Origin of the sequence: Bradyrhizobium sp. CCBAU 45389, from assembly GCF_028128625.1 — a bacterium.
Taxonomy (GTDB): Bacteria; Pseudomonadota; Alphaproteobacteria; order Rhizobiales; family Xanthobacteraceae; genus Bradyrhizobium; species Bradyrhizobium liaoningense_B.
Genome location: NZ_LBIY01000095.1, coordinates 448,640 through 559,371 on the forward strand (window position 1 = coordinate 448,640; position 110,732 = coordinate 559,371).

The window sequence follows — 110,732 nt, forward strand, 5'->3', positions numbered from 1 at the left end:
ATCGAAGCGGCGTCATTCACCGGCGCGGGTTCGACCGTCACGTGAAGCGCCCGTCCGGCGTCCTCGATCGTGCGCAGCATCAGGGGCGCGAACGGCGCGGTGGCGGGATTGTAGACGACGAAGACGCGGGACACTTTTGGCGTGACCTGCGTCAGCATCTCCAGCCATTTGCCGGCCAGCGGGCCGTCGTAATCGGTGAAGCCGGTGATGTTGCCGCCGGGATGCGCGAGGTTCTGGACAAAGCCCTGGCTGACGGGATCGGTGACCACGGCGAACACGATCGGGATCGTCGTGGTGCGCCGGCGCAGCTCTTCGACCGAGGGCGTGCCGACCGCGAGCAGGATGTCCGGCTTCAGCGCGACCAGCTCGTCGGCGAGCCGTGCGATTCGTGTCCGGTCGCCCGCCCCGCTGCGCCAATAGATTCTGAGATTGTCACGCTCCTTCCAGCCGTGGGCCGCAAGCGCCTCGACCAGAACGGCGCTGCGCGTCTGCCCGATCGCATCGTCGGCGGCCGTGACCGAGAGCACGCCGAGCCGCCGCGCGGCATCCGGCTGCTGGGCCTGCACTGATGACGGCATTGCCGCGATCATCCCAAGAAGCGCCAGAAGCTCGCGGCGGTTCATGGGAGACACCATCAGATCCAGCCCTGAAGCTCGCGCAGCACCAGCGAGCGGATCACATCCATGCCCTGTTCGCTGTCGTTCAGGCACGGGATCGCGGAAAACTGCTCGCCGCCATTGTGCCTGAAGATCTCGGCGTTCTCCTGCGCGATCTCCTCCAGCGTCTCCAGGCAATCGGCGGAAAAGCCCGGCGTCACCACCGCAATGCGGCGCACGCCCTCTTTCGCCAGCCGCTCCATGGTCTTGTCGGTATAGGGCTGGAGCCACTCGTCATTGCCGAAGCGGGACTGGAAGGTCAGCAGGAGCTTTGTCTCGTCCATGCCGAGCCGGCGGCGCAGCGCCTCGGTCGTGGCGATGCAGTGGCTCTGATAGGGATCGCCCTTGTCGACATAGGATTTCGGCATGCCGTGGAACGAGGCGACGATCAGTTCGGGCTTGAACGGGAGCGTTGCCAGATGCGTTTCGATCGAGGTCGCGAGCGCCTCGATATAGGCTTCGTCCTCATAATAAGGCGGCGTCACCCGCAGCGTCGGCTGGTTGCGCAGCTGCGCGAGCACGCGGAACACTTCGTCGCAGACGGTGGCCGAGGTCGAGGCGGAATATTGCGGATAGAGCGGGACGGCGAGGATGCGCTCGCAACCCTCAGCGATCAGCGCGTCGATGCCCGCCTTGATCGAGGGATTGCCGTAGCGCATCGCCCAGTCGACGACGACGTGGTCGCGGTCCGACAGCGCGGCCGCGAGCTTGTCGGCCTGCGAGCGCGTGATGGTCTTCAGCGGCGACTCGTTCCTCTCGGTGTTCCAGATCTTGCGGTAGTCGAGCGCCTTGGTGCGGGGACGGCTGCGCAGGATGATGCCGTTCAGCACCAGCTTCCAGATCAGGCCCTGGTCCTCGATGACGCGGGCATCCGAGAGGAACTCCTTCAGGTAGACCCGGACGCCGGGCGCGTCGGCCGTATCCGGCGTGCCGAGATTGACCAGGAGCACGCCGACGCGCGGCAGGGCGGACCGGGTGGCCGCTTTCGCAGTCTCGAGGGGGACGACGCTGTTCATGGCTGGTTGGGTCGCGCGTTGGTCCGAACTTGTCAAGATGAGGGCGGTTTCGCTAGGGTCGCACCCAAGCGGGGGGAGGGACGATGACGCTCGCGGAATGGTGCGTATTCGGAGCGCTGCTGCTTTACCTGTCCACGATCGCCTCGATCAAATGGATCAGGTTTCGCAGCTTCGACAATTCCCGGCCGCGCGATCCCGCCTTCTACGAGGATGCCATCGCGCAGCGCGCCCTGGGCGCCCACCAGAACGGCATCGAGACCTTCCCGTTCTTCGCCTTCGCGGTGCTGCTCGCCGAATTCAGGGACTCGCCGCAGCGGCTGATCGACGAGCTCGCCGCGCTGTTCCTGATCGTGCGGATCGCCTATGTGCTGACCTATCTCGGCAACCGCCCGACGCTGCGCTCGATCCTCTGGAGCATCGGCTTTGCGATCAATCTAGGGATCTTCTTCATGCCGATGCTGAAGCGGTTTCTGCCGGTGTGAGACGGCTTCACGCCGGTAGAATGCGCTCCCGCGTGGCGATGAGGTCGCGGATCCATGCCGGGATCGGCACCGGCCGATGGGTCTCCTGGTTGGTGTAGACCCACACGATCTCGCCGGTCACCAGCGCATCAGCGCCGCCTTTCCGGAAAATGGCAAGCTCGAAGACGAGGCTCGAATTGCCGATCCGCGCCACGCGTGCACCGACGTCGAGCTCCCAGTCGAACCGGACCGGCGCCTTGTATTCGATCAGCGACTTCACGACATGGAAATCGATACCGGTCGCCTTGGCGTCCACATACTGGTCGTAGCCCAGTGCGCGGAAATATTCGGTGATGGTGGTGTCGAAATAGGACAGGTAATGCGCGTTGAAGACGACGCCCTGGCCGTCGATCTCGGAATAGCGCACCCGGAACGGGTGAAAGAACCAGAATTGTTCACGCGACATGGAATCCCCCGACCGGACATTCTTGTTGGTTTGACCGACTGAATAGCGGACCGGAGGGAGTTCGCAAAGCGCGGCTCTCGTGTCCCGGACGCGGTGCAGCGCCCTTGCGCTGCTCCGCAGAGCCGGGACCCAGAATGCCACACGTGACCATACGGAGAGATGGGCCCCGGCTCAGCAGCGCACCGCCAGGCGCTGCGCTGCGTCCGGGGCACGAGAGCTCAGCTTAGAAACACGTGGTCCGTTCGGCCGCGATGTAGCCGAACAGGAGGCCGACGCCGAACAGCAGCACGAGGGCGGCGGCGCCGAATTCGATGCCGCGCATGAACAGCGCGCCGCCGCCGTCGCGGCCGGCGCTGAGGCGTGCGGCGACGTCCTTGGCGGAGACGGCGATAACAGCGATGGCCGCGACCGTGATCGCGGTGCCGAGCCCCATCAGGAAGGTCGCGGCGATGCCGGCCCAGAACAGGCCCTGGGCCAGTGCAAACACCAGCACCAGGATCGCACCCGAGCAGGGACGGATGCCGACGGTGAGGATCGCGGCAAAGCCGCGCCGCCAGCCGCCGGGCCCGGCAAGCTCGCTCGGCGTGGGCCCGTGGGAATGGCCGCAATGCTCGTCATGGACGTGGTCGTGGGCGTGGTGGTCATGGTCATGCGCATGGGCATGAGCATGAGCATGAGCATGATCGTGGTGATGATGATCGTGCTCATGATGATCATGCGCATCGTGATGATGATGATGATGGCCGTGATCGTGCTGATGCGGCACGCCCGCCATCGCCGGCACCGGCTGGGCCGCCTGCAGCGCGCGGAGGAAGGTGCGGCCCTTGACCCAGACGAGGCGCAGGCCGAACAGCGCGATCAGGGCGTAGCTCGCGATCTCGATCACCCCTTCCGCCTTGCACATGGTCTTGGCGGTCGCGTTCAGGATCCAGGCCGAGATGCCGACGATGAGGATCGCCACCAGCGACTGCATCAGCGCCGAGGCAAAGGACAGCGCGATGCCGCGCCGCGCGGTCTCGCGGTTGGCGACCAGATAGGAGGCGATCACCGCCTTGCCGTGGCCGGGACCTGCGGCATGGAAGATGCCATAGGCGAACGAGATGAACAGCAGCGTCCACACCGCCGAGCCGTCGGACTTGGCGGCGCGGATGGTCGACGACATCTGCCGATAGAATTCCGACTGCTTTGCCAGGAGCCAGCCGATGAGGCCGCTGGCCTCGGGCTCGGCCGCCTGCGCGGGCCGCGGTGCGCCGAACGGATTCTGCGCGAGGAGATCGTGGAGCGCGGCATCGGCCGCGATCACGACCAGCAGAACGGCCATGCAGGCGAGGAGCCCGCGGGTGAGCGGGGAAAGATGCTGCTTCAAGGGCAATCCACCGTGATCTTGTTGGCGAACATCATGCCGAAATTGCTGTTCTCGCCGTTCAGGAAGGTCTGCTCGTTGAGCTTCTGGGCGGTGGCCGAGCCGTCGCTGGGACGGTCCAGCTTCATCTGGCAGCCCGCGGGCGCGCCGACCAGCTTGACGGGATTGTCCTTGGCCATCTGGAAGTCGATGAAGAAGGAACGGTCGAACACCTCGAGCACCAATTGCCTCGGCTTGACCGGGTTCTTCAGCGGCAGCGTGAAGTGCAGGGTCAGCACCGTGTCCTTGTAGTCGAGGAAATAGTCGACCGGCTCCTGGAAGCGCTCCTTCTTGCCGTCGGCCTTGGCGAAGGTGAAATAGGCATATTCCTTCAGCGACTCGACATTGGTCTGCGCCAGCGACCCGAGCTCCTCGCGCGTAAAGGCGCCCTTGGTCTTGCTCTCGAGCCCCTGCACCGCATAGGCCGAGAACATGTCGTCGAAGGTCCAGGCGTGGCGCACGCCGGTGATGCTGCCGTCGGCCGCATAGAGCAGCTCGCTAGTCGCGGTGATCCAGACATGCGGATGCGCGCTCGCCGCCCCCGCCGCGAGCGTCATCGCGGCGGCGAGCAGCAGGCCGAACAGGGCGCGCATGCGCATCAGGCCGCCTTGGCGTCGTCGAGCAGGCCGCGGCGGCGCAGCAGCGCGTCGGGCTCCGGCGGGCGGCCGCGGAAGGCTTCGTAGGCGGCTTCCGGATCGACCGATCCGCCGCTCGAGTAGATATCGTCGTGCAGGCGTTTTGCGACCGCCGGATCGAAGATATCGCCGGCCTCCTCGAACGCGCCGAAGGCGTCGGCGTCCATCACCTCGGACCACATGTAGCTGTAATAGCCGGCGGCATAGTGATCGCCGGTAAAGATGTGACCGAACTGCGTGGGCCGGTGACGCAGCGCGATCTCCTCGGGCATGCCGATCTTCTCCAGCTCTGTCTTCTCGAAGGCGCGGACATCCTGCGCGGCAGCCGCCGGCTGGGTGTGGAACTCGAGATCGACCAGCGCCGAGGAGACGAACTCGACCGTGGCGAAGCCCTGGTTGAACTTTCGCGCGGCCAGGAAGCGCTGCAGCAGGTCGTCGGGCAGCGGCTCGCCGGTCTGGTGGTGGCGGGCGAACTGCTGCAGCACCTCGGGCCGCTCCTGCCAGTGCTCGTAGAGCTGGGACGGCAGCTCGACGAAGTCGGTGAACACTGACGTGCCCGACAGCGAGGGATAGGTCACGTTGGAGAGCATGCCGTGCAGGCCATGGCCGAACTCGTGGAACAGGGTGCGGGCGTCGTCGGGCGACAGCAGCGCGGGCTCGCCGTCGGCCCCCTTGGCGAAATTGCAGATGTTGAGGACCAGCGGGGCGACGTCGCCGTCGAGCTTCTGCTGGTCGCGCAGCGAGGTCATCCAGGCACCCGAGCGCTTCGACGGCCGGGCGAAGTAGTCGCCATAGAACAGCGCCTTGTGCTTGCCGTCCGGCCCCTTCACCTCCCAGACCCGGACGTCGGGGTGCCAGACCGGGACGTCCTTGCGCTCCTCGAAGGTGACGCCGAACAGGCGCGTGGCGCAGTCGAAGGCGGCGGCGATCATGTGGTCGAGGCCGAGATACGGCTTGATCGCGGAATCGTCGAAATTGGCGCGCTGCAGGCGCAGCTTCTCGGCGTAGTAGCGCCAGTCCCAGGGGGCGAGCCTGAAATTACCGCCCTCTTCCGTGATCAGCGCCTGCATCTCGTCGCGGTCGGCGAGCGCGCGGGCGCGGGCCGGCTTCCAGACCCGCTCCAACAGGCTCCGCACCGCCTCCGGCGTCTTGGCCATGGAATCCTCGAGCCGGTAGGCGGCGTAGGTCGGGTAGCCCAGGAGGTTGGCGCTCTCCTCGCGCAGCTTCAGGATCTCGACGATGGTCGCGTTGTTGTCGTTGGCATTGCCGTTGTCGCCGCGGGCGATGAAGGCCTTGTAGACCTTCTCGCGCAGGTCGCGCCGTGCCGAGCTCTTCAGGAACGTCTCGACCGAGGAGCGCGACAGCGTGACGATGGCCTTGCCGGCCATGCTGCGCTCTTCCGCCGCAGCCTTGGCGGCGGCGACGAAGCTCTCCGGCAGGCCCTGCCGATCGGCCTCCCCGAGCTCCATGAACCAGTCCTGCTCGTCGCCGAGCAGATGATGGCTGAAGCCGGTGCCGAGCTGGGCCAGCCGTTCGTTGATCTCGGCCATCCGCACCTTGGCTTCTTCCGAGAGACCGGCGCCGGCGCGATGGAAACGGGTGTAGGTGCGCTCCAGCAGGCGGAGCTGCTCGGGCGACAGACCGAGCGAGGTGCGGTTCTCGTGCAGATGGGCGATGCGACCAAACAGCACGGCGTTCATCATGATCGGATTCCAGTGCCGCGCCATCCGCAAGGAGACCTCCTTGTCGATCTCCAGGATGGCCGGGTTGGAATGCGCCGAGACGAGGTCATAGAACACCGCCGCGACCTTGCTCAGCAGCTTGCCGGAGCGCTCCAGCGCCGTGATGGTGTTGGCGAAGTCGGGCGCCGCGGGATCGTTGGTGATCGCCGCGATCTCGGCGGAATGATCCGCGAAAGCCTGCTCGAAGGCCGGGAGGAAGTGCTCCGGCCTGATCTCGTCGAAGGGCGGGGTCGCAAACGGCGTCACCCAGGCCTTCAGCAGCGGATTGATCCCGGAGTCCGTAGTCTGGCGGGTTTCTGACATCGCAAGTCCCGATCTTTGTGGCTCAATTGTTGCGGCCAGCTATAGCACGCCATGGGGCTTTTTTGGGCCATTTGGCCTTGCTCCCGGCCGCCTTTTCGGGGAGATTGCGGCCCTCGAAGACAGGACCCCTGAGCCCCATGAACGCGCCTTCCTCGTCGTCCCGCCAGATCGTCTGGCCCAGCGTCATCACCGTCATCAGCGCCGCCATCCTGATCGGCGCGGAGGTGTTCGGCGCGGCCTTTGCCGGCGGCTGGGCGCTCGCGATCCTGTTCGGGCTCGGCGATCAAGGCGCCCACATCCTGCAGGCCGTGCTGTTCGCACTCGGCGTGCTCGTGATGACCGCCTTCATCCGCGCCGCTCAACGCGTCGAGCCTTTCACGAAGCGCGGCTGACGCTTCACGCGCGTGAGCAACACGCGCAGCGCAGCGAAAACTTAACGCTCGTTCATCTTCAGCGTCGCTCGCGCAACAGCGCGCAAGCAGACGTTAGGCAATTCTGTTCTCAGCCTAAAAAAATTCTTGCGAAGCAGAGTCAAAACGCTTATGTGCGGACTTGCCCAATTTCGCACGTGCCTGTGGTCGTGTGTCAGTCGGTAGGTATCCGGACAAGAGGCCGGACAGCCGCCAAGGGGTGAAGAAGCCGAGGGGCTCTTCGGAAGTGCGGAAGTCGAGACTGAAAGGTCGAGCGACCGAAGCAAACCCGGAGCGTCCAGCATCTCTCTCAAAGAGATGCCATGTCGAAGGTGACTTCGCTCTTTGCAACCGTGACTGGCAGCCGGAGGCGAACCGGCGCACTCCGCTCTCAACGGGGGACGCGACTTAAAGCAACGACGGATCGGGCTTTTTTGGTCTCTACCGGCAGTCCAACGCCGGCGCGGGCTACTGAAAAGGCTTGTCCTTCATTGCCAGGTGTGCGGGCGGGAATCTCTCCCAACCAATCCACGGCAGCACAGTCTGGTTTGAGTTTTTTGGCTTCAACGCGCCTCCATCGCGCGATGTGGCCGAAGCACTCTCATCAGGCGTCACGTTGATACGGCTCCCGTCGCTGGGACCGTTGGAGAGTGCCATGACCGAACGTATCCAGGAATTCCTGCGCAACCGCCGCAACGAAGGCCTCGACACCGAGCCGTGCCTCGTCGTCGACCTCGAGGTCGTGCGCGACAATTACCAGAGCTTCGCCAAGGCGCTGCCCGACAGCCGCGTGTTCTACGCCGTCAAGGCGAACCCGGCGCCGGAAGTGCTGGCGCTGCTGGCGTCCATGGGCTCCTGCTTCGACACCGCGACGGTCGCCGAGATCGAGATGGCGCTGGCTGCCGGTGCGACGCCGGACCGCATCTCGTTCGGCAACACGATCAAGAAGGAGCGCGACATCGCGCGCGCCTTCGCGCTCGGCATCCGCCTGTTCGCGGTCGACTGCGCCGCCGAGGTCGAGAAGGTCGCCCGCGCCGCCCCCGGCGCGAAGGTGTTCTGCCGCATCCTCTATGACTGCGCCGGCGCCGAGTGGCCGCTGTCGCGCAAGTTCGGCTGCGACCCGGAGATGGCGGTCGAGGTGCTCGACCTCGCCAAGCGCCTCCGGCTGGAGCCGTGCGGCATCTCCTTCCATGTCGGCTCGCAGCAGCGCAAGGTGAAGGCGTGGGACCGTGCGCTGGCGATGGCCTCGCAGGTGTTCCGCGACTGCGCCGAGCGCGGCATCAACCTCACCATGGTCAACATGGGCGGCGGCTTCCCGACCAAGTACCTGAAGGACGTGCCGCCGGTCGTGACCTACGGCCGTTCGATCTTCCGCGCGCTGCGCAAGCACTTCGGCAACCAGATTCCGGAGACCATCATCGAGCCGGGCCGCGGCATGGTGGGCAACGCCGGCGTCATCGAATCCGAGGTCGTGCTCATCTCGAAGAAGAGCGACGAGGACGAGGTGCGCTGGGTGTATCTCGACATCGGCAAGTTCGGCGGTCTCGCCGAGACCATGGACGAGTCGATCCGCTACGCCATCCGCACCCGTCACGACGGCGCGGACATGACGCCGTGCGTGCTCGCAGGCCCGACTTGCGACAGCGCCGACGTGCTGTACGAGAAGAACCCGTATCCGCTCCCGGTCACGCTCGAGATCGGCGACAAGGTGCTGATCGAAGGCACCGGGGCCTATACGTCGACCTACTCGTCGGTGGCGTTCAACGGCATCCCGCCGCTGAAGACGTATCACATCTGATCCGCCTCTCTGTCTGAGGCCTGACGAACCCGGGAGCCGGTCCGCCGGCTCCTCCCTGACATCTACGATTTCTGACGACGCCTTGGACAGGCGTGCTTTTCGCACGCCAGTTCAAGCGGGGACTGACGCGCCATGACTGCTTTTCGGAAGCCACAAGTCGCCCTCACCTCGAAAGCCGCTCCGTTCGCGATCCGTGCGGAACGTGCTGTCGACGTCGCCGCCCGTGAAGCGCTGCTGGATGCCTGTTTTGGCGAGAACCGCCATGACCGCACCTGCCAGCGCCTGCGCGACGGACGTGCACCTGCCGCCGGCCTTGCGCTGTCGGCCGTGCGCGAGGGGACACTCGTGGGAACCGTGCGGCTGTGGCACGTCAGCGCCGGAGGCAGGCCCGCTCTGGTCCTCGGACCGCTGGCGGTGGACCCTGCCTGCCGCGAGCTCGGGATCGGCGCCGCGCTGATGCAACAAGCGCTGGCCGCCGCCCGGGCGCGCGGGCATGAAGCCGTGATCCTGCTCGGCGATGCCCCCTATTACGTCCGCTTCGGCTTCTCGGCGGCGAAGACCGGCGAGCTGTCTCTGCCCGGCCCGTTCGAGCGCGACCGCCTGCTGGCGATCGAGTTCGCCGAAGGTGCACTCGATGGCGCCGAGGGGATGATCGTCCCGACCGGCGCGGCCCTGTCCAAACGGAGGTCGGTTCGTCCCCTCCAGGCGCACGCGGCCTAACGGATCGCTCTCATAGCGAAGACCGAAGCCGCATCGAGCGGCAACGCCCGGCCGCCTGTGCCATGCCCGTTCCTTTGGGGTTGCGCAGGCGCCGGAAACGCCCTTTAACCCCGCGAAACACCCCTTCAGTCGAGGCCCATGACCATGTCCCGTCGCCTGATCTCCACCGGCTCCCCGTTCGAGAAGACCGCCGGCTACAGCCGCGCCGTGGTCGATGGCGAGTTCGCCTTCGTCGCGGGAACCACCGGCTATGACTACACCACGATGACGATGCCGGCCGATGTCACGAGCCAGTCACGCAACTGCTTCAAGACCATCGAAGCCGCCCTGAAGGAGGGCGGATTCGAGATGGCCGATATCGTCCGTGCGACCTACTACGTCACCGACGCCAGCACCATCGATGCCCACTTCGCCGTCTGCGGCGAGGTTCTCGGCGACATCAGGCCGGCTGCGACGTTGCTTGTCGTATCCGCTCTCGCCAAGCCCGAGATGAAGGTCGAGATCGAAGTCACCGCCAAGCGCCGCAGCGTCTGACAAGCGCCGCAGCGCCTGATCCACCCACCCTTTGCCCGCCAGCACGTTCCGGAGAAACCATCCCATGAGCCCTCCCTCGCAGATCTACGCGAAGATCACCGGTCCCATCGTCATGGTCGGCTTCGGCTCCATCGGCAAAGGCACGCTGCCCTTGATCGAGCGGCATCTCGACTACGACAAATCGCGCATCACCGTGCTCGATCCCAAGGACGAGGGCCGCAAGGCGCTCTGCGAGAGGCACAATGTCCGTTTCATCCAGAAGGGCCTGACCAAGGACAATTACCGCGAATTGCTCACCCCGCTGCTCACCGAAGGCGGCGGCCAGGGCTTTTGCGTCAATCTGTCGGTCGATACCGGCTCGACCGACATCATGGAGCTCTGCAACGAGCTCGGCGCGCTCTACATCGACACCGTCAACGAGCCCTGGCTCGGCTTCTATTTCGATTCCTCGAAGGGCCCGGAGGCGCGCTCCAACTACGCGCTGCGCGAAGTGACGCTGGCCGCCAAGAAGGCGCGCCCGGCGGGCTCGACCACGGCCGTCTCCTGCTGCGGCGCCAATCCCGGCATGGTCTCCTTCTTCGTCAAGCAGGCGCTGCTCAATGTCGCCGCCGATCTGAAGCTCAATGCGCCCCGGCCGAAGACCAAGGCGGAATGGGCTGACCTGATGCGGCAGGCCGGCATCAAGGGCATCCACATCGCCGAGCGCGACACCCAGCGCTCGAAGAAGCCGAAGGAGCCCGACGTCTTCGTCAACACGTGGTCGGTGGAAGGTTTTCTGTCGGAAGGCGTGCAGCCGTCCGAGCTCGGCTGGGGTACCCATGAGAAATGGATGCCCGAGAATGCGCGCACCCACGAGGCCGGCTGCGGCGCTGCCATCTATCTGATGCAGCCCGGCGCCAACACGCGCGTGCGCACCTGGTGCCCGACCCGCGGCGCGCAATACGGCTTCCTTGTCACCCACAACGAGTCGATCTCGATCTCCGATTACTTCACGGTGCGTGACGCCTCCGGCAAGGCGGTCTACCGGCCGACCTGCCATTATGCTTACCACCCCGCCGACGATGCCGTGCTGTCGCTGCACGAGATGTTCGGCCGCGCCGCCAAGATGCAGGAGAAGCACCACATCCTCGACGAGAACGAGATCGTCGACGGCATCGACGAGCTCGGCGTGCTGCTGTTCGGCCACGACAACAATGCCTACTGGTACGGCTCGCAGCTCTCCATCGAGGAGACCCGCGAGCTCGCGCCCTACCAGAACGCCACCGGCCTGCAGGTGACCTCCGCCGTGCTCGGCGGCATGGTGTGGGCGCTGGAAAACCCGAACGAAGGCATCGTCGAAGCCGACGAGATGGATTTCGATCGCCTGCTGGAAATCCAGCTGCCCTATCTCGGCCCGGTCAAGGGTTTCTACACCGACTGGACGCCGCTGACGGATCGTCCGGGACTGTTCCCGGAGGACATCGACACCAGCGATCCCTGGCAGTTCCGGAATATCCTGGTGCGGTGAGGCCCAGCCTCTGTCCGCCCGTCATTCCGGGGCGGGACGATGCGTAGTGTCTCGCCCCAAACGCGACTGTCATGCCCCGGCTTGACCGGGGCATCCAGTACGCCGCGGCCTCTCCGTATCCCATCGCTGTCTCTGGAATACTGGATCCCCCGCCTTCGCGGGGGATGACACCGAGCGCGTGGCTGGGAGAGCGGCCGCCAGCTACTTCTTCTCAATCGGCGGCGCGATCTTTTCGGCCGGCGCCGGCGGCAGTGCCGGCTTGGTCGCCGTGCCCTGCGTCTGCGGCTCGGGCCGCGCGGGCTCGGGGGCCGGGGTGGTCGGCCGGTCGCCGCCGGGCTTGGCTTCCGCGGGCGTCTTGTCCTGCTCGTCGGACGGCGTACCCTGGAGCGGCTGCGTCGCCTGCGCCAGCTCCGCCCGGCTTTCGGCGCGGATTTGTGCCAGCGACATCACCGACACCACGACGCCTGCTGCGAACAGCGAGCCGGCAATTGTCAGGTCGAGCTTCAGTCTGCGCTTGTCATCTGGGCCGGGCATGTCGATCACCGCCTTTATCCGCGGAATCAACGACGCTGGGGCGCGCCGGTTCCGTTGGCTAGCGGGCTGCCGGGAACTGAAATTCGCGAGGAAGACCAGACTCGTCCTCGACCGAGAGAGTGGCAGTCGCTCCATTTTCCACGATGGTGATCTTCGGTACGGGTTCCTTGTACCAATAAATCCAGTTCGTCACGCTCCGCTTGGCCCCTGGCGCGCCAATCATATTTCGCTCAAGCAAGCGATCACCCGACTTAGAAAAGACAACGAGCTGGTACGGATTCAAAAGCATCACGTGGGAAAGCCCGACCACATATTTTAGATCGGGCGAAATCCAGATGTACGTCAGCGCCGGCACGGGGCGGCGAAACAATTCGGTCCCCGTCCTTGTGTTACGCAGGCGCAAATAGGAATAGTCATTGTCCGCCGTGAAAGGATCTTTCGTCGAAGAGAACATCTTCCATCGCGCATTCTGGCTTGCGCCGCCCCAATCGTGATGATGCTCCGCGCGAAGCGTCCCTGCCTCAGCCGAGAGGTCGACGATTCCGGTGTAGCCAACCCTATCGGCCCGAGCCGGAATGGTCATGAGAACCAATAGCCAAAGCGCTATCCGCATGATCATGGGTGACAGTTACCAAAACCAACGGTTGTTGCAACTGGGGTCCGCACGTTCCCACGAACAGCCCAAAGGCCTACCGGTCGCCCCTCACTCGGTCGTGCTGACTTCCCAGGTGGCGTGGCGCACGCCCGGCAGATGCTGGAGATCGGTCGCCACTGCGTTCAGCTCGTTCGGGTCGACCGCGGTCGCGACCAGCTTGGCGGCGATTTCCATGATGTCCTCGCCGATCTCGGCGACATCGATATCGGCGACCGGGTATTTCGCGGCCTCGAGCTTGTCGACGAGGCGGTCGCGCATATCAGGCAATGCGTCGGTCGCGACCGCCAGCTTGAAGTAGTAGGTCGCCTCCAGTGCCTTCTCGTTCAGCGGGATGCGGTTGATGGCGTTGACCAGCGGGCGCAGCATGGTGTTGCCGGCGATGACGAACACGGTCAGCACCGCGGCCTGGGCGACGAGGTCGGCGCCGGCGCAGGAGCCGACCGCGGCCGAGGCCCACAGCGTTGCCGCGGTGTTGAGCCCGCGCACGTCCATGCCCTGCTTCATGATGACGCCGGCGCCCAGGAAGCCGATGCCGGAGACGACGTAGGAGATCACCCGCACTGCGCCGTCGGCGCCGGTCAGATGCATGGCGAGATCGACAAAGGCGGCCGCGCCCACCGCGACCAGCACGTTGGTGCGCAGGCCCGCGGTACGCTGGCGATATTGCCGTTCGGCGCCGATCAGCGTGCCCAGCACAAAGGCCGTGGTCAGGCTGACCAGCGTGTCGACGAAATCGGCCAGCTGGAAGGTCGTCAGAAAGCGCATGGATGTGAGCTGCTGTAGGGTGGGCAAAGCGAAGCGTGCCCACGGCTCCCGTCAACGCAGAAAGATCGTGGGCACGGCGCAAGCGCGCCTTTGCCCACCCTACGGCCTGAAGGATGACAGTTTAAAGCTCCAGCAGGCCGCCATCCCCATTTTCGTCCGCGAACGCCAGCAGCGTGCCCTTGGCGTTCCAGGCAATCGCGGCCACCGGCGGGGTGCCGTTGCGGCGAACGAGGATCTCGGCGCCGTCCTCGAGCCGCACCATCAGCACGGTGCCGTCGCTGTAGCCGCAAGCGAGGATGTCGTTCTTCGGATGGCAGGCCACGACCGACACGCGCGCCTGCAGCGGCGCGAGCATCGCGGGCTCCTTGCCCATCGGGCCGTCCTTGCTGGCGAACGGCCAGATGATGACGGTGTCGGCGCCGGAGGTCGCCAGGCCCTTGCCGCCCGCGCTCCAGGACATCGAGCGGACGCGGCCGGGATAGCCGGTCATGCGCATGTGGCGGTTATCGGCGAGCCGCCAGCCATGCAGCGCCGGCTCGTGCATCGCGGTGACCAGAAACTTGTTGTCGGGGCTGAAGGTGACCGCGTGATGCGAGCCGGCCCAGGGCAGGAATTCGGCCGATCCTTCCATGTTCGGAAACCACAGCGTCGCGCCGTTGTAATGGGCGATCGCGAGCCGCAATCCCTTCGGCGCAAACGCAAGGCCGCCAACGGTCGAGGGCACGTCGAGCGACTTCTCTTCGCTCTTGCCGCTCTTGACTGTCGCCGTCTTGCCGGCCGACCAGGCGAACGCGCCGTCGGCGTGCAGCGCCACCGCGTCGATCCAGCGCCGCTTGGGATCGGTGGCGAGCAGCGTCACCTCGCCCTTGGCGTCGAGCGAGACGACCTTGCCGTCGTCGCCGCCCATCACGATGCGCTTGCCGTCGGAGGCGGTGGAGAGAATGCCGCCGCTGTGCACGGCAACGGTGGTGATCTCCCCCTTGGCGTCGACGAACGCGACGTTCTCCTCGCCGCCAACGAAAGCGGCGCGAGGCCCAAGAAAATGCACGGACGTCACGGCCATCCCGAGCGCGACCGGTTTGACGCGGTCGGTGACGGAGACGATCGAGGCGGAATCGGGGGGCGGCGAAAACTCTTTCATCACGAGACGATGCAGCTCTCAAAGCCCTCGCGAATGGCCTTTTCCGGCAATTCGCGGCCGATGAAGACGAGGCGGCTCTCGCGCGGCTCGCCGTCCTTCCATTTCCGCTGGTGGTTGCCCTCCAGCATCATGTGGACACCCTGGAAGACGTAGCGGTCGTCGTCGTCGTGGAAGGCGAGGATGCCCTTGGAGCGCAGGATCTTGCCGCCCTCGACCTGCACCAGGTTCTGCAGCCAGGGCATGAACATGTTGGGATCGAGCGGCTTGTCGGTCTTGAGCGACAGCGATTGCATATCCTCGTCGTGATAGTGCTTCAGGCCATGACCGTGATCGTGGTGATGGTCGTGGCCGTGATGGTGGTGATGATCATGGTCGTGGTCATGATCGTCGGCCTCCAGGAAATCCGGCTCGATATCGAGGATGCGGTCGAGATCGAAGGCGCCGCGATCGAGCACGTCGGCCAGCGCGACCGAGCAGCGCTCGGTGCGATGCAGCTTGGCATAGGGATTGATGCCGCGGATGCGGGCCTCGACCTCGGCAAGCTCGGGCTTGGTGACGAGGTCGGTCTTGTTCAGCACGATGACGTCGGCAAAGGCGATCTGGTTCTTGGCCTCGGGCGCGTCCTTGAGCCGGTCGGACAGCCATTTGGCGTCGGCGACGGTGACCACCGCATCGAGCCGGGCGTTCTTCTGGACGTCCTCGTCGACGAAGAAGGTCTGGGCGACCGGCGCGGGATCGGCAAGACCGGTGGTCTCGACGATGATGGCGTCGAACTTGCCCTTGCGCTTCATCAACCCGTCCATGATGCGGACGAGGTCGCCGCGCACGGTGCAGCAGATGCAGCCGTTGTTCATCTCGAACACTTCCTCATCGGCGCCGATGATGAGGTCGTTGTCGATGCCGATCTCGCCGAATTCGTTGACGATGACGGCGTATTTCTTGCCGTGGTTCTCCGACAGGATGCGGTTCAAAAGCGTGGTCTTGCCGGCACCGAGATAGCCGGTCAGCACGGTCACGGGAATTTTCTGGGCGGTCGCTTCAGACATAACAACTCCGGACTTTTAGGCTTTTTCGCGCGACGCGAGGCGGGGTGGCCCCTGCCCTAATGGTCAAGCGCGCTGGTCAGGGCCTTTATATTGTGCCTGACCATGTCAATGTAAGTGGGTGCAGGGCCCTTTTCGCCGGTCAAACCGTCCGAAATCAGGGTCCCGCCGACCTTGGCCCCGGTCTCGGCCGCGATCCGCCGGATCAGGCGGTCGTCGCTGATATTTTCCAGGAACACGGCCGGGATCCTCGCGGCCTTGATCTGGCCGATGATGGCCGCGATGTCCCGCGCGCTGGGCTCGGTTTCCGTGGAGACGCCCAGGGGAGCGATGAACTGGATGCCGTATTCGGCGGCGAAATAGCCGAAGGCGTCGTGGGTGGAGATCACCTTGCGCCGCTCCGGCGGGACTTTGCCAACGACCTCGCGGACCTCGCGATCCAGCGTTTCGAGCTTTTCCAGATAGGCTTTTGCCTGGGCACGGAAGAACTCCGCGTCCTCAGGAGCGGACGCGGCCAGCGCGTTGGCGATGTCGGTCACGTAGATCCGGGCATTGGGGACCGACTGCCAGGCATGGGGATCCGCAGCCGAGCCGAGTTTCAGCGGCGCAATGCCGGCGCTCGCGGTGACCACTTGCGCCTTGCTGCCTGCGGACTGCACGAGGCGCGGCAACCAGCCCTCAAGCCCAAGCCCGTTGACGATGACGAGCTTCGCCGCAGCGACCCGCTTCGCATCGGCGGGCGCCGGCGTATAGACGTGGACGTCGCTGTCGGGTCCGACCAGCGTCGTCAAATTGATGCGGTCGCCGCCGACATTGCGAACGAAGTCGCCGAGGATCGAGAAGCTCGCAACGACGTTGAGCCGCTCGGCGGCATGCAGCGGTGAGGCGATCAGCAGGAGCACGCAAAGCAGGATACGCCGCATCGTCACGCTTCCAGATGCCGGCCGGGAAACAGCTGCCGGACGATGCCGCCGACACGGCCGAACAGCACGGAGACGATGTACAGCACCGTCGCCACCAGAATGATCGCAGGGCCCGAGGGCACGCGGGTCTGGAACGAAAGCACGAGGCCGGCATAGCCGGAGACAGCGGCGGCCACCACGGCGATGCAGATCATCGCGGTGAGATCGCGCGACCAGAACCTTGCGATACCCGCGGGCAGGATCATGAGCCCCACCGCGAGCAGCGTGCCCAGCGCCTGAAAGCCGTTGACGAGATTGATGACGACCAGCGCCAGGAAGGCGAGATGCGCGGGTCCACCGGCCCGGCTCACGGTACGCAGGAACAGCGGATCGACACTCTCGATCACCAGCGGGCGGTAGATCACCGCGAGCACCAGCAGCGTGACCGTGGCATTGAAGGCCACCACCAGCAGCGTCTGGTCGTCCATCGCGAGGATGTTGCCGAACAAGACGTGGAGCAGGTCGATATTGGTGCCCTTGATCGAGACGATGGTGACACCGAGCGCCAGCGAGGCCAGGTAGAAGGTCGCGAGCGAAGCGTCCTCCTTCAGCCCGGTCGAGCGCGCGACGACGCCTGCGAGGATCGCAACCGCAAAGCCGGCGATCAGGCCGCCGGCCGTCATCGCAAACAAATTGAGGCCGGAGAGCAGGAAGCCGATGGCGGCGCCGGGCAGGATCGCATGCGCCATGGCGTCGCCGACGAGGCTCATCCGCCGCAGCATCAGGAACACGCCGATCGGCGCGCCCGCCAGCGACAGCGCGATCACCGCGGCAAGCGCCCGCCGCATGAACTCGAACTCGGTGAACGGGCCGATCAGCGCGTCATAGATCATCTGGTGTCACGCCGCCTGCGAGCGCCCATCTTCGCCACAGGCCGCGGCGGTGTCGTCGAAGGCCTCGCACATCCGCATCGCGACCATCAGGTTCTCCGGCGTCAGCACCTCCGCCGTCGGCCCCCAGGCCACGGGACCGCGCGCCAGCACCAGCGTCTCGCTGAAATGGTTGCGCACCATCTCCATGTCGTGCAGCGCGGCCAGCACGGTTCGGCCTTCGCCATGCCAGTGCTTCACCAGTGCGAGCAAATCGGTCGTGGTCTTGCTGTCGATGGCGTTGAAAGGCTCGTCGAGCACGATCAGGCTTGCGTCCTGAAGCAGCACGCGCGCGAACAGCACGCGCTGCATCTGGCCGCCGGAGAGCGTGCCGATCGGCCGGTTCTCGAAACCATTGAGGCCAACCGACGCGATCGCGCGCAGGATCTTTTCGCGCGCGGCCTTGCCGATGCCGCCGAACAGGCCCGTGCCGCGCCACAGCCCGGTGCCGACGAAATCGAACACCGAGATCGGGAAGCTGCGGTCGATCTCCGCGCTCTGCGGCAGATAGGCGATGTCGCGGGCATCGAGCCCGCCGAGATGGATGCTGCCGTCGAGCGGCTTGAGGATGCCGACGATGCCGCGCAGCAAGGTCGACTTGCCGGCGCCGTTCGGGCCGATCACCGCGACCAGCGCGCCCGGGGCGACCTCGCCGCCGAGATGATGCACGGCCGGATGCCGGTCATAGCCCAGCGTGACGTTATGGAAATGCAGCGCCGCCATCCTCACCTCATCGCCAGGAAGACCACGCCCCAGAGCACGGCGCAGACGGCGAGCGCGGCCGCGAGCCGGCCCGCCATGGTCATGCGCAGGATCGACCAGGGCGCCGCCTGGGCCGGATGCGGCGAGGCTGCATCGTGGACATGGGCGTGGGTGTGGTCGTGCCCATGCGCATGGTCATGGGAATGGCCGTGAGAGTGGCCATGAGCATGGTCGTGCTGGTGGGCGTGGGACGCGGCGGGAACCATCCGAGAACGTTATATTATAACATTACGCCTGTCCACGCCGGGGTCAGGGCTTCCCGATCACCATGGCGATGGCAGCGGCGACGAACGGGAACGGAACCGAGACGGCGCAGCGGAACCAGACGAAACGGGCCGGCATGAACGGGATTTCCCACAAAATGACCCGCTGGAAGGCAAACAAGGCCCAGGCCACGACATAGGCGACCACCTGCGGCACCCCGCCGCCCGACTTCAGCGCGACAGTCCCGATGGAGAAGCCGATCACCGGGCCGCCGGGGGTGGCCGCCCCGGCGACCACGGCGGTGGCAACACCGAGCCAGCCGCTGTCCGGGCCGAGCCAGCCGGTGATCACCTCCTGCGGGATGATCGCGGCGATGTAGCCGGAGCCGATCACGCCCAGCGCAATCCGCGGCACGATGTTGATGAAGTCCATCGAACCTTCGCGCAAGGAGGCCTTGAACACCGGCGGGCCGCGGCGGAAGGCGATCAGCCCGACGCCAAGCACCGAGCCCCACAGCAGGATGTCGATCAGGAGCGCTGCGCTCAACTCTCGTCATCCTTCGCGAGCGGCTTCGGATAGAGCCGGACATAGACGAAGCGGCCGAGGGCGCCCGCGAGTACCGGAAGCGGCAGCGAGATCACAATCCGCCACAGCGTGAAATCCGTGCCCATGATCGGGATTTCCCAGGCGACCGCCCGGCCGTAGCCGATCAGCGTCCAGCTGACGACCATGGCGATGGTGGCGCCGAAATCGGCGCCGACCGCGAGCAGCGCGCTCGCCACCGGATAGGCGGTGAAGGGACCGCCGGGCAGGATCGCGCCGAAGGCGGTGCCGATCAGAAGGCCCATCAGGCCGGATTTCGGCCCGAGCGAGCGCGAGACTCTTTCGTGCGGCAGGATCTCAGAGATGAAGGCCCCGAGCAGGCAGCCGGCCAGCACGCGCGGCAGGATGCCGCCGAACAGCGACAGGTCATGGGTGAGGATGTCGAGAACACCGTCGGTGCCGTCACGCCGCCAGACCAGCGTCGCGCTCACCGCCACCAGGGCCGCGATGATGATGGTCGACCAGCCGATCGGCTTGCGCACGCGCCCCGGCCGCGGCTCGGACTCCGCGTCCTCGGCAGGCGCCGGGGCTTTCGGGGAAAGTTCTGACAACGGGCTCGGTCGTATCGAGGGTGATGCCCATCCTGATTAAGGGCGCCGCCAACGCGATGCAAACGGTACGATCACAGGCCGATACGCGCGCCGCGCAGGACTCGTTCGGCGAATTCCGCACAGCAAAAAGGCGGCCGCGCATGCGACCGCCTTTTTACTTCCGCCATTCCGGGGCGCACGAAGTGCGAACTCTGGTGCGCAATTGCGCACCTGAGAATCTCGCGCCACAACTTCTGGATTCCGGGTTCGCCCTGCGGGCGCCCCGGAATGACAGCGAGGCCTTACGCCTTGTCGAACAGGGACTCGACGTATTCCCAGTTCACGAGGTTCTCGACGAACGCCTTGAGATAGTCGGGACGACGGTTGCGGTAGTCGATGTAGTAGGAGTGCTCCCAGACGTCGACGCCGAGGATCGGGGTGGCGCCGTGCACCAGCGGATTCTCGCCGTTCGGGGTCTTGGAGATCTCGAGCTTACCGTTCTTGACCTGGAGCCAGGCCCAGCCGGAGCCGAACTGGCCGACGCCGGCCGCCTGGAAGTCGGTCTTGAACTTCTCGAAGCCGCCGAGGTCCTCGTTGATTTTCTTCTCGAGCTTGCCCGGGAGCTTGGTGCCGCCGCCATTGGGCTTCATCCAGCTCCAGAAGTGGATGTGGTTGTAGTGCTGGCCGGCATTGTTGAACACCGCGGGGTTCTTGCCGAACGAGCCCTTGACGATCTCCTCAAGGGACTTGCCTTCCCATTCGGTCCCCTTGAGCGCGTTGTTGCCGTTGGTGACGTAGGCCTGATGATGCTTGTCGTGATGGAATTCCAGCGTCTCCTTCGACATGAACTGGCCGAGGGCGTCATAGGCGTAAGGGAGTGGGGGCAGCGTAAAGGTCATGGGTTCTTGTCCGCAACTGGTGGGGAACGTTCTAACGGTCACCCCTTATAGAAGGTTCCGCCGCCATTAAATACCTCAGAATTTGCGAAAAGGCGTGACGGGGTGGCTTTGCCCGACTGCACAAATTCGTCGCAACGGGCCACGGTCGATCAAACCTGCGGTTCGCCATAAAATATCATTGCCTTTGAAGCGCTTAAGACAGAACAAACGCGCCACGAAGCGGAGCTGTGAAGGACGACGCCATGAGTATCGAGATCGACATTTTGAACGGCGACGCCTCGTGGCCGATTGCCGAGCCGCTGCTCAGCGCGGTCTGGGGCCAAGACGCCGCGGAGAAGCCAGCCTGGAGCCACGTCAAATGGGACAACGCCCATCTGCGCGTGCTGCTCGAGACGCCCGAGGACGGCCTCGTCTGCCATGTCGGCGTCTACTTCCGCACCGTGACCTGGAACGGACAGAAGGTTCATGTCGGCGGCATCGGCGGCGTCTGCACGCGCGAGGACCGGCGCGGCCGCGGCTACGCGACCATCGCGATCGACGCCGCGGTGCATACCATGCGCGCCAACGAGGCGGTCCGCTTCGGGCTCCTGTTCTGCGAGCCGCACAATTTCGCGTTCTACGAGGCCCGCAGCTGGCTGCCCTTCAAGGGCGAGGTCTATTGCGAGCAGCCGGAGGGGCGAATCCGTTTCGACTACATGGCCCCCTACGTCTTCAACATCGTTCGGGCCCCGACGCTGGGCACCATCGACCTATGCGGTCTGCCGTGGTGAGCCCTGCGTGAGATGGGGGCTGGCGCGGGCCGCGCCGGCTCTATAATATGTCGATCATCATCCAATATTCCGCACCGTGGCACATGACGATCGACGCCCCGCTAGACGCCGTGCCGCCCCGAGCCCCGGCCGCCGCCTCCCCCATCGCCGGCCTGCTGACGGCGCCGATCCTGCCGACGCTGTTGCGGCTCGCGATCCCCAACATGGTCGCGATGGTCGGCAGCACGCTGGTCGCGATTGCCGAGACCTCCTATATCGGCCGGCTCGGCACCATTCCGCTGGCTGCGATCGCGCTGGTGTTTCCGTTCGCGATGCTGACGCAGATGATGAGTGCGGGCGCGATGGGCGGCGGTGTCTCCTCGGCGATCAGCCGCGCGCTCGGCGCGGGAAATCGCGACCGCGCCGCGACACTGGCGCTGCACGCCGCCATCATCGGCCTCTGCGGCGGGCTGTTCTTCACTGTGATGATGCTGGCGTTCGGCCGCTCGTTCTTCACGCTGCTCGGCGGCCGCGAGCGCGTGCTCGAGGAAGCCAGCGGCTATTCGCAGGTGCTGTTCTCCGGCGCGGTCGCGATCTGGCTCGTCAACACGCTCGCGTCCGTGATCCGAGGCACCGGCGACATGCGCCTGCCGTCCATGATTCTGATCGGGGCGAGCGTGCTCCAGATCGCGCTCGGCGGCACGCTGGGGCTCGGCCTGTTCGGCGCACCGCAATTTGGCATGCCCGGCGTTGCGAGCGGCCAGCTGATCGCGTTCAGCTGCGCCGCGATCTTCTTTCTCTGGTATCTCCTCTCCGGCCGCAGCCGGCTGCAACTCGACCTCCGCGCGTTCCATTTCGAGCGCGCGATGTTCCTGGACATCCTTAAAGTGGGCGCGGTCGCCTGCCTGTCGCCGCTCCAGACCGTACTCACCATCCTGATCTTCACGAAAATCCTCGCGACCTTCGGCACCGAGATGCTGGCCGGCTACGGCATCGGCTCGCGGCTAGAATTCTTGCTGATCCCGATCACCTTCGCCTTCGGCATCGCCTCGGTGCCGATGGTCGGCATGGCGATGGGTGCCGGACAAGTGAAACGCGCGCGGCGCGTGGCCTGGACGGCGGCAGCGGCCTCCGGCCTCACCGTCGGTACGATCGGCCTCGTCGTCGCGCTCGATCCCGCACTGTGGGTGTCGCTGTTCACGCGCGATCCCGGCGTCACGGCGGCGGCGCACAGCTACTTCCACTTTGCAGGTCCGGCCTTCGTGTTCTTCGGCATGGGCGTGTCGCTGTATTTCTCCTCGCAAGGCGCCGCGCGCGTCGGCGGTCCGGTGCTGGCCTCCACAGCGCGGCTGCTGATCGTCGCAATCGGCGGCATCGGCCTCATGATCGCGCAGGCGCCGGCCTGGACCTTGTTCGCGCTGGTCGGCGGCGCCATGGTCGTGTTCGGGCTCTTGACGGCCGCGTCGGTCGCGTTCGCCCGCTGGGGCAAATGAGCGCAGGCAAATCGCGCGCAGGAATGTGATTCAATCCGGCGTTGCACTATCCTGCCGGGCTGCTATGGAGGCGCCTCCATTTTCGGGGCCTCTCCATGTTCAGCAGATTCGCCATCCTCTCCGTCATCCTGACTGCGCTGCTTGGCGCGACGGCCGCGCATGCGCAGAGCGCCGACGGGACCTGGCTCACCCAGGCGGGCGATGCCCGCGTGAAGATCGGCAAGTGCGGCGGCGGCATCTGCGGCCACATCGTCTGGCTGCGCGAGCCCATGGACACCGCGACCGGCCAGCCCGCCACCGACAGCAAGAATCCCAATCCCGCGCTCGCAAAGCGCCCGATGATCGGCCTGCCGCTGTTCAGCGGCATGCAGCCGTCAGCTCCGAACAAATGGTCCGGCCAGATCTACAATGCCGATGACGGCAGCACCTATGCGAGCAGCGTCACGGTCACGGGCGCGGATTCATTGCGGGTCGAAGGCTGCGTCGGCGCGCTCTGCGGCGGCGAGACCTGGACGCGCGCGGGGCGCTAGCTCGCCGCCGCCATCATCGCCTTCAGCGCCGTCGCCGCCGAGGCGTAACCGCCCCGCGCGCCGTCAATGAAGTGTACGTGATCGCTGCGCAGCGCCGACGGCGTGAAGCAGGTCATCATCGCGGCATCCTGCTGATAGAGGCCGTAGCGCACGACGCCGTCGCGCGCGGCGGCCGCGAGACGATCGCTCAACGCGCGCTCGAGCTGCGGCGTGCAGTCGAGAATCATGCGCAGGCCGTCGTCATATTTGCGGAAGTCGGAATTCTCGACGACCTGGCGTTTGTAGAGGCTGGGCACGAAACCGCCGATCTTGATGTCGAAGCGCATGATCAGATAGGCGAACAATGTATAGGCCAGCACGCTGGCTCTGCGCGCGATCAATGGACCGCCGCGCCTGGTGCGGGCTTCGAAGTCCAGCCCCTGCGGCGGCCATTTCAGTGGCGGCCCCTGCGGCGGCACCGGGCGGCCACCCTCCGGGCTGCGCTCGACGAGATGAATGATGTCCTCGATCACCTTGCGGAAGGCCTGCGGATCGACGCCGCGCACCGGCATCACCAGCACCGACAGGATCAGGCCGCGCGCAGCCGGCATCACCTCGAAGCGGCACGACAGGCCGGAGAGGTCAGGTTGCGTCCCGGCGGGCGCTTCCGACACGGCGAACTCGCCGCGCTTCATCGCGGCATCGGCCCAGGCAAGCCCGCCGCCGGAGAACATCGCGTAGGACAGGTTCGGCGACGGACCGAAACGCGCGACGCGCACATCGAGGCCCTGCGCCCGGATGGCGCTCACCGGCACCAGCGCGATGCGCATCTTCAGATCGAGATCCTCCCGCACCCAGGTTGCCGTCGCCGCCAGCGCATCGCGGGCGCGGTCGAGATCGCCGGGCGCGACCGCAAAGCTCGCGCCGTCGCCGCCGAACACGAAGGGGAATTCCCGCCCCTCCAGCGCATTGGTCACCGCCGCGATCACGGCCGCACCGGCCATGTTGACCGCCTTGTAGCGCTGCGCCGCAATCGCCTTGGTGGAATCGACGATGTCGGCGACACCGATGCTCCAATCGTCCGGCAGCGGCGCGTAGAGCGAGGGATCCATCAGGCTGGTGAAGCCGCGGAAGACGGGAATGCCGCCGTAGAAGGATTCGCCTGATGTCATCGGGTGAGGCCGGATGGTTGGGAGCGTCCGAAATCAGATACGTGGCAGGGTCGATCAGGGTTCGCTTCCCGATCATTGGCCGAAACGGAGCCGGACAACAAGATCGCAGCGCGCCGCAATGCCGCAGATGGTCATTGATCGGCATCAAACAGCCGGCCGCGAATGACGTTTACGGTTGGTCCATCTGAAACGGTCGCGCGGGGATGATCGGGGTGTCTGATTTCGGCAGCAAGGACTCCGCCTCGCCGGTTCGCCGGCGCACCGGGCTCGATGCGATCAGTGCGGTCAAAATGCCGGAGATGCTCACCGCCGCCGTGGATGCCTGGGCCGAGGTCCATCAACTGTCGCGCTCGGATGCGATCTGCAAGCTGGTCGAGCTTGGCCTGAAGATCGCGCCCGCCGCGCCGGCATCAGCGCATTCGGTTGCATCGGACGCCACCCGGATCGAGGAGCTGGCGGTGCACGAGATCGAGGCGCTGCTCGATCCCGCCTTGCCGGAGGACGAACGCGATCGCCGTATCCGCCGCCTCACCGAGGGGCCGCCGGAATTCTCACACCAACGGATTGACCTGCCGAAGCAGCATCGGACCTGAAGGCTTAATGCAGCTTCTCGTCCTGGCGCTTGCGCAGCTTGGATGCAGGGACGTCGTGGCAACCGACCAGACGCACGAATTGCTGCGGGTACATCTCGTAGCCGTGATCGCCGGAATTCTGATGCGACATCGGCGGACAGCGGGCGTCATCCGGCTTCGCGCGCGATGGCTCGGTCAGAGCCTGACTTGAAGCGGTCATGTTTGAAGTGGCCATCGACTGCTCCCCTTCGATTAGGGCAGATCGATTGACGTAACCCAATCGATTGCGGGGCATCTTACGACCAAATCCGGCGTGCTGTCATTGCGCCGGATCAACGCAATTGTGGCAGCTCGGTTCCGCTTACGCCGTATTCCCTGCGTCGACCGTGAACACGGTACCGGTGACGTTGCGGCCGCCCTCGCCCAGGAGATATTCCACCATGCGTGCGACGTCATCCGTCTCCGGCAGACGGCGCAGCGCGCTGCGGCCCGCGATGCGCTTGCGGCCTTCATCCGAGAGATTGTGCGTGAGCTCGGTGTCGATGAAACCAGGCGCGATCGCGTTCACGGTGATGCCGAGCTTGCCGACCTCGCGCGCGAGCGACCGGGTGAAGCCGGTCGCGGCCGCCTTGGTCGCCCCATAGACGGAGAGGCCGTTGTAGCCGGTGGTCGCGATGATCGATGAGATGTTGATGATGCGGCCGGCGCCGTCGGCCATCATCTGCCGCGCCACATATTTGGTGAGGATGATCGGCGACAGCACGTTGAGCTGCACCAGCGCCTCGATCTCGGAATTGTGCATGGTGGCGAGCAGGCCTTCAGTGCCGAGGCCGGCATTGTTGACGAGGCCGTAGATCGGACCGAACTCGTCGCGCACGAGCTTTGCGAAAGCGGGAATCGCGTCGATCACGGCAAGGTCGCAGGCGCGGAAATGCAACCGGCCGTCGGAGGCGGCGATGGCCGCCTTGAGCTCGTCGCTCTCGCGCCGCGCCGCCGCGATCACGTTGAAGCCGGCAGCGACCAGACGCTTGCCGATCGCAAGGCCAATGCCGCGGCTGCCGCCGGTGACGAGAACGTTATGCATCGGTGCGCGCCAGTTTTCCGGCCGGGGTGACGTCGAGCGCTTCGACGAAGCGGATCACCGCCGGCACCTTGTGGGACGCGAGCTGGGCGCGGCACTGCTCCAGGATCTGGTCGCGGATCTCCTTCACCCGGGCCTGATCGGTGCCCTCGGAGAGGATCACGTCCGCAACGACGATGCCGCCGGTAATCGGGCTCTTGCGCGATTTGGCCCGCGACATCCGCACATCCGCGTGACGATTGATCACCGCTTCGATCTCTTCAGGATGGACCTTCAGTCCGCCAATATTGATGATGCCGCCACGGCGGCCGACAAAATAATAGCGGTCGCCGCGCAATTCGACAATGTCGCCGCTGTCGACAAACCCGTCCTCGTCGGCGAGCGCGGCCGCATTGCGGCCGATGTAAGCATGGGCCGTGCGCGCCGAGCGGATCCGCAGCGAGCCGTCCACGACCTTCATCTCGACGCCGTTGCGGTTGCCCAGATAGTCGGCCGGAAAACCCTCGAGCCCGTCATTGACGGCGAAGCCGACGCCGGCCTCGGTCGAGGCATAGGCATGGCCGACGGAGGAATTGGGGAACGCCGCCTCGAGGCCGTCCAGCACGGCCTGGTCGGCGATCTCGCCGGAGAGACGGACGTAGCGCGGCGCGAAGTGCGCCGCCGAACCGCTCATCAGGAGCTTGCGCCAATGCGAGGGCGTGCCGGAGATGTGCGAGACGCCGCGCGCATTCAGCCGCGCGACGTGATCGGCGAGCGCCTCATGCGGATCGGACAGCACCATCGAGCCGCCGGAGAGAACGGCGCGGAGGAAGATCTGCAGGCCGCCATAGCGGCGGATGTCGTAGAACGTGGCCCAGACCGGCGCAGGTCCGCGCGCGGGGCCTTCGGCGACGATGGCGCCGGTCAGCGCTTCCAGGGTGTGGCCGGCGATCTTGGGTACACCGGAGGTGCCCGAGGTGAGCATCAGCCATTCGGTGGCGCGCTCGGTCCTTGCCGGCGCCGTGGCTTGAAGCGGAAATTGCGCGGTGACGATGAGCGGCACGCCGGTCTCCGCCCAGCGATCGGGCTCGTCGGTGACGACGGCATCGATCCAGGCATCGGCGATCAGCGCGTCGAGATGCGCCGGGTTGAGGTCCGGCGGACACAGCAGCATGCGACGGGCGATACCGTCGAGCTCGATCATGGCAAGGCCCGACCGGAGCTGGTCGGACAGCTTGAGCAGCACGGCGCGGCCGGACAATTCGTGCAGCCGGCCGGCCAGGACCGTCTGCGACAGGATGTCGGTCAGCGACACGACATCATGCGCATCGGAGATCGTGCGGCCCTTCAGCTCCGCGCCGAGATGGTCGCGGAGCGCAAAGATTTCACGCGGGGACATTTTCGTAGGCCCGCACGAAATCGCCCACCGTGGCGGGGAACGCTGCGTCCTCGGAAATGGTGAAGGGATCGACACCGGTCTCATCCTCGAGGCGGGCGACCAGGATGGCGAAGGCGAGCGAGTCGAAGCCCGTCTCGTGCAGGGACAGATCGTCCGAAAGCGCGGGCAGCGTGACGTGCTGCTCCTTGGCGATCTGCTGGATCGCTTCGATGACCTTAGACCTTACCGACATGGCTGGCTCTCTTTTGTTGTCGATCGCAGTGTTGCGGCGGCTCTTGATGACCGCCTCCCCATGGCCGTCTGTTTACCCGACAGAAGTAAATGGCTTCTTGGACAATTCAGATAAAATTGGACCTATCTACCGGATTTTGGTTGCGGTTAGAGCCGGATCGTACCGTCGACGATCTCGGCATAGGTATTGGAATCGAGCGCAACATAGGCGCCGGACTTGGGCTCGAGCATGAACAGCGGATCGGAGACCGCGGCCGGGTCAAAGCCCTCGCGGGCCAGCTCGCCCTTCTTCTGCTTGAAGGTCTCGGTGGCATCAAGCTCGCGCGAGATGCGGATGAAGACCGGGCAGGCGTAAGCCGGCAGGCGCTGGCTGAGATGCGCAGGCAGTGCGGTGATCTCAAAGCCCTCGTTCACGACGATCGCGCTCATGCCGGCGCGGCCGTCGGTACCGGGAATGCTGACGCCATAGGTGGTGGCGTCGACCACGCCGGTGAAATCGCGCACGGCATCGTTCACCTCCGAGGTCGCGACGTTCTCGCCCTTCCAGCGGAAGGTGTCGCCGATGCGGTCGACGAAATGAAAGAAGCCCTTGTCGTCGAGCCGCATTAAGTCGCCGGTGCGGAACCAGGCATCGCCCTTGGCGAAGACGTCGCGCAAAATCTTCTTCTCGGTCTCGCCGGCATCGGTATAGCCCTCGAAGCGGCCGCCGCCCTGGTCCGCGGTGCCGATGCGGCCGATCGCTTCGCCGGCCTCGCCGCGGGCGCAGGCGAGGCAGAAGCCGTCTTCATTGCGCAGCGGCGCGCCACTGTCAGGGTCGAGCTTGACGATGCCGGCGGGAAAGCGATGCGCAAGCAGCGGCGGAATGCGTCCGATCGCGCCCACCTGTCCCTCGACGTTGAATAGCGAGAAATTGCCTTCGGTGGCCGCATAGAATTCGAGCATGCGGGGAATGGCGAAGCGGCCCTGAAAATCTTCCCAGATGTCGCCGCGCAGGCCGTTGCCGCAGACGAGCCGCAGCCGATGCCGGTTCTCGTATTCCGACGGCGGTGCCTTGAGCAGATAGCGGCAAAGCTCGCCGATATACTGGAACAGCGTGCAGTCGTGCCTGACGATGTCGGGCCAGAACTGCGAGGCCGAGAATTTTTCGGCGATCGCCACCGAGCCGCCGGCAGCCAACATGCTGCAGGGCGCGACGATGCCGCCGACCGAGTGAAACAGCGGCAGGCAGTCGTAGAGCCGGTCCTGCGGGCTCGCACCGGTGAGGCCGGCGAACCAGAAACCCCAATTGAGAATGCGGCGATGGCTGATGCTCGCCGCCTTCGGCAGGCCCGTGGTGCCGGAGGTGTAGATCAGCAGCGCACGGTCGTCGATGGTGACGTCGCCACGTTCATCCGCCAGCAGCGGACCGTCGTCGAGCGCGGCGAGCGCCACGTCGATGGCGCGCTCGCTGCGGGCATCGCCATGGGTCCAGATCTTTGATTCCGTCTTCAGATGCGGCTTCGCGCTCTCCAGCGTCGTCACCAGATCGTGCGCGACGATGATGTGCAGGGGACTTGCGACATCGAGGCAATGCGCGAGCGATTGGCCGACGAGCCTGGTGTTGATCAGCGCAACCACACCGCCGATCCGGCTGATGCCGAGCCACGCCGCGACATAGTCGATGCCGTTCGGCATGATCAGCGCAACGGTATCGCCCTTGGCAACGCCGACCGAGCGCGCCCAGCGCGCATAGCTGGTAACGCGTTTCGCCAGGCCTTCGTAATCAAGCGTTGCGTCATCGGCGATCAGCGCAACGCGGTCGGGCTGGCGCTGCGCCCAATCGTCGACGACGTCGGCGAACAGGCGGCCCGGCAGCGCCTCGATCCGCGCGGTGAGCTCGATGGCCTTCAGCCAGATCTTGGATGCCGACGGCGCGCGCGCGGCTTTCGGTTGCTCGGTGACGCCGGTGGTCATGCCGTTCATTCTTTCGGAACGTGTCTGCTGTTGCCGGCAGCTTAGCTCGCGCGTCCTGCCCAGGCGTTAAGAGACAAGGTAAAAGCCGGTTAGTGCGCGATTAACTCTAGTCATCCTTTACCAAGCCGGCGGGAACGGCGTGCGGCCCGGGGCGATTCTTGCGATAGCAGGTCCAGTCATTCGGGCGCGCTGCGCGCATCCCGCGCCCGCTTGCGGGGAGAGGCGAACTGGAGGCAATCGTGATCACCAGACGACATTTCCTCCAGACCGCCGCCTGTGCCGCAGCCACGCTCGCTGCGCCGCGTGCGTTTGCGCTCGGTAACCCCTCCTATCCCTCGCACAGCGTGAAATGGGTGGTGCCCTATGCTCCCGGCGGCGCGACCGACGTGCTGTCGCGGCTGCTTTGCCAGCGCCTGTCCGGCCGGCTCGGCCAGACCTTCGTGGTCGAGAACAAGCCCGGCGCCGGCAGCAATATCGGGACGCAGGCCGTGATCGCCTCGGCTCCCGACGGCTACACGCTGCTGCTGACCTCGACCGCGAACGCGATCAATGCCTCGTTCGATCCGGCGCTGCCGTATGATTTCGCCAAGGGCATCGCGCCGGTCGCAGGCGTCGCGCGGATCCCGCTGGTGCTGGTCGTCAATAACGATCTGCCGGTGAAGAGCATTGCCGACTTCATCGCCTACGCCAAGGCCAGTCCCGGCAAGATGTCGATCGCCTCCTCCGGCATCGGCACCTCGCTGCATCTGTCCGGTGAGCTGTTCAAGTCGCTGGCCGGCGTGCAGTTCACCCACGTCCCCTATCGCGGCTCGGCGCCGGGCCTGACCGACGTGATGAGCGGCCAGATCCAGGGCATGTTCGACAACGTCACCTCGTCCTTCGAGCTGGTGCGCGCCGGCAAGCTGCGCGCGCTCGGCGTCACCACGCGCGAACGCTCGGAGATTTTGCCGGACGTGCCGCCGATCGCGGACACGCTAGCCGGCTATGAGACGAGCTCGTTCTACGGCGTCGGCGCGCCGCACGACACGCCGCTCGAAATCGTCGACCTCCTCAACCGCGAGATCGCCACCGCCCTTTCCGACGCCGAGATCAAGGCTCGCATCGCCGAGCTCGGCGCGATCCCGCTGTACGGCAGTGCCGGCGCGTTCGGCGGCATGCTGACGGCGGAGACCGAGCGCTGGCGCAAGGTGGTCGCGTTGTCGGGTATCAGGAAGGAATAGCGATCCGGCCTCGCCGCGGCTAGGCGATCCCTGGCAAACCGGCTACTCTCTTCTACCCTGCGTTGTCGGAGTTGAAAGGGAGGCGACCCGTGGCTCTCGATCCGTCGGAATTTCCTGTCCAGGTCGCGCCGTTCGAGCAGCCACTGACGAATTTCGCCAGCCGCGTGAAAGATGGGCAGGCCAGGGTGGTCGCAATCGGCTCGTCGACCACGGCGGGCGAAGGCGGCATCGCTCCCTATCCGCAGCGGCTGCTGGCGGCTCTTCGGATCAAATTTCCAAATGTCGCAATCGAGGTGATCAATCGGGGGGTCGGCGGCGAAGACGCGCCTTTAGAGCTGAAGCGGTTCGACCACGACGTCTTCGATCTGAAGCCCGATCTCGTCATCTGGCAGGTCGGCACCAATTCGGTGTGGCAGGCCGACGGTCCCTCGTTCGCGGCCACCACGAAGGCCATCCGTGAAGGTGTCGACCGACTGCTCGGCGCCGAGCGGATCGACGTGACCCTGATGGACCTGCAATATGTGCCGGCGGTGCTGACACCGGCCAAGCGCAAGAAGGCGGACGCCATGGTCGAGGCGATCAGCCAGATCGCGCACAAGAAACGCGTCAACGTCTTCCGCCGCTTCGCGCTGATGAAGGGATGGTACGAGGTCGCGAAGATCTCGTTCGACCGCCTGGTGGACCCGGGCGACGATACCAGGCTGCATGCCAGCGACTGGACCACGGACAAGATGACCTGGCAATTGGCTGATGCGATCGCCGCCGCGACCAGCAAGGCGCCACACGGCACCTCAAGCATGATCCGGAAAGGTGCGAAGCGGGTTTCCGGAAAGATCGCGCGTCAACAACAACCTAAAGCGCGATGACGATTCATCCAAATCTCATCGCGCTTTAGCCGGTTCTGCCGCGGCGCAGACGTGGCGGCGGTGCGTTGACCGGATAATACGGATTGAGATCGCAGGTCGCGGCGCGGCCTGAAGCGGTGGCGCGGCACTGCGGCAGCGACGCGAAGGAGCAGTCGTACCACTCCCCACCACCGCCATTCGCGCCGGAATAGACATGCATGCAGACGGGAAAATTGGGGTCGAAGGTCTGCGCGTGCGACGGCACGGTCGCAAGCGCCGCGCCGACGATCATGACCAGGCCGAATGAGAAACGCATGAAGAACCCTCCTGCGCTCCGGATTGCTCAATATACCCTCTTGTGACGCTTGCGCGGAGGCGGCGGCGGTTCGTCGAAGGCATAATAGGGATTGAGGTCGCAGCTCGCAGAGCGGCCTGACGCCGTGGCGCGGCACTGCGGCAGCGAGGTGAAGGAGCAGTCGTAATAGTCGCCGCCGCCTCCGCGGCCGCCCAGCGTATAGACGTGCATGCACACCGGATAGCGCGGATCATAGGTCTGCGCGCTGGCATCCGCCGCGACAAACAGCGTGGCAATCGCGGTGAGGGTCAGGATCGGCAAACGCATGGAGACATCCTCGAATCGGTGGCGTCGGCAGATCGGATGCCGACGCCCTCCTATGACATAACACCGCCGCGGAGGCGACTGTTCCCAGGGACATATGACGGCAAGGTGAGGTGGGCTTCTCGCGACGCGCGTCGTCATGGCCGCGCCGCGGGAAGCTAGCCCAGCCCCTGCAGCACCAGCCGGTTCAACCTCGCCGCAAACGCCGCAGGGTCTTCCGGCAACTCGCCGTCCAGGATCTGCGCCTGCTCGAGCAGGAGCAGGCTGAGATCGTCGACGTCCCCGGAGCCGGCCTGGGCCCTGGTGATCGCTCCCACCATCGGATGGCGCAGGTTGATCTCGAGCACCGGCTTGGTGCGCATGCCGCGGTTCTGCTGCGACAGGATGCGCTCGAGCTCGCGGCTCGGGCCCTGGCTGTCCGCAACGAGGCAGGAGGCCGAGCTGGTGAGGCGCGTCGAGGCCTTGACGTCGCTGACGCGCTCGCCGAGCGCGGCCTTGATCACGGCGATGGTGGCCGCTTCATCGGCGACGGGCTCGTCCTTCTTCGCCTCGTCCTTGTCGTCGAGGCGCGGGATCAGGTCGAGATTGAGATCGCCCTGGCTCAGCGACTTCAGCGGCTTGCCCTCGAACTCCGTCGGCATCGAGGTCCAGAAGGCATCGACCGGATCGGACAGCAGCAGCACCTCGATGCCGCGCGCGGTCGCAGCTTCCAGCCGCGGGTTGGACTTCAGCCGCTCGATGCTGTCGCCGACGAGATAATAGATCTCGGTCTGGTTCGGCTTGAAATCGGCGACGACCTCTTTCAGCGACCGCTTCTCGCCCGAGGTCGTGGTGAATCGCGACAGCGCCAGCAGCTTCTCGCGCCGCTCGAAATCCTCGTAGATGCCTTCCTTCAGCACCGCGCCGAAGGCGTCCCAGATCCTGGCGAAGTTCTCGGCGTCCTTGTCGGCGAGGCTTTCGAGCTCGGACACGACGCGGGTCGCCACGGCTTTGCGGATCTGCGCCAGCTGCGGATTGTTCTGAAGCATCTCGCGCGAGATGTTGAGCGGGAGATCCTCGCTGTCGACGACGCCGCGGATGAAGCGCAGGTACCCAGGCAAGAGATCGGCATCATCGGTGATGAAGACGCGGCGGACGTAGAGCTTCACCCGGCCCTTGCGGTTCGGCTCGAACAGGTCGAACGGCTTAGCCGAGGGCGCGAACAGCAGCACGGCGTAGGAGTAGCGCCCTTCGGCGCGGTAGTGCAGCGTCATCGCGGGATCGTCGAAGGCCGAGGCGATCTGCTGATAGGCCTTCTTGTAGTCCTCCGGCGTGAGCTCGGATTTCGAACGCTGCCACAGCGCGCTCGCCGAGTTGATCTGGCGCGGCTCGCCCTCTTCCGGCACCAGCTCGATGGGGAACAGGATGTTGTCGGAGTAAGCGCCGACGATGCGCTCGATCTCGTAGGTTTCGAGGTATTTCTTGGCGTCGTCCTTGAGATGCAGGACGATCTCGGTCCCGCGCACGAGGCGCGAGGCGTCCTCCTCGCTCGCCCGGGCGATCTCGAAGCCGGAGCCGCCGGAAGACGTCCACGTCCAGACGTCGCTCTCGCCGGCACGGCGGCTGATGACGACGATCCTGTCGGCGACCATGAAGGCGGAATAGAAGCCGACGCCGAACTGGCCGATCAGGCCGAGACCGTCCTTGGCTTCCTTCAGCCTGGACACGAACGCCTTGGTGCCGGAACGGGCGATGGTGCCGAGATGGTCGATCAGCTCCTGCCGCTCCATGCCGATGCCGTTGTCGGCGATCGTGAGCGTTCCGGCCGTCTTGTTCGGGATGATGCGGATCTTGAGCGCGTCGCCCTCGCCCAGCAGCGCCGGATTTGCGATCGCCTCGTAGCGTAGCTTGTCGCAGGCATCCGAGGCATTCGAGACGAGCTCGCGCAGGAAGATGTCGGTCTCCGAATAGACGGAATGCACCATGAGGTGCAGAAGCTCGGAAACCTCGGCCTGGAAGGGCTGCATATGCACAGCCGTATCTGACGTCGTCATGCGTTTACCCGGTCAAATCAGAGGGGAAAGCCCGGATATAACGCGATGGGAGGGCGGATCAAGAGGACGTGAAGCGGTGAGCCCCTGCCTGGGGCGGACGCGATCCTGCCCATGGACGCTGGGCGCTCAGGTCACGCAACGGCCGGGCTGGAGCAGCTTGGCGACCTCGGTCAGCGAGCTGACCATCGGCTCGCAGGCGATCGTCGGCTTGTTGCGGCCCTGCTGCTTCTTCTGGTTCTGGAGCAGCACCGGCGGCTTGGCGTTGCCGGTCTCGATCACCGCGGGGACCCGCAGCAGCACCGAGGTATCGGCGAGGTCGTTCAGCCGCATCGACACGGTGCGGGTGGGAACTGCTGACTGCTTGATCTCGGCCAGCCGGTCGGTCTTGCCGGCCCGATTGACGTTGTGTCCCGGCTTGTCAGACTTGTCGGCGACCGCCTGCCAGCGGTCGGCCAGATCGTGGCCGGAGGCGAATTGCACGGCGCCAAGCGTTGCAGCAATCGCGAAGGCACCCAAAAATACCTTTTGAATCTGTGACATGGTTGTCAATCCCTCGCCCCATGGCGATCGAGGGAACAACGCGAGCGGAGGACCGGCGGTTCTCGGCCGTCACGATCACTTAACCGTGTGCGAAAAGGTCGGGGCGCCCATGCAAAAAAATTCGCAACCGCCTGGAACGAGTCCGGTAGTCGGGAGTCGTCTCTGCAGCCGGCTATTCCCCCCTGCCCCATAAGCCGGCGACGTAGGGCGCGACTGTGGTGATGCCAGTCGCGCCTTACTTTTGTCTGGGGCTCACTTCGCTTTCCCCGCCAGCCAGTCCCGCCCCTCGCCGTAGAGCTTCTCGACCTCAGGTCCGGTGAGGCCCGGCATGTCGCGCTTCACCTTGTAGCCGATCAGCTCCTGCATGTAGGCGAGGTGGCGGTAGCCTTCAGGAAGTGCGGCGAGTGCCTTTTGATCGAGGCGGAGCGTCGCGGCGGGATCGACCGGGTCGATCCGGTCCTTCTCGTAGATCGGCTGGCGGCGGACGATGCCCCATTTCCCGTGCCGCTTCTCCAGGAAATCGTAGAAGCGCCCGGTGCAGACGACGTCGCAGAGCACGTCATGCACGGGTGCGCGCTGCGAGATCGTCATCTTGGTCTGGGCGATGGCGCGTTCGCCGGACAGATCGATGCTGGTGCCGCCGAGGAAATGCAGGATGCGCACGCCCCTGGCGAACCCCTCCTGGCTGACGCGCATGAAATCCCGCGCCGGCCCCTGAAACCAGGTGGCGGACATCCACCCCTCCTCGTGCCAGACGGTCGCAAAACGCTCCCAGTCCCCGGCGTCGCGCCACACCGCCCAGTTCTCGACGAGGTCGCGGATGGCGAGGCGATCGAGGAGTTGCTGGTCCATGGTACGTCTCTCCCCGGCGGCTTGAGGCTGCGATGGCTGTCATCGCTCCGACGTATCAACGGGGCAATTGGGTTGCCGTCAAGCGCCCGATGCTTCGCGGCCGTTCGAATTGCCCACAGCGAGAGAAACGCGATACGAGCAGCGAGCCTTGCAATCAACCTGATGGCGACTAGTATCCGCACCGATGCAGATGAAATTTCCCTTGCTGGCCGCGCTTCTCGGATTGCTCGCGGCTTTCCCTTCCCATGCGCAGACGGATACGCAGAGCGAAAGTGCCCAGGCCTGGAAGGCGAGGCTGTCAGCGCACATCGCCAAGAGCAGGCTATTTCCAGCCCAGGCACTGGGACAAACCGGTGAGGCCAGGGTGGGCTTCGTCATCGACCGGTCCGGCAAATTGGTCTCGCGGGCACTGGCTGCGAGCACCGGCTCGCGACTGCTCGACAATGCTGCGCTGGAGATCGTCGTCCGTGCCCAACCGTTTCCGGTGCCGCCTTCGGAGCTGAAGGAAGAGACTTTCTATTTCGTAGCGCCGATTGTCTTCACCGGCCGTCAATTCCAGGTGCCGACTAACGGGCTAGTGCTGAGCACGCCGGCTTCCGGCTTTGCGGAGTCCGAGGCTATGGCCGCGTGGCGCAAGGCGGTCACCGAGCACGTCTGGCGCAACAGGGTATTTCCTCCACAGGCGATCGGCCGGAGGGGTGATGCCGGCGTCATATTCGTTGTCGACCGTTCGGGAAAACTGATCTCGAACGCACTGATAGAAAGTTCGGGCTTCCCACCGCTGGATGCCGAGGCGCTCGCGATGATCGAACGATCCAGGCCATTCCCGAAACCGCCCGCTGACGCGAAGGACGATCTGCAGAGAGTGACCGTCCTCATGACTTTCGACGGGATCGGGCCGAATCTGGCGCCGTCGCCGGAACGAGAAAAAAAGCTCCAATCCTGGGTCGAGGACCAAGCCAAGCTGAATGCAAAATCCCCTGGGCCAGACGACACCAAGCTAAATTCCATGCTTCGCAGCATCTGCCGAGGTTGCTGAGGCAAGAGCAAACCAACTCTCCGCCACACATGGAAACGGCGCGCCTCGCGACGCGCCGTCTTCTTGTCCGATAGTTACTTCCTTACGCCGCCGGGACCTTCGGCGCGCGGTTGCGCGAGTTGCGCTGGAAGAACAGCGCCTGGCTCGCCACCGCCGACACCATCGCCGGCTGGAACGGTTTTGAGATCAGGAACGCCGGCTCCGGGCGTTCGCCGGTGAGGAAGCGCTCCGGATAGGCGGTGATGAACACCACCGGCACCTCGAACGTCCGCAGCAATTCGTTGACGGCATCAAGCCCCGACGAACCATCGGCGAGCTGGATGTCGGCGAGGATCAGGCCGGGCCGCTTGTTCTTGGCGAGCGCCACCGCGTCGGCATGGGTGCGCGCGACGCCGACGACATTGTGACCGAGATTCTTCACCAGGCTCTCGAGGTCCATGGCGATGAAAGTCTCGTCCTCGATGATCAGCACGTCGGTGGCGATCTCGGCCGCCATTTCGCGCCCTGCGGCGTCCGCGAGCCGCCGCGTCTCGGAAACGTCGGTGCTGAGGATGAAGGCGACTTCCTCCTCCGAAAATCCCTCCAGCGACAGCAGCAGGAACGCCTGCCGCGGCAACGGCGTGATGTTCGACAGCCGGCGCTCGGGCGGCATCGGCAGGGTCGTCACCTCGGCATCGTCGTTGACCGAAACCGAATTCCAGATCTGGGTGAACAGCCGGAACAGGCCCGCGCGCGGCCCGTGGCTCTCGTCGAGCACCGACGGATCTCCCAACATGGCTTCCAACATGGCTGCGACATAGGCGTCACCGGAGGCTTGGCTCCCCGTCAGGGCGCGTGCGTACCGGCGCAGCAACGGCAAGTGTTCAGCGACAAGCTGTGAACGGGACATCCCCACTCCATTCATCTTCGGGCCAATCTCAGAGAAACAGGAACAACGAGGGGAGGCCCGGGTTCCCCTGCAGGGCTGACTACGCCTCAGGACAAGAAAAGTTCCGCGAGAGGGGGAACTTTTTGACGAACCTGGAATTGTGCCTATCCAGGGAACGGCTCCCGGTTGAGAAAACTTCTCGAATTTACAGTAACTTAACTCGGGGAAACGTGGAACAGGTCATGAAAGATCTCAAGTCTCAAGCCAGCAAAAGCACGACCCCCGGCAAGGGAGGCCTCACTCCGGAGATCCAATCCCGGATCGGGCATCAACTGCGCGCCATGTACGACGATGTCGTGCGGCAAGGGGTTCCGGACCGGTTCGCGGAACTGATCAAGAAACTTGATGCGCCGGGAGGCGCACCCCAAGTGGAAACGGATGGGGGCTCCAACGACAACAACAATGGGAGGGATTAATGCCTCTCACGGAATCCCTGCGTAACGACATCCTTGCGGCCGTGCCAAGTCTGCGCGCGTTCGCGATCTCGCTCAGCGGCAATGCCGACCGGGCCGACGATCTGGTTCAGGAAACGCTGTTGCGCGCGCTCGCCAACATCGACTCCTTCCAGCCCGGGTCCAACCTGCCGGCCTGGCTGTTCACGATCCTGCGCAACCTGTTTCGCTCCGACTATCGCAAGCGGCGGCGCGAGGTCGAGGATGCCGAGGGCAATTATGCGAAGACGCTGAAGACGCAGCCCTCGCAGAATGCGCATCTCGAGTTCGAGGAGTTTCGCGGCGCGCTCGAGAAGCTTCCGCAGGACCAGCGCGAGGCCTTGATCCTGGTCGGCGCCTCCGGCTTCTCCTATGAGGACGCGGCCTCGATCTGCGGCTGCGCGGTCGGCACGATCAAGAGCCGCGTCAATCGCGCGCGCTCGAAGCTCGCCGCGCTGCTCTATGTCGACGGCGCCGAAGACTTCGGGCCCGACGAGACCGTGCGTGCCGTGATCGGCGGCAGCGGCGGATAGCGTAGCCATCGGGTCCTCAGCAGACGTGTGAAGGCGGCCGTTCGCGCGGCCGCCTTCGCGTACGTCCTCACTCCTCCACGAACGTCACCGTATCAGGCACGCTCGCGCGCGAGGTGCGGTAGCTGTTGACCTTGTGGGCGTGGTCGGCATAGCCGAACGAGATGCCGCAGACGACGCGGCGGTCGTCGGGCAGATTGAAATGGCGGCGGATCAGGCCGGAATGGCGCGCCAGCGCCGCCTGCGGAATCGTGCCGAGCCCGAGCGCCTGCGCGGCCAGCATGAAATTCGAGACATAGGCACCGCAATCGATCGCGCCGTAGATGCCGAGCGGCTCGTTGGTGTGAATGATCGCGATATGCGGCGCACCGAAGAAATTGTAGTTCTCCAGCGCCTGCTTTGCGTAGGCGCTTCTGTCGCCGCGGGCGATGCCGAGCGTGTTGTAGAGCTGAAAGCCGCTCTCGCGGCGGCGTTCGAGATAGACCCCGACATATTCGCGCGGCGGGGTGAAATCGTAGTCGTCGCCGAGACCCTTCGAAGCCTCCGCGTAGATCGCCTTGCGAAAACGCTCCTTGGCCTCGCCGCTGGCGATGATGACCTGCCAGGGCTGGCTGTTGCACCAGGACGCGGTGCGCTGTGCGGTGGTCAGCACATGCTCGATGGTGGCGCGGTCGACCTCCTTGGGCAGGAAGGCGCGGACCGAGTAGCGCTCGTTGAGGAGCTCTTCGAGCACGCCGATGCGATCGTTTTGTTTCACTTGTGCGTCCATGAATCAGCTCGCGCTCTTTTTGTAGGGTGGGTTAGCCAAAGGCGTAACCCACCACTTCTGTCTCTGCGGAGATCAAAGAGGTGGGTTACGCCTAGCGGTTTGCGCTTCGCGCAATCCGCGGGGCTAACCCACCCTACAAGACCATATCACCGTCCCTTGGTCGGGATCTTGTTATACGGCACATCCTTGTCGACGCGGATATCGCCCGGCAGGCCCAGCACGCGCTCGGCGATGATGTTGCGCAAGATCTCGTCGGTACCGCCGGCGATGCGCATCGAGGGCGAGGACAGCAGCATCTGCTGGAACTGGCCCTGCACCGTCTCCTCGTCCGTGCCGGTGAGAACGCCAGCCGCGCCCTGCAGGTCCATGGCATAGGTCGCGATGTCCTGCAGCATCATGCCCGAGACCAGCTTGCCGATCGAGTTCTCCGGCCCCGGCCGCTCGCCCTTCGACAGCGCCGAGATGGTGCGGTAGCTGGTGTATTTCAGCCCGCTCGACTTCGCCGCCCAGCCCGCCAGCTTGGAGCGCACGGCGGGATCGTCGATGGCGAGCCCGTCCTCCAGCATCAGGCTGGAGCAGAACTCGAACATCTCAGGCACGCCGGTCGCAAGCCGTGCGCCGATCGACATGCGCTCGTTCATCAGCGTGGTCAGCGACACGCTCCAGCCCTCGCCGACCGCGCCGAGCCGCTGGCTGTCGGGGATCACGACGTCGGTGAAGTAGACCTCGTTGAACTCCTGCATGCCGTTGGCCTGCTTGATCGGCCGGACCTCGACGCCCGGGCTCTTCATGTCCAGGAAGAACATGGTGAGGCCCTTGTGCTTGGGTACGTTCGGATCGGTGCGTGCGATCAGAAGACCATAATCGGAATAATGCGCGCCCGAGGTCCAGATCTTCTGGCCGTTGACAACCCAGTTGTCGCCCTTCTTCTCCGCGCGGGTGCGCAGGCCGGCGACGTCGGAGCCGGCGGAGGGCTCGGAGAACAGCTGGCACCAGATCTCCTCGCCCGAAGCGAGCTTCGGCAAGTAGCGACGCTTGGCATCCTCGCTGCCGAAGGCCATCACGGTCGGCCCGCACATGCCCTCGCCGATCTGGAACGGCTGCGTCAGCTTGCCGTAGACGCCTTCCTCCTGCTGCCAGATCACCCGCTCGATCGGACTCGCGCCGCGGCCGCCATATTCCTTCGGCCAGTGCAGGCAGGACCAGTTGCCCTCGAACTTCTTCTTCTGCCAGGCCTTGCCGACATCGACGATGTCGTGCTTGGCAAGCCGAATGCGGCCGAGCGAGGACTTTGACAGTTCGGCCAAAAACTCCTTCGGCGCGTTGGCCTCGACCCATTTGCGCGCGGTCTCGCGGAATGCGGCTTCCTGCGGGGTGTCGTCGAAATTCATCTTCGAACTCTCCTCTCTCGTGCCGCGGACGCTGCGCAGCGCGAAGCGTTGCGCTGCAGAGCCGGGGCCCATTGTGGCTTTCTGGGTCCCGGCTCTGCGAAGCAGCGCCGCGCGCTGCATCGCGTCCGGGACGCGGCTAGCCTCTTCCCTTGGTCGGGATCTTGTTGAACGGCACGTCCTTGTCGACACGGATATCGCCGGGCAGGCCCAGCACCCGCTCGGCGATGATGTTGCGCATGATCTCGTCGGTGCCGCCTTCGACGCGTGTGCCCGGCGCACGCAACAGCATCGCCTGGAAACGACCGGCCAGCTCGGCATCCTCGCCGCTGACCACGCCGCTCGCGCCCTGCAAGTCCAGCGCATAGGTCGCGACGTCCTGGATCATCGAGCCCGCCACCAGCTTGCCGATGGAGTTTTCCGGCCCCGGCCGCTCGCCCTTCGACAGCGCCGAGATCGCGCGCATGCTGGTGTATTTCAGCCCGCTCGCCTTCACCGCCCAGTTGGCGAGCTTCGAGCGCACCGCGCGATCCTCGATCGCCGGACCGTCGTCGAGCATCAGGCTGGAGCAATATTCGAACAGCTCCGGGAAACCGGTCGAGACGGCCGCGCCGATCGCGCTGCGCTCGTTCATCAGCGTGGTCAGCGAAACGTTCCAGCCGTCGCCGACCTCGCCGAGGCGCTGATGGTCGGGAATACGGACATTGGTGAAATAGACCTCGTTGAAGTCGGAGGCGCCGCTCGCCTGCTTGATCGGCCTGACCTCGACGCCCGGGCTCTTCATGTCCAGGAAGAACATGGTGAGGCCCTTGTGCTTGGGCACGGTCGGATCGGTGCGGGTGAGCAGGATGCCGTAGTCGGAATAATGCGCGCCCGAGGTCCAGATCTTCTGGCCGTTGATGATCCAGTCGTCGCCGTCCTTTTCCGCGCGGGTTCGCAGGCCGGCGACGTCGGAGCCACCTGCGGGTTCGGAGAACAGCTGGCACCAGACCTTCTCGCCGGAGGCGAGCGGCGGCAGATAGGTGCGCTTATGCTCCTCGCGCGCGAACGCCATCATGGTCGGTCCGCACATGCCGTGGCCGATGATGAACGTGCGGGACAGCTGGCCGAACGGTCCTTCTTCCTGCTGCCAGATCACGCGCTCGATCGGCGATGAACCGCGGCCGCCATATTCCTTCGGCCAGTGCAGACAGGCCCAGCCGGCATCGGCCTTCTTCTTCTGCCAGGCCTTTGCGACCTCGAGAATGTTGGCGTTCTTGAGCACGGTGCGGCCGAGCGAGGATTTGCGCAGCTCTTCTTCGTATTGCTTCGGTGCGTTCGCGCCAATCCAGGCGCGGGCGGTGGCGCGGAATTCGGCTTCCTGCGGGGTGTCGTCGAAGTTCATGACGCTTCTCTTCTTCGTAGGGTGGATTAGCCGAAAGGCGTAATCCACCAATTCTGTCGAGCATTGCCGGTGGATGGTGGGTTACGCCTTCGGCTAACCCACCCTACGCACCTGTCGTTACGCCGCGTTCTTCTTGCGCATGCGGTCGATCAACTGGTCTTCCCAATAGGACAGGCTGCCGAGTCCCAGCGCCATCGCGTTGGCGCGGCGGTAGTACATGTGGCAGTCGAACTCCCAGGTAAAACCCATGCCGCCGTGAACCTGGATGTTGTTCTTGGCGCAGTGCTGGAACGCCTGCGTCGCGCTGATGCGCGCGGCCGCGGCGGCCTCCGGCAATTCGGCCGCATTGGTCGAGAGCGCCCAGGCGCCGTAATAGCTGTTCGAGCGCGCCAGCGTCGCAGAGACATACATGTCGGCCAGCATGTGCTTGACCGCCTGGAACGAGCCGATCGGACGGCCGAAGGCGATGCGGTCGAGCGCGTAGTCACGGCCCATCTCCAGCGCGCGGTCGGAGCCGCCGACCTGCTCGAAGGCGCACAGCACCGCGGCGCGGTCGAGCACCTGGGTCAGGATGCTCCAGCCTTCGCCGGCAGCACCGAGCGGCTCGGCCTTGCAGTTTTTAAAAGAGAGCTCGGCCTGCCCACGGGTCGGATCGAGATTGGTGAGGCTTTTGACTTCGACGCCGCCCGCCTTGAGGTCGACCAGGAACAGCGAGATGTCGTTCTCGCGCCCGCTCGATCCCGTGCGCGCGGCAACCACCGCGAAGTCAGCGATGCCGCCGTCAACGACCGGCTTCTTGACGCCGTTGAGTACGCCGTTCGCAGCGGTGAGCTTGACGTTCTTCGGCGCCGGATTGCCCTTGCCCTCGAACAGCGCCAGCGTGCCGATCGCCTCGCCCGCGGCGATGGCCGGCAGCCATTTCTTCTTCTGCGCGTCGCTGCCTGCGATCAGCAGCGCTTCGGCGGCAAGATAGACGGTCGAGGAGAACGGCACTGGTGCGTTGGCCCGACCCATCTCCTCCGCGATCACGCAGAGCTCGAGATGGCCGGCGCCGGCGCCGCCGAATTCTTCCGGGATCGCAACGCCAAGAAAGCCCATTTCGGCAAGGCCCTTCCACAGCTCCTTGTCGTAGGGCGCCTTGCCGTCGAGCACCACGCGTACCGCCTTGGGCGAGCATTTTTCCGCGAGGAATTTGCGCGCCTGGTCGCGGAGCTGTTTCTGGTCGTCGGAGAAATCGAAGTTCATGGCGGGCTACCTCTTATTCATTGTTATTCAGACCGTCATTCCGGGGCGCGACGAAGTCGCGAGCCCCGGAATGACGAATGGAAAGAGCGTCGTCTTCATCGCAGCACGATCACATCTTCATCCGGCTTGTCCGCATAGAGCCGCTCCACCAGCGCGGCGCGGCGTTCGAGGCCGGCGCGCTGGTTGATGTAGCCCTTGTCGGTGAGCTCGTTGCCGTCGATCGAGGGCGGCTCGACCATCAGGATCGCGCGGGCGATGATGCGGCTGCTGGCGCCTTCGCACTCCCGGTTGTGAGTCTCCAGCCCGCGCCTGAAGCAGGCGATCACCTCGGGGTGCCTCACCGCATCCGCAAAGCTCAGATCGGGATTGCCGACGAGCTGGCGGCAGGCATGCAAATTGGGCCAGGCCAGCAGGCCGATGAAGGCGCGATCCTGACCTGCGACCAGCGCGTCATGCACGACGGGCGTCGCCGCCGCGATCGTATCGGTGCGGAGCGAGCCGACATGGACGAAAGTGCCTGTGGTGAGCTTGAAGTCCTCGACCACACGGCCGGCGAAGATGATGCCCTTCACCGGATCGGCATCGTCGACGAAAATGCCGGCATCGCCGATGCAGTAAAAGCCTTCTTCGTCGAACATCTTCTTGGTGAGATCCGGCTGGCCGAAATAGCCGGGCGTGACGTTGACGCCGCGCAGGCGCAGCTCGTATTTCGAGCCGCACGGCACCATCTTCAGTTCGACGCCGGGAAACGGCAGGCCGATCAGACCGACGCGCTCGGTGTCCCAATAGGTGCCGGTCGAGGTCGGCGCGGTCTCGGTCGAGCCCCAGCCGGTGTAGAACACGATGCGCTCGCCGGTCGTTTTTACGGCGAGGGCCTGCATGCGCTCGTAGAGATCGTCAGGCAACCGCGCGCCGCCATAGGCCATGATCGAGAGGTTCTTGAAGAACGAGCGGCAGAGCGCGTCGTCCTTCTCCATCGCCGCCGCGAGCGCGGCATAGCCTGCGGGAACGTTGGCGTAATAGGTCGGCGAGATCTCGCGCAGATTGCGCAGCGTCTCCTCGAACTGGCCCGGCATCGGCCGGCCGTCGTCGATATAGAGCGTGCCGCCATCGACCAGCACGGGGTGGAACGCCGCGTTACCGCCCATCGTGTGATTCCACGGCATCCAGTCCAGCATGGTCGAGATCGGGCCGTCAGGTGTGCGCGGCCGCACCTGCATCATCATCGCCGCATTGGCGCACATCATCGCTTGCGTGTTGATGACGGCCTTGGGCATGCCGGTCGAGCCCGACGTGAACAGCAGCTTGCCGACAGTCTGCGGCGTGATTTTTGCGATCGACGCTTCGACGTCGGCGGTGACGGGCGTTGCCGCGAGCTCGGCGAAACTGACGCTCTTGATGCCGTCGCAGGGCCGCGCGACGTGAACCACGGTGACATCGCTGAGGTCCAGCGCTTTCAACGCCTTCTCGAAGGTCGGGCCGTCCTGCACCATCACCACGGCCGGCTTGATCAGGTCGAACAAATATTTCAGCTTGACGTGATCGTGGCTCATCAGCGAGTAGGCCGGCGACACGGGAGCAGCCGGAGAACGCGCCTGCATCGCGGCCTGCGTCATCAGTGCATGCTCGATCGAGTTGCCGGAGAGGATCGTGACCGGACGTCCCTCGAGCTTGAGGTTGAGCAGGCATTGCGTCAGCGCATCGACCGTGCGCTTGGCTTCGCCATAGGACACCTTGCGCCATTCGCGATTGGAACCGCCGCGCTGCGCGAGCCAGATGCGCTCGGGCGCTTCCCTCGCCCATTTCGCCAACGACGCCGGGATGTGTGTCTCGTGGGCTTGCAGCGGAATGCGCGACTTCAGCACCACTGTGCCGTCGGCGCGCCGCTCGACGTCGATGTCGCGCTTGAGCCACTCGACCTTGCGAAAGGCGGGCTTCGTCATCACCGCCGCCGCGCTCCCACTCATTTTGCGTCTCCCGGAATTACTGTCCTTTGCGGATCTTCGTGCTTCAGCGCCTGATATAGACAGGCTTTCGCTTCTCAAGGAAGGCCCTGATGCCCTCGGAAAATTCCTCGGAGCGGCTGCACAGGACCTGATTGCGGTCCTCCATCGCGATCGCAGCTTCCAGCGATCCGGCATCGACGCTCATGTTGAGACATTCCTTGGACAGACGCAGCCCGACGGGCGAGGCCGTCATCATCGCATCGACATAGGGCTCGGCCGCTGCATCGAGCTTGTCCTCGTCCACGACTTCCGAGACGAGCCCGACCGCGAGCGCGCGCTCGGCACCGATGAAGCGCCCAGTGAGGATTAGTTCCGACGCTACGGAGACACCGACGAGGCGCGGCAGAAAATAGCTGGTGCCGATGTCGCAGCCGCCGAGGCCGAGCTTGATGAAGGCGCAGTTCATCCGCGCCGACTTCGTTGCGATGCGGATGTCGGAGGCCAGCGCCAGGGCAAAGCCGCCACCGGCCGCCGCACCCTGCACCAGCGCAAGGATCGGCTGCGGGCAGCGCCGCATCAACATCACGATGTCGGCGATGCGCCGCTGCGAGTCCAGAGATTCCGTGACGCCCGGCGGCTCCTGCTGGCCGGCCCGGCGCGCCATCGCGGCCTTGAGATCGAGGCCCGCGCAGAAATTCTTACCGGCGCCCCTGAGCACGACGACGCGCGTGTCGCGGTTACGCTGCAGGCCCTGGAAATAGACGTTGAGCGCGTCGATCAGCGCAGGATCGAGCGCGTTGAGGTTTTCCGGACGATTGAGCGTCACCCGGTCGACGCCGTCGTGGTGCTCGATCAGCAGCGGTTGGGACATGGGAGCCTCGCACATCAATCATGAGCCGGACTGCCACCCTCCCCTGGAGGGGGAGGGTCGATCGCGCGCAGCGCGAGCGGGGTGGGGTGACGGTCTCTCCCCAACCAACGCTGCCCGAGTGGAGAGATCACCCCACCCCGGCGCTTCGCGCCGACCCTCCCCGTCCAGGGGAGGGTAAAAAAGAGCCTGCTCTACCTTGGCGCCATGCGGATGGCGCCGTCGAGACGGATGGTTTCGCCATTCAGCATCGGGTTCTCGACGATGTGCACCGCGAGCATGCCGTACTCGTTCGCATCGCCGAGGCGCGATGGATGCGGCACCTGGGCGCCGAGGCTCTTGCGGGCTTCTTCGTTGAGACCCATCAGCAGCGGCGTGAAGAACAGGCCGGGCGCGATGGTGTTGACGCGAATCTTCTGGCTGGCGAGGTCGCGCGCGGCCGGCAACGTGAGGCCGACGACGCCGCCCTTCGAGGCCGAATAGGCGATCTGGCCGATCTGACCTTCGTATGCCGCAACCGAGGCGGTGTTGATGATGACGCCGCGCTCTTCGCCGACCGGCTCGATGGTGACGAGGCGCTCGGCGAACAGCCGCAGGCAGTTGAAGGTGCCGATCAGGTTGACGTTGATGATGCGCGCGAACTTTTCGAGCGGATAGACGCCGTCGCGGCCGACGATACGCTGCGAACCGCCGATGCCGGCGCAGTTCATCAGCACGCGCGCAACGCCATGCGCCGCTTCTGCTTTCGCGATCGCCGCCTTGATCTGCTCCTCGCTGGTGACGTCGGCGTGCAGCGCGACGCCCTTGACTTCGGCGGCGACCTTCTCGGCGTTCTCCTTGCTCTGGTCGATTACGCCGATCTTGGCGCCCTTGGCGGCCATGGCGCGGGCGGTCGCGGCACCAAGGCCCGAACCACCGCCGGTGATGAGAACGGCTACGTCTTTCAACTGCATCGTAATCTACCTTTCCTTGGGCGTTTCTTCTCTAGACTTGAAGCGTTCGGCCGGATCATCCGGCAGCGGCGGCTTCCCCGGCTTGCGTGAGGATGCCGCCACAGATCAGCGTTTCCATGTGCTTGATGTATTGCCGGCAGACTTCGTCGGTGACCGGGCCGACGCCGGTCGCGCGGGACATCGCGTGCCGGCCGAAGAACAGATGATCGCAGGCGCCGATCAGGCTGGTGTAGAACAGCACCGGATCGATCGCGCGGAATTCGCCGCTGCTCTCGCCTTCGGCGAGCAGGCGGCGATGAAAATCGAGCAGCGGCGCGACGAAGAATTTCGAGACTTCGTCGGCGGAACCCGCACTGGTTTCGTGCAGGAGATAATGGATCAGCCGGTTCATGTAGGGGAACCGGTAATAGGCTCGGATGATGCCGCCGATATGCAGCTTCAGCTTCGCCGTCGCCGCGATCGGCTGCGCCAGAAGATATTCGAGATTGGACAGCTCGGTTGCCGCGTTGCGCTCAAGCAGCGCCAGCAACAGGCCATCCTTGTTGCCGAAGTGATATTTGACCAGCGCGGCGTTGGCGCCGGATTTCTGGGCGATGTCGGACAGCGAAATCTCGATCGAGGAGCGTTCGATCATCAGCTCGCTGGCGGCCACGAGCAATTTCTCTGCCGTGGAATTTTTTCCGCCGGGGAGCTTGTTCGGTACGCTGGTAGCCACGGAGATCCCTGTTTGGCCGCTGGAAGCGGGGCGCAGATAAGCGCAAGCAGCGCCTCATCACAAGAGTTAATTGATCGATTGACTAAATGATCTCGCGCCCGTTTAATCCGCCCCCGACAACCAACCATCCAGAAGAAATTCAGGGAGAAACCGATATGGCCGAGGCTTACATCGTCGCCGCTGCGCGTACCGCCGGCGGGCGCAAGGGGGGCCGCCTCGCCGGCTGGCATCCGGCCGATCTCGCCGCAAAAGTGCTGGACGAGCTGGTCGACCGCACCAAGGTCGATCCCGCCCTGGTCGAGGACGTGATCATGGGCTGCGTCATGCAGGTCGGCGAGCAATCCAACAACGTCGCGCGCAACGCGATCATGGCCTCGAAGCTGCCGGAGAGCGTGCCGGGCACCTCGATCGACCGTCAGTGCGGCTCCTCGCAGCAGGCGCTGCACTTCGCAGCCCAAGCCGTGATGTCCGGCACGATGGACGTCGTGATCGCCGCCGGCGTGGAATCCATGACGCGCGTGCCGATGGGCCTGTCGTCGCAGCTCCCGGCCAAGAACGGCTTCGGCAATTACAAGAGCCCGGGCATCGAGGCGAAGTATCCGAACATCGTGTTCAGCCAGTTCACCGGCGCGGAGATGATGGCGGAGCGGTACGGCCTCTCCAAGGACGAGCTCGACGAGTACTCCTTTGGCAGCCATCAGCGCGCGATCGCCGCGACGCAAGGCGGCCACTTCAAGAAGGAGATCGTGCCGCTCGAGATCACCCGCGCCGACGGCAGCAAGGACACTCACCACATCGACGAAGGCATCCGCTTCGACGCCACGATCGAAGGCATCAAGGGCGTCAAGCTGATCGCCGAGAACGGCAAGCTGACGGCGGCCAGCGCCAGCCAGATCTGCGACGGCGCCTCCGGCGTCATGGTGGTGAACGAGAAGGGCCTGAAGCAGCTCGGCGTCAAGCCGCTGGCGCGCATCCATCACATGACCATGATGGGCGGCGATCCCGTCATCATGCTGGATGCGCCGCTGCACGCCACCAAGCGCGCGTTGGAGAAGGCCGGCATGAAGATCGGCGACATCGATTTGTTCGAGGTCAACGAGGCCTTCGCCTCGGTGCCGACCGCCTGGCTGAAGACCACCGGCGCTGATCCGGAGCGTCTCAACGTCAACGGCGGCGCCATCGCGCTCGGCCATCCGCTCGGCGGCTCCGGCACCAAGCTGATGACCACGCTGGTCCACGCCCTGCACCAGCGCGGCAAGCGCTACGGCCTGCAGACCATGTGCGAGGGCGGCGGCATGGCGAACGTGACGATCGTGGAGCGGCTGTAGTCACCATTGCACCGCTCAGGCGTTGCCACATTAAAGGTGTCGTCCCGGCGAATGCCGGGACCCATAGCCACGGAGTGCGTGGTTATGCCGGGCCGGGGCGACACCGCGTTTCGACAACTGCGATTGGTGGTTATGGGTCCCGGCCCCCGTGCGCAATTGCGCACTAGGCCGGGACGACCACGGTGTTTGCCTCGGGACCTGAGATGACCCATCCGTCCATCTACGCCAAGACCACACCCGACAAGATCGCCTACCAGATGGCAGGCACCGGCAAGGCGATCACCTATCGCGAGCTCGACGAGCTCTCGAACCAGGGCGCAAACCTCTTTCGCTCGCTTGGCCTCAAGGCCGGCGACCACATCGCGCTGCTGATGGAGAACCGCCTCGCTTTCATGGAGCTCTGCTGGGCCGCACAGCGCAGCGGGCTGTATTACACCGCGATCAGCCGCTATCTGAAGCAGGACGAGATCGACTACATCATCGCCGATTGCGGCGCCAAGGTCGTGGTCACCACGCCGAAATGCGCCGACCAGATCAAGGCCCTGATCAAGGGCGCGCCCGGCGAGCCGATCTTCTACATGATGGACGAGCCGTTGCCCGGCTTCCGCTCCTACGACAAGGAAGCCGCGGCGCAGCCGACTACGCCGATCGCGGACGAGGTCGCCGGCTACGACATGCTGTATTCATCGGGCACCACCGGCCGGCCCAAGGGCATCAAGAAGGCGTTCGAGGGCAACAGGATCGACGTGCCGAACGCCTTCCTGCGCGTGCTCTGCGCCGACATGTGCGGCATGAATACCGAAAGCACCTATCTGTCGCCGGCGCCGCTCTATCACGCAGCTCCCCTGCGCTTCAACATGATGGCGATCGTGCTCGGCGGCACCTCCATCATCATGGAGCATTTCGACGCCGAGGAATTCCTCAAGCTGGTCGAGAAGTACAAGGTGACCCAGTCCCAGCTGGTGCCGACCATGTTCGTGCGCATGCTGAAGCTGCCGGACGAGGTCCGCACGAAGTACAACGTCTCCACGCTCAAGGGCGCGATCCACGCCGCCGCGCCCTGCCCCGTCGACGTCAAGGCCAAGATGATCGAATGGTGGGGCCCGATCCTGATCGAGTACTACGCGGGATCGGAAGGCAACGGCGTCACCGTCTGCAACTCGAAAGAATGGCTGGAGCATCGCGGCAGCGTCGGCCGCGCCGTGGTCGGCAAGATCAAGATCCTGGACGAGAACGACGAGGAGCAGCCGGTGGGCGAGATCGGCACGGTCTATTTCGCCGACGCGCCCGCCTTCACCTATCACAACGACCCCGAGAAGACGAAGAAGGCCTACAACGCCAAGGGCTGGTCGACGCTCGGCGACGTCGGCTATCTCGACAAGGACGGCTTCCTCTTCCTCACCGACCGCAAGTCCTACATGATTATCTCGGGCGGCGTGAACATCTACCCGCAGGAAACCGAGGACGTGCTGATCACCCACCCCGAGGTCGCCGACGTCGCGGTGTTCGGCGTGCCGAACGAGGAGATGGGCGAAGAGGTGAAGGCCGTGGTGCAGCCGCACGACATGACGCGCGCCGGCAAGGAGCTCGAGGCCGAGCTGATCGCGTTCTGCAAGACGCGGCTTTCAGCGATCAAGTGTCCGCGCTCGATCGATTTCGAAGCCGAGCTGCCGCGCACGCCGACCGGCAAGCTGGTGAAGCGGCACCTGCGCGACAAGTATTGGCCGAAGGTGGCGGCGAAGATTTAGGGCGGGATGCGTAGGGTGGGTTAGCGAAGCGTAACCCACCTCTTCTGCTTCTGCGGAGACAAAGGTGGTGGGTTACGCCTTCGGCTAACCCACCCTACGCTTCCTCAACCTCAATCAAACAGACTCGGCGTGTGGTTCACCAGCGCGCCCTCGATCTCGAGCATCTTCAGCTTCGTCACCACGCCACCATTCGCCGAGAAGCCGCCGGGCTTGTTGCCGGCCGCCAGCACGCGGTGGCAGGGCACGACGATCGGGCACGGGTTGCGGCCGAGCGCCTGGCCGACGTCGCGCGAGAGCTGGACGCCGCCGAGCTGCTTGGCGATGTCGCCATAGGTGATGGTCTTGCCGGGCGGAATGGCGCGGGCGATCTCGTAGACGCCGCGGTTGAAGGCAGGCACGTCATCGAGATCGAGCGGGATGTCGGTGAGGTCGTCGGGCTCGCCCGCGAGCAGTTTTGTCATGCGGTCGATCGCGTGCTGCACCTCGGGGGGCGGCTCGGCTTCGGTGGCATCAGTGTGGCGCTGGCTGATGCGGGTGCGGATCTTCTGCTCGCCGCCCATCGGCAATTGCGTGCCGTTGATGCCGCGCGAGCCCCAGGCGATGGCGCAGAGGCCGATCCTGGTGTCGAACAGGGCAAAATGCTGGTCGGTCATGGCTTGGTTCCTGAGCTTGCGTCCTTGTCGCATGCCCCCAATGTGATCTCGGCCTAAATCTAGGCTTGGAAATAGTTGCGATCCACCCGGTTTCCGGGAATCTTGCACAGGAGTTCCAGTCCTCTCGCGAGCCCAGAATGCAAAGCCTCCACGTCAACGGTTACGACATGCCCTATCTCGACGTGGGCGAAGACAGCGGCCGCCCGCCGCTGGTCTGTGTGCACGGCTCTCTCTCGGACTTCCGCATCTGGGGCTGTGTGCTGGGGCCGCTGACGCAGCGGCACCGGGTGATCGCGGTCAGCCTGCGGCACTTCTTCCCGGACCGATGGGACGGTGTGGGCGACACCTATTCGATCGCCCAGCATGTCGACGACGTCATCGCCTTCATCGAGAAGCTCGACCTCGGTCCGGTCGATTTGATGGGCCATTCCCGCGGCGGGCACATCTGCTTCCGCGTGGCGCAGCGGCGCCCCGATCTGCTCCGCCGGCTGATCCTGGCCGAGCCCGGCGGCGAGCTCGATGCCAGCCTCGACCCCGATTATGTCGGCGGCCCCTCGCCGCTGCTGGCGCGCTTCAAGGCTTCGGCCGAGAAGATCGCGGCCGGTGATGTCGACGGCGGTCTCGCCGTGTTCGTCGACACGCTGGAAGGCGCCGGTACCTGGCCGCGACTGCCGGCGATGGTGAAGCAGAATCTGCGCGACAACGCCTACACGCTGATCGGCCAGGTCCGCGACAACCGTCCGCCGTTCTCGAAGGCGGATGCGGAAGCGATCAAGATGCCGACGCTGTTCATCCTGGGGGCACGGACCAAGGGCCTCTTGCCGAAGGTGCTGCATGCGCTCGCCGCGCATGTGCCCTATTCGAAGACGGCGATCATCCCGAACGCGACGCATCCGATGTTCGAGCAGGCGCCGCAGAAATATTCCGAAGTGGTGCTGGATTTTCTGGCGAGCTGATCATGCAGACACTCCGCGTCAACGGTTACGACATGGCCTATCTCGAAGTGGGAGAAGGCCATCCGCTGGTCTGCGTGCACGGCACGCTCGGGGATTTCCGCACCTGGTATTCGGTGCTGGGCCCGCTGTCGAAGAGCCATCGGGTGATCTCGGTGAGCCTGCGGCATTTCTTTCCCGAGCATTGGGACGCCGTCGGCGACGACTACAAGATGGCGCAGCACGTCGCTGATACGATCGCCTTCATCGAGCAGATCAAGCCCGGCCCGGTCGATCTGATGGGCCATTCGCGCGGCGGGCACATCGCGTTTCGCGTGGCGCAGGCGCGGCCGGATCTGCTGCGAAAGCTGGTGCTGGCCGAGCCCGGCGGCGATCTCGATGCCAGCCTGCCGCTACCCGAAGGCACGCCCGCGCATCCGCCGCTCGCCGCGCGGACAGTGCGCTCGGTCGAGATGATCCGCGCCGGCGATATCGAAGGCGCACTGCAGAACTTCTACGAAGGCATCGAGGGCGACGGCTCCTGGCGGCGGGTGCCGGCGGCGGCCAAGCAGCAATTGCGTGACAACGCGCTGACCTTCCTCGGCCAGATCAACGAGCAGCGCCGGCCCTACACGCTCAGCGATGCACAGGCGATCAGGACACCGACGCTGCTGATCGGCGGCGGCGCGACGACCGGCAGCCTGTCAGTGATGTGGCGCGTACTGGCGGAGCACATCGCAGGAGCCAAGACGGCGGTGATCGAAAATGCGGGCCACTGGATGTTCGAGCAGGCGCCGCTGGAGTTCGGCGAGGCGGTGAACGCGTTTCTGGTGGAATGAGCGCATGTGAGGCGGGCAGCGCCGGTGATCTCCCTCGCCCCGCTTGCGGGGAGAGGGTGGGGTGAGGGGGAGCCTCCGCGCGGACGGTGAAAGTGAGACTCGCGGAGGCTCCCCCTCACCCGGAATTTGCGATGCAAATTCCGGCCTCTCCCCGCATGCGGGGAGAGGCGAAGAAACTCACACCTTCCACACACCGACCGGCATCTTGATCGTCGCGTTGAGGCGGTTCCAGACATTGATCGTTGCGATCGAGAGAATCAGCGTTGCCAGCTCGCGTTCGTCGAAATGCTTGGCGGCCTCGTTCCAGATCGTATCGGGCACCGGGTCCGCACGATCGGCAATGCGCGTGACGGCTTCGGTCAGCGCCAGCGCGGCGCGCTCGGCTTCGGTGAAATAGGGCGCATCGCGCCAGGCCGACACGGCGAACAGGCGTTCGTCGGTCTCGCCCAGCTTGCGGGCGATCTTGGGATGCATGTCGACACAGACGCTGCAGCCATTGATCTGGCTGGCGCGCAGGTGCACCAGTTCCAGGAGCTTTTCCGGCAGGCCCTGCTTGGTCAGGTTGCCAATGGATTGAAGGTGGTTCATGGCCTCGGGCAGGATCATGACCGGGTGGTTCATGCGAGCGTGCATCATCTTGCGTCTCCGTCTGTCGAATTTCGAAGGTTCCGGTCACATCGGCCGGATTGGCTTCGTCATGGGCATGACGGATCGCGATGAGGGAATGTGACCGATGACCGAAGAAAATCTTGAAGAGAATTTTCTCAGCCACCAGTTCGAGGCCAGCAGGGACCATTTGCGCGCGGTCGCCTACCGGATGCTGGGATCCCGTGCCGAGGTCGACGACGCCGTGCAGGAGGCCTGGCTGCGGCTCAGCCGCTACGACATGTCGGATGTTGCGAATTTGCGCGGCTGGCTGACGACCGTGGTCGCACGCATCTGCCTCGACATGCTGCGCGCGCGGAAATCGCGCCGCGAGGACCCGATGGGCCCGCACGTGCCGGAGCCGGTCGACGACACGCGGCAGCGCGAGGCGGAGATGGCCGATTCCGTCGGCGCGGCGCTGCTGGTGGTGCTGGAGACCTTGCAGCCGGCGGAGCGGCTCGCTTTCGTGCTGCACGACATGTTCGCCGTGCCGTTCGAGGAGATCGCACCGATTGTCGGGCGCTCGGTCGACGCCTCGCGCCAGCTGGCGAGCCGCGCGCGGCGGCGCGTGCAGGGCGCGCCGGTGCCCGATGCGAACATGTCGCATCAACGCAAGATCGTCGATGCGTTCCTCAAGGCATCGCGCGAAGGCGATTTCGAAGGCCTGCTCGCCGTGCTGGATCCTGAAGTCGTGTTTCGCGCCGACCAGGCCGCGGTACGGCTCGGCACGCTGCCGGAGATCCGCGGCGCGGACGCAGTCGCGCAGCTCTACAAGGGCCGCGCCCAGGCCGCACGCACGGCGCTGGTCGATGGCGAGATGGGTGTGGCCGTCATCCTCGGCGGTCATCTGCGCATCGCACTGCGCGTGGGCTTCAGCGGCGACCGGATCGCGGTGATCGAGGCGGTGGCCGACGCAGACGAGATCACCGCAATGGATGTGGAGGTGCTGGAGCGCTAGGCCGGCGTGGCATCGTGCGGTTGCGGGTGCTAGGCTTTCCGCTCAATCGCGCGGTGCCCGCGCGCAAGATGCAAAAGGACGCAAGTCATGACCTTCCGCTTCACGCCCCTGCTCGCTTTGTCGCTGCTCGGCCTTGCCGCCGGTGCCACGTCCGCGCTCGCGGCCACCGACGAGAAGCTGAAGGCCGCCGCCGAGCAGGAGAAGGCGCCACTGATCGAGACATTGCGCGACATGGTGATGATCGAGAGCGGCAGCAGCGACGTCGAGGGCCTGAAGAAGATGGCCGACTTCACGGAAGGACGCCTGAAGGCGCTCGGCGCCGCCACCGAGCGGCGCAAGACCACGGCAGGCGCCGGCGCCGACATGGTGATCGCGACGTTCAAGGGCACGGGCTCGCGGAAGCTGATGCTGATCGCGCATATGGACACGGTCTATCAGCGCGGCATCCTTGCAAGCGAGCCGTACCGCGTCGACGGCAACCGCATCTATGGCCCCGGCATCGCCGACGACAAGGGCGGCATCGCCGTGGTGCTGCATGCGCTCAAGATGCTCAAGGACGCTGGCTGGAACGACTACGCCACGCTCACCGTGTCATTCAATCCGGACGAGGAGGTCGGCTCGATTGGATCCGGCGAGATCATCGCCGAGCTCGCCGACCAGCATGACGTCGTGCTCTCCTGCGAGCCGACGGTGGCCTCGCCGCCGGCCAAGAACGACTCGCTGCTATTGGGTGCCAGCGGCACCGCGACGGGCATCATCAAGGTGAAGGGCCGCGCCTCACATGCGGGTGCCGCGCCCGATCTCGGCCGCAACGCGCTGATCGAGCTCTCGCATCAACTGCTGCAGACGCAGGACGTCGCCAAGTCGATCCCGGGCACCCAGCTCAGCTGGACGACGGCGAAGGCCGGCACGGTGCGCAATCAGATTCCGGAAGAAGCTGAGGCCGGCGCCGACATCCGCCTCACCATTCCCGACGGCATCGCCAAGCTCCAGGCGGCGCTGGACGAGAAGATCAAGAACCGCCTCGTGCCGGACACCGAGACCACCATGAAGATCGTGGCCGGCCGTCCGCCTTTCGTCGCCAGCGACCGCGGCCGCGCGCTCGCGCAGGAGGGACAGACGATCTATGCCGAGATCGACCGCAAGCTCGACATCGCCGAGATGACCGGCGGCGCCACTGACGCCGGCTATGCCAACCGCAGCGGCAAGGCGGTGGTGGTCGAGAGCTTCGGCCTCGCCGGCTTCGGCTATCACGCCCGCGACGAGTTCATCGACACCAACTCGATCGTGCCGCGGCTCTATCTGATGAGCCGGATGCTGATCGAGCAGGGCAAGAAGAAATAGGCACCGGGCCTCGCCCGGTCTTTTCCTCGAAAACAACCCCATGCACAGTAGACGGACCAAGCAATATCAATAGCTTAGGCGGCACCCAAGAGGACGTCTGGCGCGGCCCCGGCCGTGCTTGACGCCCTGCCCGTGCCGGGAGTAGCTTCGAATACGGAATTCCGTATTCCATGTTGGAGCCGCCGGCGTGATCCCTCTCGACCCGCTCCCGAACCTGATCGACCAGGTCTATGCGCGCATCCTGGAGGCGATCTCCGATCGCACGCTCGAGCCCGGCCAGCGCATCCGGCAGAACGAGCTCGCCGACAAGCTCGGCGTCTCGCGCCAACCGGTGTCGCATGCGCTGCATCTGTTGCACCGTCAGGGGCTCGTCGCCGAAAGCGGCCGGCGCGGCTTTGAAGTCACCCAGCTCGACCCCGCGCGCATTCGCCAGCTGTACGAGGTGCGCGGCGCCATCGATGCGCTGGCCGCCCGGCTTGCCGCGGTGCGCGTCGGCGCCGACGCGGTGGGACGCGCGCGACTGGAGGCGGCGCTCGCCGCCGGGCGCGGCATCGACCGCAACACATCGCTTGCCGAGCTCATCGCACTCGATGTCGATTTTCACCGCGCGATCTATCAACTCGCCGGCAATCCCGTGATCGAGGAGACGATGGCGCCGCAATGGCCGCATATGCGCCGATCGATGGCGACCGTGCTCTCCGAGCTCGACTATCGCGACAGCGCCTGGACAGAGCATGCCGATATTGCCGGACACGTTCTCAGCGGCGCTGCGAAGGCGGCCGAACGCGCCGCGCTGGCGCACGCGCAGACGGCAGGACGATTGACGGAGGAGAGATTGAGGGCGACGGACGAGGTGGCGGCGTAGCGACAAAAGCACGCCGTCATTCCGGGATGGTCCGAAGGACCAGACCCGGAATCTCGAGGTTCCGGGTTCACGCTTCGCGTGCCCCGGAATGACAACAAAAACAACAGGAGGACGACCCATGAAACTGTCCCAGGAGCAATTGGAGTTCTTCCACCGCGAGGGCTGGCTGTTTTTGCCCGAGCTGTTCCGCCAGGAGGAGGTCGATTTGCTCGCGCGCGAGGCGGTCGGCATCTACGACGCCAACCGGCCGGAGGTCTGGCGCGAGAAGAGCGGCGCGCCGCGCACGGCCTTTGCCGCGCATCTCTACAACGAGGCGTTCGGCATTTTGGGCGCGCATCCGCGCATGATCGAGCCGGTCGAGCAGGTGTTCGGCGAGCCGGTCTACATGCACCAGTTCAAGATCAACGCGAAATCGGCCTTCACCGGCGACGTCTGGCAGTGGCACCAGGATTACGGCACCTGGAAGCGCGACGACGGCATGCCGGAGCCGCGCGCGATGAACATCGCGATCTTCCTCGACGAGGTGATGCCGATCAACGGCCCCCTGATGCTGGTGCCGCGCAGCCAGAACGCCGGCGATCTCGAGGCCTCGCACGACCTCGCCACCACCTCCTATCCGCTGTGGACGCTGGACGAGGACACGGTGACGCGCCTCGTCAAGCAGGGCGGCATCGTCGCCCCCACCGGCAAGCCCGGCGGCATGCTGATGTTCCACGGCAATCTCGTGCACGGCTCGAGCGGCAACATCACGCCCTACCCGCGCAAGATCGTGTACCTGACGCTGAACGCGGTCTCGAACCACATCCGCACGCCGACGCGGCCGGAGTACATCGCGCACCGCGATTTCGCGCCGATCAAGACGGTCGACGACGACGCACTGCTGCGGCTAGCCCGTGCGCCGCGGCAGGCGGCGGAGTAGGCTCTCCCTGTCATTCCGGGGCGCGCGTAGCGCGAGCCCGGAATCCATCGAGCCGCAGAGACAGTCGATCAATGGATTCCGGGCTCGCGACTTCGTCGCGCCCCGGAATGACGAGCTTTGATTGTTGCACCAGGACATCCCCCATGAACCTCTTCCGCCTCCTGCAAGCCCGGGCGTCCGCCGGCAAGCCCGTTCGCGTCGCGCTGATCGGCGCGGGCAAGTTCGGCTCGATGTTCCTCGCGCAGGTGCCGCACACGCCGGGACTCGAGGTGCCCATCATCGTCGACATCGACCGCGAGCGCGCGCGCGAGGCGTGCCGCACCGTGGGCTGGAGCGCCGAGCGGATCGCCGCGACCGTGTTCACCGACGACGGCGCGCGCGCGATTGCCGGCGGCGCGATGGACGTGGTGGTGGAGGCGACCGGCAATCCCGCCGTCGGCATCCGCCATGCGCGCGCTGCGATCGCGGCCGGCAAGCATATCGTGATGGTCAATGTCGAAGCGGACGTGCTGGCGGGCCCGCTGCTCGCCGAGGAAGCGCGGAAAGCGGGCGTGGTCTATTCGCTCGCCTATGGCGACCAGCCGGCGCTGACCGCTGAGATGGTGGATTGGGCCCGCGCCACCGGCTTTCGCGTCGTCGCCGCGGGCAAGGGCACAAAGTACCTGCCGGCCTATCACGACGTGACGCCCGACGGCGTCTGGCAGCATTACGGCCTGACCGCGGGCGAAGCGCAGTCGGCCGGAATGAACCCGCAGATGTTCAACTCCTTCCTCGACGGCACCAAATCGGCGATCGAGATGGCCGCGATTGCCAACGCCTGCGGCCTCGACGTGCCCGCGGAAGGCCTGTTGTTTCCGCCCTGCGGCGTCGACGATTTGCCGCACATCATGCGGCCGCGCTCGCGCGGCGGCGTGCTGGAGCGGTCCGGCGTGGTGGAGGTGGTCTCGTCGCTGGAGCGCGACGGGCGGCCGGTGTTTCGCGACCTGCGCTGGGGCGTCTATGTCGTGCTGGAGGCGCCGAACGACTACGCTGCCGACTGCTTCAGGCAATACGGCCTGAAGACCGACGCCAGCGGACGCTTCGCCGCGATGTACAAGCCCTATCATCTGATCGGGCTCGAGCTGAACATCTCGATCCTGTCGGCCGCGCTGCGGGGCGAGGCGACCGGCCAGGCTTTCGGCTTCCGCGGCGATGTCGCCGCGGTGGCCAAACGCAACTTACGCGCCGGCGAGATGCTGGACGGAGAAGGCGGCTACACCGTGTGGGGCAAGCTGGTACCGGCCGCCGCGAGCCTGAAAGCGGGCGCCCTGCCGATCGGCCTCGCGCACCGCCTGAAGCTGAAACACGACGTCGCCCACGGCGATATCGTGCGCTGGAGCGATGTCGAGTTCGATGCGAACAACGAGACGATCAGGACAAGGAAGTCGATGGAGGCGGCGTTCGCGAGCGAGGGATAGCGGCGTGATGGATTGTTCGGCCGACGCCAGCGCTCTCTCCGTTCCCTCCCCCCTTGCGGGGGAGGGTCAGGGAGAGGGGTGCCGCACGGGGATTCTATCCGTCGCACATCGCGCTCTGTGTATCCTGAACAATCGGCACCTTTTGCTGGGCTACCCCTCTCCCTAGCCCTCCCCCGCAAGGCAGGGCTGTCGCATATGAAGATGCGTGGCGGATAGCTCGCCCGCAGCGCATCCTTCGAGACGCCCGCCGATGGCGGGCCCTCAGGATGAGGGCGGAGTGCGCGGCAGCAATTTCAACGGGGGCAATGCTGCCTAGCCTCATCCTGAGGAGACCGCGAAGCGGTCGTCTCGAAGGACGAGGCGCTTGCTCTGGCCGTCACCAAGAAGCCATCTGCGATAGCCCTGCTCCGCAAGGGGGGAGGGAACGTACCTCCGTTGACGACAGTGAATCCGGTCCCAACGACGAGCGCCTTCACTACTCTCCGCAAGCGCACCGCCGCGATTGCCCAATCATGCAGCAGATCGCAGGCCCTTCCGACTTTCGTCTGTCCGCGTTCGCAATTGCGAGGGAGGCATCAGGCTTGATTATCGCAAGGCGAACGGTCATCCTTGCTGACGGAACCGCAACGATCGGAATTCCAATAACAAGAGCCCGTCAGGGCCTTCGGAAACGCCTCACAAGTCTCAACAAAACAAAGTCGATCTCGACCAAGACAAGACGACCCCAAAGATCGTTCCCCTTAAGTCGAAGCATCGGCATTACGGAGGGAAGTGCATGGAACGTCGTAAATTCCTGACGGCAGGCGGATTGGGCCTGGCCGCGAGCGCTGTTGCTGCGCCGGCTATCGCGCAATCGATGCCCGAAGTCAGATGGCGGCTCGCCGCGAGCTGGCCGAAGGCACTCGATACGCTCTACGGCGGCTGCGAATATTTCTGCAAGCGCGTCGCCGAGATCACCGACAACCGCTTCCAGATCCAGCCGTTCGCCGCCGGCGAGATCGTGCCGGGCCTGCAGGTGCTGGATGCCGTCTCGAACGGCACCGTCGAGATGGGCAACACCGCGCTCTACTATTACTGGGGCAAAAACCCCGCCTTCACCTTCGGCACCGCCCTTCCCTTTGGATTGAACACGCGTCAGCAGATCTCGTGGCTGCTGTGGGGCGGCGGACAGGATCTCGTGAACGACCTGCTGAAGGAGCACAACGTCTACGGCATTCCGACCGGTGCCACCGGCGCGCAGATGGGCGGCTGGTTCCGGAAGGAGATCAAGTCTCTCGACGACGTCAAGGGCCTCAAAATGCGCATCGGCGGCTTTGCCGGCACGATCATGGCCAAGCTCGGCGCGGTGCCGCAGCAGATCGCCGGCGGCGACATCTATCCGGCGCTGGAGAAAGGCACGATCGATGCCGCCGAATGGGTCGGCCCCTACGACGACGAGAAGCTCGGCTTCGTGAAGGTCGCCAAATATTACTACTATCCCGGCTGGTGGGAGGGCACGAGCCAAGGCCACAACGTCTTCAACCTCGACAAGTGGAACGCACTGCCGAAGCACTATCAGGCGGCGGTCGATGCGGCCTCGCGCGACACCTACACCTGGGTCACCGGCAAGTACGACGCGCTGAACGCGCCGGCGCTGAAGCGGCTCCTGGTGTCGGGCGCGATCCTGAAGGCGTTCCCGCAGGAGGTGCTCGAGGCCTGCTACGGTGCCGCCAACGAGATCTACGCCGATCTCTCCAAGAGCAATCCGCACTTCGGCAAGATGTATGCGAGCCTGACCGCCTTCCGCGGCGAGGCCCTGCCCTGGTTCCAGGTCGCCGAGCTGAGCTTCGACAGCTTCATGATGCGGATGCGGACCAAGACGTGAGACGCTGAGCGGCTCACACGACTAAAGAATGAGAAGCCCCGGAGATGGCGACATCTCCGGGGCTTTTGCATTGGATGTAGCTCTCGTAGGGTGGGCAAAGCGAAGCGTGCCCACCAATTTGCCCGAGAGAAGAAGATCGTGGGCACGGCGCTATGGCGCCTTTGCCCACCCTACGGCTGCGGAGTTCGGCGAGAGGTCGCGCTCGGCCTTCGCAACTGCGAGCATCCCGACGGCGCTTGCTTATCGTGAGGCGAGCAGTCATCCTGACCTCCGAACCGCGATGCGCGGGATCCACAAAGAGCCCTGAAGGGCCTTCGGAAACGCCAAAAACAATCGTCACAACACCACGTCGGTTATCGGCGAAGTCAAGACGACACCAAGATCGTTCCCTTAGTCGAGGACATCGGCGCAACGGAGGGTACGCATGAAACGTCGTGAATTCCTGAAAGTGACAGGTGCAGGGCTGGCGGCAAGCACAGCGATTGCCGCACCGGCGATCGCGCAAGGCTCGCCGGAAACGAGATGGCGGCTCGCCGCGAGCTGGCCCAAGGCGCTCGATACGCTCTATGGCGGCTGCGAATATTTCTGCAAGCGCGTGGCCGAGGTCACCGACAACAAATTCCAGATCCAGCCGTTCGCAGCCGGCGAGATCGTCCCGGGCCTGCAGGTGCTAGACGCCGTGTCGAACGGCACCGTCGAGATGGGCAACACCGCGCTGTATTACTATTGGGGCAAGAACCCCGCCTTCACCTTCGGCACGTCGCTGCCGTTCGGGCTGAACACGCGGGCGCATATTTCCTGGCTGCATTTCGGCGGCGGCACCGAGATGCTCAACGACCTCCTGAAGGAATACAACGCGATCGGCATTCCGACCGGCTCGACCGGCGCCCAGATGGGCGGCTGGTTCCGGAAAGAGATCAAGTCGATGGAGGATTTCAAGGGGCTGAAATTCCGCGTCGGCGGCTTCGCCGGCACGATCATCGCAAAGGTCGGCGGCGTGCCGCAGCAGATCGCGGGCGGCGACATCTATCCGGCTCTGGAGAAGGGCACGATCGACGCGGCCGAATGGGTCGGCCCCTATGACGACGAGAAGCTCGGCTTCGTGAAGGTCGCGAAGTACTACTACTATCCGGGCTGGTGGGAAGGCACCGGCCAGGGCCACAACATCATGAATCTCGACAGGTGGAACGCGCTGCCCAAGCACTACCAGGCCGCGATCGAGATGGCCTCGCGCGACACCTTCACCTGGGTCACCGGCAAATACGACTACGTCAACCCGTCGGCGCTGAAGCGCCTCTTGGTGGCCGGCGCGATCCTCAAGCCGTTCCCGCAGGAGGTGCTCGAGGCCTGCTACGGTGCTGCGAACGAAATCTACGCCGATCTTTCCAAGAGCAACCCGCACTTCAAGAAGATGTATGCGAGCCTGTCGGCCTTCCGGAACGAATCGCTGGCCTGGATGCAGGTCGCCGAGCTCAGCTACGACAGCTTCATGATGCGGATGCGCACGCGGACGTGAGGCGGTGAGCCGGTAGGTCGAACCACACTGAGGCTGTCATCGCCCGGCTTGGCCGGGCGATCCAGTATCCCAGAGGCCGACGTTGGAGAGCACGCTCTCATCACGTCCGCCGCGGCGTACTGGATGCCCCGGTCAAGCCGGGGCATGACAGCGGTGGCTGTGGTGGAACGGGCAAAATCAAACGAAGAAAGCCCCGGAGATGTCTCCGGGGCTTTTTGTTTTGGATTGTCCCGCTTTCGCGGGGATGACAGTTGCCGTTTGGCTAGATCAACCCGCCGGCGTCGGCGACACGACGCTGGTGATAGTCGGTGTCGCCAAAGCTGTTCTCGATCATGGTGAGGCGCTTGAAGTAGTGGCCGATCTTGGCCTCCATGGTCATGCCGATGCCGCCGTGGAGCTGGATCGACTGCTGGCCGACGAATTTCAGCGACTTGCCGATCTGCACCTTGGCCGCGGCGATCGCGTTGGAGCGCTCCTTGGCGTTCTCGAAATCGTTCGCCATGGTCGCGAACATCGACATCGAGCGCGCCTGCTCGGCCGCGACGAACATGTCGGAGGCGCGGTGCTGGAGCGACTGGAACGAACCGATCGCGACGCCGAACTGCTTGCGGGTCTTGATGTACTCGACGGTGGTCTTCAGCGACTCGTCCATCAGGCCGACCGCTTCGGCGCAGAGCGCGATGCGGGCCTCGTCGACCACGCGCTCGATCAGCGCGAGCGAGTCGTCGGGATTGCCGATCACCGCGTCGGCGCCGACCTCGACGCCGGTGAGCGTGATGTCGGCGGCGTGCAGGCCGTCCTGGGTCGGGTAGGACTTCTTGGTGACGCCCTTCGCGTTCGCCGGGACCAGGAAGACGCCGATGCCGGTCTTGTCGCGGCGGTCGCCCTTGGTGCGCGCGGTGACGACAAGCGTGTCGGCGTTCTCGCCGTTGAGCACCACGAACTTCTCGCCGTCGATGACCCAGCCGTCGCCCTTCTTCTTCGCGGTGGTCGAGACGTCGAACAGATCGTAGCGCGAGTTCTTCTCGAGCTGGGCGAAGGCCAGCGTCTTGCTGCCGTCGATGATCCCGGGCACGTGCGCAGCCTTCTGCGCATCGCTGCCGGCATGGCGCAGGAAGCCGCCGCCGATCACGACCGTGGCCAGATACGGCTCCAGCACCAGCGCCTTGCCGAGCGCCTCCATCACGATCATGGTCTCGACGCCGCCGCCGCCGAAGCCGCCATCGGCCTCGCTGAAGGGCAGGCCGAGCAGGCCCTGCTCGGCAAGCTTGAGCCAGACCGTTTTGCTCCAGCCGCCCTTCTCCTTCATGTACTTCTTGCGCTGCTCGAAATCGTAGGAATCGGTCAGCAGGCCGTCGATGCTTTCCTTGAGAAGCCGCTGCTCCTCGTTCAGGTCAAAATCCATGTTCTTTGGTTCCTCGTACCCGGAATTTTTGCTTCGTCATTCCGGGACACGCACGATAGCGCGGGGACCCGGAATCCAGAGGTTGTGGCGCGAGATTCCGGGTTCGCGCTGACGCGCGCCCCGGAATGACGTTTAGAGCCCCAGCACCGCCTTGGCGATGATGTTGCGCTGGATCTCGTTGGAGCCGCCGTAGATCGAGACCTTGCGGTTGTTGAAGTAGCTCGGCGCGATCTGGGCGGTCCATTCCATGGCCTCGTTCGAGCCGTCGTCGCCATGCACGTCGTAGGGCGCGGCGAACGGGCCGATCACTTCCATGAGCAGCTCGGTGGTGGTCTGCTGGATCTCGGAGCCCTTGATCTTCAGCACCGAGGAGGCCGGATTGGGCTTGCCCTTGCCGTGCTTGCCCTCGTCGGCGACGACGCGCAGCTGCGTCAACTCGAGTGCCTTCAGCTCGATCTCGCACGCCGCGAGCTTCTCGCGGAAGGCGGCGTCCTGGATGATCGGCTTGCCGCCGGATTCAACCTTGGAGGCCAAGTCGCGGATGCGGCGCAGCCGCTCCTTGGAGACGCCGACGCGGGCAATGCCGGTGCGCTCGTTGCCGAGCAGGAATTTTGCGTAGTCCCAGCCCTTGTTCTCCTCGCCGATCAGGTTCTCGTAGGGCACCTCGACGTCGTCGAAGAAGACCTCGTTGACCTCGACGCCGCCGTCGATGGTCTGGATCGGGCGTACCGTGACGCCCTTCGACTTCATCGAGAACACGATGAAGGAGATGCCCATCTGCTTCTTGGCGCCGGGATCGGTGCGGCAGAGGCAGAAGATCATGTCGGCGTGCTGGGCCAGCGTGGTCCAGGTCTTCTGGCCGTTGATGATCCACTTGTCGCCCTTGCGCTCGGCCTTGGTCTTGAGCGAGGCAAGGTCAGATCCCGAACCGGGCTCCGAAAAACCCTGGCACCACCAATCGTCGACATTGGCGATGCGCGGCAGGTACTTCTTCTTCTGCTCCTCGTTGCCGAAGGTGTAGATGACCGGGCCGACCATGCTGACGCCGAAGGCGAGCGGCTGCGGCGCCGGATAGGACTGCAGCTCCTCGTTGAAGATGTAGTGCTGCACGCTGGTCCAGCCCGTGCCGCCGAACTGCTTGGGCCAGTGGCTGACGCCCCAGCCCTTCTTGTTGAGGATGCGCCACCACGTCACCATCTCGTCCTTGGTGAGATGACGGCCCTCGACCAGCTTGCGCCGCGTATCCGGCGGCACGTTGTCGCGGAAGAACGACCGCACTTCCTCGCGAAACGCCTGCTCTTCTTTCGTGAATGCGAGATCCATCGGATCCTCCTGTTTCCTCGTCGTCCTGGCGAAAGCCAGGACCCATTACCACCGGCCTTCGTTTTGCGAAGGCAATTGCCGTCTGTGCCCCTTACCCCGGCCGCGGAGTATGGGTCCTGGCTCCCGTGCGCAATTGCGCACTAGGCCAGGACGACGGTGAGTTACTGCAACACCTCGAACAGTCCCGCCGCGCCCATGCCGCCGCCGACGCACATGGTGACGACCGCGTACTTGGCCTTGCGGCGGCGGCCTTCGATCAAAGCATGGCCGGTGAGGCGCGCGCCCGACATGCCGTAGGGATGGCCGACCGAGATCGCGCCGCCGTTGACGTTGATCTTCTCGGGGTCGATGCCGAGCTTGTCGCGGCAATACAGCACCTGCACCGCGAAAGCTTCGTTGAGCTCCCAGAGCCCGATGTCATCGACGGTGAGGCCGTGGCGCTTGAGCAGGCGCGGCACGGCAAACACTGGACCGATGCCCATCTCGTCCGGCTCGCAGCCGGCGGAGACGAAGCCGCGGAAGATGCCGAGCGGCGCAAGGCCGCGCTTTGAAGCTTCCTTGTCGCTCATGATCACCGAGGCGCTGGCGCCGTCGGAGAGCTGGCTGGCATTGCCGGCGGTGATGGAGAAACCTTCGCCGCGCACGGGCTTGAGGCCGGCGAGACCTTCGATCGTGGTCTCGGGGCGCGGACCCTCGTCCTGCGACAGCGTGACTTCCTTCATCGAGACAGTGCCGGTCGCCTTGTCGGTGACCGCCATCTGCGTCGTGATCGGCGCGAGCTCGTCCTTGAACTTGCCGCCCTGCTGTGCGGCCGCGGTGCGGCGCTGGCTCTCCAGCGAATATTCGTCCTGCTTCTCGCGCGAGATGCCGTAGCGCTTGGCGACGACTTCCGCCGTGTCGATCATGGGCATGTAGACCTCGCCCTTGATCTTGAGCAGCGCCGGGTCCTGGGCGTGGAAGCCGTTCATCTTGTCGTTCTGGACGAGCGAGATCGACTCGCCGCCGCCGCCAACGGCGATCTCGACGCCGTCGAAAATCACCGAGCGCGCGGCAAGCGCGATCGCCTGCAGGCCCGAGGCGCATTGCCGGTCGATGGTGGTGCCGGCGACGGTCACGGGAAGGCCGGCGCGGAGCAGCGCCTTGCGCGCGATGTTGCCGCCGGTGGCGCCCTGCTGGAGCGCTGCGCCCATCACGACGTCCTCGATCTCCTTCGGATCGACCTTGGCGCGGGCTACCGCTTCGCCGATGGCGTGGCCAAGCAGGGTTGCGCCCTCGGTGGCGTTGAGCATGCCGCGATAGGCCTTGCCGATCGGGGTGCGGGCGGTGGAAACGATGACGGCGTCGGTCAAGAACGACCTCCTGATGCAGTTTGGGTGGATTGTGACGGTTTCTGCTGCTGGCGCAATTCGTGGCGCGACAATTTTCCGACCGGCGTGCGCGGCAGATCGGCGACGAACTCGACCTCGGCCGGCAGCTCGTGCTTGCCGAGCTTGCCGGCCAGCTGGGAGCGCAGCTCGTCGAGCGAGAACGGCTTTGCGTCGGGCTTGAGCTTGATGAAGGCTTTCGCGGCCTCGCCGCGGTACGGGTCGGGAATGCCGAGCACGATCACCTCGTGCACGCCCGAAATGGTGTAGATCGCCTGCTCGATCATCTGCGGATAGACGTTGAAGCCGCCGGAGATGATCATGTCCTTCTTGCGGTCGACCAGGAAGAAATAGCCATCGGTGTCGACATAGCCGATGTCGCCGGTCAGGAAGCGGCCATCGATGAAGGCATCCGCGGATCCCGCCGGCTTGTTCCAGTAACCCCTGGTGACGTTCGGGCCCTTGATGCGGATCTCGCCGACTTCGCCCGGCGGCAGCACCTTTGTCGGATCTTCCAGCGAGACGACGTCGAGCTCGATGCCGGGCAGCATCAGGCCGATCGAGCCGGACTTGTCGGGACCCATGGGCGGATGGCCGGTGCCGGGCGAGCAGGTCTCGGTCATGCCCCAGCCGCTGCGCAGCTTCTTGCCGACCTTGCGCTCGAAGAAATTCGCGATCTCGACCGGCAGCGGCGCGCCGCCGGAGCCGATGGTCGCCAGCGAGGAGAAGTCGCGCTTGTCGAGATCGGGGAGCGCGGCGATCGCGATCCACATCGTCGGCACGCCCGGGAAATAGGTCGCGCGCTTGACCTCGATATCGCGCATCACGGCCTCGACATCGAAGCGCTGGTGGATCGAGATCAGATTGCCGCGGCTGAGCGAGGACAAGAGCACGACGGTGAGTGCATAGATGTGGAACAGCGGCAGCACGCAGATGACGCGCTCGACCACATCGCCGCGCGCGGCGCGGGCCGGCTTGCCCCAGACGTCGTAGATCGACACCGCCGAGGTGAGATTGCCGTGCGAGAGCATCGCGCCCTTGGGCAGGCCCGTGGTGCCGCCGGTATATTGCAGCAGCGCGACGTCGTCGGCCGTGACGGAAGGCCACTTCGCCGGCGCGGTCGCGCCCTCGACGAAGGTCATGAAGGTGACAATGCGGGGATCGCTTGGGATCGCCGCCTGCGGCGTGCCGACCTTGCCCCAATTGTCGTCCTCGCAGACGACGAGCTTGTCGATCAGGCCTTTTTCCAGAAACTTCAGCGCGGTCGGCAGCAAGGCCTGGAGGTTCGAGGTGACGAGCAGACGCGAGCCGGAGTCGGAGACCTTGTGCGTCAGCGCGATCTCGCCGTCGAGCGGCGACAGATGCGCGACGCGGGCGCCTGCCTTCAGCGCACCGAAGAAATTGACGGGGTGGTCCGGCGTGTTGCCGAGGAACAGCGCGACGGAGCTGTTTTTGCCGATGCCTTCGCGCAGGAACGCCGCGGCCGCGCGCTCGGCCTGAGCTGCGAGCTCGGTATAGCTGATCGGCCGGTCCCGGAATTCCAGCGCGGTGCGCGGGCCGTAATCGGCGGCAGCTTTCGACAGGAGGTCAGGGAGCGCGCCCTGGACGATGGTGTCGTCCCACCGCACGCCCTCGGGGTAAAACTGTTCGCCGGGATGGGTCATTTTCTGCATCACACTCAGTGGTCATTCCGGGACGCGACGAAGTCGCGAGCCCGGAATCCATCAGGCAGCGCACTCAGAGGCGAAATGGATTCCGGGCCTGGCCCTGCGGGCCCTCCCGGAATGACGCCGAGAGTGCAGGCCCCCATCACGCCGCTTTCGACGCCGCGGCCAGCGAAGCGAACGTCTTGCCTTCGGCCGCGAGCTTCTTCAGCAGCGGTGCAGGCTCGAGGCTCGGATCGTTGGTCTCCTTGGCGTAGAAGGCCAGGCGATCGGCGATGTGCTTGAGGCCGACGCTGTCGGCCCAGAACATCGGGCCGCCGCGATAGATCGGCCAGCCATAGCCGTAGAGCCAGACCACGTCGATGTCGGACGGACGCGCCGCGATGCCCTCTTCGAGGATCTTCGCGCCCTCGTTGATCATCGGATACATCATGCGCTCGAGGATCTCCTCGTCGCTGACTGCGCGCTTCTTGCGGCCGAGACGCAGCAGCGTCTCGTCGATCAGCTTCTCGACCTCCGGATCGGGCAGCGGCGCGCGCGAACCTTGCTCGTACTTGTAATAGCCCTTGCCGGTCTTCTGGCCGAAGCGGCCGGCTTCGCAGAGCGCGTCCGCGATCTCCGACTTGATGCCGCGATCTTTCCGCGAGCGCCAGCCGATGTCGAGACCGGCGAGGTCGCCCATCGCGAACGGCCCCATCGGCATGCCGAACTTCGTCACCACCGCGTCGACCTGCTGCGGCAGCGCGCCTTCGAACAAGAGCTTCTCCGACTGCTTGCCGCGCTGGGCCAGCATGCGGTTGCCGACGAAGCCGTCGCAGACGCCGACCACGGCCGGCACTTTTGCGATCTTGCGCGCGATCGTGACAGCCGTCACGAGAGCGTCCGGCGCGGTCTTGTCGGCGCGCACGATCTCGCACAGCTTCATGACGTTGGCCGGCGAGAAGAAGTGCATGCCCAAAACGTCCTGCGGACGCTTGGTCGACTTCGCGATCTCGTCGATGTTCAGATACGAGGTGTTGGAGGCGAGCACGGCGCCGGGCTTGGCGAACTGGTCGAGCTTGCCGAACACCTCCTTCTTCACCGCCATGGTCTCGAACACGGCTTCGATGACGAGGTCGGCATCGCCGACATTCTCGATGCCGACCACGCCGTTGATCAGCGCCATGCGCTTGGCGGGCGCATCGGCCGGGATGCCGCCGCGCGCGGCGGTCGCTTCCCAGTTCTTCTGCATGATGCCGAGGCCTCGCTTGAGCTGCTCCTCGCCGGTCTCGATCAGCGTGACGGGCACGCCGGCATTGGCAAAGGACATTGCGATCCCGCCGCCCATGGTGCCGGCGCCGAGAATGGCGACACGGTTAACGGGGCGCGACTTGGTGCCCTCGGGCACGCCCGCGATCTTGGCGGCCTCGCGCTCGGCAAAGAAGGCGTAGCGCTGCGCCTTGGACTGGTCGCTGGCGACGAGCTTGAGGAAGCCTTCGCGCTCCTTCTTCAGACCTTCGTCGAACGGCAGGTCGATGGCGTAACCGACGGCGTCGGCGGCCGCGAACGGCGCTTCCAGGCCGCGCGACTTCTTGGTCATGGCGGCGACCGCATTGGTGAAGATCGAGCGATCGGCCTTGGCGGCCGCGATCTTGGAATCGTCGTCGCGGAGGCGCCGCAGCGGACGCTTCTCGGCGATGAGCTTGCGGACGAAAGCCTCGCCGCCGGAGGCCGGTCCCTCGATGATCTCCTCGATCAGGCCGTTCTTGAGCGCTTCCGCCGCGCCAATGGGGTCGCCGCCCACGATCATCTTGACTGCAAGCTCAGGCCCGACCGCGCGCGGCAGGCGCTGGGTTCCACCGGCGCCGGGCAGGAGGCCCAGCTTGACCTCTGGCAGGCCGAGCTTGGCCTCCTTGACCGCAACGCGGAAATGACAGGCGAGCGCGACCTCGAGGCCGCCGCCGAGCGCGGTGCCGTGGATCGCGGCCACGACGGGCTTGGGCGAATTCTCGATCTCGGCGAGGACGTCGTTGAGGGCCGGCGGCTTCGGCGGCTTGCCGAATTCCGTGATGTCGGCGCCCGCGATGAAGGTCCGGCCGGCGCAGGTCAGCACGATGCCCTTGATGGCGGGATCGGCGACCGCTGCCTTGATGCATTCCAGGATGCCGCCGCGCACTGCGGCACTCAGCGCATTGACCGGAGGGCTATTGACCGTGACGATCCCGACTTCGTCATGACGCTCAAGCTTGACCACTTCGCTCACGGTTTCCCTCCTTGGTGGGGATTTACTTTTGTTCGATTTCGCGGTGCGGAATTTAATTCCGCATCTTGACGGCAGGGTTATTTTGAAGCACGGACGTTGTCAACGACTCCGCGCAAGAAGCAGATCAGGGATGAAGCGTACAGGAAAGAAGACTGCGACCGATCGGAATTTCGTCGTCGCGCTTTCCCGCGGACTGGACGTATTGCGCGCATTCCAACCCAATGACGGCCTGCTCGGCAATCAGGAGATCGCGGCGCGGACCAATCTGCCGAAGCCGACCGTATCGCGGCTGACCTATACGCTGACCAAGCTCGGCTATCTGACGCCGGTTCCCCGTTTCGAGAAGTACCAGCTCGCGCCCGCCGCGATGTCGCTCGGCTACGCCGCGCTCGCCAATCTCGGTGTTCGGCATTTGTCCGAGCCGTTTCGCGAGGAGGTGATGCGCGCCACCGGCGGCGCCGTCGCCGTCGGCGGCCGCGACCGTCACAGCATGATCTATTTCGGGCAGAGCCGCGGCAGCGAGACGGTCGGCGTTCAACTTGACGTCGGCTCGCGCGTGCCGATTGCAACCAGCGCGATGGGCCGCGCCTATTTCTGGGCGCTCGACGAAGACAACCGCACTGAAGTGTCGCGCATCCTGCGCGAACATTACGGCAGCCGCTGGCCCAAGATGCGCGATGGCCTCGAACGTTCCGGCGAGACCGTCGCGAAATACGGCTTTGCGATCTCCGTCGGCGATTGGCACGACGACATCGGCGCGGCCGGCGTCGCGCTCAAGCTCAACGACGGAACCGGACCTTACGCATTCAATTGCGGTGCGCCCGCATTCCGCTTCACGGAAGAGCGTTTGATCAACGACATTGGACCGCGTCTGCTTGCGATGGTAAGGAACATCGAAGCGGCACTCGGTGGTCTGATGCCGCATTCCAAAAAAGAAGTCAGCAAAAAGCTGAAATCAGGAGGAAAAGTTGCGCGTGTGGCCGAGGGGATCAGATAGCCTTTGTCATGACAGGGAGCGGTTCGCATCGCCCCTTCGCCCACTGAACATCGTGGGCGAGACGAGATGACGCAGGCACAGCTCGCGCAGGGGACATCGCCCCTGCTCGCGGTTCGCGACGTCAGCGTCGTGTTCGGCGGCATCATCGCGCTCAATGGCGTGTCCTTCGACATGCACAAGGGCCAGATCCTCGGGTTGATCGGCCCCAACGGCGCCGGCAAGACCACGCTCTTCAACTGCCTCTCGCGGCTGTATCAGCCGTCGTCCGGCGACATCCTGATGGAAGGCGTCAGCATCCTGTCGCGCCCGCCGCACCGGATCGCCGAAATCGGCATCGGCCGCACCTTCCAGAACGTGGCCCTGTTTCCGAATTTGTCGGTGATGGACAACGTCCGCGTCGGCGCCCATTCGAAAACCTCCAGCGACATCATCAGCGACTCCCTGAAGCTCGCCTGGGTTCGGCGCAGCGAGAACGACGTCAACAAGAAGGTGCACGAGATCCTCGCCTATCTCGACCTCGAGGACGTCGCCCACACCACCGTGTCCGGCCTGCCCTTCGGCACGCAGAAGCGCGTCGAGCTGGCGCGCGCGCTGGCCGCCGATCCGAAGATCCTGCTGCTCGACGAGCCTGCCGGCGGCCTCAACCACGAGGAAGTCTATGTGCTCGGCGACCTCATCCGCAAAATCCGTGACGAACGCCACATGACCGTGCTGCTGGTCGAGCATCACATGGGCCTCGTGATGTCGATCGCCAACCACGTCGTCGCGCTCAATTTCGGCAAGAAGCTCGCGGAAGGCACGCCCGCGCAGGTGCAGGCGGACCCCGACGTCATCAAGGCCTATCTCGGGAGCAAGGACCAATGACGACTCTGCTCAACGTCAAGGACCTGCGCGCCTATTACGGCCAGGTCCAGGCGCTCCACGGCCTGTCCTTTTCGCTCAACGAGGGCTCGCTGACGACGCTGCTCGGGGCCAACGGCGCCGGCAAGACCACCACGCTGCGCGCAATCTGCAACATGGTGCGCTCCACCGGCGCGATCGAATTCGACGGCAAGCCGCTGAGCAACCGCTCGACCGAGAACATCGTGCGGTTCGGCATCGCCCATGTGCCGCAGGGCCGCGGCACCTTCACCACCATGACGGTGGAGGAAAACCTCCAGCTCGGGGCCATCACCCGCAAGGACAGCGCCGGCATCGTCTCCGACATCGAGCGCATGTATGCGCATTTCCCGGTGCTGAAGCAGCGCCACACCCAGCAGGCCGGCACGCTCTCCGGCGGCGAGCAGCAGATGCTCGCGGTCGCGCGTGCGCTGATGCTGCGGCCGCGGCTGATGCTGCTGGACGAGCCGTCCTTTGGCCTCGCGCCGCTGGTGGTGCGCGACCTGTTCGGCATCCTCGGCAAGATCAACCGCGAGGACAAGGTGTCGATCCTGGTGGTCGAGCAGAACGCCCAGCTCGCGCTCGAGCTCGCCGACCAGGCCTACGTGATCGAGACCGGCCGCATCGTGATGTCGGGCAATGCCAAGGACATCGCGAACAACGAAGAAATCCGCAAATCCTATCTGGGTTACTGAGGGAGCCGGGACAATGGAGCTGTTTACCAATCAGGTCCTGGCCGGCATCGCCACGGGCGCGATCTACGCCTGCATGGCGCTCGCCGTGGTCATGATCTACCAGGCCATCGACCATCTCAACTTCGCGCAGGGCGAGATGGCGATGTTCTCGACCTTCATCTCCTGGCAATTGATGCAGTGGGGCGTGCCCTACTGGGCCGCCTTCGTGATCACGCTGGCGTTCTCCTTCGTCGGCGGCATCGCGATCGAGCGGATCCTGTTCAAGCCGCTGGCCAAGGCGCCGGTGCTGACCAACGTCGCCGGCTTCATCGCGCTGTTCGCGATCATCAACTCCTCGGCCGGCCTGATCTGGGACTTCACCATCAAGCAGTACCCGACCCCGTTCGGCTCCGCGCCGTTCCTGGGCAGCCAGCTGATCTCGACCCACCAGGCCGGCATGATCGGCGTCACCGTGCTGCTGCTGCTGGGCCTGTACTTCTTCTTCCAGTACACCCGCATCGGCCTTGCGATGCGCGCGGCCGCCTCGGTGCCTGAATCGGCGCGCCTCGTCGGCATCAACACCTCCTGGATGATCGCGCTGGGCTGGGGCATGGCGACCGCGATCGGCTCGATCGCCGGCATGCTGATCGCTCCCGTCGTGTTCCTCGAGCCCAACATGATGGGCGGCGTGCTGATCTACGGCTTCGCCGCGGCCGTGCTCGGCGGCCTCACCAGCCCGTTCGGCGCCGTGGTCGGCGGCTTCCTGGTCGGCGTCTTCGAGAACCTCGCCGGCACCTACATCCCCGGCGTCGGCAACGAGCTGAAGCTCCCGATCGCGCTTGCGCTGATCATCTCCGTCCTGGTCGTCAAACCCGCTGGCCTGTTCGGCCGGCACATCGTCAAGCGAGTTTGATCATGAGCGCTGCAGAAGAAGTCGTTGCAGAAGGCCACCAGGCGGTCGAGGCCGTTCCGAAGCGGGCCATGACGCTGGGCACCGGCACCTCGCTGGTGGTGCTCGCCGCGCTCGTGATCGTCCCCGTCTTCGTCAAGAATTTCGTCATCTTCCAGATGACGATGCTCCTGATCTACGGGCTCGCCGTGCTGGCGCTGAACATCCTGACCGGCGGCTCGGGCCAGTTCTCGCTCGGCCAGAGCGCGTTCTACGCGGTCGGCGCCTATACTTCGGCAGTGCTGATGGAGCACGCCAACATCAACTACGCACTTACCATTCCGATTTCCGCCGTGGTCTGCTTCGGATTCGGTTACCTCTTCGGCAAACCGGCCCTGCGGCTGTCAGGCGTCTATCTCGCGCTCGCGACCTTCGCGCTCGCCACCGCGATGCCGCAGCTCCTGAAGCTGAACTTCCTCGAGCACTGGACCGGCGGCGTGCAGGGCCTCGTCGTCACCAAGCCCGACGCACCGTTCGGCCTGCCGATGTCGCAGGACATGTGGCTGTACTATTTCACGCTCGTCGTGACGATCGCGATCTACATCTTCTCGGTGAACCTGTTGCGCTCGAGGTCGGGCCGCGCCTTCATGGCGATCCGCGACAACGAGATCGCGGCCTCCTCGATGGGTGTCAACGTCGCGCTCTACAAGACGCTGGCCTTCGGCGTGTCCGCGGCGATCACCGGTATCGCCGGCTCGCTCGGCGCCATCGCGGTGCAGTTCGTGGCCCCCGACAGCTACACCATCACGCTCGCGATCTCGCTGTTCCTCGGCATGGTGGTCGGCGGCGTCGGCTGGCTGCCCGGCTCGTTCGTCGGCGCGGCCTTCATCATCTTCGTGCCGAACATGGCGGAGAGCATCTCCAAGGGCCTCTCCGGCGCCGTGTTCGGCGTGCTGTTGTTCCTCGTCATCTACCTCGTGCCGCATGGCGCGAGGCAGATCGCAATCCTGGGCCAGCAACTCGCTGGAAAGCTCAGAAAGAATTGAACCCGTTAGTCGTAAGAAGGAGACCCGAATTGTCTTTTGGAAGAACACTGCGAGCCGCCGCGCTGGTCACGGCAACGGCGGCCATCACTTTCAACTCCGGCGCGGCATTTGCCCAAAAGAAATATGATACCGGCGCTTCCGACACCGAGATCAAGATCGGCAACATCATGCCGTACAGCGGTCCGGCGTCGGCCTATGGCATCATCGGCAAGACCGAAGAAGCCTATTTCAAGATGATCAACGACAAGGGCGGCATCAACGGCCGCAAGGTGAACTTCGTCACCTATGACGACGCCTATTCGCCGCCAAAGGCGGTCGAGCAGGTCCGCAAGCTGGTCGAGAGCGACGAGGTGCTGGCCGTGTTCAACCCGCTCGGCACGCCCTCGAACACCGCGATCCAGAAATACCTGAACGCCAAGAAGATCCCGCAGCTGTTCGTCGCCACCGGCGCCACCAAGTGGAACGACCCGAAGAACTTCCCCTGGACCATGGGCTGGCAGCCTTCCTACCAGAGCGAAGCGCAGATCTACGCGAAATGGCTGATGAAGGAGAAGCCGAACGCCAAGATCGCGATCCTCTACCAGAACGACGATTTCGGCAAAGACTACCTCAAGGGCACCAAGGACGGCCTCGGCGCCAAGGCCTCGTCCATGATCATCATGGAAGAGAGCTATGAGGTGTCCGAGCCGTCGATCGACGGCCACATCGTCAAGATCAAGGCTGCCAATCCCGACGTGCTGCTGATCTACGCGACGCCGAAATTCGCGGCGCAGACCATCAAGAAGACCGCCGAGCTCACCTGGAAGCCGCTGCAGATCCTGACCAACGTCTCGATCTCGGTCGGCAGCGTGATGAAGCCGGCCGGCTTCGAGGCCTCGCAGGACGTGCTGTCGGCGGCTTATGCCAAGGACTCCACGGATCCGCAGTGGAACAACGACCCCGGCATGAAGAAGTGGAACGAGTTCGTCGACAAGTACATGCCCGGCGCCGACAAGACCGACACCGGCATGGTCTACGGCTATGGCGCGGCTTCGACGCTGGCCAAGGTCCTGGAGATGTGCGGTGACGACCTCACCCGCGCCAACCTGATGAAGCAGGCGGCCTCGCTGAAGGATTTTGCCCCGGACACCCTGCTGCCCGGCGTCAAGATCAACACCAGCGCCACCGACTTCGCTCCGATCGCGCAGCTGCAGATGCAGCGCTTCAAGGGCGAGAAGTGGGAACTGTTCGGCGAGATCATCAGCGGCGACGTCGCCTCCGAGTGACACGCTGACGCCATAGTCCTGGCATCGAAAAGCCCCCGCGAGCGATCGCGGGGGCTTTTTGTTGACGTCGGGCGTCAATCTTGTTCAATGCGGCCGATCCAGCCCAGGGTAGGAGAACAATGACTGCCGTTCGTTTTCAGGTTGTGGCCGTCTCGGCCGCCCTCGCATTGTGCACCGCGATGACGAGCCCGGTGCTGGCGCAAAAGAAATACGACAGCGGCGCTTCCGATTCCGAGATCAGAATAGGCAACATCATGCCCTATAGCGGGCCGGCCTCGGCCTACGCCGTGATCGGCAGGACCGAGGAAGCCTATTTCAACAAGATCAACGCCGAGGGCGGCATCAACGGCCGCAAGATCAAGTTCATCTCTTACGATGACGGCTATTCGCCGCCGAAGACGGTGGAGCAGGCGCGCAAGCTGGTCGAGAGCGACGGAGTGCTGCTGATCTTCGGCTCGCTCGGTACCTCCACCAATGGTGCGATCCGCAAATACATGAACGAGAAGAAGGTGCCGCAATTGTTCGTGGCGAGCGGCGCCTCGAAATGGAACGACCCGAAGCAATATCCCTGGACCATGGGCTGGCAGCCGAGCTACGCGAGCGAAGCGCGCATCTACGCCAAGTACATCATGAAGGAGAAGCCGGACGCCAAGATCGGCGTGCTCTTTCAGAACGACGATTTCGGCAAGGACTATCTGAAGGGACTGAAAGAGGGCCTGGGGCCCAAGGCCGCGATGATCGTGCTGGAAGACAGCTACGACACCTCGGAGCCCGCGATCGACGAGCACGTCGTGAAACTGAAAGCCTCGGGCGCCGACGTCTTGATCAGCATCGCCACCCCGAAATTTGCAGCGCAAGCGATCAAGAAGGCGGCCGAGATCAACTGGCATCCGGTCCACATCATCTCCAACGTCTCGGCCTCGGTCGGCGGCGTGCTGGAGCCGGCGGGCCTCGAGATCTCGCAAGGCATCCTGTCGGCCACCTACACCAAGGACGGCTCCGACCCGCAATGGAACGCCGACGACGGCATGAAGAAGTTCTACAATTTCCTCGCGCAGTACGCGCCCAAGGCCAACAAGCTCGATGCCGGCGTGGTGTTCGGCTATGCCGCGGCCCAGACCATGGTGAAGGTGCTGCAGATGTGCGGCGACGATCTCACCCGCGAGAACGTCATGAAGCAGGCCGCCAGCATCAGGGATTTCGAGCCCGACACGCTGCTGCCGGGCATCAAGATCAACACTGCGCCGGATAATTTCGCCCCGATCGAGCAGCTCCAGATGATGCGCTTCAAGGGCAGGAAATGGGAGCTGTTCGGCGACGTCATCTCGAGCGAGATCGGACATTGAGCGCCGCAAGCGCGCAATTCAAAATAGCTCATGTTTCACAGAACAACTTCCGCGCAACGGATTGAGCCGCGCATCCATCTCGCACGCCGGAATATTCCCCATCGTCTCGAAAAAAGAGCGTCCCGCTGCGACAGCTGACTTTGACCAATCGCTGAAGATGTAGCCTCGATCGACTAAAGACGAAGCCCCTGCGGCCTTGCCGCAGGGGCTTTTCCTTGAAGCTCCCGGACAAATCGTATTGAATTGCGGCAGCGTTACCAAGAACAATCAAGCCAAGAAAAGGGACGCACACATCAAGAAAATAGGGAGATAGGAATGCCCGCTGTCACCGGCAAGCTTGCGGCCGCGTCACTGGCGCTCGCGCTCATTGCGGCCTCGGCCTCCACTGCATCGGCCCAGAAGAAATACGATACCGGCGCCACCGACACCGAAATCAAGATCGGCAACATCATGCCCTACAGCGGACCGGCCTCCGCCTACGGCATCATCGGGCGGACCGAAGCCGCCTATTTCAAGAAGATCAATGACGAGGGCGGCATCAACGGCCGCAAGATCAATTTCGTTTCCTACGACGACGCCTATTCGCCGCCGAAGACGGTGGAGCAGGCGCGCAAGCTGGTCGAAAGCGACGAGGTGCTGTTCATCTTCAACTCGCTCGGCACGCCGCCGAACTCGGCGATCCAGAAATACATGAATTCGAAGAAGGTGCCGCAGCTGTTCGTCGCCACCGGCGCCACCAAGTGGAACGATCCGCAGAACTTCCCGTGGACGATGGGCTGGCAGCCCAATTACCAGAGCGAGACGCAGATCTACGCGAAATACATCCTGAAGACCATGCCGAACGCCAAGATCGGCGTCCTTTACCAGAACGACGATTACGGCAAGGACTACCTCAAGGGCCTGAAGGACGGCCTCGGCGCCAAGGGCGCAAGCATGATCGTGCTGGAGGAAAGCTACGAGACTTCAGAGCCGACCATCGACAATCACATCGTCAAGCTGAAGGCGACCGGTGCCGACGTCTTCATCAACATCACCACGCCGAAGTTCGCGGCACAGGCGATCAAGAAGATCTCCGAAATCGGCTGGAAACCGACTCACTTCCTCAACAACGTCTCGGCCTCGGTCGGCAGCGTGATCAAGCCCGCCGGCTTCGAGAACTCGCAGGACATCATCTCGGCCGCCTATCTGAAGGACGTTTCCGATCCGCAGTGGAAGGACGACGCCGGCATGAAGGGCTTCCTTGACTTCATGACGAAATACTTCCCGGAGGGCGACAAGCTCGACGGCGGCACCATCGTCGGCTACGGCGTGGCACAGACGCTGGTCGAAGTGCTGAAGAAGTGCGGCGACAATCTCACGCGCGAGAACGTCATGAAGCAGGCGGCGAGCCTGAAGGATTTCCGCACCGAAGTGCTGCTGCCCGGCATCAAGGTCAACACCGGCGCCAACGACTTCGCACCGATCAGTTCGCTCCAGCTCATGAAGTTCAAGGGCGACAAATGGGATCTGTTCGGCGACGTGATCAGCGCCGACGCCGGCGGCTAGCCGCAAGAAAGCACGCAAAACAAGCCCCCTGCGGCCTCACGCAGGGGGCTTTTGTTTTCCCTTCCGATTATGATCACGCGATTGCACAATCGAATGACAGGAAAGCCTGCTTACGCTTTTGCGCCTGATGCGGTAGGCATGTGACTGGCGCTCGCCGCCGATCTCTCCTGTTCGCCGAAGGCCTTCGTCATGACCGACCGCCGTCCGCTGCTCCGCGCACTCTACGACGCCGCCGTTGCCGCCGCCCATCCGAATACAATTCTGGCGCCGCATTTGCGGCCCGCGCCCAAGGGACGCGTGATCTGCCTTGCCGCCGGCAAGGGCGCCGGCGCAATGGCCGCGGCCGCGGAGCGGCATTATCTCGACACGCTGAAACTCGCGCCGGAGCGGCTGGTCGGCATCGCCACCACGCGCCATGGCTATGGCGTGCCGACGCGCCGCATCCGCGTGGTCGAGGCCGGCCATCCCGTACCCGACGAGGCCGGCCTGAAGGGCGCCGCCGACACGCTCGCGCTCGCAGGCGAAGCTGGCCCTGACGACCTCCTGCTGGTGCTGCTCACCGGCGGCGGCTCGGCGAACTGGATCGCGCCCGTGGACGGCATCAGCTTCGCGCAGAAGCAGGCGGTCAACAAGGCGCTGCTGCGTTCGGGCGCGCCGATCGGCGAGATGAACGTCGTGCGCAAGCACCTTTCGCGGATCAAGGGCGGGCGGCTCGCGCGTGCCGGCAGGAACGCGGCCGAGATCGTCACGCTCGCGATCTCCGACGTGCCGCACGACGACCCTTCCGCGATCGCCTCCGGTCCCACTGTGCCCGATCCGACCACGCTGGCCGACGCGCGTGCGATCGTCGCGAAGTACCGGCTCGACGTCGACGATGCCGTGCGCCGCGCGCTCGACGATCCCAATAACGAGAGCTGCAAGCCCGGCGATGCCGCCTTTGCGCGGGCGTCGTTCGAATTGATCGCGCGGCCCAAGCAATCGCTCGACGCCGCGGTGAAGCTTGCCAAGGACGCCGGCTACGAGACCATCGATCTCGGCGCCGATCTCGAAGGCGAGGCGCGCGAGGTCGCGGCCAATCATGCGAAGCTGGCGCTGCAGGCGCGCGCGCAGGGCAAGCGCATCGCGATCCTCTCCGGCGGAGAGCTCACGGTGACCGTGCGCGGCAATGGGCGCGGCGGGCCGAACCAGGAATACGCGCTGGCGCTCGCGGAGCTGTTGAAGGACACGCCTGATATCTCGGCACTCGCCGGCGACACCGACGGCGCCGATGGCGGCGCCGGCCACCCGACCGACCCCGCCGGCGCGCTGATCGACGCTGCGACCTTTGCGAAGATGAAGGCGCAGGGGCTGCAGCCGCAGGCCTATCTCGACAACAACGACGCGACGACGTTCTTCGAGGCCACGGGCGATCTGCTGCAGCCGGGCCCGACGCTGACAAACGTGAATGATATCCGGGTGATTTTGGTGGATTGAGGCGCCCTTACCCTCCCCTGGAGGGGGAGGGTCGATCGCGCGAAGCGCGAGCGGGGTGGGGTGATCTCTCCATTCGGGCAGTGTTCGCGAGGAGAGACCGTCACCCCACCCCGCTACGCATTTCGCTTCGCTCATGCGCAGCGACCCTTCCCCTCCAGGGGAGGGTAAGGCTCAAAACTCGTTCGCGATCTTCGAGAGCATCCCGATCAGGGCTTCGCGGTTGGCCTGGCCGAGCAGATCGTTCAGCCGCGCCTCGTGCTTGGTGGCGACGAGCTTCTTCGCCCGCGCCAGCACGGCCTTGCCCTTGTCGGTTAGGACGAGGATGTGCGAGCGGCGGTCGTTGGTGGAGCGGATCCGCGCGCAAAGGTCGCGGCTCTCCAGGTTGTCGAGCATGGCCACGAAGTTCGGCCTGAGGATGCCGAGGGTGGAGGCGATCTCGGTCTGGTTACGGCCGGGGTTCTTCTCCACCAGCAGCAGCACCGAGAACTGCGCCGGCGTCAGCTGGAGCGAGGCCATGCAGCGCAAGAAGTTCTCGAACACCTTGAGCTGTGCCCGCTTCAGGACATAGCCGAGCTGTTCGGACAATTCGCCCAGCTGGAGGGCTTCGGCCTGCGGCTCGCCAATGTCCTTACGGCCCTTGGCCGCGTCGGCAGGCTTTTCGGAAGACTTTTCAGCGGTTTTGGAAACGGTCATCGCCTCGTGCTCGTAATCCCGCTAAGTTCGGGACGGGTCGTTCCCCACCCTTGATGTTATATTTGATAATTGTTATGGACCATATCAAATATCGTCAGCGTATTTCAATGGCTGTGAGGGGACCATCCACCGCAATTGCGGAGGCCGGTCCCCGATCTTGAGGGGGAGCGTCCGGTCTTGAACACCACTATCATGCTGTTCCTGGTGCAGGACGGCATCACCAATGGCGCAATTTACGCGCTGCTCGGCCTGGCGCTGGTGCTGGTGTTCGCCGTCACCCGCGTCATCCTCATTCCCCAGGGCGAATTCGTCACCTACGGCGCGCTGACCTACGCCTCGCTGGCGGCGGGCCAGATGCCGGGCACGGCGAAGCTCGCGCTCGCCCTCGGCATCGGCGCCTTTGCGTTCGACCTGTTCGTGGCGCGCAAGGCGCTGCACGGGCGGCTGGTCGCCCGCAGCTTCATCACCAACATCGTGCTGCCTTCCATCGTGCTGGCGCTGACCATCTATTTCGCCGCCCAGAAGCCGCCGGTCGCCATCTGCATCGCGCTGTCGCTGGTGATCGTCGCCATGATCGGCCTTTATCTCTACCGCATCGCCTTCCAGCCGCTGGCGCACACCTCCGTGCTGGTGCTGCTGATCGCTTCCGTCGGCGTGCACCTCGCGCTGCAGGGCCTCGGCCTGTTGTTCTTCGGCGCCGAAGGCCAGCGCGGGCCTGCCGTGCTGTCCGGCGCCTTCACCGCCGGCGCGCTGCGCTTCACCGGCCAGAGCATCACCGTCTACGCCATCACCATCGCCTTCATCGTCGGGCTTTGGCTGTTCTTCGGCCTGACGCTCTACGGCAAGGCGCTGCGCGCGACCGCGGTGAACCGGCTCGGCGCGCGGCTTGCCGGCATCCGCACCACGCTGTCGGGGCAGATCGCGTTCCTGCTGGCCTCGGTCATCGGCGCGCTGTCGGGCATCATGATCGTGCCGATCACGACGCTCTACTATGACTCGGGCTTCCTGATCGGCCTGAAAGGCTTCGTTGCCGCGATCATCGGCGGCCTCGTCAGCTATCCCCTCACCGCCGTGGCGGCGCTGGTCGTCGGCATCGTCGAGGCGTTCTCGTCCTTCTATGCCTCCAACTACAAGGAGGTGATCGTCTTCATGCTGCTGATCCCCGTGCTGCTGCTGCGCTCGCTCGCCGCGCCCGCGGTCGAGGAAGAGAAGGACTGACGCCAAGATGCAGAGCCGGCTTCCCATCCTCGTCTTCGCACTCGTCATGGCGACGATCCCGTTTGTCCCGGGCATGCCGCCGTTCTGGATCGTGCTGCTCGACAATATCGGCCTTGCCGCGCTGGTCGCGATGGGCCTCGTGCTGCTGACCGGCGTCGGCGGCCTCACCTCGTTCGGCCAGGCCGCCTTTGTCGGCTTCGGCGCCTACACCACCGCAGTACTCTCGACGGCCTACGGCCTGTCGCCCTGGCTGACGCTGCCGCTATCGCTCGTGGTCAGCGGATCGCTGGCGGTGCTGCTCGGGCTGATCACGGTCCGCCTGTCGGGCCATTATCTGCCGCTCGGCACGCTCGCCTGGGGGCTCGGGCTGTTCTACCTCTTCAGCAAGCTGGAGTTCTTAGGGAGAAACGACGGCATCTCGGCGATCCCGCCGCTGTCGATCGGCGCGTTCAAGATGCTCTCGCCCGGCTCGATCTATTACGCGATCTGGGTCGCCGTGATCCTCTCGGCTCTTCTCACGATGAACCTGCTGGACTCCCGCACCGGCCGCGCCATCCGCGCGCTGCGGCGCGGCCATGTCGCCGCGGAAGCCTTCGGTGTGCACACGCCACGCGCAAAGCTACTGGTATTCATTCATGCAGCGGTGCTGGCCGGGCTTTCGGGTTGGCTCTACGCCCATCTCCAGCGCGCGGTGAACCCGACGCCGTTCGGCGCGCATATGGGCATCGAATATCTCTTCATCGCGGTGGTCGGCGGCGCCGGCTATGTCTGGGGCGGCGTGCTAGGCGCGGCGATCGTCGTGATCCTGAAAGAGGTGCTGCAAAGCTATCTGCCCCTGATCCTGCCCGGCTCCGGCCAGGTCGAGACCATCGTGTTCGGCATCATGCTGGTGGCGCTGCTGCAGCTCGCGCCGGGCGGCCTCTGGCCCTGGCTGATCTCGTTCCTGCCCGAGCGCACCAGCGGCAAGAAGCCCGACACCTCGCTGAAGCTCGAGCAGCGCAGCCGCGCGCCCGCCGAGGCCGGCGTGCTGCTGCAGGTCGAAAAAGCGCGCAAGCAATTCGGCGGCGTGGTCGCGGTCAACAACGTCTCCTTCGACGTCCAGGCCAAGGAGATCGTCGCGCTGATCGGGCCGAACGGGGCCGGCAAGAGCACCACCTTCAACCTGATCACCGGCGTGCTGTCGGCCACATCGGGCTCGATCTCGGTGCTCGGCAAGAAGGTCGACAAGGCGCCGCCGCAGGAAATCGTCAAGCTCGGCATCAGCAGGACCTTCCAGCACGTCAAGCTGGTCCCCGACATGACGGTGCTGGAGAATGTCGCGATCGGCGCGCATCTGCGCGGCCATTCCGGACCCGTTTCCTCGATGCTGCGGCTCGACCGCGCTGACGAAGCCAAGCTGCTTGCGGAAGCCGCACGGCAGATCGAGCGCGTCGGCCTCGCCGAGCAGATGCATCAGCTCGCAGGTTCGCTCTCGCTGGGCCAGCAGCGCATCGTCGAGATCGCCCGCGCGCTCTGCGTCGATCCGATGCTGCTGCTGCTCGACGAGCCGGCCGCGGGCCTGCGCCACATGGAGAAGCAGCGCCTCGCCGCGCTGCTCCGCGAGCTGCGCGACGGCGGCATGTCCGTCCTTTTGGTCGAGCACGACATGGGTTTTGTGATGAACCTCGCCGACCGCATCGTGGTGCTCGATTTCGGCACCAAGATCGCGGAGGGCACGCCTGCCACGATCAAGACCAATCCCGAAGTGATCAAGGCCTATCTCGGAGTGGCGGCATGAGCGCGCTGTTGTCCGTCACCGATGCCCACGTCGCCTATGGCAAGGTCGAGGCCGTGCGCTCGGTCTCGCTCGAGGTCGGCGCCAACCAGATCGTCACCATCGTCGGCGCCAACGGCGCCGGCAAGACCACGCTGCTCTCGGCCATCATGGGCATCCTGCCACTGAAGGGCCGCGTCGCCTTTGCCGGGCAGGATCTCGCCCGGCTCGACATCGAGGATCGCGTCGCGATGGGCCTCGGCCTCGTCCCCGAGCACCGCGAATTGTTCGTGACCATGAATGTCGAGGACAATCTCGAGCTCGGCGCCTTCCGCATCGAGCGCAGCCGGGCGAAGTCCTCGATCGAGCGGGTCTATGCGCTGTTTCCGCGGCTCAAGGAGCGGCGCAAGCAGCTCGCCGGCACGCTCTCCGGCGGCGAGCAGCAGATGCTCGCGATGGGCCGCGCGCTGATGGGCGAGCCGAAGCTCCTGATGCTGGACGAGCCGAGCCTAGGCCTCGCCCCGATCATCGTCGCCGACATCTTCCGCATCATCACCGAGCTCCGCGCCGCCGGCGTCTCCGTGCTGCTGGTCGAGCAGAACGCGCAGGCCGCGCTGAAGATCGCGGACCAGGCCTATGTGATGGAGCTCGGCGAGTTCGTGCTCAGCGGCAAGGCCAGCGACATTGCCGCGAACGAGCGGGTTGCGGCAAGCTATCTCGGCTTCCAGCACGAAGGCGCGAGCGTGATCTGATTTCTCTTACCCTCCCCTGGAGGGGGAGGGTCGCTTCGCGTGGAGCGAAGCGAAATGCGAAGCGGGGTGGGGTGAAGGTCTCTCCCCGCGCACAGTTCCCGTGTTGAGAGATCACCCCACCCCGCTCGCGCTTCGCGCGATCGACCCTCCCCCTCCAGGGGAGGGTAAGCGAGCAGCGGCTTATGTCGTAACCTTTGTCGTTCCCTCCCCCTTCAACGCCGCAACTTCCGCCTCCAGTTCGGCGATCCGCTGATCCCGCGCCGCCAGCGCCGCGGCGACATCCGGGGCGTCGAACTTCTGCGGAATGTGCTGCGGGCAGTTGGTGTCCCAGGCCGCGATCTTGAAGAGGATGACCTGCTCCGGCCGGGCGCGATATCCCTTCGGCATCAGCGACGTCGTCAGCGCCTCCTCGTCCTCGACCACATGGGCCTCGCCCCAGATCTTGACCCGGCGGCGATGGGCGTAGTCCATCACGAAGATGTAGGCCTTGGGGTTCTCCGAGAGGTTGCCCTGGGTGATGTATTGCCGGTTGCCGGAATAGTCGGTGAAGGCGAGCGTCTGCTTGTCCAGTACCTTCAAGAACCCCTTCGGGCCGCCGCGGTGCTGGATGTAGGGCTGCCCATCGGCCGAGGCCGTCGCAAAGTAGAAGCTGTTGGCGTCGGCCAGGAACGCCGCGAGGTTCTCGTCGACCTCGGTGCGCCATCCCCGCTGCTCGGCATGAGCATAGCCCTCGCGCGATCCCTTTCGGGTCTGGATCGATTTCACCGCCGGCGAGAAGGCAACGTCGCTGGCATAGGTATGTACGGCAGTCATCGGAACATCTCCTGAAATTCCGGCGCATCTCTGCGTCTTCGGTTCCAAAGATGGACCTTTCGGCTCTTAAAACAATCGACCGCCTTGACACTTCATCGTTGCGATATATGCAATAATGTCCATGGACCGCCTGGAAGCCATGCACGTCTTCGTCACCGTCGCCGATCTGCGCGGCTTCGCGCCGGCGGCGCGCAAACTGCGGCTGTCGCCGTCGGCGGTGACGCGGCTGATCGCGGCACTGGAGGAGCATCTCGGCGCGCGGCTGCTGCAGCGGACCACGCGGCAGGTGAGGCTGACCGATGTCGGCACGCGGTACCTCGAGCGCGCGCGGCGCATTCTCGCCGATGTCGAGGAGGCCGACGGCTCGGCGCGGCAGGAGCGCAACCGGCCGAGCGGGCGGCTGGTGGTGTCGGCACCGGTCGGCTTCGGCCGGCTGCATGTCGGGCCGGTCATGACCGCCTATCTCAAGCGCTATCCCGACGTCGCCGCCGAGCTCAGGCTGTCGGACAACCTCGTCAATCTCGTGGAGGATGCCGTCGATGCCGCCGTTCGGATCGGCCACCTCGCCGATTCCTCGCTGGTGGCGCGCCAGGTCGGCGAGATGCGTCGGATCGTGGTGGCCGCGCCCGGCTATCTCAAGCGCCACGGTGAACCGAAGACGCCGGAGGCGCTGGTCGATCACCAGACCATCCAGTTCGGTCCCACCGCCAGCTGGCATTTCGTGCAGGACGGCCGCGATATCGAGGTGACGCCGTCACCGCGCTTCACCAGCAACAGCGCCGACGCAGCGCTGCAATATGCCGAGGCCGGCGGCGGCGTGACGCGCGTGCTGGCCTATCAGGCCGCGGAGGGCCTGAAACGCGGACGGCTGAAAATCGTGCTGGCGAAATACGAGCAGCCGGCGCTGCCGATCCACATCGTCTATCCAACCTCGCGCCTGCTCTCGGCCAAGGTGCGCGCGTTCATCGATCTCGTGGTGGAGACGGCTGAATGGCGGTTTGGGTGAGGATCTCGTGTCCCGGACGCGGTGCAGCGTGCAACGCTGCTGCGCAGAGCCGGGGCCCAGAAGGCAGCAGAGTACCATGTAGACGCATGGGTCCCGGCTCTGCGGAGCGGCACTTCGCGCCGCACCGCGTCCGGGACACGAGAGAACATCACCCTTTCTTCGGCACCACGCGAAACGTACCGCTCGCCCGCGCGATCGCGGCGTCGTCGGCCTTGATCAGGCACTGCGCAAAACAGATCGTCTTGCCGGTCTTGATCACGTCGCTCTCGATCGAACACCACTGGCCGATCTCCGCAGAGCCGACGAAATCGACCGAGAGCGAGACCGTCACGAACGACGTGGTCCAGCCCGTCGCCTGCGCGCAGCTATAGCCCATGGCATTGTCGGCGAGCGCGGCGATGAGGCCGCCATGGATCAGGCCGCGGCCGTTGGTATGGGGCCTGGCCAGCCGGAGGCCGATGATGACGGCCTTGTCGGTGTTCTTCGCGTAGAGCGGCTCCCAGGGCTCGGTGAGTGGGCTCTTGCGAAAGAGCGGCTCGAAGCCGTCGGGGATGTCGGTGGACGTCATGGCTGTCTCGCGTTGCTGTGTCGCCGGCATTGAACGCGATGTGATGACAGTTTCACCGCCTACAAAGTTTTAAACGGAATTTGCGCGGGCGTTTGAAATGGGGGGCGGCGCTATCGCAAGCAGAGGCCGTAGGGTGGGTTAGCCGAAGGCGTAACCCACCACCGTCTGTATCCGCGGAAGCAGAAGAGGTGGGTTACGCCGAGCAGTTGCGCTTCGCGCAGCCGCGCGGCTAACCCACCCTACAGGACCGTCATTGCCGCCCTAAAACGCCAGTGCCGTAGGGTGGGCAAAGCGACTTGTCCGCCGTAGCTCGAAGAGAGAAGGCGGAAGCGTGCCCACCAACTCTCTCAAGAGTACGAAGACGTGGGCACGGCGCTTTGCGCCTTTGCCCACCCTACGGCACCGACGGTGCCGCCCTAGAACGGCAACCCCACATAATTCTCCGACAGCGACGTCATCGCGGCCTGGGACTGCGTGACGTAGTCGAGCTCGGCGAGCTGGATGCGGGCGCCGATGGTGCCGGTGTCAGGGAATTTGTGCAGCATCGAGGTCATCCACCAGGAGAAGCGCACGGCTTTCCAGACACGGGCCAGCGCCCTGGTGGAGTAAGCGTCGATGCCGGCGCTGGACTTCTCGTCGTAGAACTCGCGCAGCGCGCTCGACAGATAATGCGCATCGCTTGCGGCGAGGTTGAGCCCCTTGGCGCCGGTCGGCGGCACGATATGGGCGGCGTCGCCGCACAGGAACATTTTGCCGAAGCGCATCGGCTCGGCGACGAAGCTGCGCAAGGGGGCGATGCTCTTCTCGATCGACGGTCCCGTGACGAGGCTGTCGGCGGCCTCCTGATCGAGCCGGCGCTTCAGTTCGTCCCAGAAGCGATCGTCCGGCCACTGGTCGACATGATCCTCGAGCGGGCACTGCACATAGTAGCGGCTGCGCTTCATCGAGCGCATGGTGCAGAGCGCAAAGCCTCTCGCGTGGTTGGAGTAGATCAGCTCGTGGCTGACCGGCGGCGTCTCGGAGAGGATACCGAGCCAGCCGAACGGATAGATCCGCTCGAACTCCTCGATCGCCGAGGCCGGCACGCTGGCGCGGCTGACGCCGTGGAAGCCGTCGCAGCCGGCGATGAAATCGCAATCGAGCGTGTGGGTGACGCCGTCCTTCACATAGGTTACGCGCGGGTGACTGCCGTCGAAATCATGCGGCTGCACGTCCCTGGCCTCGTACACCGAGACGAGACCGGCGGCCTTGCGCGCATTCATCAGGTCGAGCGTGACCTCGGTCTGGCCGTAGATCATCGCCGTCTTGCCGGTCGCAGCCTTCATGTCGATGCGGTGGCGGCGGCCGGAAAAGGCGAGCTCGATGCCTTCATGCACGAGGCCTTCGGCATGCGCCCGCGTGCCGGCGCCGACCTGATCGAGCAGCGCGACGGTTCCCTCCTCCAGGAGGCCGGCGCGGATGCGGCCAAGCACATAATCCGGGCTCTGCCGCTCCAGGATGACATTGTCGATGCCGTATCGATGCAGCAGTTGCCCAAGCAACAATCCAGCCGGCCCGGCCCCGATGATTGCGACTTTTGTCCGCAATACTTGCTCCTCCCGATTCTGTAGGGTGCGGCGCGGACGCGCTTGTCGCGCCGATCCGCAGACGATAATTATATCATATAATTGTTGGGCAAAAGGGGAGAGCGCGTCGCGCGAGCAGCGACAAATCCATGCAACATGGCTGACGTAGATGTCGTGTCAGTTCCGGCTTGAACGTGCCGACCAATTATATAACATGTTAAATAATGAGTCCGGGCCAACGAAGCCCGGCTTTGAAAAGAGGGAGAGACGCGTGATGAGAAAAGCCTGTCTGGCTTTGCTGCTGGCAGCAAGCGTGACGCCTGCATTTGCGCAGGACAAGACTTTCGACCTGAAGGTCTCGCACTGGGTGCCGGCGTCGCACCCGCTGCAGAAATCGCTGGAAGACTGGGTGGCCGCGGTGAACAAGGATTCCGGCGGCACCATTACCGGCAAGGTGTTTCCGGCCCAGCAGCTCGGCAAGGCGTTCGACCATTACGACATGGCGCGCGACGGCATCGCCGACGTCACCTACGTCAATCCCGGCTACCAGCCCGGCCGTTTCCCGATCATCGGCGCCGGCGAATTGCCGTTCCTGATCTCGGATGCCAAGGGCGGCTCGATGGGGCTCGATGCCTGGTATCGCAAATATGCCGAGAAGGAGATGAAGGACGTCAAATATTGCCTCGCCTTCGTCCACTCGCCGTCCTCCTTCCATTCCAAGACCAAGAAGATCGTGATGCCGGAGGACGTGAAGGGCCTGAAGATCCGTCCCGCCCACGCCACCATGGCCAACTTCGTCACCTCGCTCGGCGGCACCAATGTGCAGTCTTCTGCGCCCGAAGTCCGCGACATCATCGAACGCGGCGTCGCCGACGGTGTCACCTTCCCCTGGGGCTCCCTCGTGCTGTTCGGCATCGACAAGGTGACGAAGTACGACATGGAGGCGCCGCTCTACACCACGACCTTCGTCTTCGTGATCAACAAGGACAAGTACAACGCGATGTCCGACAAACAGAAGGCCGCGATCGACAAAAATTGCACGGTCGAGATGGCCGGCGCGGTCGGCGAGCACTGGGGCAAGTTCGAGGACGGCGGCATCGACAAGATCAAGGCGGAATCCGGCCACGAGATCTACAAGCTGACGCCGGAGCAGATCGCCGCCTGGAAGAAGGCGGCCGAGCCGCTGGTCAAGACCTGGGGTGAGGGCGCCAAGAAGGCCGGCGCCGATCCCGATGCGGCGCTTAGCGAGCTGAAGGCGTCGCTGAAGAAGTACAACGCGCTGGCGGAGTGAGGCGATGGCAGGCTCTCTCTCCCCCTCGCCCCGTTCCTACGGGAAGAGGGTTGGGGTGAGGGGCTGCGTCCGCAAAGTTGCTGACAGACGGACTCGCGGAGAGTCCCCCTCACCCGCATTGCATCTCCGATGTAATCCGGCCTCTCCCCGCACGCGGGGAGAGGCCGAGTGCGCAGCGAGACCGGGATCTATCAATGCCATTACGTAGGAAACTCCCATGAAGCGCGCCTGGATGGATCGCTTTATCGACACGATCGAATGGATCGCGGCCGGCTTCGTCGGCATCGTCGCGCTCGACATCTTCCTGTCGGTGCTGTTGCGCAACACGCTGAACTATTCGATCCCTGACTCTTTCGACATCGGCCGCATGCTGCTCGGCATCCTGATCTTCTGGGGCATCGCAGCGACCTCCTATCGCGGCACCCACATCACGGTCGACCTGGTCTGGGGCAATGTCGGCCCGCGCTACCAGCGCTGGATCGACGTGTTCGCGACCCTGGTGCTGCTGTTCGTCGTCACCGTGCAGACCTGGACGCTGTTCGACAAGGTCCGCGGCACCTACAACGACAACGTCCAGACCTTTGACATGCACATGCCGACCTGGCCGTTCTTCGCGGTCGCCTGGATCGGCGACGCCGCGGCCGTTCTGCTGATCGCGATCCGCACCTACCGCCTGATCTTCCATCCCGAAGACATGCACGATCCCAAATTGAAGGCGACGGAGTAATCATGAGCACCGATGCCGTCGCCTTAATCGGCTTCGTTTCCCTGTTCGTCCTGATGCTGCTGCGCGTGCCCGTCGGCATGGCGATGGGCCTCGTTGGCGTGTCCGGCTTCGCCTATCTCGTCAACGGGACGGCCGCGCTGAAGCTGGTCGGCCAGACCTCGATGCGCACGGTCACCGACTACACGTTCGGCGTCATCCCGATGTTTCTGCTGATGGGCTCCTTCGTTTCCAATTCCGGCATGAGCCGCGAGCTGTTCCGCGCCGCCAACGGTTTTGTCGGCCACTTGCGCGGCGGGCTCGGCATCGCCACCGTCGGCGCCTGCGGCGGCTTTGCCGCGATCTGCGGCTCGTCGGTCGCGACCGCCGCGACCTTCTCCGCCGTCGCTTACCCAGAGATGCGCCGCTTCGGTTATCCGCAGTCGTTCGCCACCGGCGTGATCGCGGCCGGCGGCACGCTGGGGGCGATGTTGCCGCCCTCCACCGTGCTCGCGGTCTACGGCATCATCACCGAGCAGGACATCGGCAAGCTCTTCATCGCCGGTATCATCCCGGGCCTCCTGGCGATGACCATGTACATGATCACGATCTTCCTGATCGGCTATTTCCGCCCTGATTTTCTGCCGAAGGGCAAGGTGCTGCCGTGGCGCGAGCGCTTTGCCGGCCTCAAGGACATCTGGGCGCCGGTGCTGCTGTTCGTGTTCGTGATCGGCGGCCTCTATGGCCTGCCCTTCCTGCCGCGCTTCACCCCGACCGAAGCCGGCGGCGTCGGCGCCGCCGGCGCGTTCATCATCGGCGTGGTCACCGGGCGACTCGACCGCGAGAAAATCCTGGCGTCGCTGCTGCAGGCGACGCGCACCGCGGCCGCGGTGTTCACCGTGCTGATCGGCGCGCTGATCTTCGGCTACTTCCTCACGGTGACGCAGACGCCGCAGAAGGTGACGGAGTTTTTGACCGGTCTCGGCCTCGGCCCCTACGGCGTGCTGGCGCTGATCATGGTGATGTATCTCGTGCTCGGCTGCCTGATGGACGCCATGGCGATGATCATCCTGACCGTGCCGATCATCTTCCCCGTCATCACGCATCTGGGCTTCGATCCGATCTGGTTCGGCGTCATCATCGTGATGACGGTCGAGCTCGGCCTGATCCATCCGCCGGTGGGCATGAACGTCTTCGTCATCAAGAGTGTGGTGAAGGACGTGTCGTTCTCCACCATCTTCAAGGGCGTGATCCCGTTCGTGGCAACGGACCTCGTGCGCCTCGTGATCCTGATCGCCTTCCCGCTGCTGGCGACCTGGCTGCCGACGCGGATGATGGCGCATTAGCTGATCGAAGACCGCCACTTACCCTCCCCCTCCAGGGGAGGGTAAGTCGCAGTATCGTTCGTCATAGTCAGTTAAGAGGTGACCGATGACACCGACCCTCGAAACCAAATACGTCTTCACCATCACCGCGCGCATCGGCGAGGTCATCACCGCCGGCGAAACCGGCATTGGCGTTCGCCGCATCATTCCGATCATCGGCGGCGAAGTGACGGGCGCGATCACCGGCAAGGTGCTGCCGTTCGGCGCCGACTTCCAGACCATCCGCCCCAACGAGCTGATCGACCTCGAAGCGAAGTACGCCTTCGAGACCGACGACGGCGCCGTCGTCTATGTCGAGAACAAGGGCATGCGCTTCGGGCCTGTCGAGCTCCTGCAAAAGCTCAAGCGCGGCGAGCCGGTCGATCCCAAGCTGATCTATTTCCGCACGGTGCCGAAGTTCGAGACGGGGCACGAGAGGTATCGCTGGCTGATGCAGCACATTTTCGTTGGCTCAGCGGCGCGGCATGCGGATCGCGTCGTGATCGACGTGCATCAGGTGGTGTGAGGGGCGGGCCGTAGGGTCTGTCTCGGTCGGTACCACAAACTCCGCCGTCGTCCCGGCGAAGGCCGGGACCCATACCGCGTGATCTATCAATTGCGGTCGGTCGGAATACCGAACGACGGGCCTTCGCCAAACTTCTCCCTGGGGGTATGGGTCCCGGCCTTCGCCGGGACGACACCCAATTTGGAGGACGGCTTTTGCCCACCTGACCTCAGCCCCCTCCTTGACTCCTCCAAAATTCGTTATACAACATAACTATTCTGATAAGGACGCAAATGACACAGGGAAACGCCGAGACCGCTGCTGCGGGCGCCTCCGGGCTTTTGAGGATCGAGCGGGCGGACCGGGTTCTGACCGTGGGTCTGAACCGGCCGGCCAAGCGCAATGCGCTCAATGACGGTATCATCCTGGAAATCGGCGAGTGTTTTGCCTCCCTGCCCGAGGACATCGGCGCGGTCGTCATCCACGGCATCGGCGACCATTTCTCCTCAGGCCTCGACCTGTCCGAACTGACCGAGCACGACGCCACCGGCGGCCTCCTTCATTCCCAGATGTGGCACCGGGTGTTCGACCGCATCCAGTACAGCCGCGTGCCAGTCATCGCGGCGCTCAGGGGCGCGGTGATCGGCGGCGGGCTGGAGCTTGCCTGCGCGGCGCATATCCGCGTCGCCGAGCCCTCGACCTATTTCGCACTGCCGGAGGGGCAGCGTGGCATCTTCGTCGGCGGCGGCGGCTCGGTGCGGCTGCCGCGGCTGATCGGCGTTGCCAGGATGATGGACATGATGCTGACCGGCCGCGTCTACAGCGCGACCGAAGGCGCTTCCTACGGCTTCGCGCAATATCTGACGGAGGCCGGCAACGGGCTCGGCAAGGCGCTGGAGCTTGCGACCAAGATCGCCTCCAATGCGCCGCTGACGAATTTCGCCGTGCTCCAGGCGCTGCCGATGATCGCGGAAGCCAATCCGCAGACCGGCCTTCTGATGGAATCGCTGATGGCCACCGTCGCGCAGAGCGACAAGGAAGCCAAGCGCAGGATCCGCGAATTCCTCGAGCACAAGACCGCCAAGGTGAAGCCCAAATCATGAGCGCGCAGCCGTCCTCTTCCAGCATGGAGCGCGGCGCGAGCAATTCTCCGCTGCGGCCCATTTCGTTCGGCGATCCCGTCGTCAATGTCGAGCGACGCGACGACGGCACGATCTACCTGCGGCCGAAGCAGCCGCTCGGCGACTATCCGGTCCGCATCACCGACCGCCTGCACCATTGGGCGACGACGACGCCGGACCGCGTCTTCATGGCCGAGCGCGAAGGCGGCCGCGGCTGGCGCAAGATCACCTATGCCGAGCTGCTCACCGCGAGCCGGCACATTGCATCGAGCCTGATCGCGCGCGGCCTGTCGGCCGAGCGGCCGGTCGTGATCCTCTCAGGCAATTCGATCGACCATGCGCTGCTAGCCTTCGGCGCGTTCTACGCCGGCGTTCCGTTCTGCCCGGTGTCGCCGGCCTATTCGCTGGTGTCGAAGGATTACGGCAAGCTGTCTTACCTGATGAAGCTGCTGACGCCGGGCCTCGTCTTCGCCGAGGACGCCGGCAGGTTCGCCGACGCGCTTGCCGCCAATGTCTCGCTCGGCACCGAGATCGCTGCATCCTGGGGCACCGTGCCGGGCCGCGACGTCACCCTGCTCGCCGATCTCATGGCGACGCCGATCCACGGCGATCTCGACGCGGTGCACGGCAAGATCGGCCCCGATACCATCGCAAAATTCCTGCTGACCTCGGGCTCGACCGGCAATCCCAAGGCCGTCATCAATACCCAGCGCATGATCTGCGCCAACCAGGTGATGCTGCGCGAGACGCTCGCCTTCCTCAAGGACGAGCCGCCCGTCATCATCGACTGGCTGCCCTGGAACCACACCTTTGGCGGCAACCACAATATCGGCCTGACGCTCTACAATGGCGGCTCGATGTATCTCGACGCCGGCAAGCCGGTGCCTGGAGGCATCGAGGAGACCGTGCGCAATCTCCAGGAGATTTCGCCGACGGTCTATTTCAACGTGCCCAAGGGCTATGAATCGCTGCTGCCATACTTGCGCGACGATCAGGGCCTGCGCGCGAAGTTCTTCGACCGGCTGCATGCGATGTTCTTCTCGGGCGCGGCGCTGTCGCCGTTCGTCTGGAACAGCCTCGACGAGCTCGCGGTGAAGGAGAAGGGCTATCGCGTGCCGATGCTGACCGGCCTTGGCGCGACCGAGACCGCGCCGTTCTTCATGTCGGTCAATCCGCGCACCAGCCGCTCCGGCCATGTCGGCCTGCCGGTCTCGGGCAACGACGCCAAGCTGGTGCCGAACAACGGCAAGCTCGAGGTCCGCGCCAAGGGGCCGAACGTGATGCCCGGCTACTGGCGCCAACCCGACATCACCGCAAAATCCTTCGACGAGGAAGGATTTTACAAGATGGGCGACGCGCTCAAGCCCGCCAATCCCGACGATTTCAACGCCGGCTTCGATTTCGACGGCCGCGTCAGCGAAGACTTCAAGCTCGCCAGCGGCACCTGGGTCAGCGTCGGTCCCCTGCGCGCGCGCCTCACCGCGGCCTGCGCGCCGCTGGTGCGCGACGTCGTCATCGCCGGCATCAACCGCGACGAGGTCTCCGCGCTGATCGTGCTCGATCTCGACGGCTGTCGCCTGATCAACCCGACGCTGCCGGCGGACGATCTCGTCGTCGCCACGCGCGACCGCCTGGTGCGCGAGGCTTTTCGCGAGCGCCTGACCCGTTTCCTCAGCCAGGCCACGGGATCCTCGACGAGGATCACGCGCGCGATCCTGATGGATACGCCGCTGTCGATCGACAAGGGCGAGGTCACCGACAAGGGCTCGATCAACCAGCGCGCGGTGCTGGAGCATCGTACCGCCTTGATCGACGAGCTCTACGCTGCCAATCCGTCGGACCGTGTGATATCGGTCGGCTAAGAAACCATCGCCAAAGGAGAACGCCATGTTGTTGAAGGATCAGGCAGCCATCGTCACCGGCGGCGCATCGGGACTGGGCGCTGCCACCGCGCGAAAGCTGGCGGCGCAGGGCGCCAGGGTCGCGGTGTGCGACCTCAATGCCAAGCTCGCTGAAACCGTTGCCGCCGAGATCAAGGGCGTCGCCGTGACCTGCGACGTCTCCGACGCCGCTTCCGCGGAGGCCGCGATCGCGCAGGCGACCAAGGCCCATGGCCCGGCGCGCGTGTTGGTCAATTGCGCCGGCATCGGCGTTGCCAAGCGCGTCGTCGGCCGCGACGGTCCGATGGCGCTCGCCGATTTCGACAAGGTGATCAAGGTCAATTTGATCGGCACCTTCAACATGCTGCGCCTCGCCGCGACCGAGATGTCGAAGCTCGAGCCGCAGGCGACCGGCGAGCGCGGCGTCATCATCAACACCGCCTCCGTCGCCGCCTATGACGGCCAGATCGGCCAATCGGCCTATTCGGCGTCCAAGGGCGGCATCGTCGGCATGACGCTGCCGATCGCGCGCGAGCTCGCGCAGTTCGGCGTCCGCGTGCTGACCATCGCGCCCGGCCTGTTCCTGACGCCGCTGCTCGCGAACCTGCCGCAGGAAGCACAGGACTCGCTCGCCGCAGCGATCCCCTTCCCGCGCCGGCTCGGCCAGGCCGACGAGTTCGCCGCGCTCGCGCTGCACATGGTCGAGAACGCATACCTGAACGGCGAGGTGGTGCGCCTCGACGGCTCGCTGCGCATGGCGCCGAAGTAGAGCGCGCAACATGTTCGTGAACCGGCGCGAGGTCCAGATCCAGTGGGGTGATTGCGACCCCGCCAACATCGTCTACTACCCGCGCTATTTCGCGATGTTCGACGATTCGACCTCGACGCTGTTCGAGGTCGCCGGCTTCTCCAAGCAGGACCTGGTCCGCAGATACGGCCTGGTGGGAATCCCCATGGTCGACACGCGGGCCAAGTTCTACATCCCCTCGACCTATGGCGACTGGATCACCATCGAAACGAAGATCGAGAGCATCAAGCGCTCGAGCTTCGAGGTGAAGCACAACGTCTACAAGGGCGAGGCGCTGGCGATCGAGGGTTTCGAGACCCGCGTGCTGGTCGGCCGCGATCCTGCCAACCCCGACAAGCTGAAATCGGCACCGTTTCCGGCGGAAATGGTCGCCAAATTCACGGGAAGCTAAATCGCCGCATCACCAAAAGACGGGGCTGAATTCACGTTCGATTTCTGCTTTCAAAGAAAACACGTCAAGGGAGGAATAGATGAAACGCTTTTACCTGACCGCCGCCATTGCCGCGGCGACGCTCGCTCTGCCGGCGCTGCCCGCGCTGGCCCAGACCAGCGAAATCACCATCGGCATCACCACCACCACGACCGGCCCGGGCGCGGCCCTCGGCATTCCCGAGCGCAACGCGCTGGAGTTCGTGCCGAAGGAGATCGGCGGCGTGCCGCTGAAGGTGATCGTGCTCGACGACGGCGGCGATCCCACCACCGCGACCACCAACGCCCGCCGCTTCGTGACTGAATCCAAGGCCGACATCATCATGGGTTCGGCGCTGACGCCGCCGACCATCGCGGTCTCCAACGTCGCCAACGAAGCCGGCATCCCGCACTTTGGTCTGGCGCCCTTCCCGATCACGCCGGAGCGCATGAAGTGGTCGGTGGCGATGCCGCAGCCGATCCCGATCGTCGGCAAGGTGCTGTACGATCACATGAAATCGAAGGGAATCAAGACCCTCGGCTATATCGGCTATTCCGACTCCTACGGCGATCTCTGGTTCAACGATCTGAAGGCGCAGGCCGTGCCGATGGGCATGACCATCGTCGACGAGGAGCGCTTCGCCCGTCCGGACACCTCGGTGACCGGCCAGGTGCTGAAGCTCGTCGCCGCCAATCCCGACGCGATCCTGGTCGGCGCCTCCGGCACCGCGGCTGCGCTGCCGCAGACCGAGCTGCGCGAGCGCGGCTATCAGGGCCTGATCTACCAGACCCACGGTGCCGCCAGCATGGACTTCATCCGCATCGCCGGCAAAGCGGCCGAGGGCGTGCTGATGGCCTCCGGCCCCGTCATGGACCCCGAGGACCAGCCGGACGAGGCCGCCACCAAGAAGCCGGGCCTCGCGCTCAACACCGCCTATGAAGCCAAGTATGGCCCGAACAGCCGCAGCCAGTTCGCCGGCCACTCCTACGATGCGTTCGAGATCCTCAAGCGCATCATCCCGACCGCGCTGAAAACCGCAAAACCCGGCACGCCGGAATTCCGTGAAGCGATCCGCCAGGCTCTGCTCTCGGAGAAGGAGCTGGCGGCGAGCCAGGGCGTCTACAACTTCACCGAAAAGGACCGCTACGGCCTCGACGAGCGCTCGCGTATCCTGCTCACCGTGAAGAACGGCAAGTACACGCTGGTGAAGTAGGCGCAGCGAAAATCTTGAGACGACGAGAGCCGGCCCATCGGGCCGGCTCTTTTCATTTGCGATCCGTGAACGCCTAAGCCGCCTGCCGCAGCGGGGTCCAAGCGAACTCCGGATAATAGCTGTCCATCATGCGGTCGACATACGCGGTGAGGTTCGGAAATCCCTCGGCCCGCTGTCGCAACCCGGATTCGAAGAACGGCGTCAAAATCCCTGCGAGCGCGCCGAAAGCTGTCGCATCGACGCCGCAGGGCTTGTTGCCCATCAGGTAGGCCTTGTCGCCGAGCTGCACCGACAGCGCGAGCAGCGAGCGCACCGCGAGATCGACGTCGTCATCGGGCGCATGGCGGCCGAGGCCGGAGAGCAGATAGTTCTCGGCGACGCGGAACTGCGCGTCCTCGCGCAGCTTCTCGCGGTTGTGCTCCGGTGCGCCGTCGAAGAAATGCGCGGGGCCCTTGGCGAAGTTGACCGGATCGACCCAGCGCGCGCCGACCAGCGCCCAGTAGACATGATGCTCGATCATCCGCTCGAACGCCCAGGCCTGCGCACGCTCAGCCAAGGAGAGGCCGGCGTCGAAATCGAAGCCGTAGCGGCGCTCGATATGGGCGCGGATGAAGGTGGAATCAGCCACCGCCTCGCCGCCATCGTCGATGAACGGCAATTGCCCCTTTGGGGAGGCGGGCGGCATTGCGCGCTCCTTGCGGTAGGGCAGCCCCGCCATCTTGAGCTGCACCTCGGTCTTGGTGACGAAGGGGCTGATTTCCGGCAGGCCGAAGCCGGTGCCAAAGCCGTAAAGCGTGATCATGCGCGTTCTCCTGGTCTGCCGAAAACTTGACGGAACCTAGTGACGGGCTGCTGCCACCATGGTGGCAGCAGCCGTGATATCTTCTGCGAAACGGGCCCCCCGCCAGGCGCGGCCCATCACATGACGGACCAGCGCGTCCGCGGCCTGGGTCAGCGAGCGTGCCGCCACGCTGGCGAGCGCAAATCGGAGATCAACGGCCATGAGATCGAGCGAAACGAGGCGGCCGAACGCCTGGGCGGACCACAGTTGCGCCCGCAACATCGGGACAACCGGGCCGAAATGGGTTGGAACGATCATGGACAAATCCTCTTCAGTCGATGTGTTGTCCCGGTATAGAACCCCCCTGCTGCCAACATCCTGTCAGCAGCAACGCGCCGCTTTCTGAACCGCCCCCGATAAGAGAATTGTCATGAGACGCGCCGACCGGCTGTTTCAGATCATCCAGGTGCTCCGGCGCACGCGGAAGCCGCTGACGGCGGACGCGATTGCGGCCGAGCTCGAGACCTCGAAGCGCACGATCTACCGCGATATCGCGACGCTGATCGGCCAGCGCGTGCCGATCCGCGGCGAGGCCGGCATGGGCTACATCCTGGAAAAGGGATTTGACCTGCCGCCTTTGATGCTGACACCCGACGAGATCGAGGCGGCGGTGCTCGGCGCGCAATGGGTCGCGGGCCATGCCGATTCGGCGCTCGCGCGGGCGGCCGAAGACCTGATGGCCAAGATCGCCGACACCGTCCCCGAGCGCCTGCGTCCCTTCGTGCTGGAGCCCGCGAGCCGGGCGCGGCCGAGCTGGAACAGGGAGCCCGATCGCCTCGACATGGTGCGCACGCGCACCCAGATCCATGAGGGCAAGAAGATCATGCTGCGCTATCGCGACGAGCAGGGCCGCGCCAGCGAACGCATGATCTGGCCGATCTCGGTCGGCTATCTCGAAGCCGTGCGCCTGCTCGCGGCCTGGTGCGAGCTGCGCAGCGATTTCCGCAGCTTCCGCACCGACCGCGTGGTGGACGCGACCTATCTCGACGAGCGATATCCGGAGCGGCGCGACGTGCTGCGCGCGAGGTGGCGGCAGAGCCTGGTCTGGGGCCCGCCGAAGGACACATGACCTCGATGCAAGAGATCGATCTGTCGAGCTTCTGCCAGAGCTGCGGCGCCTGCTGCGGCTACTCGCAGAACTGGCCGCGCTTCTCGATCGAGAGCGACGAGGAGCTTGCCGCGATTCCCGAAGCGCTGGTCAACGACCGCCAGTCCGGCATGCGTTGCGAGGGCGATCGCTGCGTGGCATTGCAGGGAGAGATCGGCAAGGCGACCGCGTGCGGCATCTATGCGGTACGGCCGGAAGTGTGCCGCACCTGCATGCCTGGCGACGCCGAATGCGCGATGGCGCGGCGGAAGTTCGGGCTGCCGGTTATACAGTCTGCTTAGGCCAGGACGGCTTCGCTGATCTCGTCGTCGATCTCGTCATCGAGCGGTGCGAGCACCGACAATGGCTTGGTCGACAGCGTGATCGGCTTGCGGCCACCCGACAGCGACGGCGATGATTTGGCCGAGCTCGCACGCGACAGCGCGTAGAGCGTCGAGCCGACGCGGCCGCCGTTCTCGATCAGGTCGCGCTCGCTGCAGCTTGCTGCGATCGCGACCGCCAGCGAGTGCAGATGGCTGCGGCGGTAGCAGAACAGCGCCAGCCTGGCGCGCGCGTCAGGGGAAACACTCTCAACCAGCCTCGGCAGGCCGCTCTCGCTGGCGCGATACATCTCGCCAAGGAGTTCGTCGCGAACCGGGCAGAAATCGCTTTCAAAGGCGTCGCGGCTTGAAAACATTGCAGTTCTCCCTCGTGTGCGGAAGATGCAGCGCAATTCTCTAATGAAAGGTTAACCACGCTGCCCGGTAGTCACCCGGGGTCCTCGAGCGCTGTCCACGAATCAGAGGCGCCCGGCAGGCAGCTTCCCTGCGGCCATCCTTCGAGACGCCCGCCTTCGGCGGGCCCTCAGGATGAGGACTTGGTGCGCAGCGAAATGCCAGACCCTCATGGTGAGGAGCGCCGCCTTACGGCGCGTCTCGAACCATGAAGGCCGAGCAGCCAGCCGTGGCGAGCCTCAGTTCGCCGCCATGAAGATGGAGAGGCCGAAGCCGGTCAGGTGATGCAGCGCCTGGTCGACGCCGATCAGGGTCCAGAACCAGGGATGGGCAAGGTCGACGCCGAAATTGGCGGAGACGAATCCCTTGGCGCGATCGATCGTGATGTGGATCAGGAAGTCGATGAAGGCCACGAACCAGAATTTCGGCGCGACGATCACGATCAGCGGCAGCGCGACCGCAAGGTGAACCAGGCAATGCACCAGCAGCGGCAGGGCCCAGCCGTGCTTCTGGTCCTTGCCATGCGCCATCCAGGCGGTCTGGAGGACGAAATCGGCGATGATGTGCTTGAAGGTGAGCAGCAGCATCCAGCCAATGAGCGCTTCGACCGGAACCGCCGATGACAGGGATGGAAACGACAAAGCTGACGCCCTCATTGACGTGACAAGAAAGATTGGAGCGTTCAGCGCAACTTCTTCTTGGACCGGTCAAATCGCCGGGACGGGCAATTTATGACATCTCCCGCGGCGGAATGCAGCCGGGGGGAACCGGAAAATCGCAAACTGTGGCTAACTGGTGATAGGATGACCAATCGCCGCGCCCGCGTCGAGTAAGGTTACCTCCGGCTCGAAATTTGCATTCCGCGACCTTCGCGGTATCATCGACGACAGAGAATATCGTTCTTTTTTCAGGCGCTTACGAATTACAGGGCGTCCGCGGTGATCACACCAGCGAGCCGCCTGCCACCGAAGAATAAGGCCAAGAGTGCTGCCATGAGTACTGAAGGCCCCAATTCGTCACCGACCGAACCGCCGCCGCGGCGCCCCAAGGTGATCAAGACCAACCAGCAACAGGTGTTGCTCTACGTCGTGCTGACCCTGCTGCTGTCGCTCGCCACCGTCTGGGGCGGCCGCGCCATGCTGCACAATTCGGAGACGCTGACCTTTGCCGTCGGCGCCCCCAACAGCGACGAGGCGCTGTTCGCGGCCAAGCTCGCCGCGGTGCTGAAGAACAACGCCTCGCGCTTCCGAATCAAGATCGTCAACAACCCTGATAACACCAAGGCGCTGGCGCAGTTCGACCGCAGGCAGGCCGACCTCGCCGTGCTGCGCACCGACGCCAAGGTGCCGCTGCGGGCGCGCACGCTCGCAATTCTCGAGCACGACCTCGTGCTCCTGCTCGGCCCCGGCAACAAGAAGATCAAGTCGCTCGCCGAGCTGAAGAAGAAGAAGGTCGCGGTCCTCGCCGAGAACGAATCCTCGCTCGCCTTCGTCCGCGGCATCCTCGACATTCCCGAGGGGCCCGACGCCGCGAAGATCCAGATGGCGCCGCAGAGCGTAACGCTCGACAAGCTGTTTGCGCCGGCAAACGGCTTCGGTGCGGTGATCGCCATCGTCCACGCCTCGAAAGCGGTGCGCGACAAGAGCTATGAGCAGGTCGCCAAACGCGGCGGCTTCACGCTCAATGCCATCGACGAAGCCAAGGCGCTCGCGCGCAAATTCCCCGGCATTTCCGAAGAGACGCTGACGGCAGGAACGCTGTCGGCCTCGCCTGAAATTCCCGACGACGATCTCGATACGATCGGGCTCGAATGGCTGCTGGTCACGCAATCCCGGATGTCGGTGAGCACGGCGGGCGAGCTGGCGCGTACCATCTACGAGAACAAATCCGCCCTCAGGCTCGACAGCGGCTTCGCCAGCAGGATCGAGCCGGCTTCCGTCGAGAAGGACGCCTTCGTGATGGCGCATCAGGGTGCGGCCGACTACATCAACGACGACACCAAGTCGTTCATGGATAAGTACAGCGACCTGATGTATCTGGGCGCCGCCGCGCTCAGCGTCATCGGCTCGATCTTCGCCGCGATCTACGCCAAGATCACGAGGATCGCGCCGGAGAAGGCCAGCGAGCTCGCCACCGCCATCCTCGACATCGGCGAGCGCATCGAGCACGCCCATTCGCTGGACCAGCTCGAATGCCTGCAGGACGAGCTGGAAGGCATTTTACGCGGCGCCGTCATCGGCCTCAGAGACGGCACCATCAGTACCGACGGGCTCGACACCTTCAAGCTCGGCTACGAATTCGTCCGCGACGAGATCGGCATGCGCCGCGACTACCTCAAGCGCCACGCCGGCGAAGCCGAGAAGGCCGCCCGCGACGCCGCAGCATCCCCGCACGACGACAGCAATGTCGTGGTGGTGAAGACCGCGCAGAGCGCTTGATCACAGCGTTGCCCCCTTAAGGGGCTAGGCGGATTTTCCTTGCCGGCATCCCTCGAAACGCCCGCTTTGGCGGGCTCCACGCCAGGAACCGGTCCGATCCGCAACCGTTGGTTACCCGATACAACTGGAGAAACGCGCCATGCGTATACTCCTCGTGAGCTTCCTCCTGGGAATGCTGGCGGCCGTTGGCTATTTCGCTTATTCCGCGATGGCGGTCGAAGGCGAGCCGATCCCGACGGAAGGCTATGTGGCCCTCGCCCTGGGAGCCGGATTTTCCGTCATCGTCGGCATCGGATTGATGGTCCTGCTGTTCTTCAGCAGCCGCCGCGGCTACGACGAGCCGCCGCATTTCAGGTAACGCCTCGGCCAACCATCGCCCCCGCCTTCGTCGCTCCGATTCGCCGATGCTTCAGCCAGCGCCCGTCGTTGACGGCCCCGGTCCGGGGGGGCACTTTGGCGCGGAGGTTCCAGCCGGGACCGCAAAAGCCAAAACCGAGCCGCCTTCCCACATGTCGAAGCCGCTGATCTCCGCACTGGCCCAGTTCGTGGCCGCCACAGCCGGCCGCAACATGACCAAGGCGGCCTATGCGGCCGTCGGCGTCGGCGTACTCAGCATGGTGTTGCTGACGGACAACCGGGCCAATGAGGCGAGCAGCTGGGTCACTGGCCTGCTCTGGGCCTGTCTCGTCTACTTCGTGTTCGAATGGCTGGTCCGGCTGCGCCACATGGCGCGAACGGGGCGCCTTGCGCTCTACATGTCCTCCTCCGCCGGCATCGTCGACGCGATCGGGGCGCTGGCCGTGCCCGTTGCGCTGGTTCTCGGCGTCGCGCCGAAGACGGCCTGGCTGCTCAGCGTGCTCTGGGTGCTGAAGGTGGTGCCGGGCATTCCAGGCCTGCGGCAGCTCCGTCGCGTGCTGGTGCTGGAATCGGGACCGCTGCTCAGCGTGCTCGTGATCTTCCTGATGGTGGTCTTCCTCGCCTCCGTCGCCGAATATTTCCTGGAGCGGGACGTGCAGCCGCAGACGTTTGGCAGCGTCCCGGCCGCACTGTGGTGGGCCGTCGTAACCCTCACCACGACGGGGTACGGCGACGTCGTCCCGGTCACACCGCTGGGGCGCATCGTGGCGGCGCTGGTAATGATCTCCGGCCTCGGCGTGTTCGGCCTCTGGACCGGTATTCTGGCGACCGGCTTTGCCGCGGAGACGCGGCGCGACAATTTCCTCAAGACCTGGGAATCGGTCAGCAAGGTGCCGTTCTTCGCAGCGCTCGGACCTGCCGCCATCGCCGACGTCACCCACATGCTCCGCACCATGGAGCTGCCGGCCCGCACCATGATCATCCGCAAGGGCGCGCAGGGCGACTGCATGTATTTCATCGCCGCCGGCGAGGTCGAGGTCGACCTGCCCGGCAAGAAGGTGCAGCTCGGCGAGGGCGCCTTCTTCGGCGAGATGGCGCTGCTCGGCAACAACATGCGCGGCGCCAACGTCTCGACCACGAAGGTGTCGCGGCTGCTGGTGCTCGACCTCGTCGACTTCCGCGTGCTGATGGCACGGCATCCCGATCTCGCCGAGACCATCGATGCCGAAGCAAAACGGCGCGCGCTCGAAAACAAATAAAAGGAGACAAGAATGTCGGATACAGCCGACGCGGCATCAGGCCCCGTGCTCGAGATCACAGCTGCACGCGCCACCATCCGCCTCAACCGGCCCAAACATCTCAACCGGCTTCAAGCGGAAGATCTCGGCGAGCTGGTCAAGCTATTTGATGCCATCGAGGCCAACCCTGCCATCCGCGTGCTCGTGCTGACCGGCACGGGCCGCGCCTTCTCAGCCGGCTACGATCTCAATTCGGTCGCCGAGCGCGCGGTGAGCGCGAACGAGCAGCAGAGCGCGGGCTCCGCCTTCGAGGTGGTCGTCAACCGGCTCGAGGATCTGGGCGTGCCGACGATCTGCCGGCTCAACGGCGGCGTCTATGGCGGCTCGACCGACCTCGCGCTCGCCTGCGATTTCCGCATCGGCGTCGATACCGCCGAGATGTTCATGCCGGCGGCGCGGCTCGGGCTGCATTATTACCCGAGCGGCATCAAACGCTACGTCACCCGCCTCGGCCTCGACAATGCAAAGAAGCTGTTTTTGACGGCGCAGAAGATCAGCGCCCCCGAGATGCTGCGCATCGGCTATCTCACCGCGATGGTACCGGAAGAGACGCTCGACGAGGAGGTCGACAGGCTCGCCAATATCCTCGCCGGCAACGCGCCGCAGGCGATGCGCGGCATGAAGCGCGCCATCAACGAATTCGCCCGCGGCGAGCTGGACGAAGCGGCGGCCGACCAGCGCCATCGCGACAGCATGCGCGGCGACGAGATCAAGGAGGGCATCAAGGCGTTCGCGGAGAAGCGGCCGCCAAAATTCTGATCACGCCCGCCTCGACCGCATCGCGCGCACCTGCGTGAGCTTGGGATCGCGGACGAGCGCCTGGTAGCGTTTGCTGTCGATGGCATAGATCGCGATCCGCCCCTCACCGTCGGCATGAACGCCCCAGCCGAAGCGCTTGCCCAGGCTCGACGCCCTCATGCACGCCTGCCCGCGGGAGAAGAACGCTTCACGGGCCGCATGCTTCTCCGCTGTCGTCGCCTTCACATCGAGGGCGCGTCCCGCGGCTGACGTCGCGAAGATCACGTCGTCGGACGTGTATGTGTAGGGTGCCTTGGCGATCATTCCATATTGCAGGCATGCCACCGTCGGCTTCCCCGCGCGCAGCGGCGGCTCCTCGCCAGTGCGCGCGGGACAGTCCTCAGCAACCCGGATAAAGGTGTTGAAGCAGTTGGTCGTGTGCGTCGTCTTCGTCATCTACAAGCCTGGTTCATTCACCCCCCAACAGCCGCAGCATGCTGCGCCGCCATCTCGTCATCCGCCGCATTGATCCGCTGGAACGCGGGACGCGAAGTCATGCGCTCGGCATAGCGAACGAATACATCTTTTTTCGGCACGATGCCGAACATCATGGTCCAGCTGAAGGCGACGCCCCACAACACGTCCGCAGCCGTCATGCGCTCGCCGAGCAGATACGGGCCCTTCGACAATTGCGTCTCCAGCGCACCGAGCATGGTGTCGTAATCGGCATAGGGCGATTGCGTGATCGGGGCCGGCTCGCGCTGCATGAACTTGTCGATCAAGGCCGGCTCGAACGAGGCGCCGTAATAGGCGATCCAGCGCAGGTACGGACCACGCAGCGGATCGTCCAGCCCGGGCGTCAGCCCCGCCTGCGGGAAGAGATCGGCGAGAAAGATGGTGATCGCGACCTGCTCGGTCACGAGCTCCCCGTGGTAGCGGACCGCCGGCACCTTGCCGAGCGGATTGACGGCGAGATAAGTGGGCTGGCGTTGCTCGCCGGCCTTCATGTTGAGGATTTGGAGATCGTAAGGCGCGCCCAGTTCCTCCAGCAGCACCCGCGTGCCGGTGGCGCGCGTCTGGGGCGAATAATACAGCGTGATGCGGTTCGAAGCGGTCATGGGGGGCTCCTCGGGTGCCGTCTGGCGAGGCGCATCTTGTAGCGGCCCATACCTGACATCCTGTGTCAGGTATGCTTTAAGGCATCATGCGCGCGAGCCGGATGCTGTCGATCCTCACCACCCTCCAGGCCAGGGGGCAGGTCACCGCGCCCGAGCTCGCGGAGACTTGCGAGGTGTCGGTGCGTACGATCTATCGCGACATCGACGCGCTCGCGGCCTCCGGCGTTCCTGTCTATGCCGACCGCGGTGCGGAGGGCGGCTATCGCCTGCTCGACGGCTATCGCGTCCGGCTCAACGGCCTGTCGCAGAACGAGGCGGAAGCGCTGTTCCTTTCCGGACTCCCCGGCCCGGCCGCGGCCCTCGGGCTCGATGCGGCCATGCTCGCCGCGCAGAACAAGCTGATGGCCGCGCTGCCCGCGAATCTGCGCGAGGACGCCGGGCGGATGCAGGAGCGCTTTCACCTGGACGCACCGGGCTGGTTCGGCGAGGCGGAAGAGCCGAAGCATCTGCGCATCATCGCCGGCGCGGTGCTGCGCGGGACGCTGATCAAGATCCGCTACCGGAGCTGGCGCGCGGAGAAGCAGCGCCGTGTCGCTCCGCTCGGCCTCGTGCTGAAGGGCGGCAGCTGGTACCTCGCGGGGCAAGTCGACGGCAGCGTACGCACCTATCGCGTGGCGCGCGTGCTCGACTGCACCGCGCTCGACGACCGCTTCGATCGTCCTGCCGATTTCGATCTCGCGGCCTACTGGCAGGCTGCGACACTTCGCCTCGAAGCGGAGATGCATCCCAATGTCGCGGTCGTCCGGCTGTCGCCATTCGGCGTCAAGCTGCTGGACGCGTTGAGCCAGCCTTACGTCAAGGCGCGCACCGAGATCGAAGAGACCACTGACGCAGACGGCTGGCGCATCGCGCGGGTGCCGACCGGCAAGACGTCATGGCACGCCGCGGCCGAATTGCTGCGGCTCGGCCCCGAGGCCGAAGTGCTGGAGCCGGCCGATCTGCGCGAGAAGATGGCCGAGATGACCCGCGCCATGGCCGCGCGTTATGGCGCGGCGCAGAAAGCCTGATCGCGGCGCACCCTCCCGCGGCCGACGAAACAATCCTGAAACACGATTCTCAGGTCAGGCCGTGAACGCATTCGCGATTCAGGCCGACCGAGATGCAGGGACACAACAACGGCCTCGCGCCATATTGGAGAATGAAGATGTTTCGTAAGCTTGCTCTTGGTCTGATCGCTGCCGGCTCGCTCGGCGTTGCCGCGCTCGCCCCCACCGCCGCCTCGGCCGGCGGTTTCCATCATCATCACTGGGGTCACGGCTGGGGCCCGGGCTATGGCTTCGGCGGCATCTACGTCAACACCGGCGTCAGCAACTGCTACCAGGAGCGCGTCGTCCAGACCCGTCACGGCCTGCGCGTCCGCGTCGTGAACGTCTGCGCTTACGGGATCTACTGATATCGCCGTCACGACAAAGCTCCGGTCGCATCGCGGCCGGAGTTTTGCGTTTGCTCAAGCCTTTGGTGAGCCGGCTTGCCGCTGCCGGCGAAACCAGGCCCAGGTCTCGCGCGTCGTCCTGATGTAGCCGCGGCCGCGATAGACGATCTCGCCGTCGACGATCCCGTTCAGCTTCGGCAGGGCGTGAAAGGGAATCGAGGGATAGGCGTGATGCTCGACATGGTAGGGCATGTTCCACGCGAACCATTTGACGATGGCACCGGTATAGGTGGTGCGGGTGTTCTGGAAGGCGCTGCGGGTGCGGTCGCAACCGGTGTGCTCGGCATAGAGATAGGGCCGCAGGAAGAACTGCCCGATCACGAGCGGCACGATCCAGACCCAGAGCAGCATCGCTGAGGAGAACCACAGCGAGAGCGCAAGGAGCAACGCATAGAGCGCGACATAGGCACGCGCCTCGGCCACGATGGTGCCGCGCCTGTTCTCGGGAATCCAGGGCACGACGACCTTGCCGGTAACGGCATGGCCGAGCATCAGCCGCAGGCGGCCGGCGACCTGGAGCAGGCCGCTATAGGCGATCGCAAGTTGCGTGTCGGACGTCGGCTTCACGCCGACGATCAGCTCGGGGTCCTTCTCCGGATCCTGGGTGTAGCGGTGATGGTCCCAGTGGAACAGGCAGTAATATTCGTACGGCAATCCGATGATGAAGGCCGAGAGATAGCCGACCGCGAGATTGAGGCTGCGGCTTTTGAACGCGGTCTTGTGCGCGGTCTCGTGCACCGCCATGAACAGGAAGGCGACGAGATAGCCCTGCACCGCCATCAGCGGCAGCGCCCAGAGCACGCCATAGCGCGAGGTCACCATCCAGATCAGCGCACCGACCAGCGCGATCACGCCGTAATGGCCGAGGCTCTGCGCCGCGCCCCTGAAGTTCGAGCGCGCGGACAATTCGCGCAGCATCGCCGGGCTCAGCGGCTTCAGGCGATGGCCGGACCCTGAAACGGTCGCGTCGGTCATGGGCGGATGCCTGCGTTATTTGGCGAGGAGCGCTGCGATCTCGGCCTTGATGAAGGCCTGGTCGCGCGGGTTGTTGACGGGATTGCCGGCGCGATGGCCGTGCAGCGACGGGATCGGATGCAACACGGCTGACTTTGCATTGACCAGCTCGCCGAGTTCGTCCTCGTTGTCGCGGACGTCGAAATAGCGATCGGTCGCGCCCGGCATCAGCAGCATGTGCGCACCTATGGCGGCGAGCGCGCGATCGAGATCGCCGCCGAATGAAGTGCAATTGCTGACGTCGCCGCGCTGCCAGATGCCAATCTGCGCCAGCAGATCGTTGGCATCACGCCGCGCGAAGGTCGCGTCCCATGCGCGGACGAGATAATCCTCCAGCGAGGTGAAGCCGGCCTCGCGCCAGAGCTCGTCGCGATAGAAGCCATGCGACATCGCCCAGCCGGCGTAGACGCGCCCCATGGCGCGATAGCCGGCGACGGGCCTTTCGACGAAGCGGCCGTCGCGGAAGGCGGGATCGCCTGTCAGCGCCGCCTTCACACTTTCCAGGAAGACATAGTTGTAGGGCGCGCAACGCGCGCTGCCGCAGACGACCGCGGCACGCTCGACCATATCAGGATGCAGCGCCGCCCAGTGATAGGCCTGCATGCCGCCCATCGACCAGCCATAGACCAGCGCGAGCTTTGTGATGCCGAGGCGCTCGACGAGAAGGCGGTGCTGAATGGCGATCGCGTCGTGATAGGTGACTTGCGGAAACG

Annotated in this window: 113 protein-coding genes (2 of these 113 running past the window's edge); 56 read left to right on the forward strand and 57 right to left on the reverse strand. The window is 64.9% G+C overall.

Features of this window, described 5'->3' with window-relative positions; translation table 11 throughout:
• Positions 1-623, reverse strand: the 5' portion of a protein-coding gene (locus XH79_RS29170) for an ABC transporter substrate-binding protein (protein ID WP_212342084.1). It extends 355 nt beyond the left edge of the window; only the first 623 of its 978 coding nucleotides appear in the window; it begins with the start codon at positions 621-623; its stop codon lies off the left edge, out of view.
• An 11-nt stretch (positions 624-634) separates the two neighbouring features.
• A complete protein-coding gene (hemH, locus tag XH79_RS29175) occupies positions 635-1,672 on the reverse strand; it encodes a ferrochelatase (protein WP_271583841.1) in 1,038 nt (345 codons plus the stop codon).
• A gap of 83 nt (positions 1,673-1,755) precedes the next feature.
• Here hemH and XH79_RS29180 point away from each other — a divergent pair, with 83 nt between their 5' ends.
• Entirely contained in the window at positions 1,756-2,154 is a 399-nt protein-coding gene (locus XH79_RS29180; RefSeq protein ID WP_183242541.1) for an MAPEG family protein, read from the forward strand.
• A 7-nt stretch (positions 2,155-2,161) separates the two neighbouring features.
• Here XH79_RS29180 and XH79_RS29185 read toward each other — a convergent pair whose 3' ends face one another.
• From XH79_RS29185 to XH79_RS29200, 4 genes are all read right to left on the reverse strand, one after another.
• Positions 2,162-2,599, reverse strand: a complete 438-nt coding sequence (locus tag XH79_RS29185; RefSeq protein WP_271583842.1) for an acyl-CoA thioesterase — start codon at positions 2,597-2,599, stop codon at positions 2,162-2,164.
• A gap of 223 nt (positions 2,600-2,822) precedes the next feature.
• Positions 2,823-3,965: a nickel/cobalt transporter gene (locus XH79_RS29190; protein WP_271583843.1), complete on the reverse strand. Its 1,143-nt coding sequence runs from the start codon at positions 3,963-3,965 to the stop codon at positions 2,823-2,825.
• Positions 3,962-4,600, reverse strand: a complete 639-nt coding sequence (locus tag XH79_RS29195; protein ID WP_271583844.1) for a DUF1007 family protein — start codon at positions 4,598-4,600, stop codon at positions 3,962-3,964. The genes XH79_RS29190 and XH79_RS29195 overlap by 4 nt, the downstream gene beginning before the upstream one ends.
• Positions 4,600-6,681, reverse strand: coding sequence for a M3 family metallopeptidase (locus XH79_RS29200; protein WP_271583845.1), 2,082 nt, complete (start codon positions 6,679-6,681; stop codon positions 4,600-4,602). Before XH79_RS29200 ends, XH79_RS29195 begins: the two co-directional genes overlap by 1 nt.
• A 137-nt stretch (positions 6,682-6,818) precedes the next feature.
• Between XH79_RS29200 and XH79_RS29205 the strand changes: the two genes are divergently transcribed.
• The 5 genes from XH79_RS29205 to XH79_RS29225 all read left to right on the forward strand — a co-directional run bounded on the left by XH79_RS29205 (position 6,819) and on the right by XH79_RS29225 (position 11,650).
• On the forward strand, positions 6,819-7,073 hold the full coding sequence (locus XH79_RS29205) for a hypothetical protein (RefSeq protein WP_045004054.1): 255 nt from the start codon (positions 6,819-6,821) through the stop codon (positions 7,071-7,073).
• A 673-nt stretch (positions 7,074-7,746) separates the two neighbouring features.
• A complete protein-coding gene (locus tag XH79_RS29210) occupies positions 7,747-8,889 on the forward strand; it encodes a type III PLP-dependent enzyme (RefSeq protein WP_080134516.1) in 1,143 nt (380 codons plus the stop codon).
• A 132-nt stretch (positions 8,890-9,021) separates the two neighbouring features.
• Positions 9,022-9,609 (forward strand): GNAT family N-acetyltransferase, encoded by a 588-nt coding sequence (locus tag XH79_RS29215; protein ID WP_271583846.1) that lies wholly within the window; start codon positions 9,022-9,024, stop codon positions 9,607-9,609.
• Between the two features lie 144 nt (positions 9,610-9,753).
• Positions 9,754-10,143: a RidA family protein gene (locus XH79_RS29220; protein ID WP_271583940.1), complete on the forward strand. Its 390-nt coding sequence runs from the start codon at positions 9,754-9,756 to the stop codon at positions 10,141-10,143.
• Positions 10,144-10,207: 64 nt separating this feature from the next.
• Entirely contained in the window at positions 10,208-11,650 is a 1,443-nt protein-coding gene (locus XH79_RS29225) for a homospermidine synthase (RefSeq protein WP_271583847.1), read from the forward strand.
• A gap of 201 nt (positions 11,651-11,851) precedes the next feature.
• Here the strand turns inward: XH79_RS29225 and XH79_RS29230 are convergent, their stop codons facing one another.
• The 12 genes from XH79_RS29230 to XH79_RS29285 all read right to left on the reverse strand — a co-directional run bounded on the left by XH79_RS29230 (position 11,852) and on the right by XH79_RS29285 (position 20,617).
• A complete protein-coding gene (locus XH79_RS29230) occupies positions 11,852-12,184 on the reverse strand; it encodes a hypothetical protein (RefSeq protein ID WP_212342098.1) in 333 nt (110 codons plus the stop codon).
• Positions 12,185-12,242: 58 nt separating this feature from the next.
• On the reverse strand, positions 12,243-12,767 hold the full coding sequence (locus XH79_RS29235) for a hypothetical protein (RefSeq protein WP_271583848.1): 525 nt from the start codon (positions 12,765-12,767) through the stop codon (positions 12,243-12,245).
• Between the two features lie 120 nt (positions 12,768-12,887).
• On the reverse strand, positions 12,888-13,604 hold the full coding sequence (locus XH79_RS29240) for an MgtC/SapB family protein (RefSeq protein WP_271583849.1): 717 nt from the start codon (positions 13,602-13,604) through the stop codon (positions 12,888-12,890).
• 121 nt (positions 13,605-13,725) lie between these two features.
• Positions 13,726-14,745, reverse strand: a complete 1,020-nt coding sequence (locus tag XH79_RS29245; RefSeq protein ID WP_271583850.1) for a WD40 repeat domain-containing protein — start codon at positions 14,743-14,745, stop codon at positions 13,726-13,728.
• Entirely contained in the window at positions 14,745-15,791 is a 1,047-nt protein-coding gene (locus XH79_RS29250) for a CobW family GTP-binding protein (protein WP_271583851.1), read from the reverse strand. Before XH79_RS29250 ends, XH79_RS29245 begins: the two co-directional genes overlap by 1 nt.
• Before the next feature lie 56 nt (positions 15,792-15,847).
• Entirely contained in the window at positions 15,848-16,711 is an 864-nt protein-coding gene (locus tag XH79_RS29255) for a metal ABC transporter substrate-binding protein (protein ID WP_271583852.1), read from the reverse strand.
• Between the two features lie 2 nt (positions 16,712-16,713).
• A complete protein-coding gene (locus XH79_RS29260) occupies positions 16,714-17,583 on the reverse strand; it encodes a metal ABC transporter permease (RefSeq protein WP_271583853.1) in 870 nt (289 codons plus the stop codon).
• 6 nt (positions 17,584-17,589) lie between these two features.
• Complete coding sequence (locus XH79_RS29265) at positions 17,590-18,342, reverse strand: metal ABC transporter ATP-binding protein (RefSeq protein WP_271583854.1); 753 nt, start codon at positions 18,340-18,342, stop codon at positions 17,590-17,592.
• Positions 18,343-18,344: 2 nt separating this feature from the next.
• Complete coding sequence (locus tag XH79_RS29270) at positions 18,345-18,587, reverse strand: hypothetical protein (protein WP_018648561.1); 243 nt, start codon at positions 18,585-18,587, stop codon at positions 18,345-18,347.
• Positions 18,588-18,630: 43 nt separating this feature from the next.
• A complete protein-coding gene (locus XH79_RS29275) occupies positions 18,631-19,131 on the reverse strand; it encodes a hypothetical protein (protein ID WP_212342110.1) in 501 nt (166 codons plus the stop codon).
• Positions 19,128-19,739 (reverse strand): permease, encoded by a 612-nt coding sequence (locus XH79_RS29280; protein ID WP_212342111.1) that lies wholly within the window; start codon positions 19,737-19,739, stop codon positions 19,128-19,130. The genes XH79_RS29275 and XH79_RS29280 overlap by 4 nt, the downstream gene beginning before the upstream one ends.
• Positions 19,740-20,020: 281 nt before the next feature.
• Positions 20,021-20,617, reverse strand: a complete 597-nt coding sequence (locus XH79_RS29285) for a superoxide dismutase (protein ID WP_166082753.1) — start codon at positions 20,615-20,617, stop codon at positions 20,021-20,023.
• Between the two features lie 242 nt (positions 20,618-20,859).
• Here XH79_RS29285 and XH79_RS29290 point away from each other — a divergent pair, with 242 nt between their 5' ends.
• The 3 genes from XH79_RS29290 (at position 20,860) to XH79_RS29300 (ending at position 23,389) form a co-directional block, all read left to right on the forward strand.
• Positions 20,860-21,387 carry a GNAT family N-acetyltransferase gene (locus tag XH79_RS29290; protein WP_271583855.1) on the forward strand — a complete coding sequence of 176 codons (528 nt, stop codon included), beginning with the start codon at positions 20,860-20,862 and terminating at the stop codon, positions 21,385-21,387.
• An 83-nt stretch (positions 21,388-21,470) separates the two neighbouring features.
• On the forward strand, positions 21,471-22,859 hold the full coding sequence (locus XH79_RS29295; protein WP_271583941.1) for an MATE family efflux transporter: 1,389 nt from the start codon (positions 21,471-21,473) through the stop codon (positions 22,857-22,859).
• A 95-nt stretch (positions 22,860-22,954) separates the two neighbouring features.
• Positions 22,955-23,389, forward strand: coding sequence for a DUF2147 domain-containing protein (locus tag XH79_RS29300; RefSeq protein WP_212342113.1), 435 nt, complete (start codon positions 22,955-22,957; stop codon positions 23,387-23,389).
• Here XH79_RS29300 and XH79_RS29305 read toward each other — a convergent pair.
• On the reverse strand, positions 23,386-24,540 hold the full coding sequence (locus XH79_RS29305) for a DUF3095 domain-containing protein (RefSeq protein ID WP_271583856.1): 1,155 nt from the start codon (positions 24,538-24,540) through the stop codon (positions 23,386-23,388). The two genes, XH79_RS29300 and XH79_RS29305, sit on opposite strands and share 4 nt — an antisense overlap.
• A gap of 203 nt (positions 24,541-24,743) precedes the next feature.
• Here XH79_RS29305 and XH79_RS29310 point away from each other — a divergent pair, with 203 nt between their 5' ends.
• Complete coding sequence (locus XH79_RS29310) at positions 24,744-25,133, forward strand: hypothetical protein (RefSeq protein WP_271583857.1); 390 nt, start codon at positions 24,744-24,746, stop codon at positions 25,131-25,133.
• Positions 25,134-25,137: 4 nt separating this feature from the next.
• Here XH79_RS29310 and XH79_RS29315 read toward each other — a convergent pair whose 3' ends face one another.
• From XH79_RS29315 to XH79_RS29335, 5 genes are all read right to left on the reverse strand, one after another.
• Complete coding sequence (locus XH79_RS29315) at positions 25,138-25,347, reverse strand: hypothetical protein (RefSeq protein WP_212342118.1); 210 nt, start codon at positions 25,345-25,347, stop codon at positions 25,138-25,140.
• A 126-nt stretch (positions 25,348-25,473) separates the two neighbouring features.
• Positions 25,474-26,196, reverse strand: a complete 723-nt coding sequence (locus XH79_RS29320) for an SDR family NAD(P)-dependent oxidoreductase (RefSeq protein ID WP_271583858.1) — start codon at positions 26,194-26,196, stop codon at positions 25,474-25,476.
• Positions 26,189-27,571 (reverse strand): class I adenylate-forming enzyme family protein, encoded by a 1,383-nt coding sequence (locus XH79_RS29325; protein WP_271583859.1) that lies wholly within the window; start codon positions 27,569-27,571, stop codon positions 26,189-26,191. Before XH79_RS29325 ends, XH79_RS29320 begins: the two co-directional genes overlap by 8 nt.
• A complete protein-coding gene (locus XH79_RS29330; protein WP_015688794.1) occupies positions 27,558-27,803 on the reverse strand; it encodes an acyl carrier protein in 246 nt (81 codons plus the stop codon). The genes XH79_RS29325 and XH79_RS29330 overlap by 14 nt, the downstream gene beginning before the upstream one ends.
• 146 nt (positions 27,804-27,949) lie before the next feature.
• Positions 27,950-29,764: a long-chain-acyl-CoA synthetase gene (locus XH79_RS29335; protein WP_271583860.1), complete on the reverse strand. Its 1,815-nt coding sequence runs from the start codon at positions 29,762-29,764 to the stop codon at positions 27,950-27,952.
• A gap of 230 nt (positions 29,765-29,994) precedes the next feature.
• On the opposite strand from XH79_RS29335, the gene XH79_RS29340 reads away from it, so the two are divergent.
• Positions 29,995-30,975: a Bug family tripartite tricarboxylate transporter substrate binding protein gene (locus tag XH79_RS29340; protein WP_271583861.1), complete on the forward strand. Its 981-nt coding sequence runs from the start codon at positions 29,995-29,997 to the stop codon at positions 30,973-30,975.
• A gap of 89 nt (positions 30,976-31,064) precedes the next feature.
• Positions 31,065-31,841 (forward strand): SGNH/GDSL hydrolase family protein, encoded by a 777-nt coding sequence (locus XH79_RS29345; protein ID WP_271583862.1) that lies wholly within the window; start codon positions 31,065-31,067, stop codon positions 31,839-31,841.
• A 25-nt stretch (positions 31,842-31,866) separates the two neighbouring features.
• On the opposite strand, the gene XH79_RS29350 is transcribed toward XH79_RS29345, so the two are convergent.
• The 5 genes from XH79_RS29350 to XH79_RS29370 all read right to left on the reverse strand — a co-directional run bounded on the left by XH79_RS29350 (position 31,867) and on the right by XH79_RS29370 (position 35,864).
• Positions 31,867-32,136, reverse strand: coding sequence for a DUF3551 domain-containing protein (locus XH79_RS29350; RefSeq protein ID WP_271583863.1), 270 nt, complete (start codon positions 32,134-32,136; stop codon positions 31,867-31,869).
• A gap of 27 nt (positions 32,137-32,163) precedes the next feature.
• Positions 32,164-32,442, reverse strand: coding sequence for a DUF3551 domain-containing protein (locus tag XH79_RS29355; RefSeq protein ID WP_212342130.1), 279 nt, complete (start codon positions 32,440-32,442; stop codon positions 32,164-32,166).
• A 155-nt stretch (positions 32,443-32,597) separates the two neighbouring features.
• Complete coding sequence (gene htpG, locus XH79_RS29360; protein ID WP_212342132.1) at positions 32,598-34,472, reverse strand: molecular chaperone HtpG; 1,875 nt, start codon at positions 34,470-34,472, stop codon at positions 32,598-32,600.
• Between the two features lie 126 nt (positions 34,473-34,598).
• Positions 34,599-35,012 (reverse strand): hypothetical protein, encoded by a 414-nt coding sequence (locus tag XH79_RS29365; RefSeq protein ID WP_271583864.1) that lies wholly within the window; start codon positions 35,010-35,012, stop codon positions 34,599-34,601.
• A gap of 252 nt (positions 35,013-35,264) precedes the next feature.
• Complete coding sequence (locus XH79_RS29370) at positions 35,265-35,864, reverse strand: nuclear transport factor 2 family protein (protein ID WP_271583865.1); 600 nt, start codon at positions 35,862-35,864, stop codon at positions 35,265-35,267.
• Between the two features lie 184 nt (positions 35,865-36,048).
• Between XH79_RS29370 and XH79_RS29375 the strand changes: the two genes are divergently transcribed.
• The gene (locus XH79_RS29375) at positions 36,049-36,903 is read left to right on the forward strand and encodes an energy transducer TonB family protein (RefSeq protein ID WP_271583866.1); all 855 of its coding nucleotides are present in this window, start codon (positions 36,049-36,051) and stop codon (positions 36,901-36,903) included.
• Positions 36,904-36,985: 82 nt separating this feature from the next.
• Here the strand turns inward: XH79_RS29375 and XH79_RS29380 are convergent, their stop codons facing one another.
• Positions 36,986-37,792 (reverse strand): response regulator, encoded by an 807-nt coding sequence (locus tag XH79_RS29380; RefSeq protein ID WP_271583867.1) that lies wholly within the window; start codon positions 37,790-37,792, stop codon positions 36,986-36,988.
• 221 nt (positions 37,793-38,013) lie between these two features.
• On the opposite strand from XH79_RS29380, the gene XH79_RS29385 reads away from it, so the two are divergent.
• Positions 38,014-38,247, forward strand: coding sequence for a NepR family anti-sigma factor (locus XH79_RS29385; protein WP_080135209.1), 234 nt, complete (start codon positions 38,014-38,016; stop codon positions 38,245-38,247).
• Positions 38,247-38,795 carry a sigma-70 family RNA polymerase sigma factor gene (locus tag XH79_RS29390; RefSeq protein ID WP_018646832.1) on the forward strand — a complete coding sequence of 183 codons (549 nt, stop codon included), beginning with the start codon at positions 38,247-38,249 and terminating at the stop codon, positions 38,793-38,795. Before XH79_RS29385 ends, XH79_RS29390 begins: the two co-directional genes overlap by 1 nt.
• A gap of 67 nt (positions 38,796-38,862) precedes the next feature.
• On the opposite strand, the gene XH79_RS29395 is transcribed toward XH79_RS29390, so the two are convergent.
• From XH79_RS29395 to XH79_RS29430, 8 genes are all read right to left on the reverse strand, one after another.
• Entirely contained in the window at positions 38,863-39,561 is a 699-nt protein-coding gene (locus tag XH79_RS29395; RefSeq protein ID WP_212342142.1) for a nitroreductase, read from the reverse strand.
• Between the two features lie 146 nt (positions 39,562-39,707).
• Positions 39,708-40,952 carry an acyl-CoA dehydrogenase gene (locus tag XH79_RS29400; RefSeq protein ID WP_271583868.1) on the reverse strand — a complete coding sequence of 415 codons (1,245 nt, stop codon included), beginning with the start codon at positions 40,950-40,952 and terminating at the stop codon, positions 39,708-39,710.
• Positions 40,953-41,088: 136 nt separating this feature from the next.
• Complete coding sequence (locus tag XH79_RS29405) at positions 41,089-42,333, reverse strand: acyl-CoA dehydrogenase (protein ID WP_271583869.1); 1,245 nt, start codon at positions 42,331-42,333, stop codon at positions 41,089-41,091.
• Positions 42,334-42,450: 117 nt separating this feature from the next.
• Positions 42,451-43,578 carry an acyl-CoA dehydrogenase family protein gene (locus XH79_RS29410; protein ID WP_271583870.1) on the reverse strand — a complete coding sequence of 376 codons (1,128 nt, stop codon included), beginning with the start codon at positions 43,576-43,578 and terminating at the stop codon, positions 42,451-42,453.
• A 95-nt stretch (positions 43,579-43,673) separates the two neighbouring features.
• The gene (locus tag XH79_RS29415; RefSeq protein WP_271583871.1) at positions 43,674-45,545 is read right to left on the reverse strand and encodes an AMP-binding protein; all 1,872 of its coding nucleotides are present in this window, start codon (positions 45,543-45,545) and stop codon (positions 43,674-43,676) included.
• 43 nt (positions 45,546-45,588) lie between these two features.
• A complete protein-coding gene (locus tag XH79_RS29420) occupies positions 45,589-46,395 on the reverse strand; it encodes an enoyl-CoA hydratase/isomerase family protein (protein ID WP_271583872.1) in 807 nt (268 codons plus the stop codon).
• Between the two features lie 191 nt (positions 46,396-46,586).
• Entirely contained in the window at positions 46,587-47,345 is a 759-nt protein-coding gene (locus XH79_RS29425) for an SDR family NAD(P)-dependent oxidoreductase (RefSeq protein WP_145637290.1), read from the reverse strand.
• 55 nt (positions 47,346-47,400) lie between these two features.
• The gene (locus XH79_RS29430) at positions 47,401-48,003 is read right to left on the reverse strand and encodes a TetR family transcriptional regulator (RefSeq protein WP_271583942.1); all 603 of its coding nucleotides are present in this window, start codon (positions 48,001-48,003) and stop codon (positions 47,401-47,403) included.
• Positions 48,004-48,215: 212 nt separating this feature from the next.
• On the opposite strand from XH79_RS29430, the gene XH79_RS29435 reads away from it, so the two are divergent.
• Together XH79_RS29435 and XH79_RS29440 are read left to right on the forward strand one after the other, a co-directional pair.
• Positions 48,216-49,388, forward strand: a complete 1,173-nt coding sequence (locus XH79_RS29435) for an acetyl-CoA C-acetyltransferase (RefSeq protein ID WP_271583873.1) — start codon at positions 48,216-48,218, stop codon at positions 49,386-49,388.
• Positions 49,389-49,591: 203 nt separating this feature from the next.
• Positions 49,592-51,136, forward strand: a complete 1,545-nt coding sequence (locus tag XH79_RS29440) for an acyl-CoA synthetase (RefSeq protein ID WP_271583874.1) — start codon at positions 49,592-49,594, stop codon at positions 51,134-51,136.
• A 110-nt stretch (positions 51,137-51,246) separates the two neighbouring features.
• On the opposite strand, the gene XH79_RS29445 is transcribed toward XH79_RS29440, so the two are convergent.
• Positions 51,247-51,789, reverse strand: coding sequence for a methylated-DNA--[protein]-cysteine S-methyltransferase (locus tag XH79_RS29445; RefSeq protein ID WP_271583875.1), 543 nt, complete (start codon positions 51,787-51,789; stop codon positions 51,247-51,249).
• A gap of 137 nt (positions 51,790-51,926) precedes the next feature.
• Here XH79_RS29445 and XH79_RS29450 point away from each other — a divergent pair, with 137 nt between their 5' ends.
• Positions 51,927-52,745: an alpha/beta fold hydrolase gene (locus tag XH79_RS29450; protein WP_271583876.1), complete on the forward strand. Its 819-nt coding sequence runs from the start codon at positions 51,927-51,929 to the stop codon at positions 52,743-52,745.
• Between the two features lie 2 nt (positions 52,746-52,747).
• On the forward strand, positions 52,748-53,560 hold the full coding sequence (locus tag XH79_RS29455) for an alpha/beta fold hydrolase (RefSeq protein WP_271583877.1): 813 nt from the start codon (positions 52,748-52,750) through the stop codon (positions 53,558-53,560).
• A gap of 177 nt (positions 53,561-53,737) precedes the next feature.
• Here the strand turns inward: XH79_RS29455 and XH79_RS29460 are convergent, their stop codons facing one another.
• On the reverse strand, positions 53,738-54,193 hold the full coding sequence (locus XH79_RS29460) for a carboxymuconolactone decarboxylase family protein (protein WP_212342458.1): 456 nt from the start codon (positions 54,191-54,193) through the stop codon (positions 53,738-53,740).
• A 100-nt stretch (positions 54,194-54,293) separates the two neighbouring features.
• On the opposite strand from XH79_RS29460, the gene XH79_RS29465 reads away from it, so the two are divergent.
• From XH79_RS29465 to XH79_RS29495, 7 genes are all read left to right on the forward strand, one after another.
• Entirely contained in the window at positions 54,294-55,163 is an 870-nt protein-coding gene (locus XH79_RS29465; RefSeq protein ID WP_271583878.1) for a sigma-70 family RNA polymerase sigma factor, read from the forward strand.
• Between the two features lie 87 nt (positions 55,164-55,250).
• Positions 55,251-56,507, forward strand: coding sequence for a M20/M25/M40 family metallo-hydrolase (locus XH79_RS29470; protein ID WP_271583879.1), 1,257 nt, complete (start codon positions 55,251-55,253; stop codon positions 56,505-56,507).
• A 187-nt stretch (positions 56,508-56,694) separates the two neighbouring features.
• Positions 56,695-57,372 carry a GntR family transcriptional regulator gene (locus XH79_RS29475; RefSeq protein WP_271583880.1) on the forward strand — a complete coding sequence of 226 codons (678 nt, stop codon included), beginning with the start codon at positions 56,695-56,697 and terminating at the stop codon, positions 57,370-57,372.
• A gap of 118 nt (positions 57,373-57,490) precedes the next feature.
• Positions 57,491-58,291 carry a phytanoyl-CoA dioxygenase family protein gene (locus XH79_RS29480; protein ID WP_271583881.1) on the forward strand — a complete coding sequence of 267 codons (801 nt, stop codon included), beginning with the start codon at positions 57,491-57,493 and terminating at the stop codon, positions 58,289-58,291.
• Positions 58,292-58,434: 143 nt separating this feature from the next.
• Positions 58,435-59,748: an NAD(P)H-dependent oxidoreductase gene (locus tag XH79_RS29485; protein WP_271583882.1), complete on the forward strand. Its 1,314-nt coding sequence runs from the start codon at positions 58,435-58,437 to the stop codon at positions 59,746-59,748.
• A 775-nt stretch (positions 59,749-60,523) separates the two neighbouring features.
• Positions 60,524-61,612, forward strand: a complete 1,089-nt coding sequence (locus XH79_RS29490; RefSeq protein ID WP_271583883.1) for a TRAP transporter substrate-binding protein — start codon at positions 60,524-60,526, stop codon at positions 61,610-61,612.
• A 424-nt stretch (positions 61,613-62,036) separates the two neighbouring features.
• A complete protein-coding gene (locus XH79_RS29495; protein WP_271583884.1) occupies positions 62,037-63,128 on the forward strand; it encodes a TRAP transporter substrate-binding protein in 1,092 nt (363 codons plus the stop codon).
• 262 nt (positions 63,129-63,390) lie between these two features.
• On the opposite strand, the gene pimD is transcribed toward XH79_RS29495, so the two are convergent.
• From pimD to XH79_RS29520, 5 genes are all read right to left on the reverse strand, one after another.
• A complete protein-coding gene (gene pimD / locus XH79_RS29500; RefSeq protein ID WP_271583885.1) occupies positions 63,391-64,533 on the reverse strand; it encodes a pimeloyl-CoA dehydrogenase small subunit in 1,143 nt (380 codons plus the stop codon).
• A gap of 132 nt (positions 64,534-64,665) precedes the next feature.
• Positions 64,666-65,856, reverse strand: coding sequence for a pimeloyl-CoA dehydrogenase large subunit (pimC, locus tag XH79_RS29505; RefSeq protein WP_212342176.1), 1,191 nt, complete (start codon positions 65,854-65,856; stop codon positions 64,666-64,668).
• A 161-nt stretch (positions 65,857-66,017) separates the two neighbouring features.
• Complete coding sequence (locus tag XH79_RS29510; RefSeq protein ID WP_271583886.1) at positions 66,018-67,205, reverse strand: acetyl-CoA C-acyltransferase; 1,188 nt, start codon at positions 67,203-67,205, stop codon at positions 66,018-66,020.
• Positions 67,202-68,884 (reverse strand): dicarboxylate--CoA ligase PimA, encoded by a 1,683-nt coding sequence (pimA, locus tag XH79_RS29515; RefSeq protein ID WP_271583943.1) that lies wholly within the window; start codon positions 68,882-68,884, stop codon positions 67,202-67,204. The genes XH79_RS29510 and pimA overlap by 4 nt, the downstream gene beginning before the upstream one ends.
• Before the next feature lie 145 nt (positions 68,885-69,029).
• Complete coding sequence (locus XH79_RS29520; protein WP_271583887.1) at positions 69,030-71,126, reverse strand: 3-hydroxyacyl-CoA dehydrogenase NAD-binding domain-containing protein; 2,097 nt, start codon at positions 71,124-71,126, stop codon at positions 69,030-69,032.
• Between the two features lie 130 nt (positions 71,127-71,256).
• Here XH79_RS29520 and XH79_RS29525 point away from each other — a divergent pair, with 130 nt between their 5' ends.
• From XH79_RS29525 to XH79_RS29565, 9 genes are all read left to right on the forward strand, one after another.
• Entirely contained in the window at positions 71,257-72,123 is an 867-nt protein-coding gene (locus XH79_RS29525) for an IclR family transcriptional regulator (RefSeq protein WP_212342461.1), read from the forward strand.
• 66 nt (positions 72,124-72,189) lie between these two features.
• Positions 72,190-72,987, forward strand: a complete 798-nt coding sequence (locus XH79_RS29530) for an ABC transporter ATP-binding protein (protein ID WP_212342182.1) — start codon at positions 72,190-72,192, stop codon at positions 72,985-72,987.
• The gene (locus XH79_RS29535) at positions 72,984-73,697 is read left to right on the forward strand and encodes an ABC transporter ATP-binding protein (protein WP_018646804.1); all 714 of its coding nucleotides are present in this window, start codon (positions 72,984-72,986) and stop codon (positions 73,695-73,697) included. The genes XH79_RS29530 and XH79_RS29535 overlap by 4 nt, the downstream gene beginning before the upstream one ends.
• A gap of 13 nt (positions 73,698-73,710) precedes the next feature.
• Positions 73,711-74,589 carry a branched-chain amino acid ABC transporter permease gene (locus tag XH79_RS29540; protein WP_212342184.1) on the forward strand — a complete coding sequence of 293 codons (879 nt, stop codon included), beginning with the start codon at positions 73,711-73,713 and terminating at the stop codon, positions 74,587-74,589.
• A gap of 2 nt (positions 74,590-74,591) precedes the next feature.
• Complete coding sequence (locus XH79_RS29545; protein ID WP_211405447.1) at positions 74,592-75,611, forward strand: branched-chain amino acid ABC transporter permease; 1,020 nt, start codon at positions 74,592-74,594, stop codon at positions 75,609-75,611.
• Between the two features lie 29 nt (positions 75,612-75,640).
• Positions 75,641-76,876: an ABC transporter substrate-binding protein gene (locus tag XH79_RS29550; protein ID WP_212342186.1), complete on the forward strand. Its 1,236-nt coding sequence runs from the start codon at positions 75,641-75,643 to the stop codon at positions 76,874-76,876.
• Positions 76,877-76,995: 119 nt separating this feature from the next.
• A complete protein-coding gene (locus XH79_RS29555) occupies positions 76,996-78,222 on the forward strand; it encodes an ABC transporter substrate-binding protein (protein WP_212342188.1) in 1,227 nt (408 codons plus the stop codon).
• Positions 78,223-78,537: 315 nt separating this feature from the next.
• Positions 78,538-79,767 carry an ABC transporter substrate-binding protein gene (locus XH79_RS29560; RefSeq protein WP_212342190.1) on the forward strand — a complete coding sequence of 410 codons (1,230 nt, stop codon included), beginning with the start codon at positions 78,538-78,540 and terminating at the stop codon, positions 79,765-79,767.
• Between the two features lie 189 nt (positions 79,768-79,956).
• A complete protein-coding gene (locus XH79_RS29565; protein WP_271583888.1) occupies positions 79,957-81,240 on the forward strand; it encodes a glycerate kinase type-2 family protein in 1,284 nt (427 codons plus the stop codon).
• A 171-nt stretch (positions 81,241-81,411) separates the two neighbouring features.
• Here the strand turns inward: XH79_RS29565 and XH79_RS29570 are convergent, their stop codons facing one another.
• Positions 81,412-81,933 carry a MarR family winged helix-turn-helix transcriptional regulator gene (locus XH79_RS29570; RefSeq protein WP_271583889.1) on the reverse strand — a complete coding sequence of 174 codons (522 nt, stop codon included), beginning with the start codon at positions 81,931-81,933 and terminating at the stop codon, positions 81,412-81,414.
• A 177-nt stretch (positions 81,934-82,110) separates the two neighbouring features.
• Between XH79_RS29570 and XH79_RS29575 the strand changes: the two genes are divergently transcribed.
• Genes XH79_RS29575 through XH79_RS29585 form a run of 3 tightly spaced genes read left to right on the forward strand, consistent with a single transcriptional unit; the run spans position 82,111 to position 85,656 of the window.
• On the forward strand, positions 82,111-83,151 hold the full coding sequence (locus XH79_RS29575) for a branched-chain amino acid ABC transporter permease (RefSeq protein ID WP_271583890.1): 1,041 nt from the start codon (positions 82,111-82,113) through the stop codon (positions 83,149-83,151).
• 7 nt (positions 83,152-83,158) lie between these two features.
• A complete protein-coding gene (locus tag XH79_RS29580) occupies positions 83,159-84,928 on the forward strand; it encodes a branched-chain amino acid ABC transporter ATP-binding protein/permease (RefSeq protein ID WP_271583891.1) in 1,770 nt (589 codons plus the stop codon).
• On the forward strand, positions 84,925-85,656 hold the full coding sequence (locus tag XH79_RS29585; RefSeq protein ID WP_212342200.1) for an ABC transporter ATP-binding protein: 732 nt from the start codon (positions 84,925-84,927) through the stop codon (positions 85,654-85,656). Before XH79_RS29580 ends, XH79_RS29585 begins: the two co-directional genes overlap by 4 nt.
• Before the next feature lie 180 nt (positions 85,657-85,836).
• Here XH79_RS29585 and XH79_RS29590 read toward each other — a convergent pair whose 3' ends face one another.
• Positions 85,837-86,469, reverse strand: a complete 633-nt coding sequence (locus XH79_RS29590; protein ID WP_271583892.1) for a pyridoxamine 5'-phosphate oxidase family protein — start codon at positions 86,467-86,469, stop codon at positions 85,837-85,839.
• Between the two features lie 121 nt (positions 86,470-86,590).
• On the opposite strand from XH79_RS29590, the gene XH79_RS29595 reads away from it, so the two are divergent.
• Positions 86,591-87,475 carry a LysR family transcriptional regulator gene (locus XH79_RS29595; protein ID WP_271583944.1) on the forward strand — a complete coding sequence of 295 codons (885 nt, stop codon included), beginning with the start codon at positions 86,591-86,593 and terminating at the stop codon, positions 87,473-87,475.
• 148 nt (positions 87,476-87,623) lie between these two features.
• On the opposite strand, the gene XH79_RS29600 is transcribed toward XH79_RS29595, so the two are convergent.
• Both XH79_RS29600 and pobA read right to left on the reverse strand, forming a co-directional pair.
• Positions 87,624-88,043 (reverse strand): PaaI family thioesterase, encoded by a 420-nt coding sequence (locus XH79_RS29600; RefSeq protein ID WP_271583893.1) that lies wholly within the window; start codon positions 88,041-88,043, stop codon positions 87,624-87,626.
• A 416-nt stretch (positions 88,044-88,459) separates the two neighbouring features.
• Entirely contained in the window at positions 88,460-89,629 is a 1,170-nt protein-coding gene (pobA, locus tag XH79_RS29605; RefSeq protein ID WP_271583894.1) for a 4-hydroxybenzoate 3-monooxygenase, read from the reverse strand.
• Between the two features lie 253 nt (positions 89,630-89,882).
• Between pobA and XH79_RS29610 the strand changes: the two genes are divergently transcribed.
• The 9 genes from XH79_RS29610 to XH79_RS29650 all read left to right on the forward strand — a co-directional run bounded on the left by XH79_RS29610 (position 89,883) and on the right by XH79_RS29650 (position 98,902).
• Positions 89,883-90,899, forward strand: coding sequence for a TRAP transporter substrate-binding protein (locus XH79_RS29610; RefSeq protein WP_271583895.1), 1,017 nt, complete (start codon positions 89,883-89,885; stop codon positions 90,897-90,899).
• Positions 90,900-91,116: 217 nt separating this feature from the next.
• Positions 91,117-91,626 carry a TRAP transporter small permease gene (locus XH79_RS29615; RefSeq protein WP_212342209.1) on the forward strand — a complete coding sequence of 170 codons (510 nt, stop codon included), beginning with the start codon at positions 91,117-91,119 and terminating at the stop codon, positions 91,624-91,626.
• Between the two features lie 2 nt (positions 91,627-91,628).
• Positions 91,629-92,948 carry a TRAP transporter large permease gene (locus XH79_RS29620; protein ID WP_271583896.1) on the forward strand — a complete coding sequence of 440 codons (1,320 nt, stop codon included), beginning with the start codon at positions 91,629-91,631 and terminating at the stop codon, positions 92,946-92,948.
• 85 nt (positions 92,949-93,033) lie between these two features.
• Positions 93,034-93,492 carry a DUF3237 domain-containing protein gene (locus XH79_RS29625; RefSeq protein ID WP_271583897.1) on the forward strand — a complete coding sequence of 153 codons (459 nt, stop codon included), beginning with the start codon at positions 93,034-93,036 and terminating at the stop codon, positions 93,490-93,492.
• 272 nt (positions 93,493-93,764) lie between these two features.
• The gene (locus XH79_RS29630; protein ID WP_212342212.1) at positions 93,765-94,574 is read left to right on the forward strand and encodes a crotonase/enoyl-CoA hydratase family protein; all 810 of its coding nucleotides are present in this window, start codon (positions 93,765-93,767) and stop codon (positions 94,572-94,574) included.
• Positions 94,571-96,454, forward strand: a complete 1,884-nt coding sequence (locus XH79_RS29635) for a feruloyl-CoA synthase (protein ID WP_271583898.1) — start codon at positions 94,571-94,573, stop codon at positions 96,452-96,454. Before XH79_RS29630 ends, XH79_RS29635 begins: the two co-directional genes overlap by 4 nt.
• Positions 96,455-96,479: 25 nt before the next feature.
• Entirely contained in the window at positions 96,480-97,241 is a 762-nt protein-coding gene (locus tag XH79_RS29640; protein WP_271583899.1) for an SDR family NAD(P)-dependent oxidoreductase, read from the forward strand.
• Between the two features lie 10 nt (positions 97,242-97,251).
• Entirely contained in the window at positions 97,252-97,671 is a 420-nt protein-coding gene (locus XH79_RS29645; protein ID WP_271583900.1) for an acyl-CoA thioesterase, read from the forward strand.
• A 79-nt stretch (positions 97,672-97,750) separates the two neighbouring features.
• Entirely contained in the window at positions 97,751-98,902 is a 1,152-nt protein-coding gene (locus XH79_RS29650; RefSeq protein WP_211405420.1) for an ABC transporter substrate-binding protein, read from the forward strand.
• Positions 98,903-98,975: 73 nt separating this feature from the next.
• Here the strand turns inward: XH79_RS29650 and XH79_RS29655 are convergent, their stop codons facing one another.
• Both XH79_RS29655 and XH79_RS29660 read right to left on the reverse strand, forming a co-directional pair.
• On the reverse strand, positions 98,976-99,704 hold the full coding sequence (locus XH79_RS29655; protein WP_212342463.1) for a glutathione S-transferase family protein: 729 nt from the start codon (positions 99,702-99,704) through the stop codon (positions 98,976-98,978).
• A 36-nt stretch (positions 99,705-99,740) separates the two neighbouring features.
• Entirely contained in the window at positions 99,741-100,001 is a 261-nt protein-coding gene (locus XH79_RS29660; RefSeq protein WP_212342221.1) for a hypothetical protein, read from the reverse strand.
• Positions 100,002-100,113: 112 nt separating this feature from the next.
• Between XH79_RS29660 and XH79_RS29665 the strand changes: the two genes are divergently transcribed.
• On the forward strand, positions 100,114-100,812 hold the full coding sequence (locus XH79_RS29665; RefSeq protein ID WP_183249310.1) for a helix-turn-helix transcriptional regulator: 699 nt from the start codon (positions 100,114-100,116) through the stop codon (positions 100,810-100,812).
• On the forward strand, positions 100,809-101,132 hold the full coding sequence (locus XH79_RS29670; RefSeq protein ID WP_271583901.1) for a YkgJ family cysteine cluster protein: 324 nt from the start codon (positions 100,809-100,811) through the stop codon (positions 101,130-101,132). The genes XH79_RS29665 and XH79_RS29670 overlap by 4 nt, the downstream gene beginning before the upstream one ends.
• On the opposite strand, the gene XH79_RS29675 is transcribed toward XH79_RS29670, so the two are convergent.
• Both XH79_RS29675 and XH79_RS29680 read right to left on the reverse strand, forming a co-directional pair.
• Positions 101,129-101,527: a hypothetical protein gene (locus XH79_RS29675; RefSeq protein ID WP_212342223.1), complete on the reverse strand. Its 399-nt coding sequence runs from the start codon at positions 101,525-101,527 to the stop codon at positions 101,129-101,131. The two genes, XH79_RS29670 and XH79_RS29675, sit on opposite strands and share 4 nt — an antisense overlap.
• Positions 101,528-101,803: 276 nt before the next feature.
• Entirely contained in the window at positions 101,804-102,151 is a 348-nt protein-coding gene (locus XH79_RS29680; RefSeq protein WP_271583945.1) for a DUF3307 domain-containing protein, read from the reverse strand.
• Between the two features lie 405 nt (positions 102,152-102,556).
• Here XH79_RS29680 and XH79_RS29685 point away from each other — a divergent pair, with 405 nt between their 5' ends.
• The 4 genes from XH79_RS29685 to XH79_RS29700 all read left to right on the forward strand — a co-directional run bounded on the left by XH79_RS29685 (position 102,557) and on the right by XH79_RS29700 (position 106,416).
• On the forward strand, positions 102,557-104,002 hold the full coding sequence (locus XH79_RS29685; protein ID WP_271583902.1) for a TAXI family TRAP transporter solute-binding subunit: 1,446 nt from the start codon (positions 102,557-102,559) through the stop codon (positions 104,000-104,002).
• 139 nt (positions 104,003-104,141) lie between these two features.
• Positions 104,142-104,360, forward strand: a complete 219-nt coding sequence (locus tag XH79_RS29690) for a hypothetical protein (RefSeq protein ID WP_212342227.1) — start codon at positions 104,142-104,144, stop codon at positions 104,358-104,360.
• Between the two features lie 151 nt (positions 104,361-104,511).
• Positions 104,512-105,618 carry a cyclic nucleotide-gated ion channel gene (locus tag XH79_RS29695; protein ID WP_271583903.1) on the forward strand — a complete coding sequence of 369 codons (1,107 nt, stop codon included), beginning with the start codon at positions 104,512-104,514 and terminating at the stop codon, positions 105,616-105,618.
• A 12-nt stretch (positions 105,619-105,630) separates the two neighbouring features.
• Positions 105,631-106,416 carry an enoyl-CoA hydratase/isomerase family protein gene (locus XH79_RS29700; protein ID WP_212342230.1) on the forward strand — a complete coding sequence of 262 codons (786 nt, stop codon included), beginning with the start codon at positions 105,631-105,633 and terminating at the stop codon, positions 106,414-106,416.
• Here XH79_RS29700 and XH79_RS29705 read toward each other — a convergent pair whose 3' ends face one another.
• Positions 106,417-106,851: a DUF6157 family protein gene (locus XH79_RS29705; protein WP_271583904.1), complete on the reverse strand. Its 435-nt coding sequence runs from the start codon at positions 106,849-106,851 to the stop codon at positions 106,417-106,419.
• 17 nt (positions 106,852-106,868) lie between these two features.
• Positions 106,869-107,513 carry a glutathione S-transferase family protein gene (locus XH79_RS29710; RefSeq protein ID WP_271583905.1) on the reverse strand — a complete coding sequence of 215 codons (645 nt, stop codon included), beginning with the start codon at positions 107,511-107,513 and terminating at the stop codon, positions 106,869-106,871.
• An 86-nt stretch (positions 107,514-107,599) separates the two neighbouring features.
• Between XH79_RS29710 and XH79_RS29715 the strand changes: the two genes are divergently transcribed.
• Positions 107,600-108,580 carry a helix-turn-helix transcriptional regulator gene (locus XH79_RS29715; protein ID WP_212342233.1) on the forward strand — a complete coding sequence of 327 codons (981 nt, stop codon included), beginning with the start codon at positions 107,600-107,602 and terminating at the stop codon, positions 108,578-108,580.
• Positions 108,581-108,717: 137 nt separating this feature from the next.
• Positions 108,718-108,966: a hypothetical protein gene (locus XH79_RS29720; protein ID WP_212342234.1), complete on the forward strand. Its 249-nt coding sequence runs from the start codon at positions 108,718-108,720 to the stop codon at positions 108,964-108,966.
• A gap of 54 nt (positions 108,967-109,020) precedes the next feature.
• Here XH79_RS29720 and XH79_RS29725 read toward each other — a convergent pair whose 3' ends face one another.
• The gene (locus XH79_RS29725; RefSeq protein ID WP_271583906.1) at positions 109,021-109,980 is read right to left on the reverse strand and encodes a fatty acid desaturase; all 960 of its coding nucleotides are present in this window, start codon (positions 109,978-109,980) and stop codon (positions 109,021-109,023) included.
• Positions 109,981-109,995: 15 nt separating this feature from the next.
• Positions 109,996-110,732, reverse strand: the 3' portion of a protein-coding gene (locus XH79_RS29730) for an alpha/beta fold hydrolase (protein WP_271583907.1). Its footprint extends 280 nt past the window's final position; the window shows 737 of its 1,017 coding nt (coding positions 281-1,017); its start codon lies beyond the right edge, outside the window; the stop codon is at positions 109,996-109,998.

What these genes read in the sequence shown, in the direction of transcription:
- hemH (WP_271583841.1), bottom strand. Translation starts at nt 1,672, where the DNA reads ATGAACAGCGTCGTCCCCCTCGAGACTGCGAAAGCGGCCACCCGGTCC.
- XH79_RS29180 (WP_183242541.1), top strand. Translation starts at nt 1,756, where the DNA reads ATGACGCTCGCGGAATGGTGCGTATTCGGAGCGCTGCTGCTTTACCTG.
- XH79_RS29185 (WP_271583842.1), bottom strand. Translation starts at nt 2,599, where the DNA reads ATGTCGCGTGAACAATTCTGGTTCTTTCACCCGTTCCGGGTGCGCTAT.
- XH79_RS29195 (WP_271583844.1), bottom strand. Translation starts at nt 4,600, where the DNA reads ATGCGCATGCGCGCCCTGTTCGGCCTGCTGCTCGCCGCCGCGATGACG.
- XH79_RS29200 (WP_271583845.1), bottom strand. Translation starts at nt 6,681, where the DNA reads ATGTCAGAAACCCGCCAGACTACGGACTCCGGGATCAATCCGCTGCTG.
- XH79_RS29205 (WP_045004054.1), top strand. Translation starts at nt 6,819, where the DNA reads ATGAACGCGCCTTCCTCGTCGTCCCGCCAGATCGTCTGGCCCAGCGTC.
- XH79_RS29210 (WP_080134516.1), top strand. Translation starts at nt 7,747, where the DNA reads ATGACCGAACGTATCCAGGAATTCCTGCGCAACCGCCGCAACGAAGGC.
- XH79_RS29215 (WP_271583846.1), top strand. Translation starts at nt 9,022, where the DNA reads ATGACTGCTTTTCGGAAGCCACAAGTCGCCCTCACCTCGAAAGCCGCT.
- XH79_RS29220 (WP_271583940.1), top strand. Translation starts at nt 9,754, where the DNA reads ATGTCCCGTCGCCTGATCTCCACCGGCTCCCCGTTCGAGAAGACCGCC.
- XH79_RS29225 (WP_271583847.1), top strand. Translation starts at nt 10,208, where the DNA reads ATGAGCCCTCCCTCGCAGATCTACGCGAAGATCACCGGTCCCATCGTC.
- XH79_RS29230 (WP_212342098.1), bottom strand. Translation starts at nt 12,184, where the DNA reads ATGCCCGGCCCAGATGACAAGCGCAGACTGAAGCTCGACCTGACAATT.
- XH79_RS29235 (WP_271583848.1), bottom strand. Translation starts at nt 12,767, where the DNA reads ATGACCATTCCGGCTCGGGCCGATAGGGTTGGCTACACCGGAATCGTC.
- XH79_RS29240 (WP_271583849.1), bottom strand. Translation starts at nt 13,604, where the DNA reads ATGCGCTTTCTGACGACCTTCCAGCTGGCCGATTTCGTCGACACGCTG.
- XH79_RS29245 (WP_271583850.1), bottom strand. Translation starts at nt 14,745, where the DNA reads ATGAAAGAGTTTTCGCCGCCCCCCGATTCCGCCTCGATCGTCTCCGTC.
- XH79_RS29250 (WP_271583851.1), bottom strand. Translation starts at nt 15,791, where the DNA reads ATGTCTGAAGCGACCGCCCAGAAAATTCCCGTGACCGTGCTGACCGGC.
- XH79_RS29255 (WP_271583852.1), bottom strand. Translation starts at nt 16,711, where the DNA reads ATGCGGCGTATCCTGCTTTGCGTGCTCCTGCTGATCGCCTCACCGCTG.
- XH79_RS29260 (WP_271583853.1), bottom strand. Translation starts at nt 17,583, where the DNA reads ATGATCTATGACGCGCTGATCGGCCCGTTCACCGAGTTCGAGTTCATG.
- XH79_RS29265 (WP_271583854.1), bottom strand. Translation starts at nt 18,342, where the DNA reads ATGGCGGCGCTGCATTTCCATAACGTCACGCTGGGCTATGACCGGCAT.
- XH79_RS29270 (WP_018648561.1), bottom strand. Translation starts at nt 18,587, where the DNA reads ATGGTTCCCGCCGCGTCCCACGCCCACCAGCACGACCATGCTCATGGC.
- XH79_RS29285 (WP_166082753.1), bottom strand. Translation starts at nt 20,617, where the DNA reads ATGACCTTTACGCTGCCCCCACTCCCTTACGCCTATGACGCCCTCGGC.
- XH79_RS29290 (WP_271583855.1), top strand. Translation starts at nt 20,860, where the DNA reads ATGAGTATCGAGATCGACATTTTGAACGGCGACGCCTCGTGGCCGATT.
- XH79_RS29295 (WP_271583941.1), top strand. Translation starts at nt 21,471, where the DNA reads ATGACGATCGACGCCCCGCTAGACGCCGTGCCGCCCCGAGCCCCGGCC.
- XH79_RS29300 (WP_212342113.1), top strand. Translation starts at nt 22,955, where the DNA reads ATGTTCAGCAGATTCGCCATCCTCTCCGTCATCCTGACTGCGCTGCTT.
- XH79_RS29305 (WP_271583856.1), bottom strand. Translation starts at nt 24,540, where the DNA reads ATGACATCAGGCGAATCCTTCTACGGCGGCATTCCCGTCTTCCGCGGC.
- XH79_RS29310 (WP_271583857.1), top strand. Translation starts at nt 24,744, where the DNA reads ATGATCGGGGTGTCTGATTTCGGCAGCAAGGACTCCGCCTCGCCGGTT.
- XH79_RS29315 (WP_212342118.1), bottom strand. Translation starts at nt 25,347, where the DNA reads ATGGCCACTTCAAACATGACCGCTTCAAGTCAGGCTCTGACCGAGCCA.
- XH79_RS29320 (WP_271583858.1), bottom strand. Translation starts at nt 26,196, where the DNA reads ATGCATAACGTTCTCGTCACCGGCGGCAGCCGCGGCATTGGCCTTGCG.
- XH79_RS29325 (WP_271583859.1), bottom strand. Translation starts at nt 27,571, where the DNA reads ATGTCCCCGCGTGAAATCTTTGCGCTCCGCGACCATCTCGGCGCGGAG.
- XH79_RS29330 (WP_015688794.1), bottom strand. Translation starts at nt 27,803, where the DNA reads ATGTCGGTAAGGTCTAAGGTCATCGAAGCGATCCAGCAGATCGCCAAG.
- XH79_RS29335 (WP_271583860.1), bottom strand. Translation starts at nt 29,764, where the DNA reads ATGAACGGCATGACCACCGGCGTCACCGAGCAACCGAAAGCCGCGCGC.
- XH79_RS29350 (WP_271583863.1), bottom strand. Translation starts at nt 32,136, where the DNA reads ATGCGTTTCTCATTCGGCCTGGTCATGATCGTCGGCGCGGCGCTTGCG.
- XH79_RS29355 (WP_212342130.1), bottom strand. Translation starts at nt 32,442, where the DNA reads ATGCGTTTGCCGATCCTGACCCTCACCGCGATTGCCACGCTGTTTGTC.
- htpG (WP_212342132.1), bottom strand. Translation starts at nt 34,472, where the DNA reads ATGACGACGTCAGATACGGCTGTGCATATGCAGCCCTTCCAGGCCGAG.
- XH79_RS29365 (WP_271583864.1), bottom strand. Translation starts at nt 35,012, where the DNA reads ATGTCACAGATTCAAAAGGTATTTTTGGGTGCCTTCGCGATTGCTGCA.
- XH79_RS29370 (WP_271583865.1), bottom strand. Translation starts at nt 35,864, where the DNA reads ATGGACCAGCAACTCCTCGATCGCCTCGCCATCCGCGACCTCGTCGAG.
- XH79_RS29375 (WP_271583866.1), top strand. Translation starts at nt 36,049, where the DNA reads ATGCAGATGAAATTTCCCTTGCTGGCCGCGCTTCTCGGATTGCTCGCG.
- XH79_RS29380 (WP_271583867.1), bottom strand. Translation starts at nt 37,792, where the DNA reads ATGTCCCGTTCACAGCTTGTCGCTGAACACTTGCCGTTGCTGCGCCGG.
- XH79_RS29385 (WP_080135209.1), top strand. Translation starts at nt 38,014, where the DNA reads ATGAAAGATCTCAAGTCTCAAGCCAGCAAAAGCACGACCCCCGGCAAG.
- XH79_RS29390 (WP_018646832.1), top strand. Translation starts at nt 38,247, where the DNA reads ATGCCTCTCACGGAATCCCTGCGTAACGACATCCTTGCGGCCGTGCCA.
- XH79_RS29395 (WP_212342142.1), bottom strand. Translation starts at nt 39,561, where the DNA reads ATGGACGCACAAGTGAAACAAAACGATCGCATCGGCGTGCTCGAAGAG.
- XH79_RS29400 (WP_271583868.1), bottom strand. Translation starts at nt 40,952, where the DNA reads ATGAATTTCGACGACACCCCGCAGGAAGCCGCATTCCGCGAGACCGCG.
- XH79_RS29405 (WP_271583869.1), bottom strand. Translation starts at nt 42,333, where the DNA reads ATGAACTTCGACGACACCCCGCAGGAAGCCGAATTCCGCGCCACCGCC.
- XH79_RS29410 (WP_271583870.1), bottom strand. Translation starts at nt 43,578, where the DNA reads ATGAACTTCGATTTCTCCGACGACCAGAAACAGCTCCGCGACCAGGCG.
- XH79_RS29415 (WP_271583871.1), bottom strand. Translation starts at nt 45,545, where the DNA reads ATGAGTGGGAGCGCGGCGGCGGTGATGACGAAGCCCGCCTTTCGCAAG.
- XH79_RS29420 (WP_271583872.1), bottom strand. Translation starts at nt 46,395, where the DNA reads ATGTCCCAACCGCTGCTGATCGAGCACCACGACGGCGTCGACCGGGTG.
- XH79_RS29425 (WP_145637290.1), bottom strand. Translation starts at nt 47,345, where the DNA reads ATGCAGTTGAAAGACGTAGCCGTTCTCATCACCGGCGGTGGTTCGGGC.
- XH79_RS29435 (WP_271583873.1), top strand. Translation starts at nt 48,216, where the DNA reads ATGGCCGAGGCTTACATCGTCGCCGCTGCGCGTACCGCCGGCGGGCGC.
- XH79_RS29440 (WP_271583874.1), top strand. Translation starts at nt 49,592, where the DNA reads ATGACCCATCCGTCCATCTACGCCAAGACCACACCCGACAAGATCGCC.
- XH79_RS29445 (WP_271583875.1), bottom strand. Translation starts at nt 51,789, where the DNA reads ATGACCGACCAGCATTTTGCCCTGTTCGACACCAGGATCGGCCTCTGC.
- XH79_RS29450 (WP_271583876.1), top strand. Translation starts at nt 51,927, where the DNA reads ATGCAAAGCCTCCACGTCAACGGTTACGACATGCCCTATCTCGACGTG.
- XH79_RS29455 (WP_271583877.1), top strand. Translation starts at nt 52,748, where the DNA reads ATGCAGACACTCCGCGTCAACGGTTACGACATGGCCTATCTCGAAGTG.
- XH79_RS29460 (WP_212342458.1), bottom strand. Translation starts at nt 54,193, where the DNA reads ATGCACGCTCGCATGAACCACCCGGTCATGATCCTGCCCGAGGCCATG.
- XH79_RS29465 (WP_271583878.1), top strand. Translation starts at nt 54,294, where the DNA reads ATGACCGAAGAAAATCTTGAAGAGAATTTTCTCAGCCACCAGTTCGAG.
- XH79_RS29470 (WP_271583879.1), top strand. Translation starts at nt 55,251, where the DNA reads ATGACCTTCCGCTTCACGCCCCTGCTCGCTTTGTCGCTGCTCGGCCTT.
- XH79_RS29480 (WP_271583881.1), top strand. Translation starts at nt 57,491, where the DNA reads ATGAAACTGTCCCAGGAGCAATTGGAGTTCTTCCACCGCGAGGGCTGG.
- XH79_RS29485 (WP_271583882.1), top strand. Translation starts at nt 58,435, where the DNA reads ATGAACCTCTTCCGCCTCCTGCAAGCCCGGGCGTCCGCCGGCAAGCCC.
- XH79_RS29490 (WP_271583883.1), top strand. Translation starts at nt 60,524, where the DNA reads ATGGAACGTCGTAAATTCCTGACGGCAGGCGGATTGGGCCTGGCCGCG.
- XH79_RS29495 (WP_271583884.1), top strand. Translation starts at nt 62,037, where the DNA reads ATGAAACGTCGTGAATTCCTGAAAGTGACAGGTGCAGGGCTGGCGGCA.
- pimD (WP_271583885.1), bottom strand. Translation starts at nt 64,533, where the DNA reads ATGGATTTTGACCTGAACGAGGAGCAGCGGCTTCTCAAGGAAAGCATC.
- pimC (WP_212342176.1), bottom strand. Translation starts at nt 65,856, where the DNA reads ATGGATCTCGCATTCACGAAAGAAGAGCAGGCGTTTCGCGAGGAAGTG.
- pimA (WP_271583943.1), bottom strand. Translation starts at nt 68,884, where the DNA reads ATGACCCATCCCGGCGAACAGTTTTACCCCGAGGGCGTGCGGTGGGAC.
- XH79_RS29525 (WP_212342461.1), top strand. Translation starts at nt 71,257, where the DNA reads ATGAAGCGTACAGGAAAGAAGACTGCGACCGATCGGAATTTCGTCGTC.
- XH79_RS29530 (WP_212342182.1), top strand. Translation starts at nt 72,190, where the DNA reads ATGACGCAGGCACAGCTCGCGCAGGGGACATCGCCCCTGCTCGCGGTT.
- XH79_RS29535 (WP_018646804.1), top strand. Translation starts at nt 72,984, where the DNA reads ATGACGACTCTGCTCAACGTCAAGGACCTGCGCGCCTATTACGGCCAG.
- XH79_RS29540 (WP_212342184.1), top strand. Translation starts at nt 73,711, where the DNA reads ATGGAGCTGTTTACCAATCAGGTCCTGGCCGGCATCGCCACGGGCGCG.
- XH79_RS29545 (WP_211405447.1), top strand. Translation starts at nt 74,592, where the DNA reads ATGAGCGCTGCAGAAGAAGTCGTTGCAGAAGGCCACCAGGCGGTCGAG.
- XH79_RS29555 (WP_212342188.1), top strand. Translation starts at nt 76,996, where the DNA reads ATGACTGCCGTTCGTTTTCAGGTTGTGGCCGTCTCGGCCGCCCTCGCA.
- XH79_RS29560 (WP_212342190.1), top strand. Translation starts at nt 78,538, where the DNA reads ATGCCCGCTGTCACCGGCAAGCTTGCGGCCGCGTCACTGGCGCTCGCG.
- XH79_RS29565 (WP_271583888.1), top strand. Translation starts at nt 79,957, where the DNA reads ATGACCGACCGCCGTCCGCTGCTCCGCGCACTCTACGACGCCGCCGTT.
- XH79_RS29570 (WP_271583889.1), bottom strand. Translation starts at nt 81,933, where the DNA reads ATGACCGTTTCCAAAACCGCTGAAAAGTCTTCCGAAAAGCCTGCCGAC.
- XH79_RS29580 (WP_271583891.1), top strand. Translation starts at nt 83,159, where the DNA reads ATGCAGAGCCGGCTTCCCATCCTCGTCTTCGCACTCGTCATGGCGACG.
- XH79_RS29585 (WP_212342200.1), top strand. Translation starts at nt 84,925, where the DNA reads ATGAGCGCGCTGTTGTCCGTCACCGATGCCCACGTCGCCTATGGCAAG.
- XH79_RS29590 (WP_271583892.1), bottom strand. Translation starts at nt 86,469, where the DNA reads ATGACTGCCGTACATACCTATGCCAGCGACGTTGCCTTCTCGCCGGCG.
- XH79_RS29595 (WP_271583944.1), top strand. Translation starts at nt 86,591, where the DNA reads ATGGACCGCCTGGAAGCCATGCACGTCTTCGTCACCGTCGCCGATCTG.
- XH79_RS29600 (WP_271583893.1), bottom strand. Translation starts at nt 88,043, where the DNA reads ATGACGTCCACCGACATCCCCGACGGCTTCGAGCCGCTCTTTCGCAAG.
- XH79_RS29610 (WP_271583895.1), top strand. Translation starts at nt 89,883, where the DNA reads ATGAGAAAAGCCTGTCTGGCTTTGCTGCTGGCAGCAAGCGTGACGCCT.
- XH79_RS29615 (WP_212342209.1), top strand. Translation starts at nt 91,117, where the DNA reads ATGAAGCGCGCCTGGATGGATCGCTTTATCGACACGATCGAATGGATC.
- XH79_RS29620 (WP_271583896.1), top strand. Translation starts at nt 91,629, where the DNA reads ATGAGCACCGATGCCGTCGCCTTAATCGGCTTCGTTTCCCTGTTCGTC.
- XH79_RS29625 (WP_271583897.1), top strand. Translation starts at nt 93,034, where the DNA reads ATGACACCGACCCTCGAAACCAAATACGTCTTCACCATCACCGCGCGC.
- XH79_RS29630 (WP_212342212.1), top strand. Translation starts at nt 93,765, where the DNA reads ATGACACAGGGAAACGCCGAGACCGCTGCTGCGGGCGCCTCCGGGCTT.
- XH79_RS29635 (WP_271583898.1), top strand. Translation starts at nt 94,571, where the DNA reads ATGAGCGCGCAGCCGTCCTCTTCCAGCATGGAGCGCGGCGCGAGCAAT.
- XH79_RS29640 (WP_271583899.1), top strand. Translation starts at nt 96,480, where the DNA reads ATGTTGTTGAAGGATCAGGCAGCCATCGTCACCGGCGGCGCATCGGGA.
- XH79_RS29645 (WP_271583900.1), top strand. Translation starts at nt 97,252, where the DNA reads ATGTTCGTGAACCGGCGCGAGGTCCAGATCCAGTGGGGTGATTGCGAC.
- XH79_RS29650 (WP_211405420.1), top strand. Translation starts at nt 97,751, where the DNA reads ATGAAACGCTTTTACCTGACCGCCGCCATTGCCGCGGCGACGCTCGCT.
- XH79_RS29655 (WP_212342463.1), bottom strand. Translation starts at nt 99,704, where the DNA reads ATGATCACGCTTTACGGCTTTGGCACCGGCTTCGGCCTGCCGGAAATC.
- XH79_RS29660 (WP_212342221.1), bottom strand. Translation starts at nt 100,001, where the DNA reads ATGATCGTTCCAACCCATTTCGGCCCGGTTGTCCCGATGTTGCGGGCG.
- XH79_RS29665 (WP_183249310.1), top strand. Translation starts at nt 100,114, where the DNA reads ATGAGACGCGCCGACCGGCTGTTTCAGATCATCCAGGTGCTCCGGCGC.
- XH79_RS29670 (WP_271583901.1), top strand. Translation starts at nt 100,809, where the DNA reads ATGACCTCGATGCAAGAGATCGATCTGTCGAGCTTCTGCCAGAGCTGC.
- XH79_RS29675 (WP_212342223.1), bottom strand. Translation starts at nt 101,527, where the DNA reads ATGTTTTCAAGCCGCGACGCCTTTGAAAGCGATTTCTGCCCGGTTCGC.
- XH79_RS29680 (WP_271583945.1), bottom strand. Translation starts at nt 102,151, where the DNA reads ATGCTGCTGCTCACCTTCAAGCACATCATCGCCGATTTCGTCCTCCAG.
- XH79_RS29685 (WP_271583902.1), top strand. Translation starts at nt 102,557, where the DNA reads ATGAGTACTGAAGGCCCCAATTCGTCACCGACCGAACCGCCGCCGCGG.
- XH79_RS29690 (WP_212342227.1), top strand. Translation starts at nt 104,142, where the DNA reads ATGCGTATACTCCTCGTGAGCTTCCTCCTGGGAATGCTGGCGGCCGTT.
- XH79_RS29695 (WP_271583903.1), top strand. Translation starts at nt 104,512, where the DNA reads ATGTCGAAGCCGCTGATCTCCGCACTGGCCCAGTTCGTGGCCGCCACA.
- XH79_RS29700 (WP_212342230.1), top strand. Translation starts at nt 105,631, where the DNA reads ATGTCGGATACAGCCGACGCGGCATCAGGCCCCGTGCTCGAGATCACA.
- XH79_RS29705 (WP_271583904.1), bottom strand. Translation starts at nt 106,851, where the DNA reads ATGACGAAGACGACGCACACGACCAACTGCTTCAACACCTTTATCCGG.
- XH79_RS29710 (WP_271583905.1), bottom strand. Translation starts at nt 107,513, where the DNA reads ATGACCGCTTCGAACCGCATCACGCTGTATTATTCGCCCCAGACGCGC.
- XH79_RS29715 (WP_212342233.1), top strand. Translation starts at nt 107,600, where the DNA reads ATGCGCGCGAGCCGGATGCTGTCGATCCTCACCACCCTCCAGGCCAGG.
- XH79_RS29720 (WP_212342234.1), top strand. Translation starts at nt 108,718, where the DNA reads ATGTTTCGTAAGCTTGCTCTTGGTCTGATCGCTGCCGGCTCGCTCGGC.
- XH79_RS29725 (WP_271583906.1), bottom strand. Translation starts at nt 109,980, where the DNA reads ATGACCGACGCGACCGTTTCAGGGTCCGGCCATCGCCTGAAGCCGCTG.